General features: G+C 64.7%; 92 protein-coding genes and 1 other RNA gene (2 of these 93 cut by a window edge). 62 read left to right on the forward strand and 31 right to left on the reverse strand.

Annotated elements, in window-relative coordinates:
- Both AC56LN_RS14770 and nhaR read right to left on the reverse strand, forming a co-directional pair.
- On the reverse strand, positions 1 to 974 hold the 5' portion of the coding sequence (locus tag AC56LN_RS14770; RefSeq protein ID WP_332533028.1) for a hemolysin family protein. It extends 367 nt beyond the left edge of the window; the window shows 974 of its 1,341 coding nt (coding positions 1-974); its start codon is at positions 972 to 974; the stop codon falls past the left edge of the window.
- 59 nt (positions 975 to 1,033) lie between these two features.
- Positions 1,034 to 1,942, reverse strand: a complete 909-nt coding sequence (gene nhaR, locus AC56LN_RS14775; protein ID WP_332533029.1) for a transcriptional activator NhaR — start codon at positions 1,940 to 1,942, stop codon at positions 1,034 to 1,036.
- Between the two features lie 115 nt (positions 1,943 to 2,057).
- Here nhaR and AC56LN_RS14780 point away from each other — a divergent pair, with 115 nt between their 5' ends.
- From AC56LN_RS14780 to AC56LN_RS14795, 4 genes are all read left to right on the forward strand, one after another.
- A complete protein-coding gene (locus AC56LN_RS14780) occupies positions 2,058 to 3,104 on the forward strand; it encodes a DUF475 domain-containing protein (RefSeq protein ID WP_332533030.1) in 1,047 nt (348 codons plus the stop codon).
- A gap of 191 nt (positions 3,105 to 3,295) precedes the next feature.
- A complete protein-coding gene (locus AC56LN_RS14785) occupies positions 3,296 to 3,871 on the forward strand; it encodes a TerD family protein (RefSeq protein ID WP_183557061.1) in 576 nt (191 codons plus the stop codon).
- A gap of 61 nt (positions 3,872 to 3,932) precedes the next feature.
- A complete protein-coding gene (locus AC56LN_RS14790) occupies positions 3,933 to 4,628 on the forward strand; it encodes a TIGR00266 family protein (RefSeq protein ID WP_499453422.1) in 696 nt (231 codons plus the stop codon).
- Between the two features lie 12 nt (positions 4,629 to 4,640).
- The gene (locus AC56LN_RS14795) at positions 4,641 to 5,225 is read left to right on the forward strand and encodes a TerD family protein (RefSeq protein ID WP_499572791.1); all 585 of its coding nucleotides are present in this window, start codon (positions 4,641 to 4,643) and stop codon (positions 5,223 to 5,225) included.
- A 48-nt stretch (positions 5,226 to 5,273) separates the two neighbouring features.
- Here the strand turns inward: AC56LN_RS14795 and AC56LN_RS14800 are convergent, their stop codons facing one another.
- Positions 5,274 to 5,564 (reverse strand): hypothetical protein, encoded by a 291-nt coding sequence (locus AC56LN_RS14800; protein WP_499572793.1) that lies wholly within the window; start codon positions 5,562 to 5,564, stop codon positions 5,274 to 5,276.
- A gap of 16 nt (positions 5,565 to 5,580) precedes the next feature.
- Complete coding sequence (locus tag AC56LN_RS14805) at positions 5,581 to 7,749, reverse strand: TonB-dependent receptor plug domain-containing protein (RefSeq protein ID WP_499572795.1); 2,169 nt, start codon at positions 7,747 to 7,749, stop codon at positions 5,581 to 5,583.
- 153 nt (positions 7,750 to 7,902) lie between these two features.
- On the opposite strand from AC56LN_RS14805, the gene AC56LN_RS14810 reads away from it, so the two are divergent.
- The 5 genes from AC56LN_RS14810 to AC56LN_RS14830 all read left to right on the forward strand — a co-directional run bounded on the left by AC56LN_RS14810 (position 7,903) and on the right by AC56LN_RS14830 (position 15,329).
- Positions 7,903 to 8,313, forward strand: a complete 411-nt coding sequence (locus AC56LN_RS14810; RefSeq protein ID WP_499572797.1) for a GntR family transcriptional regulator — start codon at positions 7,903 to 7,905, stop codon at positions 8,311 to 8,313.
- Positions 8,310 to 9,170 (forward strand): ABC transporter ATP-binding protein, encoded by an 861-nt coding sequence (locus AC56LN_RS14815; RefSeq protein ID WP_499572799.1) that lies wholly within the window; start codon positions 8,310 to 8,312, stop codon positions 9,168 to 9,170. The genes AC56LN_RS14810 and AC56LN_RS14815 overlap by 4 nt, the downstream gene beginning before the upstream one ends.
- Entirely contained in the window at positions 9,167 to 10,561 is a 1,395-nt protein-coding gene (locus AC56LN_RS14820) for a hypothetical protein (protein ID WP_499572801.1), read from the forward strand. Before AC56LN_RS14815 ends, AC56LN_RS14820 begins: the two co-directional genes overlap by 4 nt.
- Before the next feature lie 210 nt (positions 10,562 to 10,771).
- Positions 10,772 to 12,388, forward strand: a complete 1,617-nt coding sequence (locus AC56LN_RS14825) for a methyl-accepting chemotaxis protein (protein ID WP_499572803.1) — start codon at positions 10,772 to 10,774, stop codon at positions 12,386 to 12,388.
- 94 nt (positions 12,389 to 12,482) lie between these two features.
- The gene (locus AC56LN_RS14830) at positions 12,483 to 15,329 is read left to right on the forward strand and encodes a PAS domain-containing protein (protein ID WP_499572805.1); all 2,847 of its coding nucleotides are present in this window, start codon (positions 12,483 to 12,485) and stop codon (positions 15,327 to 15,329) included.
- Between the two features lie 203 nt (positions 15,330 to 15,532).
- On the opposite strand, the gene ggt is transcribed toward AC56LN_RS14830, so the two are convergent.
- Complete coding sequence (gene ggt, locus AC56LN_RS14835; RefSeq protein ID WP_499572807.1) at positions 15,533 to 17,299, reverse strand: gamma-glutamyltransferase; 1,767 nt, start codon at positions 17,297 to 17,299, stop codon at positions 15,533 to 15,535.
- Between the two features lie 2 nt (positions 17,300 to 17,301).
- Positions 17,302 to 17,730 (reverse strand): hypothetical protein, encoded by a 429-nt coding sequence (locus AC56LN_RS14840; RefSeq protein WP_482897471.1) that lies wholly within the window; start codon positions 17,728 to 17,730, stop codon positions 17,302 to 17,304.
- Positions 17,731 to 17,907: 177 nt separating this feature from the next.
- Here AC56LN_RS14840 and pstS point away from each other — a divergent pair, with 177 nt between their 5' ends.
- The 3 genes from pstS to AC56LN_RS14855 all read left to right on the forward strand — a co-directional run bounded on the left by pstS (position 17,908) and on the right by AC56LN_RS14855 (position 22,404).
- Positions 17,908 to 18,936: a phosphate ABC transporter substrate-binding protein PstS gene (gene pstS / locus AC56LN_RS14845; protein ID WP_482897472.1), complete on the forward strand. Its 1,029-nt coding sequence runs from the start codon at positions 17,908 to 17,910 to the stop codon at positions 18,934 to 18,936.
- 90 nt (positions 18,937 to 19,026) lie between these two features.
- A complete protein-coding gene (locus AC56LN_RS14850; protein ID WP_482897473.1) occupies positions 19,027 to 19,689 on the forward strand; it encodes a winged helix-turn-helix transcriptional regulator in 663 nt (220 codons plus the stop codon).
- 21 nt (positions 19,690 to 19,710) lie between these two features.
- Positions 19,711 to 22,404, forward strand: a complete 2,694-nt coding sequence (locus AC56LN_RS14855; RefSeq protein WP_499572809.1) for a bifunctional diguanylate cyclase/phosphodiesterase — start codon at positions 19,711 to 19,713, stop codon at positions 22,402 to 22,404.
- A 15-nt stretch (positions 22,405 to 22,419) separates the two neighbouring features.
- On the opposite strand, the gene yghU is transcribed toward AC56LN_RS14855, so the two are convergent.
- From yghU to AC56LN_RS14885, 6 genes are all read right to left on the reverse strand, one after another.
- Entirely contained in the window at positions 22,420 to 23,262 is an 843-nt protein-coding gene (gene yghU, locus AC56LN_RS14860; protein ID WP_499572811.1) for a glutathione-dependent disulfide-bond oxidoreductase, read from the reverse strand.
- Positions 23,263 to 23,548: 286 nt separating this feature from the next.
- The gene (rpoH, locus tag AC56LN_RS14865; protein WP_482897476.1) at positions 23,549 to 24,439 is read right to left on the reverse strand and encodes an RNA polymerase sigma factor RpoH; all 891 of its coding nucleotides are present in this window, start codon (positions 24,437 to 24,439) and stop codon (positions 23,549 to 23,551) included.
- Positions 24,440 to 25,026: 587 nt separating this feature from the next.
- Complete coding sequence (ftsX, locus tag AC56LN_RS14870) at positions 25,027 to 25,947, reverse strand: permease-like cell division protein FtsX (RefSeq protein ID WP_499572812.1); 921 nt, start codon at positions 25,945 to 25,947, stop codon at positions 25,027 to 25,029.
- Positions 25,944 to 26,615, reverse strand: a complete 672-nt coding sequence (locus AC56LN_RS14875) for a cell division ATP-binding protein FtsE (RefSeq protein WP_183557109.1) — start codon at positions 26,613 to 26,615, stop codon at positions 25,944 to 25,946. Before AC56LN_RS14875 ends, ftsX begins: the two co-directional genes overlap by 4 nt.
- 15 nt (positions 26,616 to 26,630) lie before the next feature.
- Entirely contained in the window at positions 26,631 to 27,773 is a 1,143-nt protein-coding gene (ftsY, locus tag AC56LN_RS14880) for a signal recognition particle-docking protein FtsY (protein ID WP_499572813.1), read from the reverse strand.
- Positions 27,774 to 27,872: 99 nt separating this feature from the next.
- Positions 27,873 to 29,570 (reverse strand): thiamine pyrophosphate-binding protein, encoded by a 1,698-nt coding sequence (locus tag AC56LN_RS14885; RefSeq protein ID WP_499572815.1) that lies wholly within the window; start codon positions 29,568 to 29,570, stop codon positions 27,873 to 27,875.
- Positions 29,571 to 29,715: 145 nt separating this feature from the next.
- Between AC56LN_RS14885 and rnpB the strand changes: the two genes are divergently transcribed.
- The 6 genes from rnpB to AC56LN_RS14915 all read left to right on the forward strand — a co-directional run bounded on the left by rnpB (position 29,716) and on the right by AC56LN_RS14915 (position 36,510).
- An RNA gene (gene rnpB / locus AC56LN_RS14890) (RNase P RNA component class A) lies at positions 29,716 to 30,063 on the forward strand.
- Positions 30,064 to 30,121: 58 nt separating this feature from the next.
- Positions 30,122 to 31,615 (forward strand): glycerol kinase GlpK, encoded by a 1,494-nt coding sequence (glpK, locus tag AC56LN_RS14895; protein WP_499572817.1) that lies wholly within the window; start codon positions 30,122 to 30,124, stop codon positions 31,613 to 31,615.
- A gap of 176 nt (positions 31,616 to 31,791) precedes the next feature.
- The gene (locus AC56LN_RS14900; protein WP_482900173.1) at positions 31,792 to 32,304 is read left to right on the forward strand and encodes a Csu type fimbrial protein; all 513 of its coding nucleotides are present in this window, start codon (positions 31,792 to 31,794) and stop codon (positions 32,302 to 32,304) included.
- Between the two features lie 12 nt (positions 32,305 to 32,316).
- Positions 32,317 to 33,042 (forward strand): fimbrial biogenesis chaperone, encoded by a 726-nt coding sequence (locus AC56LN_RS14905; RefSeq protein WP_499572818.1) that lies wholly within the window; start codon positions 32,317 to 32,319, stop codon positions 33,040 to 33,042.
- A 14-nt stretch (positions 33,043 to 33,056) separates the two neighbouring features.
- Positions 33,057 to 35,498: a fimbria/pilus outer membrane usher protein gene (locus tag AC56LN_RS14910; RefSeq protein ID WP_499572820.1), complete on the forward strand. Its 2,442-nt coding sequence runs from the start codon at positions 33,057 to 33,059 to the stop codon at positions 35,496 to 35,498.
- A 4-nt stretch (positions 35,499 to 35,502) separates the two neighbouring features.
- Entirely contained in the window at positions 35,503 to 36,510 is a 1,008-nt protein-coding gene (locus AC56LN_RS14915; RefSeq protein ID WP_499572822.1) for a Csu type fimbrial protein, read from the forward strand.
- A 19-nt stretch (positions 36,511 to 36,529) separates the two neighbouring features.
- Here the strand turns inward: AC56LN_RS14915 and AC56LN_RS14920 are convergent, their stop codons facing one another.
- A complete protein-coding gene (locus AC56LN_RS14920; protein WP_499572824.1) occupies positions 36,530 to 38,824 on the reverse strand; it encodes a putative bifunctional diguanylate cyclase/phosphodiesterase in 2,295 nt (764 codons plus the stop codon).
- A 270-nt stretch (positions 38,825 to 39,094) separates the two neighbouring features.
- Between AC56LN_RS14920 and AC56LN_RS14925 the strand changes: the two genes are divergently transcribed.
- Together AC56LN_RS14925 and AC56LN_RS14930 are read left to right on the forward strand one after the other, a co-directional pair.
- Positions 39,095 to 40,654, forward strand: a complete 1,560-nt coding sequence (locus AC56LN_RS14925) for a sensor domain-containing diguanylate cyclase (protein WP_499572826.1) — start codon at positions 39,095 to 39,097, stop codon at positions 40,652 to 40,654.
- A gap of 130 nt (positions 40,655 to 40,784) precedes the next feature.
- A complete protein-coding gene (locus AC56LN_RS14930; protein WP_499572828.1) occupies positions 40,785 to 41,192 on the forward strand; it encodes a response regulator in 408 nt (135 codons plus the stop codon).
- Positions 41,193 to 41,216: 24 nt separating this feature from the next.
- Here the strand turns inward: AC56LN_RS14930 and udk are convergent, their stop codons facing one another.
- From udk to AC56LN_RS14950, 4 genes are all read right to left on the reverse strand, one after another.
- A complete protein-coding gene (gene udk / locus AC56LN_RS14935) occupies positions 41,217 to 41,858 on the reverse strand; it encodes a uridine kinase (protein WP_482897487.1) in 642 nt (213 codons plus the stop codon).
- A gap of 81 nt (positions 41,859 to 41,939) precedes the next feature.
- Entirely contained in the window at positions 41,940 to 42,197 is a 258-nt protein-coding gene (locus tag AC56LN_RS14940; RefSeq protein WP_499572830.1) for a hypothetical protein, read from the reverse strand.
- Between the two features lie 283 nt (positions 42,198 to 42,480).
- Entirely contained in the window at positions 42,481 to 42,870 is a 390-nt protein-coding gene (locus tag AC56LN_RS14945; protein WP_499572832.1) for a response regulator transcription factor, read from the reverse strand.
- A gap of 150 nt (positions 42,871 to 43,020) precedes the next feature.
- Complete coding sequence (locus AC56LN_RS14950; RefSeq protein ID WP_482897490.1) at positions 43,021 to 43,656, reverse strand: response regulator; 636 nt, start codon at positions 43,654 to 43,656, stop codon at positions 43,021 to 43,023.
- Between the two features lie 503 nt (positions 43,657 to 44,159).
- On the opposite strand from AC56LN_RS14950, the gene mraZ reads away from it, so the two are divergent.
- From mraZ to lpxC, 18 genes are all read left to right on the forward strand, one after another.
- Positions 44,160 to 44,588, forward strand: a complete 429-nt coding sequence (gene mraZ, locus AC56LN_RS14955) for a division/cell wall cluster transcriptional repressor MraZ (protein WP_482900174.1) — start codon at positions 44,160 to 44,162, stop codon at positions 44,586 to 44,588.
- 7 nt (positions 44,589 to 44,595) lie between these two features.
- Positions 44,596 to 45,555 (forward strand): 16S rRNA (cytosine(1402)-N(4))-methyltransferase RsmH, encoded by a 960-nt coding sequence (gene rsmH / locus AC56LN_RS14960; RefSeq protein ID WP_499573295.1) that lies wholly within the window; start codon positions 44,596 to 44,598, stop codon positions 45,553 to 45,555.
- Complete coding sequence (gene ftsL / locus AC56LN_RS14965) at positions 45,552 to 45,824, forward strand: cell division protein FtsL (protein ID WP_482897491.1); 273 nt, start codon at positions 45,552 to 45,554, stop codon at positions 45,822 to 45,824. Before rsmH ends, ftsL begins: the two co-directional genes overlap by 4 nt.
- On the forward strand, positions 45,821 to 47,596 hold the full coding sequence (locus AC56LN_RS14970; protein WP_499572834.1) for a peptidoglycan D,D-transpeptidase FtsI family protein: 1,776 nt from the start codon (positions 45,821 to 45,823) through the stop codon (positions 47,594 to 47,596). Before ftsL ends, AC56LN_RS14970 begins: the two co-directional genes overlap by 4 nt.
- Entirely contained in the window at positions 47,596 to 49,131 is a 1,536-nt protein-coding gene (locus tag AC56LN_RS14975) for a UDP-N-acetylmuramoyl-L-alanyl-D-glutamate--2,6-diaminopimelate ligase (protein WP_499572836.1), read from the forward strand. Before AC56LN_RS14970 ends, AC56LN_RS14975 begins: the two co-directional genes overlap by 1 nt.
- A complete protein-coding gene (locus tag AC56LN_RS14980; RefSeq protein WP_499572838.1) occupies positions 49,131 to 50,501 on the forward strand; it encodes a UDP-N-acetylmuramoyl-tripeptide--D-alanyl-D-alanine ligase in 1,371 nt (456 codons plus the stop codon). The genes AC56LN_RS14975 and AC56LN_RS14980 overlap by 1 nt, the downstream gene beginning before the upstream one ends.
- A gap of 1 nt (position 50,502) precedes the next feature.
- Positions 50,503 to 51,672: a phospho-N-acetylmuramoyl-pentapeptide-transferase gene (gene mraY / locus AC56LN_RS14985; RefSeq protein ID WP_499572840.1), complete on the forward strand. Its 1,170-nt coding sequence runs from the start codon at positions 50,503 to 50,505 to the stop codon at positions 51,670 to 51,672.
- Positions 51,672 to 53,165, forward strand: a complete 1,494-nt coding sequence (gene murD / locus AC56LN_RS14990; RefSeq protein ID WP_499572842.1) for a UDP-N-acetylmuramoyl-L-alanine--D-glutamate ligase — start codon at positions 51,672 to 51,674, stop codon at positions 53,163 to 53,165. Before mraY ends, murD begins: the two co-directional genes overlap by 1 nt.
- Positions 53,165 to 54,382 carry a putative lipid II flippase FtsW gene (gene ftsW / locus AC56LN_RS14995; protein ID WP_482897497.1) on the forward strand — a complete coding sequence of 406 codons (1,218 nt, stop codon included), beginning with the start codon at positions 53,165 to 53,167 and terminating at the stop codon, positions 54,380 to 54,382. The genes murD and ftsW overlap by 1 nt, the downstream gene beginning before the upstream one ends.
- Positions 54,379 to 55,464, forward strand: coding sequence for an undecaprenyldiphospho-muramoylpentapeptide beta-N-acetylglucosaminyltransferase (gene murG / locus AC56LN_RS15000; protein ID WP_499572844.1), 1,086 nt, complete (start codon positions 54,379 to 54,381; stop codon positions 55,462 to 55,464). The genes ftsW and murG overlap by 4 nt, the downstream gene beginning before the upstream one ends.
- Complete coding sequence (murC, locus tag AC56LN_RS15005; protein WP_499572846.1) at positions 55,461 to 56,849, forward strand: UDP-N-acetylmuramate--L-alanine ligase; 1,389 nt, start codon at positions 55,461 to 55,463, stop codon at positions 56,847 to 56,849. The genes murG and murC overlap by 4 nt, the downstream gene beginning before the upstream one ends.
- 2 nt (positions 56,850 to 56,851) lie before the next feature.
- Positions 56,852 to 57,841, forward strand: coding sequence for a D-alanine--D-alanine ligase (locus tag AC56LN_RS15010; RefSeq protein WP_499572847.1), 990 nt, complete (start codon positions 56,852 to 56,854; stop codon positions 57,839 to 57,841).
- Positions 57,842 to 57,846: 5 nt separating this feature from the next.
- On the forward strand, positions 57,847 to 58,683 hold the full coding sequence (locus AC56LN_RS15015; RefSeq protein WP_499572849.1) for a cell division protein FtsQ/DivIB: 837 nt from the start codon (positions 57,847 to 57,849) through the stop codon (positions 58,681 to 58,683).
- Positions 58,684 to 58,696: 13 nt separating this feature from the next.
- Entirely contained in the window at positions 58,697 to 59,929 is a 1,233-nt protein-coding gene (ftsA, locus tag AC56LN_RS15020; protein WP_183557224.1) for a cell division protein FtsA, read from the forward strand.
- Between the two features lie 163 nt (positions 59,930 to 60,092).
- A complete protein-coding gene (gene ftsZ, locus AC56LN_RS15025; protein ID WP_482897502.1) occupies positions 60,093 to 61,292 on the forward strand; it encodes a cell division protein FtsZ in 1,200 nt (399 codons plus the stop codon).
- Positions 61,293 to 61,611: 319 nt separating this feature from the next.
- Entirely contained in the window at positions 61,612 to 62,115 is a 504-nt protein-coding gene (locus tag AC56LN_RS15030; protein WP_332533075.1) for a peroxiredoxin, read from the forward strand.
- Positions 62,116 to 62,226: 111 nt separating this feature from the next.
- Entirely contained in the window at positions 62,227 to 63,069 is an 843-nt protein-coding gene (locus tag AC56LN_RS15035) for a DMT family transporter (protein ID WP_499573297.1), read from the forward strand.
- 52 nt (positions 63,070 to 63,121) lie between these two features.
- A complete protein-coding gene (gene lpxC / locus AC56LN_RS15040; RefSeq protein WP_499572852.1) occupies positions 63,122 to 64,057 on the forward strand; it encodes a UDP-3-O-acyl-N-acetylglucosamine deacetylase in 936 nt (311 codons plus the stop codon).
- Positions 64,058 to 64,075: 18 nt separating this feature from the next.
- On the opposite strand, the gene AC56LN_RS15045 is transcribed toward lpxC, so the two are convergent.
- Positions 64,076 to 64,567: a DciA family protein gene (locus AC56LN_RS15045; RefSeq protein ID WP_499572854.1), complete on the reverse strand. Its 492-nt coding sequence runs from the start codon at positions 64,565 to 64,567 to the stop codon at positions 64,076 to 64,078.
- 280 nt (positions 64,568 to 64,847) lie between these two features.
- Between AC56LN_RS15045 and secA the strand changes: the two genes are divergently transcribed.
- The 5 genes from secA to AC56LN_RS15070 all read left to right on the forward strand — a co-directional run bounded on the left by secA (position 64,848) and on the right by AC56LN_RS15070 (position 71,805).
- Positions 64,848 to 67,634: a preprotein translocase subunit SecA gene (gene secA / locus AC56LN_RS15050; protein WP_332533078.1), complete on the forward strand. Its 2,787-nt coding sequence runs from the start codon at positions 64,848 to 64,850 to the stop codon at positions 67,632 to 67,634.
- Positions 67,635 to 67,948: 314 nt separating this feature from the next.
- Positions 67,949 to 69,187: a bifunctional glutamate N-acetyltransferase/amino-acid acetyltransferase ArgJ gene (gene argJ / locus AC56LN_RS15055; RefSeq protein WP_499572856.1), complete on the forward strand. Its 1,239-nt coding sequence runs from the start codon at positions 67,949 to 67,951 to the stop codon at positions 69,185 to 69,187.
- A 2-nt stretch (positions 69,188 to 69,189) separates the two neighbouring features.
- Positions 69,190 to 70,077 (forward strand): ATP-binding protein, encoded by an 888-nt coding sequence (locus tag AC56LN_RS15060; protein ID WP_482897507.1) that lies wholly within the window; start codon positions 69,190 to 69,192, stop codon positions 70,075 to 70,077.
- The gene (locus tag AC56LN_RS15065) at positions 70,074 to 70,493 is read left to right on the forward strand and encodes an NUDIX domain-containing protein (protein ID WP_499572858.1); all 420 of its coding nucleotides are present in this window, start codon (positions 70,074 to 70,076) and stop codon (positions 70,491 to 70,493) included. The genes AC56LN_RS15060 and AC56LN_RS15065 overlap by 4 nt, the downstream gene beginning before the upstream one ends.
- A gap of 10 nt (positions 70,494 to 70,503) precedes the next feature.
- Positions 70,504 to 71,805, forward strand: coding sequence for a D-amino acid dehydrogenase (locus AC56LN_RS15070; RefSeq protein WP_499572860.1), 1,302 nt, complete (start codon positions 70,504 to 70,506; stop codon positions 71,803 to 71,805).
- Positions 71,806 to 71,820: 15 nt separating this feature from the next.
- On the opposite strand, the gene AC56LN_RS15075 is transcribed toward AC56LN_RS15070, so the two are convergent.
- The 4 genes from AC56LN_RS15075 to AC56LN_RS15090 all read right to left on the reverse strand — a co-directional run bounded on the left by AC56LN_RS15075 (position 71,821) and on the right by AC56LN_RS15090 (position 74,374).
- Positions 71,821 to 72,024, reverse strand: coding sequence for a DNA gyrase inhibitor YacG (locus AC56LN_RS15075; protein WP_482897510.1), 204 nt, complete (start codon positions 72,022 to 72,024; stop codon positions 71,821 to 71,823).
- 35 nt (positions 72,025 to 72,059) lie between these two features.
- Complete coding sequence (gene zapD / locus AC56LN_RS15080) at positions 72,060 to 72,815, reverse strand: cell division protein ZapD (protein WP_499572862.1); 756 nt, start codon at positions 72,813 to 72,815, stop codon at positions 72,060 to 72,062.
- Between the two features lie 87 nt (positions 72,816 to 72,902).
- Positions 72,903 to 73,508 (reverse strand): dephospho-CoA kinase, encoded by a 606-nt coding sequence (gene coaE / locus AC56LN_RS15085; RefSeq protein ID WP_499572864.1) that lies wholly within the window; start codon positions 73,506 to 73,508, stop codon positions 72,903 to 72,905.
- Positions 73,505 to 74,374, reverse strand: a complete 870-nt coding sequence (locus AC56LN_RS15090; protein WP_499572866.1) for a prepilin peptidase — start codon at positions 74,372 to 74,374, stop codon at positions 73,505 to 73,507. Before AC56LN_RS15090 ends, coaE begins: the two co-directional genes overlap by 4 nt.
- Positions 74,375 to 74,570: 196 nt before the next feature.
- Here AC56LN_RS15090 and AC56LN_RS15095 point away from each other — a divergent pair, with 196 nt between their 5' ends.
- The 9 genes from AC56LN_RS15095 to AC56LN_RS15135 all read left to right on the forward strand — a co-directional run bounded on the left by AC56LN_RS15095 (position 74,571) and on the right by AC56LN_RS15135 (position 89,365).
- Entirely contained in the window at positions 74,571 to 75,938 is a 1,368-nt protein-coding gene (locus AC56LN_RS15095; RefSeq protein WP_499572868.1) for an MBL fold metallo-hydrolase, read from the forward strand.
- Positions 75,939 to 76,710: 772 nt separating this feature from the next.
- The gene (locus AC56LN_RS15100; protein ID WP_499560066.1) at positions 76,711 to 77,436 is read left to right on the forward strand and encodes a gluconate 2-dehydrogenase subunit 3 family protein; all 726 of its coding nucleotides are present in this window, start codon (positions 76,711 to 76,713) and stop codon (positions 77,434 to 77,436) included.
- Between the two features lie 2 nt (positions 77,437 to 77,438).
- Positions 77,439 to 79,214, forward strand: a complete 1,776-nt coding sequence (locus AC56LN_RS15105; RefSeq protein ID WP_499572870.1) for a GMC family oxidoreductase — start codon at positions 77,439 to 77,441, stop codon at positions 79,212 to 79,214.
- A 12-nt stretch (positions 79,215 to 79,226) separates the two neighbouring features.
- Positions 79,227 to 80,615 carry a c-type cytochrome gene (locus AC56LN_RS15110; protein ID WP_499572871.1) on the forward strand — a complete coding sequence of 463 codons (1,389 nt, stop codon included), beginning with the start codon at positions 79,227 to 79,229 and terminating at the stop codon, positions 80,613 to 80,615.
- A 338-nt stretch (positions 80,616 to 80,953) separates the two neighbouring features.
- Complete coding sequence (locus tag AC56LN_RS15115) at positions 80,954 to 81,658, forward strand: MarC family protein (RefSeq protein ID WP_499572873.1); 705 nt, start codon at positions 80,954 to 80,956, stop codon at positions 81,656 to 81,658.
- Between the two features lie 30 nt (positions 81,659 to 81,688).
- Entirely contained in the window at positions 81,689 to 82,714 is a 1,026-nt protein-coding gene (locus AC56LN_RS15120) for a porin (protein ID WP_499572875.1), read from the forward strand.
- 210 nt (positions 82,715 to 82,924) lie between these two features.
- The gene (locus AC56LN_RS15125; RefSeq protein ID WP_499572877.1) at positions 82,925 to 84,574 is read left to right on the forward strand and encodes a methyl-accepting chemotaxis protein; all 1,650 of its coding nucleotides are present in this window, start codon (positions 82,925 to 82,927) and stop codon (positions 84,572 to 84,574) included.
- A gap of 139 nt (positions 84,575 to 84,713) precedes the next feature.
- Complete coding sequence (locus tag AC56LN_RS15130) at positions 84,714 to 88,745, forward strand: Pls/PosA family non-ribosomal peptide synthetase (RefSeq protein WP_499572879.1); 4,032 nt, start codon at positions 84,714 to 84,716, stop codon at positions 88,743 to 88,745.
- A gap of 2 nt (positions 88,746 to 88,747) precedes the next feature.
- A complete protein-coding gene (locus AC56LN_RS15135; protein WP_499572881.1) occupies positions 88,748 to 89,365 on the forward strand; it encodes a 4'-phosphopantetheinyl transferase family protein in 618 nt (205 codons plus the stop codon).
- 344 nt (positions 89,366 to 89,709) lie between these two features.
- Here AC56LN_RS15135 and AC56LN_RS15140 read toward each other — a convergent pair whose 3' ends face one another.
- Positions 89,710 to 90,441 carry a choice-of-anchor K domain-containing protein gene (locus AC56LN_RS15140; protein WP_499572883.1) on the reverse strand — a complete coding sequence of 244 codons (732 nt, stop codon included), beginning with the start codon at positions 90,439 to 90,441 and terminating at the stop codon, positions 89,710 to 89,712.
- Positions 90,442 to 91,738: 1,297 nt separating this feature from the next.
- Here AC56LN_RS15140 and AC56LN_RS15145 point away from each other — a divergent pair.
- Positions 91,739 to 92,293 (forward strand): hypothetical protein, encoded by a 555-nt coding sequence (locus AC56LN_RS15145; RefSeq protein WP_499572885.1) that lies wholly within the window; start codon positions 91,739 to 91,741, stop codon positions 92,291 to 92,293.
- A 167-nt stretch (positions 92,294 to 92,460) separates the two neighbouring features.
- On the opposite strand, the gene AC56LN_RS15150 is transcribed toward AC56LN_RS15145, so the two are convergent.
- The 8 genes from AC56LN_RS15150 to uraH all read right to left on the reverse strand — a co-directional run bounded on the left by AC56LN_RS15150 (position 92,461) and on the right by uraH (position 102,642).
- Positions 92,461 to 93,477, reverse strand: a complete 1,017-nt coding sequence (locus AC56LN_RS15150; protein ID WP_499572886.1) for a S41 family peptidase — start codon at positions 93,475 to 93,477, stop codon at positions 92,461 to 92,463.
- Positions 93,478 to 93,738: 261 nt separating this feature from the next.
- Positions 93,739 to 94,971 (reverse strand): type II secretion system F family protein, encoded by a 1,233-nt coding sequence (locus AC56LN_RS15155; RefSeq protein WP_258836492.1) that lies wholly within the window; start codon positions 94,969 to 94,971, stop codon positions 93,739 to 93,741.
- Between the two features lie 20 nt (positions 94,972 to 94,991).
- Positions 94,992 to 96,716 (reverse strand): type IV-A pilus assembly ATPase PilB, encoded by a 1,725-nt coding sequence (pilB, locus tag AC56LN_RS15160; protein ID WP_499572888.1) that lies wholly within the window; start codon positions 96,714 to 96,716, stop codon positions 94,992 to 94,994.
- Between the two features lie 300 nt (positions 96,717 to 97,016).
- Complete coding sequence (locus tag AC56LN_RS15165) at positions 97,017 to 98,594, reverse strand: methyl-accepting chemotaxis protein (protein ID WP_499572890.1); 1,578 nt, start codon at positions 98,592 to 98,594, stop codon at positions 97,017 to 97,019.
- A gap of 66 nt (positions 98,595 to 98,660) precedes the next feature.
- Positions 98,661 to 99,062 carry a type 2 periplasmic-binding domain-containing protein gene (locus AC56LN_RS15170; protein ID WP_482897525.1) on the reverse strand — a complete coding sequence of 134 codons (402 nt, stop codon included), beginning with the start codon at positions 99,060 to 99,062 and terminating at the stop codon, positions 98,661 to 98,663.
- 9 nt (positions 99,063 to 99,071) lie between these two features.
- Positions 99,072 to 100,298: a porin gene (locus AC56LN_RS15175; protein WP_499572892.1), complete on the reverse strand. Its 1,227-nt coding sequence runs from the start codon at positions 100,296 to 100,298 to the stop codon at positions 99,072 to 99,074.
- Positions 100,299 to 100,523: 225 nt separating this feature from the next.
- A complete protein-coding gene (locus AC56LN_RS15180; protein WP_499572894.1) occupies positions 100,524 to 102,287 on the reverse strand; it encodes a DUF4153 domain-containing protein in 1,764 nt (587 codons plus the stop codon).
- A gap of 1 nt (position 102,288) precedes the next feature.
- Positions 102,289 to 102,642 carry a hydroxyisourate hydrolase gene (gene uraH / locus AC56LN_RS15185; protein WP_499572896.1) on the reverse strand — a complete coding sequence of 118 codons (354 nt, stop codon included), beginning with the start codon at positions 102,640 to 102,642 and terminating at the stop codon, positions 102,289 to 102,291.
- Between the two features lie 188 nt (positions 102,643 to 102,830).
- Between uraH and AC56LN_RS15190 the strand changes: the two genes are divergently transcribed.
- The 9 genes from AC56LN_RS15190 to guaD all read left to right on the forward strand — a co-directional run.
- The gene (locus AC56LN_RS15190) at positions 102,831 to 105,224 is read left to right on the forward strand and encodes a TonB-dependent receptor plug domain-containing protein (protein ID WP_499572898.1); all 2,394 of its coding nucleotides are present in this window, start codon (positions 102,831 to 102,833) and stop codon (positions 105,222 to 105,224) included.
- Positions 105,221 to 106,543, forward strand: coding sequence for an aminotransferase class V-fold PLP-dependent enzyme (locus AC56LN_RS15195; RefSeq protein WP_499572900.1), 1,323 nt, complete (start codon positions 105,221 to 105,223; stop codon positions 106,541 to 106,543). Before AC56LN_RS15190 ends, AC56LN_RS15195 begins: the two co-directional genes overlap by 4 nt.
- 131 nt (positions 106,544 to 106,674) lie before the next feature.
- Positions 106,675 to 107,046 (forward strand): response regulator, encoded by a 372-nt coding sequence (locus AC56LN_RS15200; protein ID WP_499572902.1) that lies wholly within the window; start codon positions 106,675 to 106,677, stop codon positions 107,044 to 107,046.
- Entirely contained in the window at positions 107,046 to 108,218 is a 1,173-nt protein-coding gene (locus AC56LN_RS15205; RefSeq protein ID WP_499572903.1) for a hypothetical protein, read from the forward strand. Before AC56LN_RS15200 ends, AC56LN_RS15205 begins: the two co-directional genes overlap by 1 nt.
- A gap of 86 nt (positions 108,219 to 108,304) precedes the next feature.
- The gene (gene puuE, locus AC56LN_RS15210) at positions 108,305 to 109,246 is read left to right on the forward strand and encodes an allantoinase PuuE (RefSeq protein ID WP_499572905.1); all 942 of its coding nucleotides are present in this window, start codon (positions 108,305 to 108,307) and stop codon (positions 109,244 to 109,246) included.
- Positions 109,247 to 109,449: 203 nt separating this feature from the next.
- On the forward strand, positions 109,450 to 110,919 hold the full coding sequence (xdhA, locus tag AC56LN_RS15215; RefSeq protein WP_499572906.1) for a xanthine dehydrogenase small subunit: 1,470 nt from the start codon (positions 109,450 to 109,452) through the stop codon (positions 110,917 to 110,919).
- A 10-nt stretch (positions 110,920 to 110,929) separates the two neighbouring features.
- Positions 110,930 to 113,263, forward strand: a complete 2,334-nt coding sequence (gene xdhB, locus AC56LN_RS15220) for a xanthine dehydrogenase molybdopterin binding subunit (RefSeq protein WP_499572908.1) — start codon at positions 110,930 to 110,932, stop codon at positions 113,261 to 113,263.
- Positions 113,264 to 113,265: 2 nt separating this feature from the next.
- Positions 113,266 to 114,270: a xanthine dehydrogenase accessory protein XdhC gene (xdhC, locus tag AC56LN_RS15225; protein ID WP_499573299.1), complete on the forward strand. Its 1,005-nt coding sequence runs from the start codon at positions 113,266 to 113,268 to the stop codon at positions 114,268 to 114,270.
- Positions 114,270 to 115,343: the 5' portion of a guanine deaminase gene (gene guaD / locus AC56LN_RS15230; protein WP_499572910.1), read on the forward strand. The gene runs 249 nt beyond the window's last position; 1,074 of the gene's 1,323 nt are visible here — the first part of the coding sequence; it begins with the start codon at positions 114,270 to 114,272; the stop codon falls past the right edge of the window. The genes xdhC and guaD overlap by 1 nt, the downstream gene beginning before the upstream one ends.

The following is a 115,343-nucleotide window of genomic DNA, read 5'->3' on the forward strand; positions in this document are numbered from 1 at the left end:
ACCGGGCGCTTGCCTTTCTCACCAATCAGCGCGAAGTGGGGCGCGCCGCCGCGAAAGCGCCGGAAGATGTCCTGCGCCGGCGTGCGCGCCGAAATCGATTCGACCGGCCGCAGGAACTGGGTCAGGTCGCCGATGGGCCGGCCCGACTGCAGCGCAAAGTACAGGTCTTTCAGGTGGACGATGCCGATGACTTCTTCGCCGTCCTTGTCGAAATACGGGTAGCGCGAAAAGCGGTTGCGGCGCACGGTTTCCAGGTTCTGCTCGAGCGAGCGGCTGGCATACAGCGCGCTGACCTCGTTGATCGGGCGCATCAGCTCGGATACGGCCAGCTGGCTGAAGTCGAGCGACTGCGCCAGGATGTTGCGGTCGTCCTGCGTGATCTTTTCGGCCGGGTTACTGGTGCGCAGGATCAGTTTCAGTTCGTCGAGCGAGTAGTGGTGGTCGTGCCCGCCCTTGCCGGCCAGGCCCGCCACGCGCAGCAGCGTGTTCGCGCTGGCATTGAGCAGGGCGATTGCCGGGTACATGGCCCAATAGAACGCATACAGCGGGATCGCGCACCACAGCGCTACCGATTCCGGCAGCCGGATCGCCAGCGTCTTTGGTGCCAGTTCGCCGACCACGATGTGCAGGAACGAGATGACCGAGAACGCGACGATGAACGAGATACTGTGGATCAGCTCTTCGGACGTCACGCCGACGAAGGCGAACACCGGCTCGAGCAGGCTGGCAAAGGCCGGCTCGCCGACCCAGCCCAGGCCCAGCGACGCCAGCGTGATGCCGAGCTGGCAGGCCGACAGGTAGGCGTCGAGCTTGCCATGGACTTTCTCCAGGATGCGTCCGCGCAGGCCGGTGGTCCTGGCGATGGCGTTCACGCGGGTCTTGCGCAACGTGACGATACTGAATTCAGCGGCGACGAACAGGCCGTTCAGCGCGACCAGGAACAGGGCGAGAACGAGGAAGAGGATATTTTCCATGCTGGAGATGTATTAACAAAAGGCAAAGCAAGAGGGCATTGTACAACCCAAAACGGCCCTTATCCGTCTGCCAACGCGCCTTTGTGCACTGCCGACAGGATTGCCTCGACGGCCGGATGCTTGATCTTGCGTTCATTCGAGATCGCATAGAAGTGTTCGCGCACCTCCGGCACCCGCCCGACCAGCTCGGCGCCGAGCTGGTAATCGATGTCGGCAGCGGGTGCGGCGGGCGTGAAGAACAGCCCCAGGCCGCGCCGGCCAAAGGTATTCAATAACGCGTTGTCCTCGAACTCGCCGACCACGTCGGGCCGGATCGCATGACGCTCGAACCAGTCGTCGATCTTGCCGCGCAGGGCGTTGTTGCGCGTGGGGAGCAGGAACGGCGCGCCGTGCAGCGATGCCGGAAAATCATCGCGGTAGTCGTGTGCCAGGGCCGGGGCGCCGACGACGAACATCTCGCTTTCGGACAGCAGGTGGCTGAACACCCGCAGCGTGGTGCCGGTGGGCACGGCGCGGTCGGTCAGCACGACGTCGAGCTTGTGCAGCGCCAGGTCGCCCAGCAGCGCCTCGTACTGGTCTTCGTGGCACACCAGGCGCACCGGCGTGGCCAGCCGGGTCGTCACCTCGAGCAGCCGGTAGGCGGTGAACTTGGGCAGCGAATCGGAAATACCCACCGCCAGGCGGATGCGCGTGCTGTCCGAGGCGTCGAGCGCCTCCTGCATCTGCTCACCCAGCAGAAATATCTGGTCGGCATACGACAGCGCCAGGCGACCCGCTTCGGTCAGCGTCAGGCGTCGGCCCTGCTGCGTGAACAGGGCCTTGCCAAACGCCTGTTCAAGTAAGGTAAGCTGCGTACTCACTGTCTGGATGGCCAGGCCAAGGCGCTCGGCGGCGCGCGTGATGCTGCCTTCCTTGGCAACCACCCAGAAGTAATAGAGGTGACGGAAATTGGGGAGTGCGTGGCTCATGGCTTCTGTTTTTCGGAAGTAATCTTCCAATTATCTTCGCTTTTTCAATCGCTTGCCAACCTTTACACTAGTTCGTCAGCACCGTTTTTCTATAAATCATAAGAGGGGAATATTAATGAAGTACTTTACCTGGTCATTCATCGTGACCGCGGTCTGCCTGGCCCTCGCGGCCTGGTGGGGTTTCGAGCACGGTGGCGTGTCGGGCCTGGTCACTGCGCTGGGCGTGGCGACCATCCTCGCCGTCATGGAAGTGTCGCTGTCGTTCGATAACGCGGTGGTCAACGCGTCGGTCCTCAAGACCTGGGACGAGTTCTGGATCAAGCTGTTCCTGGGCGTGGGCATCATCATCGCCGTGTTCGGCATGCGTCTGGTGTTCCCGCTGGTCATCGTGGCTGTTGCCGCTGACCTGGGCGCGATGGAAGTCTGGGACCTGGCACTGTCGGATCCGAAAGCCTTCTCGATGCACCTGACCAACCACCACGCTGAAGTGGCGGCATTCGGCGGCATGTTCCTGCTGCTGGTGTTCCTGAACTTCATGCTGGACGATGAAAAAGAAACCCACTGGCTCGGCAACTTCGAAGCAAAGCTGGGTTCGCTCGGCAAGGTGTCGTCGATCGCCGTCATGATCGCCATCGCCGCGCTGCTGTTCAGCCTGACGTATGTTGATGAAGCGCAGAAGATGGTCGTTGCGATCGCCGGTATGTGGGGCATCCTGGTCTACGTTGCTGTCGATATGCTCAGCAGCCTGCTGGAAAAGAGCGAATCGGGCGGCGGCGCCGTCGGCGATGCGGTCAAAAAAGGCGGTATCGGTGGTTTCCTGTACCTCGAAGTGCTGGATGCGTCGTTCTCGTTCGACGGTGTGATCGGCGCGTTCGCGATCACCAGCGACGTCGTGATCATCATGCTGGGCCTGGCAATCGGCGCGATGTTCGTGCGTTCGATGACCGTGTTCCTGGTGCGCAAGGGCACGCTCGATGAATACGTCTACCTCGAGCACGGGGCGCACTACGCGATTGGTATCCTGGCCGTCATCATGCTGGCCAGCATGAAGTGGCACGTGCCAGAGCTGATCACCGGCGGTGTGGGCGTGGCCTTCATCCTGGCATCGCTGTGGAGCTCGATTCAGTACAAGAAGAAGCACGCCGCACTCGGCGGCGCGTAACACGGTAACCCACCGTCGGCGCGGTGATGGTTGACGGCGGAGTAGGGTGGACGGCTCCGCCGTCCACGCGGTGATGGTTGGCGGCAACGTCATCGTCGCAGCAACATGGCAGCACAGAATTCGCTGCGAGTGGCAGAACACCAGCTCGCGGCGCTTGCAACCCGGTGTTCACTATTTAGGAGATTCTCACCATGGCAATCAGTCTGCAAAAAGGCGGCAACGTCAACCTGTCGAAAGAAGCACCAGGCCTGACTTCGCTGAAAGTCGCACTCGGCTGGGACATCCGCGCTACCGACGGCGCAGCCTTCGACCTCGACGGCGCCGTGTTCCTGCTCAATTCGTCCGGCAAGGTCCGTTCGGATGGCGACTTCATCTTCTATAACAACCTGAAGTCGAGCGACGGTTCGATCGTCCACTCGGGCGACAACACCACCGGCGCCGGCGACGGCGACGACGAATTCGTCACGATCGACCTGACCAAGGTCCCGGCCGACGTCGACAAGGTCGTCCTGGGCGTGACCATTCACGACGCTGAAACCCGCCGCCAGAACTTCGGCATGGTCGGCAAGGCGTTCATCCGCTGCGTCAACAACGCCACCAACGCCGAAGTCGCGCGCTACGACCTGTCGGAAGACGGTTCGACCGAAGCAGCAATGATCTTCGGTGAGGTCTACCGCAACGGCGCGGACTGGAAATTCCGCGCGATCGGCCAGGGCTTTGCCGGCGGCCTGGGCCCTCTGGCCCGCAACTACGGCGTCAACGTTTAATTATTCAAGCCAGGGCGCTTCTGCGGGGCGCCCTGCGTGGAACCCATTCTAAGGAAGCCAAATGCCAGTATTTACCGTGACCGGGGATGTCGATCCTTTCCTTCATGTGTCGATGAAGCAGGGCGAGACCATCTATTGCGAATCCGACGCGATGGTGATGATGGAATCGACCCTCGACCTCAAAGGCAAGATGAAGGGCGGGCTCGGTAGTGCGCTGATGCGCACCTTTGCCAACGGCGAGTCGTTCTTCCAGCAGCACATCGAAGCCACGCGCGGCGATGGTGACTGCCTGCTGTCGCCAACCCTGCCGGGTGCGATGCAGACGGTCGATGTCGGTCCGAACCACTACATCATCAGCGATGGCGCGTTTGTCGCGGCCACGTCGGGCGTGGACCTCAAGGTGCGCACGCAAAGCCTGGGCAATGCCATCTTCGCCAACAGTGGCGGTTTCTTTGTCACCGAGACGGGTGGCCAGGGCCAGGTGGTGGTGTCGGGCTTCGGCTCGATGTCGGTGCTGGATGTCGAGCCGGGCAAGGACGCGATCATCGACAACTCGCACGTGGTGTGCTGGGACAGCACGCTGCGCTACGAGATTTCGATCACGACCGGCACCAGCGGCGGTTTCCTGGGTAACCTGATCAACAGCCAGACCAGCGGCGAGGGCATGGTCCTGCGCTTCTCGGGTCGCGGCAAGGTGTATGTATGTTCGCGCAACCGCACTGCATTCAAAGCCTGGATGCAGCAGCCAGCGAAATAACGGAGGAACACAATGTCAGTCAATCTGCAAAAAGGCCAGAAGATCTCTCTGGACAAGGAAGCCGGTGGCGGCCTGTCCCGCGTGACCATGGGTCTGGGTTGGGATGCGATCAAGTCGAAGGGTTTCTTCGGCTTCGGTGGCGGCAAGGCGGACGCAGTCGACCTCGACGCGTCGGTGGTCATGTTCGACGAGTCGAACAAGCCAGTGGACGTGATCTGGTTCCGCCAGCTCAAGAGCAAGGACGGCAGCATCGTCCACACGGGCGACAACCGCACCGGCGCCGGTGATGGCGACGACGAGCAGATCACCGTCGACCTGAACGCCGTGCCGGCATCGGTCAAGGCGCTGGTCTTCACGGTCAACAGCTTCACCGGGCAGACCTTTGCCACGGTCGAAAACGCCTATTGCCGCCTGATCAATGCAGGCAACCAGCAGGAAGTCGCGCGCTTCAACCTGTCGGTGACGGGTTCGCACTCGGCGCAGATCATGGCCAAGCTGTACCGCCATGGCGGCGAGTGGAAGATGCATGCGATCGGCGAGAACGGCAATGGCCGTACGTTTGACGATCTGATGCCGCAGATTTCAGTGCACCTGTAATCGGCGGGATTGTTCGACCAGAGAACCGGGGCCTTGTGCCCCGGTTTTTTATTGCTGCGACGTGCCTTCGCAGATATAGCGGCACAGCTTTTCCGTATCGTTCTCGTGCTTTTCGAGGATCGACGCTTCGCGTTCCTTGAGCTGTGCCAGCTTTTGCGGATCGGTCTCCTTGCTTTTTTCGTCGTTCAGCGTCGCCATCCTGTGCGCGAATTGTTCGTTCTTCGCCGCGGATGGACCCACTTCGGCGCAGGCGCGCATGCAGCTGCCGTACGTCCTTGGGGCCGCAGTGGCGTGCGAAGCGATGCATGCCAGTGCCAGTGCGGTGATGATCTTGTTCATGGTTTCTACCTGTTAGTCATAGTTTGGTTTCCAGCCGAATCGCCACGCGCGCATGGTTGGACGTATCGGTCGTGCGCCGCACGATCTCGGCCGCGCCCAGATACTCGTCGATGCGTGACCGTGTGCGTGGCATGAGATTGTCGAGATTGAGCACCAGCCTGGTCTGCTTGCTGACCGTCCAGCTCGCGTTCATCCCCAGCACCCGCTTGCCCGATTCATACACGCGCTGGTTCACGCTGTCGCGTACCCAGTCCCCTGGCAGATAACTGGCGTCGATGCCCAGCTTGACCGGCACTGTCCGGAGCGTATAGCTGCCGCCCACCTTGGCGCGCCATGGCGATTGGCCGGACAGGCGGTTGTCGGGGCCGGGCAGGTCGCTCAGCGTGGAGTCGGCCAGGCCCACGCTGCCATGCAGGTCCAGGCGCGCCAGATGGCTGCCGATATCCTTGCCCGAGATGCGTGCTTCCAGGTCCAGGCCCCGGATCCGGGCGCTGCCCAGATTGGCCTGGCGGCCGATATAGCGCGGTGTGCTTGCCCACGGCACATCGGCCTGGACGATTTCGTAGCCGGTCTTGTTGCTGATGTTGCGCGAGTAGGCCTCGAGTGTGATCTCGCTGTCCTTGCCGATGCCATGGCTGTACGACAGGTTCACACCCAGCGCCCGTTCGGGCTGCAGGCCGGGATTGCCGGCAGTGTCGGCGGTATCGAGCGTGTTGGCGCCGCACAGCATCTGGTCGCGACACGGTGCAAACGTGTTGATCACGGGACGCCACAGCAACTCATCGAAAAACGGCGCGCGAAAGCTGCGCGCGACCGAAAGCCGGAGCTGGCGCTTGCGGTCGGCGCCAAGCTTGCGCGACACGTGCAGCGACGGCGCCCACATCGTGAAGCCGGGGCTGCTGCTGGCCGTGCCTTCGCGCAGGCGATAGGCGCGCCGCTCGACCGAGCTGCCGATGTTCAGGGCCCAGCTGCGATTGATGCGCCATTCGTCCTGCAAGAACAGCTCGCTGCTCGTCAGGCGGGCCGTGTCGCTGCGGCCCAGGACCGCCAGGCTGTAGTCGGGCATGCCGTTGAAGAAGTCGCTGTAGGAATTGTTGGCCCGGTTGTGCACGAACTTGGCGCCAGCCGTGATCGCATGGCCGTTTTCGAACTCGGTCGCGTAGTCCACGTGCAGGAAGGTATTCGTCGTGACGGACCTCGGGCGCGATACCCGCTCGTCCATGAGCGCCGCATTGCCGGTATCGATGCGCAGCGCATCGCTGTCAATGTGGGCGCGGTTCACGTTCAGCTTCACGTTCAGGCTGCTCTCGGGATCGATCCGCCAGTCCCAGCGCAAGGGAATCTCGAGCGACGTCATCGCACTGTCGCCATCCTGGCGCGTGAGCAGGGTGCTGCCGTCGCGCCAGAAGCGTTGTTGCCGGCTGCGTCGCGGCCCCCCGAAATAACTGGCCGCCGGACTGAATGTCAGCGCGTGCGCGCTGTCGACGTTCCAGGTGAACTCCCCCGAGGCACTGACGATGTTCGCGGCATTGCGGTTGCGTAACTGGCCGGTGTAGGCCAGGACCGGCGCGGCAACGGCGTCCTCGCGGGTCGCGATGTAGTCCATCCGGCTGGACACCGGCTTGTGTACGGCCGACAGGCGCACGCTGTAGACGAGCGGCGTGCCCTCGATTGGGCCGCCCGTCGACCATGCCACATCGGCGCCAGGGCGCCCGGCCGTCGTTGACAGGCCCGCATTGACCTGTGCCAGCTGTGTCTTCTGCGCCTTGCGGCGGATGATGTTGATCGTGCCGGCGATGCCGATCGGGCCGGTCGCGGCAGTGCCCGACTTGATGATCTCGATGCGCTCGACATGCACCAGGTCGAGCGTGAACGTGTCGCCCTGGGGCGGCATGCCGTCCACCAGCACCTGCGTGTAGCCGGGCAGGCCCAGCAAACCGATGCGCCCATCCTTGCCGACGCTGACCGATGGCTCGCGGTTGAGCAGCTCGCCGACATTCTGCAGGCCGCTCCCGGCGATGCGCGCCTTGCCGATGATGACCTTGCCGGCAACAAAATCGCGACTGGCCTCGACGTCGCCCTGGACGCCGTTGACGACGACTTGCTGGGGCGCGGCCGTAACCGGTGGTTCGGCCCTGGCCACGGCCGTCAGGCAGACAGCAAAACAAGTAAGTGCAAAACGCATCCGGCGACATTTCGTGTGACAACCGAAGAAGCTTAGCAGCCCAATCACGCGGAATTATCAAACAATGTCACGGTTGCAATAATCTCGAATCACCCCATTGACAAGGCCCACCGTCGCGTTTACTGTATTAACCAACTAATACACTAATACGCAATGACCACTTCACTGTTTTCGATCATCCCCGGCTCTTCCGATCCGATCTACCGGCAACTGGTCGATCAGGTGCGGCGCCTGGTTGCCGGTGGCCAGCTGGCGCCCGGCGCGGCGTTGCCCTCGGTGCGTGACGTGGCCCAGCAGTTGACGGTCAATCCGATGACGGTCTCCAAGGCGTACGGGCTGCTCGAACTCGAAGGCGTGCTCGATCGCCGGCGCGGTGTCGGCATGGTCGTGGCCGATCGCGCAGCCGGTGCCGGCGCTGGCGCTGGCACAGCTGCCGCTGCCGCCGATCGCGCCGCGCTGCTGCGGCCCACGCTGGAACGCGCCGCGCGTGAGGCGCGCGAGCTCGAACTCGATCCGGCCACCGTGCTCGCTCTTTTCACACTCATCCTCAAGGAATCACCGTGACACCATCCCCGATCCAGATGTGCGGCGTGGCCAAGCAATTCGGCAGCAAGGCCATTCTCGATAACCTCGACTGGGAAGTGCGGCCCGGCCAGGTGGTCGGCCTGCTCGGGCGCAATGGCGCCGGCAAGTCGACGTTGATGGAGTGCCTGCTGGGCCTGCGCGAGACCGATGGCGGCAGCGTCCTGCTGTTTGGCGAACCGCTGCATGCGTTGACGGACGCGACGCGCGCCCGCATCGGCTACGTGCCGCAGAAATCGGACTTGTTCGAGTGGATGACGGCGTTGCAGATGCTGGATTACTTCAAGGCCATGTACCCGCGCTGGAACGACGCGAAGGTCGCGTCGCTGCTCGAACGCTGGGGCTTCGATGGCCTCATGCGCAACAAGCCGATCCGCAGGCTATCGGGCGGCGAGCAGCAGCGCCTGTCAATCATCCGCGCACTGGCGCATGATCCCGACCTGCTGGTGCTCGACGAGCCCGCGTCGGCGCTCGACCCGGCGGGCCGGCGCAGCTTCTTGTCCGAACTGGTCGACGGCGTGATCGAGCAGGGCACCACGGTGGTGTTCTCGACCCATATCCTGACTGACCTCGAGCGGGTGGCGCCCGATGTGGCGTTTCTCAAGGATGGCCGCATCGCGCTGCAGGGCGAACTCGACACCCTGCTCGATGGCGCGCGCCGTGTGATCGGCCCGGCCAGCGTGCTGGGCGCTGCCTTGCCGGGCGAGCTGCGCCGCAGCCAGGCGGGTGATGGTTCAGTTTGTGTCATCGTGCAGGGCGGTTCTGCGCTGGCCGACACGCCAGGCGTGCGCGTCGAGCCGCTCGGCCTGGAAGACCTGTTTATCGAGGTGACGCGGTGAGCGCGCGTCTAGGGCAGTACCGGATGCTGTGGCAAGCCGCGCATGCGCAGATCCATCCGCGCGCGCAGACTGTTTTGTGGTCGGCCGTCGTTATCCTGACCGTGGCCGTGGCGTCGCTCATGGGGGCGGTGTATGGCGTACTGACCGGGCTCGGCTGGGCCTTGTGCACGTCGGCTGGTCTGATGTTGTTTGACTGGACCATGGCGTTTGTACCAGGCGCGCTCGGTTTGAACACGCCCGCCAATGCCCAACTGGTGCCGGCCATGCGTGCCCGTCTGGTCGAACTGGTGCTGCTGGTCTGGTTGGCCGCAGTCGGCTTGCTGGCGGCAGGGCTGCAGTTGATTCCGGCGGCGTCGCACCTGGTGCTGCCATTCACCATGGCCGGTACACTGGGCGTGGCGACGCTGCTCGCCGGCGTCGGCGCCGGCCTGGTACTGATGCTGCCATTCTTCTTTCCGTTCCTGGGCGGCGAGTTGCAGGAATGGCTGCGCGATGCTGCCGCGCAGCCTGGCGTCATGCCGCTTCTGGCGGCGGCCATGGTGCTGCCTGTGGTGCCGGTGGTGCGGGCGCTGTTTCCGCGGGGCGGTGAGCGCCACTGGGCCATGCGCGAGCATCTTGCGCGCCTGTCAGGTGGTAGCGGCAGCAGCGCCATGTTCGACGATACGGGGCGCTATTCGATCCGGCTCTTCCTGTCTCGTCGCACGAGGGGACGTGGTGCGCCGGGCGCGCTGCTGCTGCGTGCACTTGGCCCGAACCTGTACTACCTGATGCTGTCGACAACCATCGGCGGGGCGCTGGCCTTCACCGCCATGACCTGGCACGCGCGCGGCACGGCCATCGCTGACGAGAGTGTTCCCACGATGCTGAAGATCGGCGGCTTCATGCTGTGCTTTTTATTTCCCGCTGTCGCCGTGCCATTCTGGCTGGCGCGTACCCGCGGCGAGCAGGCATTGGTACGGCTGGCGCCGGTGTCGCCGATCGATCCGGCCCGCTTCAACGCGCTGCTGGCCCGGGCCATGCTGCGCCATGGCCTGGTGATCTGGGCCTGGGCCTCGGCGGTTTCGCTGTTGCTGGCCCTTGCCAGCGGCGCGCGCGGGGTCGAACTGGTATGGCAGGCGTGCCTGTGCTGCGTCACCTTGCCGGTACTGGCCCTCGTGCTGCGCGATCATGCGCGTGCGCCGCGTTGGGGGATGGTGTTCTACGGCGTGGCAGCACTTGGACTCAGCTGCATCAGCCCGATTGTGGCCATGTTCGGCGCCAGGTGGCTGGGCTGGCCACTCTGGTCCATCGCAACGCCCATCGCGCTCGTATTGACTGCAATGCTCGTGCACCGGCGCTGGCGGCGGATGTGCGAGGCACCAATGGCATTCCCGGTCGGCCGCCTTGATTGACGAATTGACATCCAGCGACAAAACGTGGCTTTCTCACCAAGCTTGCCGGCGGAGGGGACCGACAGACTACCTCTTTTGTTGCTGAGAGACAACTAATTCTTGGTATATTGAACGGCAGACTCTATTTTTTGCCAGGCATAAGTCACTTCCGGGCTATCGTCCTTTTGTTCCGGAATTTACTTCTTGCAAGAAAACTTACCCAGGGTCTCCATGCTTTCCAAATTGACATTGCGTTTCCGACTGATCGCCACGCTGGCGGTCCTCGGCCTTCTGATTGCTGCCATCGGTCTGCTTGGCATCTACGGCATGCGCTCCAATCATGCTGCGCTCGAACAGGTGTACAGCAACCAGCTTGCCTCGAGCATCGCGATCAACAACTCCAAGAACTTCCTGAACCGCGCCCGTTTCGGCCTGGATCGCGGCGTGTTCCACCCGGATGCGCCCGACCTCGCCAAGACGATCGCGCGCGCCAAGGGCTTCATCGACGATGCCAATAAATCGTGGCAATCCTATCTGGTCATGCCGCGCGATGGTGAAGAGGCGCAACTGGCCAAGACGCTTGAAACCGAACGCACACGCTATATCAATGACGGCATGCTGGCGCTGACCAGCGCCCTCGAGCAGGGCAACGTCGAGCGCATCGAAGCGTTGTCGATGAAAGAGATGACGGCGCTGTACGGTGTCTTCGACAAGGCGTCGGTTGCGCTGGATGATTACCAGCTGGCTACCGCGCGCCATCAGTTCGAATCCAGCCTGGCGCTGTTTACCACCCTGATGTGGGCGGCGGGTCTGAGTGTGGTGTTCGGCCTCGTGCTGGCGATCGTGTCGTCGGTATTCCTGCTGCGCGCCATCATGCGACCGCTCGAACAGGCGATCGGCCACTTTGACGCGATGGCGCATGGCGATCTGTCGACGACGGTGGTTGTCGATCGCCAGGATGAAATGGGCGCGCTGCTCAAGGGCCTGGCCACGATGCAGGAGCAGTTGTCCGGCACCGTGCGCAGCGTGCGTGACAGCAGCATGTCGATCGCCACTGCCAGCGCCGAAATCGCAGCAGGCAATATGAACCTGTCGGGTCGCACCGAGCAGCAGGCCAGCAGCCTGGAAGAAACCGCATCCTCGCTCGAAGAACTGACCAGCACCGTGCAGCACAATGCCGACAACGTTCGCCAGGCCAACAATGTGGCGCGCTCGGCGTCCGAAGTGGCGGTTCGTGGCGGCAAGCTGGTGTCGGACGTGGTCGAGACCATGAGCGCCATCAACGCCTCCTCGAAACGCATCGTCGACATCATTTCGGTCATCGACGGTATCGCGTTCCAGACCAATATCCTGGCGCTCAATGCGGCCGTGGAAGCGGCACGCGCCGGCGAGCAGGGCCGTGGTTTCGCGGTCGTGGCCAGCGAAGTGCGCAACCTGGCGCAGCGCTCGGCAGCGGCGGCCAAAGAAATCAAGGAACTGATTGGCACGTCGGTGACCAATGTCGAGGCGGGTACGGTCCTGGTCGACAGCACCGGCACCACGATGAACGAGATCGTTTCGAGCGTGAAACGGGTCTCCGACATCATGGCCGAGATCCTGGCCGCCGGCGAAGAGCAGACGTCGGGCATCGGGCAGATCAACGAAGCGGTCAGCCTGATGGACCAGGCCACCCAGCAGAACGCGGCGCTGGTCGAAGAAGCGGCGGCGGCCACCGGCGCGCTGCAAGAGCAGGCTCACGCGCTGCAGCAGATGGTCAGCGTGTTCAAGGTCGATGCGCAGCCAACCGCGCAACCGCACGGGCGCGCGCTCGGGCGCAAGCCGCAGCAGCGCATCGCCATGGCAGCCTAGCGCAATCGGGCGCACGGCCCATGCCATAATGCCGGCATCATGAGCGTGCGCACCCCATTTCCGCTGACAGCCGGCCCCGCAGCCTGTCGATCCCATGCGTGATCCGATCGCATTTCCTGTCGACGGCGGGGCGCTCGGCGCCGCGATTCGCGACCACGACTGGGCGGCCACGCCGCTGGGGCCGATCGCGGATTGGCCCGCCACGCTGCGCACCGGTGTCAGCATCGTGCTCGGCTCGGCGTTCCCCAGCTTCCTGGTCTGGGGCGCCGAACAAACCCTCCTGTACAACGATTCCTACGCCGAGATCCTGTGCGACAAGCACCCGCGTGCCTTGGGCGGCAGCTTCCAGGCCGCCTGGCCCGAAATCTGGGATGTGCTTGCCCCGCTGGTCGACCGCACGCTGACTGGCGGCGAGTCGTACAAGATGCACGACCTGCCGCTGGTCATGCAGCGCAAGGGCTATGCCGAGCACACCTGGTTCACGTTTTCGTACGGCCCGGTGCGCGGCGATGGCGGCGAGATCCTCGGCCTGTTATGCACCTGCATCGAAACCACCGACACCATTCTCACCCGGCGCCGCCAGGTGGCCGACGAGGCCGTGTTGCGCGAGCACGAAAGCAATTCGCGCATCGATGCCGAACGGGTGCAGCTGGCACTGTCCGCCGGCGCCATCATCGGCACCTGGTTCTGGGATCTGCCGACCGACCGGTTCACGGTCGATGAAGCCTTCGCGCGCGCCTTCGGTCTCGACCCGGCGCTCGGGCGCGTCGGCCTGAGCCTGGCGCAGATCGTCGCCACGGTCCATCCCGACGACCAGGCCGGGCTTGCGCAGGCAATCAACACCGTCATTGCGCGCGGTGGCCATTATGCGCACCAGTACCGGGTCAAGCGCACCGACGGGCGCTACTACTGGATCGAGGCCAACGGCCGGGTCGACCTGGCGCCGGACGGCACCGGGCTGTTGTTCCCGGGCGTGCTGATCGACGTCGAGGGCCGGCGCGCGGTCGAGGCCGAACGCGACCAGGCGATCCTGAAACTGCGTGCCCTCAACGAGCAGCTCGAGCAGAAAGTCATCGCCCAGGCGCTGGCGCGTGGCCGCACCTGGCAGGTCAGCCCGGACATCCTGGGCGTGCTCAATGCCGATGGTGTCGTCGAGACGTCGAACCCCGCCTGGCAAACCACGCTGGGCTGGACGGAAGAAGAAATCGCCAGCACGCACTTCATGGAGTTCGTCCATCCGGACGACCGGGCGCTGACCCAGGCCGTGTGGCGCGATGCACTCGAGCGCGACATCCCGGCGCTGCGCTTCGAAAACCGCCATCGCCACAAGGCCGGCGGGTGGCGCTGGCTGTCGTGGGTGGCCGTGCCGGACGATGGCAAGGTGTATTGCTCGGCGCGTGACGTGACCCTTGAAAAAGAAGCCCAGGCCGAACGCGACCGCATGTGGGATACCTCGCCCGACCTGTTGCTGACGATCGATTTCAATGGCATGTTCCGGCGCGTCAATCCGGCCTGGACCGACTTGCTCGGTTACACGCCCGACGAACTCGTCGGGCATCACACCAATGAATTCGTCGTGGCCGAGGACCATGCGCGCACCATCGACAGCTACTCGTCGGCGGCCGCAGGCGAGCAGCCGCGCCTGGTCAACCGCTTTCGTCACAAGGATGGCTCGATCCGCTGGATTTCGTGGGCCGCAGCGCCGGCAGGCAGTGTGACGTATGCGACCGGCCGCGACATCACGGTCGAACGCGAGCGCCAGGCCGAACTCGAACGCGCCCAGGAGCAGTTGCGCCATTCGCAGAAAATGGAAGCGGTCGGCCAGCTGACCGGTGGCCTGGCGCACGACTTCAACAATCTGCTGGCCGGCATCGCGGGCAGCCTGGACCTGGTCAAGATCCGCATCGCGCAAGACCGCGTGGGCGACGTTGACCGCTACATCGGTGTGGCGCAGGGCGCCACCCGGCGCGCTGCGGCGCTGACCCATCGCCTGCTGGCGTTCTCGCGCCGCCAGACGCTCGCGCCCACGGCCATCTGCGTCAATGCCATGATCGATGGCATGCTCGACATGATCCGGCGTACGGTCGGCCCCGGCGTGCAGGTGGAGCCGCGCGGCGAGCGCGCGCTGTGGGCGGCGCTGGTGGACCAGTCGCAGCTGGAGAATGCGCTGCTGAACCTGTGCATCAACGCGCGTGACGCCATGCCGGCCGGCGGCTGCATCACCATCGAAACGGCCAATCGCCAGCTCGACCCCGCTGCCGCATGCGCGCTGGAACTGCCGCCCGGCGACTACCTGACGCTGTCGGTCTCCGACGCCGGCACCGGCATGGCGCCGGACGTGGTGGCCAAGGCGTTCGATCCCTTTTTCACGACCAAGCCGATCGGGCAGGGCACGGGGCTGGGCCTGTCGATGATCTACGGCTTTGCCAAGCAGTCCGGCGGCCTGGTGCACATCGATTCGGCGGTGGGGCGTGGCACCACGGTAAGCATCTACCTGCCGCGCCACCGCGGCCAGGCCGACGACATCGATACGGCGCCACCCGTGGTGCCTGCGTCGCCTGACGGCCGTGGCGAAACGATCCTGGTCGTCGACGACGAGCCGAGCGTGCGCATGCTGGTCGTCGATTTGCTGGAAGACCTCGGGTACCGCGTGCTGGATGCCGAAGATGGCGCCAGCGGCCTGAAGGTGCTGCAGTCCACCGCGCGCATCGATCTCCTGATCACCGACGTCGGCTTGCCCGGCATGATGAACGGCCGGCAGATGGCCGACGCCGCACGGGTGGCACGACCGGAACTGAAGGTCTTGTTCATCACCGGCTATGCCGAAACAGCCCTGCTCGACAACGGGCAACTGGGGCCCGACATGGCAATCCTGACCAAGCCGTTTTCCATCGACACGATGGCGCAGCAAGTGCGCGACATGGTGGCACGGCACGGGTGATGGCTAACAGCCGGGGTCAGGTCTGACATTCGGACACGAGCTCTACCGTGCCGGCAGTAACAGCCGGGGTCAGGTCTGACATTCGGACACGACCTCTACGGTAGTTCGCTACGCCGCTCGCGTCGAACTTTACGGCTGCTTTTCCGCATCATGGCTACTGCTGTGATCGTGTCCGAATGTCAGACCTGACCCCGGCTTTTGGGTTAGTGGCCGCGCTGTTGTACCAGCGCTGTGCCTGCGCCGTGGCGCTTGCTTTCGCTGACTGCGGTTACGGTGCCATCCGGGTTGAACACCAGGGCATTGGCTGCGCCGATTTCTTCTGGTGGTGATTCCCAGCGCTGGCCGAAGCGCGCCAGTGCTGTTGCCTGGGCGCTGCCCGCGAAGCCCGGCTCGACCGACGTGTCGGGCGTGTTGCGCTGGCTGATGCGTGGCGCGTCGATTGCCTGGTGCATCGGCATGCCGAAGTCGACGTGGTTGACGATCGTTTGCAGCACGGTCGTGATGATCGTCGCGCCGCCCGGGCTGCCTACTGAAAACGCTGGCTTGCCATTTTTTAGCGCGATCGTTGGTGCCATGCTTGAGCGGGGGCGCTTGCCGGCTTCGGGTACGTTCGGGTGCGGGCCGGTGAAGTCGAAGTCGGTCATCTCGTTGTTGAGCAGGAAGCCGTAGCCCGGCACGACGATCCCGCTGCCGCCCCACGATTCGATCGTGAACGTGTACGCCACCACGTTGCCGTCTTTGTCTGACACCGTCAGATGTGTCGTATGCAGGCTCTCCGGTGGGGGGCGGATGCTGGCGCGCACCGGCGCGAGCAGCGGCACGCTGGGATCATTCTGGAATGCATACGGATTGCCGGCCGCCACTGCGCCTGGCGCGGCCTGTTGCAGCGAGATCAGCGCACGGCGCGTGGCGGCGAAGTCCTTCGACAGGAAACCGGCCAGCGGTGCATCGATGTATTCGGGATCGGCCAGATACGCGTTGCGATCGGCAAACGCGAAGCGGCTTGCTTCGATGTACAGGTTCTCGGCCTGCGCGCGCGGCATGGCTTTGAGATCGTAGCCTTCGAGGATGTTGAGCGCATGCGCAACCGTCGCGCCGCCACTGCTGGGCAGCGGCATGCCATACAGTTCATAGCCACGGTAGGTGCTGCGCAGGGCGGGGCGGATGCGCGCTTCGTAGTTGGCCAGGTCGGCCAGCGTCATCGTACCGGCGCGGACCTGGACACCCTTGACCACGGGCGGCCGGTTGACGGTATCGACGATCGCGCGCGCCAGCGGGCCTTCGTAGAATGCCTTGACGCCGCCGGATGCAATGGCGCGGTAGGCCCGCGCCATGTCCGGATTTCGTAGCAGCGTGCCGGTGGGGATGGCCTTGCCGTTGTGCAGATACAGCGCGCTGGTGGGGGTGAACTGGCGGAACTTCGCCAGGTTCTGGTCGACCAGCCCATTGAACGTGGCATTGACCCGGAAGCCCGTGTCGGCCACCGCGATGGCCGGCGCCAGCACTTGCGCGAAGCGCATGCTGCCGTAGCGTTCGAGCGCTTCGTGCCAGCCGCGCACCGTGCCGGGCACGCCCACTGCTGCGCCGCTGGCGACGGCCGTGTCGAAGTCGACCGGCTTGCCATCGCGCTCGAACAGCGTGGGGCCGGCCTTGGCCGGCGCCGTCTCGCGGTGGTCGATCGTGATCACCCGTTTGTCCTTGGCCAGATAGATGAGCATGAAGCCGCCGCCACCGATGCCGCAGCTGAATGGATCGGTCACGCCCAGCGTGGCGGCCGCGGCGACGGCCGCATCGACCGCATTGCCGCCCTTGTTCAGGATGGTCAGCGCCGCTTGCGACGCCTGCGCGCTGATGGTGGCGACGGCGCCGCCATGACCCGTCGCGACGGGTGCGCCGGTGGCAGGGGCAACGACAATGGACAGGACCAGGCCGCAGGCCAGCGCGGCGATGACCGGCGAGCGGGCCGGCACGATCAGGTACCGTACATATTGAGCACCACCGGATACGACGCCGGCTTTGCCTCGATCATGCCGCGCGCCGGCGGCTCGAACGAACGGTCGAGCTCGACGCGCGCGCCGCGCAGCGCCGGCGACGTGAAGCCCGGCTTGCCCGGTACCAGCCAGAACGCCTGCGCGACGTTCTGGATGCGCAGCGTGAAGCGGTAGGCCACGCGCCCGGCCACGATGCAGCGTGCATTGTCCGGACAGCGGGTGTCGTCGGCGCCTTCGTACGTCAGGCTCAGGCGCTGTTCGGGCGCCAGCAGCAGGCTCTGGCTCTCGCTGAGGTTGTATTGCGCGTCAGGCAGGCGCTCTGGCGCGGCGCAGCCGGACAACAGGCCAGCGCCGAGGCAGACGGCGGCGATGGAGAAGACGCGGGCCGGGCGGAAGATCGAGGGGCGCATGGTGTCATCCAGGGTTTGACAGGGAAAACCCATGATAGCAAAAGCGCAAGCGCAGCGGCGCGACATGATGCATCCACGCATCATGAGCACGCTGTTTTTGAAGTCATAAACAGGTCATATTCGCAGGCTATTCTCTGCCCTGTAGTGCAAAACATATCCCTCAACTAAGGAATAACAATGTTCAAAAAGATCCTCGCCGGCGCCGCTGCCGCACTCGTGATGACGACCTCGTTTGCCGCCGACATGACCGGTGCAGGCGCTACCTTCCCGTACCCGATCTACGCCAAGTGGGCCGAGGGTTACAAGGCAGCGACCGGCAATGGCCTGAACTACCAGTCGGTGGGTTCGGGCGCCGGTATCAAGCAGATCAAGGCCAAGACCGTCGACTTCGGCGCGTCGGACATGCCACTCAAGGCAGATGAGCTGGAAAAAGAAGGCCTGATGCAGTTCCCGGCCATCATGGGCGGCGTGGTTGCCGTGGTCAACGTCGACGGCGTGACCCCAGGCCAGCTGAAGATGACCGGCCCAGTGCTGGCCGACATCTACATGGGCAAGATCACCAAGTGGAACGCTGCGCCGATCGCCGCGCTGAACCCGGGCGTCAAGCTGCCGGATACCGACATCACCGTCGTGCACCGCGCTGACAGCTCGGGCACCTCGTTCCTGTGGACCGACTTCCTGGCAAAAACCAGCCCGGCCTGGAAAGAAAGCATCGGCTCGGGCACCACCGTGAAGTGGGCCGTGGGCGTGGGCGGCAAGGGCAATGAAGGCGTCGCCGCCAACGTGCAGCGTATCAAGGGTTCGATCGGCTACGTCGAGTGGGCCTACGCCAAGAAGAACAAGCTGTCGCACACCCAGCTGCGCAATAAAGAAGGCGTCGACCTGCAGCCTAGCGACGACGTTTTCAAGGCAGCTGCCGCGAACGCCGAGTGGACCAAGGCACCAGGCTTCGGCGTGGTCCTGACCGACGGCGCCGGCAAGCAGAGCTGGCCAGTCACCGGCGTGTCGTACATCCTGATGCACAAGGAACAGGCTGATGCCAACAAGGGCAAGGAAGTCGTCAAGTTCTTCGACTGGGCCTTCAAGAACGGCGCGCCAGCAGCAGCTGAACTGGACTACGTCCCGATGCCAGCCAGCGTTGTCAAGCAAGTGCAGGATGCCTGGAAAGCCAACCTGAAAGACGCTTCGGGCAAAGCGATCATGTAATCAGGCAGGTGATGCAACCATCCGGCAGCTTGACTGCCGGATTTTTTTATCAGCACCGCCAACCTCGGCATCTCACAGACTGGGTATCCCATGACAATGGCGAACACGATCGTCCTGGTGATTGACGACAAGCCGGCGATCGCCGAATTGCTCAAATTTTCACTGCACGAGGACGAGTGGGTCTGGCATAACGTGCCGAGTCTGGCGCAAGCCTGGGACTTCATCGGCCGCGAACGGCCCGCACTCCTGCTGCAGGAATCGATGCTGCGCAACGAAGGCGGCATGCGCCTCTTGGCGCGCCTGCGCGGCGACCGGCGCCTGCGTGAGCAACCCGTGATCCTGCTGGCGGCCGAATGTGCAGAAGGCGAGCGTTCGCCTGCGCTGCCGGCAGCAGTGGCGCATCCCGAATTCATTCCGCAGGCGCCCATTGGCGATGCGCGCGAACTGTCGCCCGAATCGCGGCTGCTGCGCTCGGGCCGCCTGGTGCTCGATCCGCTCAGCTGCAGCGTCAAGGTCGGCAACAGCCGGGTCGAGGTACGCCACGCCGAATATCGCCTGCTGCGTTTTTTGCTGTGCCATCCCGGCCAGGTCTTTTCGCGCTCGCAATTACTCGAACAACTCTGGGACGCGCACCAGTCGCTCGACCAGCGCACCGTCGACGTCCACGTGCTGCGCCTGCGCAAGGCGCTGGGCCGCGCCAAATCGCTGATCAAGACCGTGCGCGGCGCCGGTTACATGCTGGCACCGACCTGACATGCAGCGCTCGCCGGCAGCATGAGCCACCATCCCCCGATTGCCCCTTCCGCCACGCCACACCGCAGCAAGCGCTACCTGGTGCTGGCCTGGCCGCTGCTTGCCCTGCTGCTGTGCATCGCGCTGTGGGGCGCGACCCTGGTTAGGGTGGACGCCGAACAGGCGCGCGTCGCCGGCCAGGTCCGCAAGGACGCCGCTGCCTACGCCGAAGCCTACGAGCAGTACATCACGCGCTCGGTCGCGCAGATGGACCAGATCACGATGCAGCTGAAGTTCAGCTGGGAGAACTCGCGCAGGCCGGAACTGCTGGCCGACATGCGGCGTGACGGCATGTTCACCGACAGCGCCTTCCACCTGGTTGCCGTGCTCGACCGCCGTGGCGTCGTGCGTTCGAGCACGCGGCCCGCGCTGGTCGGCGCCGACCTGGCCGACGGCCCGTATTTTTCGCACCACCGCGACAATAACTCGACCGCGCTGCGGGTCGGCGCCACACCGGTACAGATCGGTGCGGCCGACGACGTCGTGCTGTTTACGCGCCGTCTCGACGACCGCGAAGACGAATTCGACGGCGTGGTCATGATGGCGGTCGATGCGCGCTACTTCACGTCGTTCGTCAGCCCGGCCACGCTCGGCGCCGGCGGCATCGTGGCGCTGGCCGGCAGCGAAGGGCGCCTGCGCGTCGAACAGCGCAGCGACGGCGCCGCGTTCTTCGACACGGCCACGCTGCCGCGCCGCGGCGCTGCCTGGTCCGGCGAGCAGGGTGTGCGCGAGATCGACGGGGCCAATGGATTTGCCGACGGCCAGTCACGCGTGCTGGGCTGGCGCCAGTCGCCGGTCTATCCACTGGTTGCGCTGGTCGGCCTGCCAAGCCCTGAAACGCTGGCCGCAAGCAATCGTTACTGGACCGACAGCCGTGACCGTGCGATTGCCGCCACGCTGTGCCTGATGCTGCTGGGTGCGGTCGGCGCCGTGCTGGCGCAGCGCGCGCTGCAGCGCGGCAAGGAGCAGGACGATGTGCGGCGCGCCTACCGCACTGCCACCGAGAGCGGCAACGACGGCTTCTACATGGCGGCAGCCGTGCGCGGGCGCGACGGGCAGATCGTCGACTTTCGCATCGTCGATTGCAATGAACGGGGCGCCTTTTTCTACGGCATGACGCGTGACGACCTGGTCGGCGCGAGCCTGACCGAAATCGACGCGGGCCTGTTCGGCGAAGACTTGCTGGCCACTTACCGCAAGGCGATGGAAACGGGTTTCCATGAAGACGACCGCAGGATGCCGAGCGACAATCGCCTGAACATCAGCTGGGGCCGGCGCCGCCTGGTGCGGGTCGGTCACGGCCTGGCCGTCACGCTGCAGGACATCAGCGAGCGCAAGGCCCACGAGTCGCAGCTCGAGCGCCTGGCCAACGAGGATACATTGACGGGCCTGGCCACCCGCCACGCTTTCCTGGAACACATGCCCGCGATGCTGGCGCAGGCGCAAGGCGCCAGCATGGGCGCGGCGCTGCTGTTCATCGACCTGGACGAATTCAAGCACGTCAACGATTCTCACGGCCACGCCACCGGCGACGCCGTGCTCAAGTGTGCGGCCCAGCGCCTGCTGTCGCTGCTGCGCCCGTCGGACCAGGTGGCGCGTTTCGGCGGCGACGAATTCGTCGTCCTGCTCACGCCGTGCGACGGCGAGCGCCAGGCGGCATCGGTCGCGGCGCGCATCGTCGATGCGTTCGGGGTGCCGTTCCTGCTGGGCGACGAGCTGCATGCGGTGGGCGCGTCGATCGGCATCAGCATGTACCCGCGCGATGGCACCGATGCCGAGACGCTGGTGCGGCACAGCGACATCGCCATGTATGTCGGCAAGAACGACGGCAAGGGGCAATACCGCTTCTTCGACCCGTCGTTGTCGACGACGCTCAATTCGCGCGCGCGCCTCAAGCAAAGCATGCTCGAGGCGCTGGAGGGCGACCAGTTCGTGCTGCATTACCAGCCGCGCGTCGACGCCCGCAGTGGCGAATTGCTGAGCATGGAGGCGCTGGTGCGCTGGCGCCATCCTGTGCTGGGCATGGTCGCGCCGGGTGACTTCATTCCGCTGGCCGAAGCGACGGGCCTGATCATCCGCATCGGCGAGGCTGTCATCGAGAAGGCCTGCGCGCAACTGGCGGCCTGGCGCGAGGCCGGCGTGCCGCTCGTGCCCGTGTCGATCAATGTCTCACCCAAGCAGTTCATGCGTGGCGGCGTGCAGCGGCAATTGCATGCGGCCCTGGTGCGCCACCGCGTGCCGGCCAGTCTGATCGAGGTGGAAATCACCGAGTCGGCGATGATGGGCGACCAGGACGACATCCTGGCTGAACTGGCGGCGCTGCGCGCGCTGGGCGTGAAGCTGCACGTGGACGACTTCGGCACCGGCTACTCGTCGCTGTCGCAACTGCAGCGCCTGAAAATGGACGTGCTCAAGGTCGACCGCGCGTTCACCAACGAGCTGGCCAGGTCGAAAGAGGGCAAGGTGTTCTTTCAGGCGATCGTGTCGATGGCGCACGCGCTGGGGATGTCGGTCGTGGCCGAGGGTGTCGAGACCGCGGAGCAACTGGCGATCCTGCGCGGCCTGGACTGCAACGAGGTGCAGGGTTACTTCATCGCGCGCCCGATGCCGGCGCACGAGATGGCGGTGCTGATGGCGCAGCGCTACCTGCTCGAGGTTGCAGCGGCGGCGTCGTGAGCGCCGCCGCGACGATCAGTCGAGATCAGCGGCGCTATGGCGTTCCAGCACCTGGTCTTCTGCCGGCCCGAACGACCGGTTGACCTTGCGCCCACGCACCACAGCCGGGCGCGCCGCGATCGCATCGGCCCAGCGCTTGACGTGCTTATACTCGTGTACCGACAGGAACGTGGCGGCGTCGTACAACTGCCCCAGCACCATGCCGCCATACCATGGCCAGATAGCCATGTCGGCAATCGTGTAATCGTCGCCGGCCATGTAGCGGTTGTCGGCCAGATGGCGGTCAAGGACATCGAGCTGACGCTTGGTTTCCATTGCGTAGCGGTCGATCGGGTATTGCAGCTTTTCCGGCGCATAGGCATAGAAGTGACCGAAGCCGCCGCCCATGAATGGCGCCGAGCCCATCTGCCAGAACAGCCAGTTCATCGTCTCGGTGCGCGCCACGCCATCCTTCGGCAGGAAGGCGCCGAATTTTTCGGCCAGGTACACCAGGATCGCACCTGATTCGAATACGCGCACCGGCTCTGGGCCGCTGCGGTCGACCAGGGCCGGGATCTTCGAGTTGGGGTTGGCATCGACGAAGCCGCTCGAGAACTGCATGCCTTCGTTAATGCGGATCAGCCAGGCATCGTACTCGGCGCCCGCATGGCCGGCGGCCAGCAGTTCTTCGAGCATGATCGAGACCTTCACACCATTGGGCGTGGCCAGCGAGTACAGCTGCAGTGGGTGCTCACCCACCGGTAATTCTTGCTCGTGCGTCGGTCCGGCGACCGGGCGGTTGATATTGGCAAACGCGCCGCCCGGGGTGGCGGGCGGGGTCCAGACGGTTGGCGGGACATACGGCGTTGAATCAGGCATGGCTTTTCCTTGAGCTGACGTGTCAGAAGGACCATTCTAGCCAATGGGGGACAAACGTGTTGGCGGCGGCTGCACGCGTTCAGGTTACCCCGGTTTCGTGGCGGCCACGTTTTGTTGGACGCGCGGACGGGAAACCCGTCCACCCTACAAAAAATACCGTAGGGTGGGCGGCTATGCCACCCACGCGTTCAACGCAACAAAAATCCGCCAAGGCGGTATTGTAGAAAGCGACGCCACATAAGAAAAAACCCCGCCGAGGCGGGGTTCCGGACAGAGCAGGGCGGCTTTAAACGAACGCCGTCAACGAACCCTTCATCTTCTTGAGCGCAGCCGATTCGATCTGGCGAATGCGCTCGGCCGACACGCTGAATTCTTCCGCCAGCGTGTGCAGCGTGGCGCCCGAACCGTCGTCGTTGGCCAGCCAGCGCGCTTCGATGATGCGGCGCGAACGCGGGTCGAGCTTGCCAAGTGCCGATTCCAGGCCCTCGGACTGCAGGCGCGTTACCTGCTGCGCTTCGATGACCTTGGTCGGCTCTTGCTGCTCCGACGACAGGTAGGCGATCGGCGAGAACTTGTCGTCTTCGTCGTCGGTTGGCGATTCGAGGGCGATATCGCGGCCCGACAGACGGGTTTCCATCTCGATCACTTCTTCGCGCTTGACGCCCAGCAGCTTGGCCAGATCATCGACCTGACCCGGCGACATCGCGTCCAGACCGGTCTTGTTGCTGCGCAGGTTGAAGAACAGCTTGCGCTGCGCCTTGGTCGTCGCGACTTTCACCAGGCGCCAGTTCTTGAGAATGTATTCATGCATCTCGGCCTTGATCCAGTGCATCGCGTACGACACCAGGCGCACGCCCTGGTTCGGGTCGAAGCGCTTGACTGCCTTCATCAGGCCGATATTGCCTTCCTGAATCAGGTCGGCGTGTGGCAGGCCGTAGCCCAGATAGCCACGCGCGATCGACACCACCAGGCGCAGGTGCGACAGCACCATTTTTTGCGCTGCGTCGAGATCGTTATCGTCGCGCAGCCGCTTTGCCAGCGACATCTCTTCTTCGTGCGTCAGCATCGGCAGGCGGTTCACCGCCGAGATGTACGCATCGATATTGCCGAGATTGCCGGTGAAACCTAGTCCCAGAGCACGATTGCCGGTCGGGACCAATGCGGATTGTGCGGACATGTTTATTTCCCTTTTAATAATCTTGCTGCATCCTGACGGGCCTCGGCCTCATGCCGGTGACGCCATCGCGAAGCGCATGTCGCTTCGTCGTGTACGGATGCTTTTACTTGAAATTCGATTGCCTTGGACCATATATTAGCACTCCCCCAAAGAGAGTGCCAGAACGTGGCCAGAACTTAAGACTGTCCAAAGTATTGCCCATAGGAATTAATTCCGCAAGCAATCTACTCTAGAACAGCGTTTGGGTATTCGTTTGATCCAGCTCAAAATTCAGCTGATAAACACTGGAAATCGCGTACAGGTTCAGAGTAAGGCGCACGAGACATGCTCTCTGTTGAATAGCGCACGTACGACTGGGGAGGCCTGTAGGAGTTCTACGCAAGACAGCGTAGGGAAGTGCGACGTGACCGTAGGAGTATGGGCGCACTGCGGCGCGTTCCGACGGCCAGGTAATTGGGGAGGCAGCACAACGGCCGCCTCGCCCTGCTCTGGAAATGGTGACACTTCCGGCATTTTCAACACCCTGAATCAATCTTTTTTATTCAGCAATATTGTAGGAGTGCCGCTAGCGGCACCCCATCAGCCCGTCAGCGCGCCCGCGCCAGGTGGCGCCGCACCGACAGCAGGGCGCCGACAAGGCCCAGTCCGGCACTCACCGCCAGCAAGCCGGCAATGGCCAGCCCGCCCAGTGGCATCAACTGAAACTGCGAGCCGTACAGGCGTGCAAACTCGGCGATGGCCCCGTTGAGCGGGTGTAACGCCAGCATGACCACGCCCAGCGCCACGCCGCCAGCGCACAGGCCGAGCAGCGCGCCGGTGTAAAAGAACGGGCGGTGGATGAAATCGTTGGTCGCGCCCAGCAGTTGCGAGACGGAGATTTCTTCTTTCTGCGTCAGCACCTGCAGGCGGATCGTATTGAACACCACCGCGATGACAACGATGCCCAGCGTGCCGGCCAGCAGCAGCAGGGCCAGGCGCAGGATCCCGAGCAGGGCGGCCAGGCGCTTGACCCAGGCCGAGTCGACCTGCACCGTTTCGACGCCCGGCAGGGCGCGCAGGCGCTCGGTGATGGCGTCGACCTGTGCGGCAGCGCCGGCGCTGGCAAAGCCGTCCAGCTTCATCACGTAACTGTCCGGCAGGGGATTTTCGCCCAGCGTTTCCAGTACGCCGCCCAGGCTGCTGCGTTCCTTGAGCGATTCCAGCGCTTCTTCGCGCGGCACGAAGGTGACCTCGCCCTTGCCCTGGGCAACGATCTGGCGAATCTGCGGCAGCAATGCCTGTGCATCGGCCCGGCTGACATTTTCGCGCATGAACAGGCTGATCTCGGGGTCGACCGATAACTGCTCGGACAGGGGCCGTACATTGTCAAGCAAGGTCAGGCCCGCGAACGGCAGCGTGAGCGCGAGCGCGACGACGAGCACGTTGAACAGGAAGCTGCCGGGCGACTTGCGCACGGTGGACAGCGCGGCCACGAGGGCGAAACGATGCTGGCGCAACCACGGGCTCATGCTGCACCTCCGACCAGCTGGCCATTTTCCAGGCGGATGACGCGCTCGGCGCGCTCCAGCACATAATCGTCGTGGGTCGAGATCACGCACGTGACGCCCACCGCATGGAACGAGCGCAGTGCATCGAGTACCTTGTCGGCCGCAACGCGGTCGAGGTTGGCGGTGGGTTCATCGGCCAGGATGATCTGCGGGCGGTTGACGATGGCGCGGGCCACGGCCACACGCTGCTGTTCGCCACCGGACAGTTCGAGCGGCATCGCGCGGGCGCGGTCGAGAAGGCCGACCTTGTCGAGCGCGGCGCGGGCGCGCTGCTCGGCTTCGGCCGTGCGCGCACCGGTCACCAGCATCGGCAGCATCGTATTGGCCAGGATATTGCGGTCGTTGAGCAGGCGCTGCTGCTGGAAGATGATGCCGATATTACGGCGCAGGAACGGGATGCCGGCCGGCTTGATGCGGCCGACGTCATGGCCGCTGACGATCACCTTGCCGCTGGTGGGCCGCTCGACGCCGGCGACCATTTTCATCAGGGTCGACTTGCCCGCGCCCGACGGGCCGGCCAGGTAGACCAGCTCGCCCTTGCCGATGGCGAGCGTGACGTCGTGCAGCGCGTAGCTGCCCTGTGCGTCGCCGTGCGTGTACTGCTTCGATACTGACTGGAATGCAATCATGGTGTCCTTGTTCGATCAGCCAAGCAGCGCGTCGACGAATTCTTCGGCGTTGAATGGCTGCAGGTCTTCCAGCTTTTCGCCCACGCCGATGAAGTACACGGGAATCGGGCGGTTCTGCGCGATCGCGGCCAGCACGCCACCCTTGGCGGTGCCATCGAGCTTGGTAACGACCAGGCCCGTCAGGCCCAGCGCATCGTCGAACGCCTTGACTTGCGCCAGCGCGTTCTGGCCGGTGTTGCCGTCGATGACGAGCAGGATTTCATGGGGCGCACCCGCCATGCCCTTGCCAATGACGCGCTTGATCTTTTTCAGCTCTTCCATCAGGTGCAGCTGGGTCGGCAGGCGACCGGCCGTGTCGATCATGACGACGTCAGTGCCCCGCGCCTTGCCCGACTGGACCGCATCGAATGCAACGGCGGCCGGATCGCCCGACTGCTGCGAAATCACGGTCACGTTGTTGCGCTGGCCCCAGACCATCAATTGCTCGCGCGCAGCGGCGCGGAACGTGTCGCCCGCAGCCAGCAGCACCGACTGGTCGAAGCTTTGCATGTGCTTGGCCAGCTTGCCGATGGTGGTGGTCTTGCCGGCGCCGTTCACGCCCGCGATCATCATCACCAAAGGATCGTGGCGGCCCAGTTCAAGCGGCTTTTGCAGCGGCAGCAGCATCTCGATCATCAGGCCCTTGAGCGCCGTCTTGACGGCAGCGGCGTCGAGCAGCTTGTCTTCCTTGACCTTGCGGCGCAGCTCGGTGAGCAGGTGCTCGGTGGCGGCAATACCGGCGTCGGACATCAGCAGCGCCGCTTCGAGTTCTTCGTACAGGTCTTCGTCGATGCGCGCACCGACGAACAGCAGCGACAGATTGCTCGAGGTCTTGGACAGGCCGGCCTTTAGGCGCGCCATCCATGAGTGTTTCTTTTCCTGCTCGGTGGTGGGGCGCTCGGCGGTTTCCGGGAACAGGTTGCTGCCTTCGTGCAGCACGCTGACCTCGGTCTTGACCTCGGTCTTGACCTCGGGCCTGGCGTCCGGTTTGACGTCGGATTTGCCCACGGCGGGCGCCGGTGGCGCGGGCCTGGCGACAGGCGCCGCGGGTGCAGCAGGTGCAACAGGTTCCGGCGCCGGGGTATCGGGCGCTTTCTTTCTTTTGAAGAAGCTGAACATAGTGTCTGGTGGGGGACTTCGTGCGAACGCCGGCGGGGCCGGCGATGAAAAAACGTGCGAATATTTTACCAGAGCAGCAATACGTTCCCGCTTTGCGCGTTAGCGTGCTCCTTTTGCGGCCTCGGCCTGCGCGCGCATCATCTCGAGCGTGGCGTTCGGCGTAATCAGATTGCCGTCGTAGCGCAGCTCGATCACGGCCGGCAAATGTTCCTGCGCCGTGTAGGCCAGCGCCCGCGCCAGAGCCGGTGCGAAGTCGGCGGTCTGGTCGACCACTTCGCCATGGCCGCCATAGGCGCGCGCCAGCGCCGCGAAATCTGGATTGTGCAGGTTCGTGCCCGACACGCGGCCCGGATAGGTGCGCTCCTGGTGCATGCGGATCGTGCCGAACATATTGTTGTTGAAGACCAGGATCACGACGCCAGCGCCGTACTGCACGGCGGTGGCCAGTTCCTGGCCCGTCATCATGAATTCGCCGTCACCGGCAAAGGTCACCACGGCCCGCTCGGGATGCACGATCTTGGCTGCAACGCCGCTTGGCACCGCATATCCCATCGCGCCATTGGTCGGCGCCAGCTGCGTGCGCATGCCGCCATACCGGTAGAAGCGGTGCGCCCACGACGCGTAATTGCCGGCGCCGTTGGTGATGATGGCGTCGGGCGGCAGAGCACTTTGCAGATCCTGCACTACTTGCCACAGGTCGAGCGGGACGCCTTCGCGCAGCAGGGCAGGCTGCGCCTGCCACGCGGCCAGCTCCTCCCTGGCCTGCGTCACATTGGCCTGCCAGCTTGCGTCGACCGGTTCCATCGCGGCGAGCATGGCGCACGCCTGCGGCATGCCGGCCGCGATCATCAGTTCGCCCTGGTACACGCTGCCCAGTTCTTCCGGATCGGGGTGGATGTGCACCAGGCGCTGGGCCGGCACGGGCGCGGCCAGCAAGGTGTAGCCACCGGTCGTCATCTCGCCCAGACGCGGACCGATGGCAATCACCAGATCCGCATCTTTCACGCGCGCGGCCAGCTTCGGATTGATGCCGATGCCGACGTCGCCGATGTAGTTCGGGTGTGCGTTGTCGAGCAGGTCCTGGAAGCGGAACGTGCAACCCACCGGCAGGTGATTGCGCTCGGCGAACCGCGCCAGGTCGGCGCAGGCTTGCGCAGTCCAGGTGCCGCCGCCAAGCAGCACGACCGGACGCTCGGCCTCGGCCAGCATCGTGCGCAGTTGCGCGATCTGGTCGGCGGATGGCGCCCCGTGCGCTGGCGTATAGGCGCGCGTGTCGGCGACCTCCGCCAGTGACACGAGCATGTCTTCGGGCAGCGCCAGCACCACCGGACCGGGACGGCCGCTGGTGGCGACCTGGAATGCGCGCGCCAGGTATTCGGGGATGCGGTCGGCGCGGTCGATCTGGGCCACCCACTTGGCCATCTGGCCGTACATGCGGCGGTAGTCGATTTCCTGGAACGCCTCGCGGTCGACGAAGTCGTTGCCTACCTGGCCGATGAACAGAATCATCGGCGTGGAATCCTGGTACGCCGTGTGCACGCCGATCGACGCATTGGTGGCGCCCGGTCCGCGCGTGACGAAGCAGATGCCCGGCTTGCCGGTGAGCTTGCCGTAGGCCTCGGCCATGAACGCCGCGCCCCCTTCCTGGCGGTTGATCACGAACCGGATGTTCGAATCATGCAGCGCGTCGAGCACGTCCAGGTAGCTTTCACCCGGGACACCGAAGGCGGTATCGACGCCGTGAATGGAGAGGGCATCGACCAGGATCTGGCCGCCGGTGCGGGAAGGGTGCGTCATGGGAGGGTCGTCCTTATAGGGTTCGCTTGCAAGTATTCTAAGTGAGCGGCCTGCATGCGGCTTTTGGAATGGCGACATCAAATTTCAGAAAACGGGGGCGCGGCGCCGGGCTTGGCCAGAGGGATATCGGTTACAATGCCCCCGTGAAGCAGGCCAGGCAGTCGCTGGTCCACGCCGCAAGGTCGTGGACGGGAGGAAGGTCCGGACTCCATAGAGCAGGGTGACGGTTAACGGCCGTCCGCCGAAATCCGCTGGCGCAAGCCAGTGGTACAAGGCGAGGAACAGGGCCACAGAGACGAGCGTATTTAGTTACGGTGAAACGCGGTAACCTCCACTCGGAGCAATTCCAAATAGGCACGCGTTGATGTTGCTCGCGGAGCGTGCGGGTAGGAAGCTTGAGCGCTGGAGTAATTCAGCGCCTAGAGGAATGATTGTCCAAGTGTCGCCGCAAGGTGGCATTACACAGAATCCGGCCTATCGGCCTGCTTTACACATAATTTATAACGCGCACCGCTCGGTGCGCGTTTTCCCCGGTCGTCCCGGAGACCGCATTGACCCACTACATCCTCGCCCTCGACCAGGGCACCACCAGTTCGCGTGCGATCGTGTTCGACGATGCCGGCGTGGCCGTCGCCAGCTGCCAGCGCGAATTTCCCCAGCATTTCCCGCAGCCTGGCTGGGTCGAGCACGACCCGCGCGATATCTGGGACAGCCAGCTCGCCTGCGCGCGCGCCGCGCTGACCGACAGCGGCATCGATCCCGCGCGCATCGCCGCGATCGGCATCGCCAACCAGCGCGAAACGACGCTGCTGTGGGACCGCGTTACCGGCGAACCCGTGGCCAACGCCATCGTCTGGCAAGACCGGCGCACGGCGGGCGCCTGCGACCGGCTGCGCGAGGCGGGCAGGGCCGCCATGATCGCCGAACTGACCGGCCTGGAACTCGATGCGTATTTTTCCGCGACCAAGCTGCAATGGTTGCTCGACCATGTCCCGGGCGCGCGCCAGCGGGCGGAGCGGGGCGAGCTGGCGTTTGGCACCGTCGACAGCTATCTGGTCTACCGCCTGTGCGGGCGCCACGTGACCGATGCCAGCAATGCGTCGCGCACGATGCTGTTCAACATCCACACGCTGGCCTGGGATGACGCCTTGCTGGCGCTGTTCGACATCCCGCGCGCGGTGCTGCCCGAGATCGTGCCCAGCAGTGGCCTGGTCGGCCATGCCGCCGCCGAATGGTTCGGCCACCCGATCCCGATTGCCGGCATTGCCGGCGACCAGCAGGCAGCCACCTTCGGCCAGGCGTGCCATCGCAAGGGGATGGCCAAGAATACCTACGGCACCGGGTGCTTCATGCTGATGCATGCCGGCGCCGCGCCACCGGTATCGCATCACCGGCTGCTGTCGACCGTCGGCTGGACGATCGACGGGCGCACCGACTACCTGCTCGAAGGCAGTGTCTTCATGGGCGGGGCCACGGTCCAGTGGTTGCGCGACGGCCTGGGCATCATCCGCCAGTCGCGCGAGGTCGAGGCGCTGTCCATGAGCGTGCCCGACAGCGGCGGCGTCATGCTGGTGCCGGCCTTCACGGGACTGGGCGCGCCGCACTGGGATCCGTACGCACGCGCCACCATCCTCGGCATGACGCGCGGCACCACTGGCGCCCATATCGCGCGCGCCGCGCTCGAGGCCATCGCCTACCAGAGCGCCGAACTGCTGGCGGCGATGCAGAAGGACGCGGCCTGCGCCGTCACCGAACTGCGCGCCGATGGCGGCGCCGCACGCAACGACTTGCTGATGCAGTTCCAGGCCGACCTGCTCGGCATCCCGGTGGTGCGTCCGCGCGTGACCGAGACGACGGCGCTGGGCGCCGCCTGGCTCGCGGGTCTGGCGTGCGGCATCTGGGAATCGCCGGCGGCGCTCGAACACCAGTGGCAGGTCGATACCTGTTTCGAGCCGCGGATGGAGGCCGACCGGCGCGCGGCGCTGATGGCGCGCTGGGCGCGGGCGGTGGCGCATGCACGCGCATGGGCCGAACCGGCAGAATAAACCGCAGTCACATGCCAGGAATGCAACGACTGTTGTAAAAAATCAGCAAAGTGCGCAGATTCCGCAGAATCGAATCAATCTCTTTGATTCCACATGGAAACACATGTATCATATTTTCTGAGTTGAGCAAGATGATGCGCGTCGCGGTGACAGCGCCCTTGAATCTGGAGAATATGATGATGACCACCCCGAAACGTATCCGTGTCCTGGCCGCCATTCTTGCTGCCGTGATGCCGTTCACCACGGGCGCCGCGGTGTATTCCAAGAGCAAGAGCAGCAGCTTCGACGTCACCATGCGCGTCGTGGCCGACTGCACGATCGCCGCCAACGGGATTGACTTCGGCCAGACCGGCGTCATCACGTCGGCCATCACCGGTTCGTCGAATATCAACGTGACGTGCACCAACACCACGCCCTACAACGTGGGCCTGGACGCCGGTACCGGCGCCGGTTCGGCCGGTACCACGCGCTTTTTGAGCGGCACCGGCGCGAACGTCGACACGGTCGCCGTCAACCTGTACCGCAACGCCGGCTCTGGCCTGTGGGGCAATACCCAGGGCACCGACACGCTGGCCGGCACCGGTACCGGCAACGCGCAGACGCTGACCGTGTACGGTGAAATCCCGGTCCAGAAGTCGCCGACGCCGGACAACTACAAATCGACGATCACCGCGACCATCTACTTCTGATCGGAATCGTGCATGCGGGGTTTCTTCTCCATCGTGCTGGTGGCAGCACTGTGTTCCGGCACGGCAGCGCAGGGCGCCAACCTGCAGATTTCGCCGGTGTCGATCAGCTTCCAGCCGGGGCAGAATGCGGCCGGCATCCAGTTGCAGAACAACGGCGACACGCCGCTGTACGGCCAGGTCCGGGTGTATGCCTGGGACCAGCGTGACGGCGTCGATGCCTTGACCCCGACCACGCAGCTCGTGGCCAGCCCGCCGATCATCGAGATCGCGGGCAAGAGCGCGCAGACGATCCGCCTCGTGCGGCGCGCCGGCGTCGCAGTGACGCCGGGCGGCGCCGAACAGACCTACCGCATCCTGATCGACGAACTGCCGCGCGGCGACCCCCAGCAGGGCAATGTCGCGATCCGCCTGCAGTATTCGGTGCCGGCCTTCGTGCTGCCCGCTGATACGCAGGCCGCGCCGCAACTCGAGTGGAGCACTTTCCAGCGCGCCGGCGCCTGGCACCTGCGCGCCCGCAACACCGGTGCGCTGCATGCGCAGATCGGCGCCACCAGCGTGACCGTCGGCAGCCGCGACGTCGTGCTCAGCAAAGGCTTGCTGGGTTACGCGCTGCCGGGCCGCACGCGCGAATGGGCGCTGCCTGCCGACGTCGCCGGCGCACTGCCGGCGCCGCTCGCCATCGACACCACCGTCAACGCCAAGCCGCAGTCCGCCAGGGCGGCCGTCGCGCCGAACTGACGGCCGGGGCAGCCATGCACACGCGCCACCGGGCGTGGCGGGGCCTGAGGTCGTCGTCCCTGTCCACCTGCCTGCTGGCCCTCACCATCACACCCGTCACGCCCATCGCCGTGGCGGCTGCCATGGTGGCTGCTTCGCCAGCCGCGCCCGACGCGCAGGCCGGTCTCGTCGTCGCCCAACCCAGTGAACTGTACCTGGACGTGTCGATCGACGGCCAGCCCACGGGCCTGCTTGTCTCCGTGATGCAGGAGGGCGCCAGCCTGCGCATGACGGTCGAAAGCCTGCGCGAACTGGGCCTGGACCCGGCGCGCTTCGGCGTGGCTGACCGCACCGATTTTCTGCTCGGCGAGATCGACGGCATGACCTGGCGCTACGACAGCGCCGCCCAGACGCTGGCGCTGACCCTGGCGGATCGCCTGCGCGTCGCGCGCGTGCTCAGCGCGCGCACGGTGCGCGCCAGCGGCGCCGGCCAGGCCAGCCGTGGCATGCTCCTGAACTACAACGTGTTCGCCCAGAGCAGCGGCGGCTCGGTCGCCAGCAACCTCGACCTGCGCTATTTCGATCCGCGCGGCAGCCTGAGCAGCACCGGCGCGGCCATCCTGCGCGGCGAGGAGCGCGGCTACACGCGCTACGACACCACCTGGACCCACGCCAACCAGGACCGCCTGACCACCGTGCAACTGGGCGACACGGTGACCCCGGCGCTGAGCTGGTCGCGCGCGCTGCGCCTGGGCGGCATCGAGTGGCGCCGCAATTTCGAGCTGCGCCCGGATCTCGTGACCTATCCGGTGGCCTCGATTGCCGGGTCGGCCGTCGTCCCCACGAGCGTCGACCTGTTCGTCAACAATGTGCGCCAGTTCAGCAGCAGCGTGCCGACCGGCCCGTTCGTGGTCGACCAGGTGGCGGGCCTGAACGGTGCCGGCCAGGCCACCGTCATCACGCGCGATGCGCTGGGGCGCGAAATCGCCACCACGTTGCCGCTGTATGTCGACACGCGCTTGCTGGCGCGCGGCCTGACCGATTTCGCCGTGTCGCTCGGGGCGCTGCGGCGCGACTACGGCGTGGCATCGTTCCGCTACGGCGGTCCGGCGGCGGTGGGCTCGGTGCGCCACGGCTGGACCGACCGCCTGACGCTGGAAGGGCATGCCGAGGCCGGCAAGGGGCAGGTGCTGGTGGGCGGTGGCGTGCTGGCGCGCGTGCCCGGCGCCGGCGTGGCCAGCGGCGCACTGGCGGTTAGCGCCGGTCGCTATCGTGGCTGGCAAGCCACGCTCGGCTACCAGTATGTGTCGCCGCGCTTCGCACTCGACCTGCAATCGATCCGCGCCAGCGCCGGCTTCGGCGACCTGGGCACGCTCGAAGGCACGCCGGTGCCGCGCGCGCTCGACCGGGCCAGCATCAGCACCGCGTTCGGCGGCAACAGCTTCAGTCTCAACCTGATCGGGCTGCGTACGCCACTGGTGGCCGGCGGCGCGCCGCTGATCGATCCGTTCGGCAACCCGCTGGGCGGGCTGACTGCACAGGCCCCGACCCCGACCCAGGTGACGCGCACCGTGTCGCTGGCCTGGTCGCGCAGCGTCGGCCTGCGCGGCTACTTCAGCCTGGGCGCGTTCCAGGACCTCGAGCGGCGTGCCGAACGGGGCATCACGGCCACGTTCAGCATGGCCTTCGATTCGCGCGTGGCCGTCAATGCCAGTGCGGGGCGCCAGCGCGGCGAGCAGGTGGCGTCGCTGTCGATGGGGCGCGCGCCGGACTTCGATGGCGGCCTCGGCTGGGCCGTGCAGACCGGCAAGACCGGCCCGCAGCGCTACGACCAGGCCCAGCTGCAATACCTGGGCGCGCACGGTCGCGCGATCGTCTCGACCCAGCGTGTCGGCGACAGCCGCAACACGAGCCTGGATGTCAGCGGCGCCATCGTCGCGATGGACGGCGCCGTGCTCACGGCGCGCAATGTCGGCCGCGGCTTTGCGCTCGTCTCGAGCGGCGTGCCCGGCCTGCCGGTGCTGCAGGACAATCGCCCGATCGGCCGCACCGACCGCCACGGGCGCCTGCTGGTGCCCGACCTGCAACCGTACGCCGCCAGCCGGATCGCGATCGATCCATCGTCGCTGCCGTCCGATACCCGCATCCCGCACACACTGCTCGAGATCGTCCCGCGCCAGAACGCCGGCGTGGTGGCGCGCTTCGCGATCGAGCGCTACGCGGCCGCAACGCTCACGCTGGTACGCGCCGATGGCACCGTGCCCGACGTCGGCACGCTCGCGCGCCTGGATGGCAGCGAACTGACGGCGATGGTCGGGTACGATGGCGTGCTGTTCATCGAAGGCTTGCGCGCGCAGAACCGCGTGCGCGTCGGCAGCGGCAAGGCGGTGTGCGAAGTACGTTTCGACTACAAGCCGGTGGCGGGCGAACTGCCCGTGATCGGACCGCTGGTTTGCCAGCCCCTGCAAGGAGAATGACCAAATGACCGCAATCTGCCGCCCACTTGCGCCACGCCTGTGCCGCCTGCTCCTGATGACCGTCACGCTGTGGTTGCTGGCCGCCACCGCGGCGCGCGCCGACAACTGCGTGGCTGCGATGACTGACGTCGACTTCGGCGTGGTCAGTCCGATCGCGGGCAGCGACGTCACGGCCAGCGGCACGCTGACCGTCACCTGCTACTGGACCATCGGCACCAATGCACTGCTGCTGCCGGCGGCGAACGTCTGCGTCAATCTGGGCGTCGGCCCGGGGGGCGGTACCGGCGCCCCGCGCTACCTGCTGAATGGCAGCAACCGCATGGCCTTCAATCTCTACACCGACAGCTCGTACACGGCGGCCAAGATATGGGGCAGCACGGCCAGCACCATTGGCGCCAGACCGATCAACGGGACGCTGGTGGGCTTGCTGGGATTGGGCGGGGTAACGCAAAGCTTCACCGTGTACGGCAGGATTCCGGCGGCGAGCCTGGTGGGTGTGCCCACGGTCGGCAATGCCGACACGGTCTATGGCGCCAGCTTCGCCGGCCATGGCACCGTGCAGTACGGCTTTGGCAGCGTGCCGTGCACGGCCGGCGCCAGCACGGCATTCTCGTTCCAGGCGCGCGCCACGGCGGTCAACAATTGTCTGATCAGCACCAGCAATCTGGCCTTTGCCAGCGGCAGCCCGATCACCGACCAGCGCATCAGCGCGCCGCTCAGCGTGGCCTGCACCGCCAACAGCACGTACCAGATCGCGCTGAACGGCGGGGTGTCCGGCAATCCGGGCGCGCGCACGATGAAGAACAGCGTGACCGGCGAGACGCTGACCTACCGGATCTCGGCCACGCCCGACGGCCCGGCCTGGGGCGACGGGCTGGTGGGTACCACGGTCTACAGCGGTATCGGCACTGGCAGCGCGCAGGCCGTCATGATGCACGGGATCGTGCCGCGCCAGCGCGCCCCGACGCCAGGCGATTACCGCGATACGGTGACGGTGCTGCTGATGTTCTGACGGAACGCTGCTGCGCCGCTCAGGCCGCGGCGTCGAGCTGGCTGATCAGTTCGCCCAGCGGCATCGGGCGGCAGAACAGGAAGCCCTGCATGCACGGCTTGCCGTGCGATGCCAGGAACTGCGCCTGTTCCCGGGTTTCGATGCCTTCGGCGACCACGCGCAGGCCGAGCTGGCCGGCCATCGCGAGGATCGATTTGACCAGCGCGGTGCCATTCACGTCGTGGGGCATGTCGCGCATGAAGCCCTTGTCGATCTTCAGTTCGTACAGTGGCATTTTCTGCAGATAGGCCAGGCTCGAGTAGCCGGTGCCGAAGTCGTCGATCGAGAACCGGATGCCCATCTCGGCCAGGATGTTCATCCGCACGACGGTCGCATCCATGTTCTCGACCAGCAGGCCTTCGGTCAGTTCGAAGATCAGCTGGGAGGCGGGCACGCCCGTCTCGGCGAGGACCGAGCGCACCACGTCGACGAAGTCGGCTTGCTGGAACTGGCGCGGGCTGACGTTGATCGACAGCGGCAGCGCATGGCCGGCATGCGACAGGCGCAGCCAGGACAGGCAGGCCTGGCGCAGCACCCAGGTGCCCAGCGGTACGATCAGCCCGGTTTTTTCGGCAATCGGAATGAACACATTGGGTGGCACCAGCACGCCGTCGGCGCGGCGCCAGCGCAGCAGCGATTCCGCACCGATCGGCTGGCCGTCGGGACTGACCTGCAACTGCAGATGCAGGGCAAATTCGTCGTTCTCGAGCGCGTTGCCCAGGTCGCGTTCGAGCATCAGCGTATTTTCGGCAGCGGCGAGCATGGTCGTCTCGAACAGCGCGGCGCCATTGCGGCCCGCTGCCTTGGCGTGGTACATCGCCGTATCGGCTTCGCGCAGCAGGTCCTGGGCGGTGTGTTCAAGGCGGATAGGCAGCGAAATGCCAACGCTTCCCGATGACTGGTAGACCTGGCCATCGATGTCGACGGGGCGGCGCAGGGCAGTGCCGACGCGCTCGGCCAGTGCCAGTGCGGCCGCAGTGGCCGCACTGGCGTCGTCGCCAAGATCCTCGGCCAGCACGACGAATTCGTCGCCTCCCAGGCGCGCCACGGTGTCGCGCCGGTGGACGGTCTCGCGCAGGATGCCGGCCACGTGTTTCAGCAAGGCGTCGCCGGTTGCATGGCCGCGCGCATCGTTGACGCTCTTGAAATTGTCCAGATCGAGGTACAGCACGGCGCCGATGCCGTTACCGTGATGCGCCTTGTCGACCAGGGCGCTCAGGCGTTCCATCAGCAGGCGCCGGTTCGGCAGTTCGGTCAGCACGTCGTAGAACGCCAGCTTGCGGATCGATTCGGCGGACTGCCGCTTTTCGGTGATGTCACGGCCAACGGCAACCCAGTGCGTGATTGGTCCCCCTTCGCTGGCGAACGGCACGATATCGACTTCCACCCAGCGGGGTTCGCCGGCTTTCGTGTAATTGACCAGTTGCGCCGACGCGGGTTCATAGCGTCCCATCGCATCGGCCAGGGCGGCGACGGTGTCGGTGCAGGTTTCCGGTCCGTGCAACGCATACAGGCTGCGTCCGATGATTTCGTCGACGCGGTAACCGCTGTGGCGCTCGAAGGAAGCATTCGCGAAGATGATCGGTTGGTGCGAGGCTTTCCCGGGAATCGCCTGGACGATCAGCACCATGTCGTGCAAGCCCGCGAGCGCCGCCGAGGTCAGGCGCCATTCCTGGTTCACACGGCGCAGTGCGATGCGTTCCTGCTCGAGGGATTCGGACACGGCGTCAGCCTTGTTCAGCGAACGTGACAAACCCTTGAGCACGCTGCCCGCCGTCAGCGTCCCCAGCGTGCCGACGCACACATAGTTCAGCGTGAAAATCAGCGCGCCCACGACCGAGTCACGCGCGAAGTTGCCAATGGTGAGCTCGCTGTAGCCGGCCATGCCAAGTCCCACCATCGAGAGCGCGCCGGCCGCGATCGTCGCATACGCAGCGCGCTGGCCCAGCAGAATCACGGCGATGACGGGTGTGGCAAGAAGGTAGCATAGGCCGACCGCGCCGACCATCACGATCGAACCGACGCCGACGAAAAACATCATGGCAAGGAAGCTGATTACCCTGGTCGTGTGCGGCAGGCGGTCGAGACGCCAGAGCGCCAGGATCCATACCAGTGCGAGGGTGTCCATCAAGGCGACCTGCGGGTAGCCCTGATAGGCGGCGACCAGCGCGTTCGGCACGGCAACGACCAGCGCCAGTACCAGCACTGCTGACATCAGCGTGGCAAACGCGCGTACGCGCCACCTCAGCAAGTCCTGATTGATTCTATGAGGCATCCAGGCTGTCCATTATTACAACGATTGTCATTTTAATTTCATTTGAGAAAGATTCTATCACTTTGTATCCTGATTTCCGGGCGGCACACGGCGCTTGTTGCCATCGTGTTGCGCATTTGCGACCAGCGCTGTCAAGCCCATGTTCGTCGTGATTGCATGTGTCTTAAGCCATGAACAGAGCACGAGTTTACGTTCTTCTCGGCAATACATTTCTCACGATAACTATTAAGCTGTCGGGAAATAATCTCACCTGCCGTACTGCACCTGCCCATGCCACCCACCGCCGATCTCGATGTGCTCCGCCTGCAACGCCTTGACGAGCGGCGCAAACCGCTGGTCGTGCGGTCGATCGTTCTGATGGCAGGCTTTTGCCTGTTGCTGATCGGCCTGCATGCGTGGAGCTTGTGGGCCTCGCGCCAGGGCGAACTGGACCAGACGGCAATCAGCACCGAAAACATGGCGCGAGCGCTGGCGTCGCACGCCGAGCGCTCGCTGACGGTCGCCGACTCGGTCCTGGCGGAGATGGTCGAACGGGTCGAGCTGTCGGCGACCACGCCGCTCGATCTCGAGCGCCTGCATGCGCGGATGGCGCGCATCACCCGCACCAGCGAAGAGGTGCGGGAGGTGTACATCTACGACGCCGAGGGCAAGCGCCTGGCGACCTCGCTGCCATCGGTATTGCCGGGCAACATCCTGGACCGCGAGTATTTTCGGTATCACATGACCCATACCGACCTGGGCACGCGCATCGGCAAGCCGATCTTCAGCCGTTCGACGGGCATCCAGACCATTCCCGTGTCGCGCCGGATCAATCGCCCCGATGGCAGTTTCGGCGGCGTCGCGATGGCCTCGCTCAATCTCGATTTCTTCGGCAAGTTCTACGACAGTTTCGATGTCGGCCGCACCGGCACGATCATCCTGGCCATCGATGACGGCACCTTGCTGTACCGCCGCCCTTTCAATGCCGCGATGGTGGGAACGAGCATCAAGAACGGCCCCGTGTTTCAGACCTATGCCAAATCGGGCCCGGTCGGCACCGCGATGATGGTTGCCAGGATCGATGGCGTCGAGCGCCTCTACAGCTACCGCCACCTGGACGGCTTTCCGCTGCTGGTGGCGACGGCCCAGGCGAAGGACGAAATCCTGGACGGCTGGTGGATGGCGGTGATCAAGATGAGCTGCGTCGTCGTGTTCGCCGTGTGCATGCTCGGCTGGGGAGGGCACCGCATGATCAGCCAGTTGCGCCTGCGCGAGGCGCTGGAGTCCGAACTGCGTGCGGCGCGCAGTGCGCTCGAATTGCACAATGTATCGCTGCGCCACCTGGCCGATGTCGACGCCCTGACCGGGCTGGCCAACCGGCGCCGCTTCGATGAAGTGCTGGCCCTGGAATACGAACGCGGGCGGCGCAGCGGGCTGCCGTTTTCCCTGATCCTGCTCGATGTCGACCATTTCAAGAAGTTCAATGACCGCTATGGCCACGTCGCCGGCGACGCGTGCCTGCGCCGGGTTGCCGAGGCGATCGCATCAGGGCCGCGGCGCCCGACCGACCTGACGGCGCGCTATGGCGGCGAAGAGTTCGCGATCATCCTGCCGGATACCGACAACGACGGCGCCCGCGCGGTGGCCGAGAACATCCGCTGCGCCGTGCAGGCGCTCGGCCTGGCGCACGAGGGGAGTGCCTACGGCCACGTGTCCATCAGTCTCGGGGTGCATACCTGCGATCAGGCCGAGCCGACCTGCGGGACACCGCTGGCCTGCATCGAGGCCGCCGACCGCCTGCTGTACCAGGCCAAGATGGAAGGGCGCAATCGCCTGGCCGCCGCGGCGTAGTAACAACCGGTTGTCGGGCGCTGTTTCAGCCCGGCGCCAGCGCCAGCGCAATGGCTCGTCTATACTGCACCGATGATACCGATGCCCCGCAGGACCTCATGAAGCGACGCACCTGGCGTCGAACCGTGCCATGACCAACACAGACAATGTTGCCAAAAAAGTGATCCTGGTGGTCGACGATCTCGCGTTCGACGCCGAATTCACGCTGCAGGCGCTGGGAAAGTACGACGGCCGGTTCGAGGTCGATGTCGCGCGCGACGGCTGGGATGCGCTGGTGCTGATGAAGGACCGTCATTTCGACCTGATCCTGATGGACCTGAAGATGCCCCGGATGGATGGATTCGAGACGATGATCCTGATGCGCGGCTACCAGTTGCAGCACGACGTGCCGCTGATCATCCTGACCAACTCGGATCTCGACGCCGACCGCGACCGGGCGCGTCAGCTCGGCGCTGCCGACTATGTCCACAAGTCGGCCGACCTGGCGCAGTACAAGGCCGTGCTGCAGGCCACCGTCGAAAAGCACGTGCGCCTCTGACGGTGGCCTGCGCGCGCCACCGGTTCAGCGCCGCTTCGAGCGGCCGATAATGCTTGCAACCTTGGTGGTGATCATGTCCACTGCCGGGCCGTTCGCGCCATGGGGCAGGATCACGTCGGCATTGCGCTTGGTGGGCTCGATGAACTGCTTGTGCATCGGCCGCACCGTGTCCAGGTACTGGCCGACGATGCTCTCCAGCGAACGGCCCCGTTCGGCGATATCGCGCTGCATGCGGCGGATGAAGCGCACGTCGGACGCCGTATCGACAAAGATCTTCAGCGACATCATGTCGCGCAGGTCGGCGTCATACAGGGCAAACAACCCTTCGACCACGATCACCGGTGCCGGTGTGACGGGGATGGTCTTGTCCGAGCGGTTGTCGATCGTGAAATCATATTCGGGCATCGCAATCGCTTCGCCATTGCGCAAGGCCTGGACATGCTGGATCAGCAATGGCCAGTCGAATGCGTGCGGATGATCGTAGTTCTGCTTGCGGCGTACTTCGGGCGGAAGGTCGGACTGGTCGCGGTAGTAATCGTCCTGCATCACGATCGAGACCATGTCGGCGCCGAACGACGCCAGGACCTGCTGGGACACCGTGGACTTGCCACTGCCGCTGCCACCGGCGACACCGATGACGAACGGCGTAAAGGGAATGGAGTTCATCCGCGCATGATACCGGAGCGGCGCGCAGGCCGACAGGGCAGGGCCGGCGAGGGCCTTGCGCACATATCAGTGATCAGTGGGTCAAAAGTAGACGGTGACGCGGCCGGCGTCCGGGCCGGCGCTGTGCAGCATTGGCGCGGCCGGGGCATCGAGGCGATACGGCGTGGCCGGGCTGGCGCAGTGCACCTGCACGGCGGCGCCGGCATCGATCGAGCAGGTTGCCACTACCGTGAGGCGCGCTTCGAAGCTTGCCGACACCACGTGCGCATCTGCACCAGCCGACAGCGGCAGCGTGGCAATGGCGAGCAGGGTGGCAAGGAAACGGGCGGCGCGTGGCATGCTATGTATTGGAGGCAATTAGCCGGGAGATCGACGATGAAGCCCATCATAGCCAGTTTGACGACAGCATGCGCGAACCGGTCACGCAGTGACGCGCGTGCAGAATCTAGCGGAATTTCTGGTTTGACGGAATTGATTTGCCGGATCGGCGGGATGCATCGTCAATACGAAGCATACACAGCAAAAAACTTGATGGAATACTAAAGATATTGTCGGTTTTACGGATTTCGCGATGAATTAGAGAATAGTCTCTAAAAGCAACATATATTTCAAAATAGAAATATCAAACCGTATTTTCAGGGGAATTCGCCAGCAACCCTGTCACCGCATCGATCAACTCGATCGGGCTGAAGGGCTTGACGATGTAGAGATCGGCGCCGGCGTCCATGCCGGCGGTCACGTCGCTCTGCTGGCCACAGGCCGACAGGAGGACGATCTTGACACCGGCATTGGCCGGATCCTGCCGCAGCCGGGCGCAGACGTCGAGCCCGCTGGCACCGGGCCCAAGCCAGATGTCGAGCACGACCACGTCGGGCCGCTCGGCGGCAAACAGGGCGAGCGCCTGTTCGGCGTTGGATGCTTCGACGATGCGGCCCAGCGTTTGCAGGCTCAGCGAGATCAGCAGGCGCAGTTCGTCCTGGTCATCGACAACAAGAATGGTGTTAGCGGGCATCGGCGTGCTCCCACCGGCGAGACTGGATGCGTGCGCCGGGCCGGACGGGCGACGGCGTCGGAAGGGCGGGCAGGAAGGCCTGGGTGGCGGTCATGGATGGGGGGCATGGAAGGCGCGTCGGTGCGCCGAGCATAGCAGTTCAGTGCCTGATCAAGCGCGCGCCAGGCCGTGTTCGACAGCGACCCGCAGTTCGCCAAACGGCACTGGCTTGGGGAAGACCGGGATATCGGCTGGCAAGCCCATGGCCTTGATCGTTGCGCGGTCCAGGCCGCTGACGACGATCATGCTCATGCCGGCGCTGCCGCTGTCCTCGCGCAGCGTGCGGATCATGCGAAACCCGTCCATGCCTGGCATGTTCAGGTCGCTGACCAGCAGGTCAGGGCGCTCTTCGCCGATGCGGATCAGGGCCTCGAAGCCATTGTTGGCCTTGACGACATCCAGGTCCATGCCCCAGCCGGCCATTTCCAGCTCGTACAGGCGCAGCATCAGGGGATCATCATCCACCACCAGCACGCGGCGCGTCGTCGATACCGGGGCAACCGGCGCGACCGGGCGCGGTGCATGGGCGGCGATGGCAATGCGGCGCCCGTCGACCAGGCGGTTGACCGATTCGAGCGTGATGCGGCGATGGCCGCCTGCCGTGCGCCACGCCTGCAGCGTGCCGTTCTCCACCCACAACTGCACCGTGCGGTGCGACACGCCGAGGACGGCGGCCGCTTCCTTGGTCGAGCAATACTCGGCGGCGTTGTACGGTACGGCCGGTTGCAGGTCGAGTGAATTTTTCATATTTGCCGATGTTACGTTTTAAGTTTCCCAAAGTCAAAATAGTTAACCTGGGAAATGACAAGTTTACCAAACCAAAAGTCGGTATTCGGGATGTCAAAGCGGAGCATAGCGCATTGGCAAGTTCTTGGGGTGCATGAGAGTGCTGGATGCCCGTACAGTGATTGGAGGCAGGTGCCAGTTGTTACTTTACGTCAATATCATTCTTTGCCTTGTGCAGGCACAAACGTAAAGATGGTGTTTCCAAATGAGGCCCGACCTTCACTGTGACTGCTAAGTCCCTAATTTAAAGGGAGATTTTGAATTGTCGAGTACCCCGAATAAGCGTCTAAGTCATTGGTTTCATTGGCAAAATTAGGAATGCACCGTTGGGAATTCGCTTGACCGTCAACATTGCTTCCACTAAAGTGGGAAACAGTGTGAAAAAGTGTCGATTTGTGGGAAGAAATCCAGATCCCGGCGCCAGACAACAACGACCAACCGAATTTTCCAAGCTAGGCATATACGTGTTCCAGGGCGCGTCAGCAATCAATCTCGATGCAAAGGGCCGGATGTCCATCCCGGCCAAGCATCGTGACGCCTTGACGCTTCAGTGCGAAGGCCGCGTGACGCTGACCAAGCACCCGCAGGGCTGCCTGTTGTTCTTCCCGCGCCCGGTGTGGGAAGAGCATCGCAAGCAGATCGCTGCCTGGCCGATGTCGGCCCGCGCGTGGCAGCGCATTTTCCTTGGCAATGCCGTCGATGTCGAGCTTGACAGCGCCGGACGCATCCTGATCTCTCCCGAGCTGCGCGCTGCAGTCGGGCTCGAGAAGGAAGTGATGATGCTCGGCATGGGCAGTCACTTCGAAATCTGGAACGCGGCCAGGTTGGCCGAGGACGAGGCCGCAGCCGTGGCTGGTGGCATGCCGGATGTACTTTCCAATTTTTCTTTCTGAGGCGCCGATGACGGATTCTTTGACGGTGCCTGACTATCAGCATCGCACGGTGCTACTTGACGAAGCAGTCGATGCGCTCGAGCTGAGCGGCGCGCGTGCTGCCGGTACGTATATAGATGGGACCTTCGGCCGGGGCGGTCACAGCCGCCTGCTGCTGTCGCGCCTGGCGCCGGAAGGGCGCCTGATCGCGTTCGACAAGGACCCGCAAGCCATTGCAACCGCGGAGCAGATCGACGATCCGCGCTTCTGCATTGTTCACGACAGCTTTGCCACGATGGCCGACGCGCTTGCCGCGCGCGGCATTCATCAGGTCGACGGCATCCTGCTTGACCTGGGCATTTCGTCGCCCCAGGTCGACGACGCGAGCCGCGGCTTCAGCTTCCGCCAGGACGGCCCCCTCGACATGCGCATGGACACCACGCGCGGCATGTCGGCGGCCGAATGGGTCGCGACGGCAGAGCAAAACCATTTGGAAAAGGTGATACGCAATTATGGAGAAGAGCGGTTTGCTTTTCAGATTGCAAAGGCGATTGTTGCTCGCCGCGCAGTCGAACCAATTTCAACCACACGACAGCTTGCCGCAATCGTGGCAAACACGGTCAAAAGCAGGGAAAAAGGCAAAGATCCGGCAACCAGGACCTTTCAGGCTATCCGGATTTTCATCAATCAAGAGCTTGAAGACCTCGAAGCGGGGTTGACGGCGGCCTACAGCATGCTCGCGCCCGGCGCCCGCATGTCGGTGATCAGCTTTCACTCGCTGGAAGACCGCATGGTCAAGCAGTTCTTCGCATCGAAGGCCAATGTCGAGCAACCGGACCGGCGCCTGCCGATCCGCGCGGTCGACCTGCCGCAGCCGTTGATGAAGCTGATCGCGAAGATCAAGCCATCGGACGCCGAAGTATCGGACAACCCGCGCTCGCGCTCGGCCGTGCTGCGCGTCGCTGAACGCCTGGGAACGCCGACATGAGCGTGAAGGTCAACGTGTTTCTTACCACGCTGCTGGTCGGCTGTGCGCTGTCGGTCGTCAACGCCCGCTACCAGGCGCGCCACCTGCTGATCGAACTCGAACGCCTGCAGCAGCACGCGCACCAGCTCGACGTCGACTGGGACCAGCTCCAGCTCGACCAGTCGCGCCTGGCGAAGAATGATCGCATCGAGCAGATCGCCCGTTCCGAGCTGAACATGGCGCCGGTGACGCCGGCCCGTACCCAATACCTGACCGAAGGCGCCCCATGACGCGCGGCGCTTCCAAATCCGGCGCACGCGTTGCTGCCTCGAAGGGCGTTGCGTTCACCAAGAGCCCGGTGCTCGCGGTGCGCCTGCCCGACTGGCGTTCGCGCCTGATGCTGTTCATCCTGTTTGCGTCGTTTGCCGCGCTGGCCGTGCGCGCCGTCTGGCTGCAGGGCGTATCGAACCAGTTCCTGCAAAGCCAGGGCAAGAGCCGCTACGAGCGCACGCTCGAACTGCCGGCCACGCGTGGCCGCATCCTCGACCGCAACGGCGCCGTGCTGGCCACGTCGCTGCCGGTGCGCGCCGTGTGGGCGATCCCCGAGGACGTGCTGGCCTCGCCGCCAGAGAAAATCACCGCACTGGCCAAGCTGCTGGACATACCCGAAGCCGACATCCGCAAGAAGCTCGATTCGGACCGCACCTTCGTCTACCTGAAACGCCAGGTCGAAATGCCGGTGATCGCCGAAATCGAGAAGCTCAAGATCAATGGCCTCGACACGCGCAAGGAATACAAGCGCTTCTATCCGCAGGGCGAAGTCGTCACCCACCTGGTCGGTTTCACCAATGTGGAAGACAAGGGCCAGGAAGGCATGGAGCTGCAACACCAGAAAACGCTGATGGGCGTGCCTGGCAGCCGCCGCGTGATCAAGGACCGCCTGGGGCACATCGCCGAAGATCTGGGCATGTTCCGCGAACCGCACCAGGGCCGTGACCTGACGCTGTCGGTCGACAGCAAGCTGCAGTACATTGCGTTTACCAGTATCAAGAACGCCGTCGAGAAGTTCAATGCGAAGGCCGGCGCCGCCGTGGTGCTCGACGTCCATACGGGCGAGGTGCTGGCGCTGGCGAACTACCCGACCTACAACCCGAATGACCGCTCCAAGCTGACCGGCGAGCAGCTGCGCAACCGCGTCATCACCGACACGTTCGAGCCGGGTTCGACGATCAAGCCGATCACGATCGGCCTGGGCCTGGACACGGGCCGCATCACGCCCGACACCGTGTTCGACAACAACCCGGGCTGGATGACCATCACCGGCAAGCGCATTCGCGACACCCACAACTATGGCGTGCAGACGGTCAGCGGCATCATCCAGAAGTCGTCGAACATCGGCGCCGTCAAGGTGTCCCAGCGCATCCCGCCGCAGGAGATGTGGGAGATGTACACCAAGGTCGGCTACGGCCAGGCGCCGCGCTTCGGCTTCCCGGGCGCGACCGCCGGCCGCGTGCGGCCATGGAAATCGTGGCGCCCGATCGAGTACGCGAACATGGCCTTCGGCCACGGCCTGTCGGTGTCGCTGCTGCAGATGGCGCGCTCGTACATGATCTTCGCGCGCAACGGCGACATCATTCCGCTGTCGTTCGTGAAGGTCAACGAAGAGCCGGTCGGCCAACAGGTGATTTCGCCGAAGACTGCAGCGCAGGTGCGCACGATGCTCGAATCAGTGGTCGGCCCGCAAGGCACGGCGTCCAAAGCCCAGGTGGCCGGCTACCGCATCGGCGGCAAGACCGGTACGGCCGAAAAAATCGTCAACGGCCGCTACTCGCGCACCAACAATATCGGCTACTTCGCCGGCATCGGGCCGATGTCCAAGCCGCGCTTCATCATCGCCGTGATGGTCGATGATCCGAGCGGCGCCCTGCGCACCGGCGGCAGCGTGGCCGCACCGACGGCGGCCGACCTGTTCTCGAGCGCGCTGCGCGCGGCCAACGTGCCGCCCGATTCCTCCATCACGGACATCATCATTCCGGAAGTCCCATTAGAGGAGAGCATGTGATGCGCCCAGGCCTGAACGACATCCGCAGCTGGATCACTGCCGCCGCACCGGGCGGCCGTCTCGTTTCCGACTCGCGCCGCGTGCAGCCGGGCGACGTGTTCTTTGCCTGTCCGGGCGACGCGCAGGATGGCCGCCGCTTCATTGGCGCCGCTGCCGACGCGGGCGCCGCCGCCATCGTGTATGACGACCAGGACTTCACCTGGCCTGAAACAGTCACGACGCCGCACCTGGCCGTGACGGGCCTCAGGCAGCTGGCCGGCCCGATCGCGCACGCGGTGCTGGGCCAGCCGGACAGCGCGATGTTCACCGTCGCCGTCACCGGCACCAACGGCAAGACCTCGTGCGCATTGTGGACCGCGCAGGCGCTGGCGCGCCTGGGCGAGACCGCCGGCGTGATCGGCACGCTGGGCGTGGGCGTCATCGCCCCCAAGGCCAAGACCGAAGCGCAATTCGACGTCACCGGCTACACGACGCCGGACGCGGTGCTGCTGGCGCAGACGCTGGCGGACCTGAACGGCAAGGGCGTCACGGCGCTGGCAATCGAAGCCTCGTCCATTGGCCTGGTGCAGGAGCGGACGGCCGGCATGCATGTCGACGTGGCGATCTTCACGAACCTGACGCGCGACCACCTCGACTTCCATGGCGACATGGCCAGCTACGAAGCGGCCAAGGTCAAGCTGTTCGAGTGGCCGGGCCTGAAGCACGCGATCGTGAACCTCGACGATGCGGCCGGGCAGCGCCTGGTGGCGCATCTGCGCGCGAATTTCCCGGCACTGGTCGTGACGGGCTATACGCTCGACGCAACCGCGGCTGCGCCGGATGGCGTGGCCGTCCTGCGCGCCAGCGGCATGCGCAGCAAGAACGCAGGCACCGAATGCCAGGTCGAGACACCGGCGGGCAGCGCGACCATCCGCAGCCGCCTGGTGGGCAACTACAACGTCAGCAACACGCTGGCGGTGCTGGGCGCCTTGCTGGCGCGCGGCGTGCCGCTCAAAAGCGCGGTCGAGGCGATCGAATCGCTGGTGCCGGCGCCGGGCCGCATGCAGCAGATGGGCGGGCAGGATGCACCGATGGTCGTGATCGACTACGCGCACACGCCGGACGCACTGGAAAAAACCCTTGACGCGCTGCGCCAGGTGGCGGCTGACCGCGGCGGCCAGCTGTGGTGCGTGTTTGGCTGCGGGGGCGATCGCGATCCGGGCAAGCGCCCGCAGATGGGCCGCATCGCGCAGGCCGCCGACCATGTGCTGGTCACCAGCGACAACCCGCGCAGCGAAGAACCAGCGGCCATCATCGCCCAGATCGTGGCGGGGATGGATGCCAATGCCCCGGCCTCGCGCCTGCAGACGGTGGAAGACCGCGCGTCGGCCATCCTGCTGGCGGTCAAACAGGCCGCCAAGCAGGACGTGATCCTGCTGGCCGGGAAGGGCCATGAGCCCTATCAGGAAATCAAGGGACGCAAGATGCCGTTCTCGGATACGGACCACGCGTCGCTGGCATTGACGGCGCGGCTTACCATGTTGAGGACGCATTGATGCAAGGTACGTTGGCAAAACTCGTGGCGGCCATTCCCGGCGCGCGCCTCGTCGGCGCGGATGTCGCCTTTGGCGGCGTGTCGACCGACAGCCGCAAGGTCGACGCCGGCGCGCTGTTTGTCGCGCTGCGCGGCGAATCGTTCGACGCCCACGATTTCCTCGACCAGGTCGCGGCGCGCGACGTCGCGGCCGTCGTGGTGTCATCGCTGCCGGACGGCTGGACGCTGCCGGCGATCGTGGTGCCCGACACGCTGGTTGCGCTGGGCCGCATCGCGCATGCCTGGCGCACCGGCTTCGAGCTGCCCGTCATCGGCGTCACCGGCAGCAACGGCAAGACGACGGTCAAGGAAATGATCGCGTCGATCCTGGCGGCGGCGGTGGGCGAGAGCGCGCGCCTGGCCACGCAGGGCAACCTGAACAACGAGATCGGCGTGCCGCTCACGCTGTTCCGCCTGACGGCAACCCATCGCGCGGCAGTCGTGGAGCTGGGCATGAACCACCCGGGCGAGATCGCGCGCCTGGCGGCCATCGCCGCGCCGACGGTCGCGCTGGTGAACAATGCGCAGCGCGAGCACCAGGAATTCATGCACACCGTGGAAGCAGTGGCGCGCGAAAACGGCGCGGTGCTCCAGGCGCTGGCGCCAAACGGCGTGGCTGTGTTCCCGGGCGACGACCAGTACACCGGCCTGTGGCGCGGCCTGGCCGCTTGCGACGTCATCACGTTTGGCCTCGGCGATACCTGCGACGTGCGCGCCGACTACACGAGCAACGGCTTCGGCAGCGACCTGCAGGTGAACGCGCGCGGCGTGCAGTTTGCCATCAAGCTGGCTGCGGCCGGCGAACACAATGTGCGCAATGCGCTGGCCGCGATTGCCTGCGCGCTGGGTGCCGGTGTCAAACCGGACGCAATCGTACGCGGCCTCGAAGCCTTCGCACCGGTCGGCGGGCGCCTGCAGCGCAAGCAGGCCGCCGGCGGCGCGACCGTCATCGACGATACCTACAACGCCAATCCCGATTCGATGCGCGCTGCCATCGACGTGCTGGCCGCGTATCCTGCGCCGCGCATCCTGGTGGTGGGCGACATGGGCGAAGTCGGCGCGCAGGGAAAAGAATTTCACGAAGAAATCGGGGCTTATGCACAGACGCGTGGCATCGACACCGTGCTCGCGACGGGCGAGCTGGCGCGCCATCTGGCCGCGTCGGGAGCACAGCATTACGAGCAGTTCGACGAGTTATTGGCAGCACTGGATAAAAAACTGGGCAGCAATACGGACGCGACTGTGCTGGTGAAGGGCTCGCGTTTCATGAAGATGGAACGCGTGGTCCAGCACCTGACCGGATCAACCCCCCTTGGCAAGGACGCCCACTAATATGCTTCTCTGGCTCGCACAATACTTCCAGGACTATATCGGTCCGCTGCGCGTGTTTAACTACCTCACGTTCCGCGCGGTGTTCGCCACCATCACGGCCATCACTATCGGCCTGGTGGCCGGCCCGATCGTCATCCGCAGACTGACCGAACTGAAAGTCGGCCAGGCCGTGCGCACCTACGGCCCGCAAAGCCACCTGACCAAGCATGGCACCCCGACGATGGGTGGCGTGCTGGTCCTGATCGCAATCGGCATCTCGACGCTGCTGTGGTGCGACCTGTCGAACCGGCTGATCTGGCCGGTGCTGGTCGTGACGATGGGCTTTGGCGCCGTCGGCTGGGTCGACGACTACCGCAAGGTGGTCTACAAGGACCCGGAAGGCATGCGCTCGCGCGAAAAATACTTCTGGATGTCGCTGATCGGCATCGCCTCGGCCCTGTACCTGGCGTTCTCGGTCTCGGCCGCCAACCCATGGGAAGTCGCGCAGCTGTTCTATGCCTGGGTGCAGTCGGGCTTCTCGATGAGCCTGCCACCGAAGGCCGACCTGATCGTCCCGTTCTTCAAGACCATCAGCTATCCGCTGGGCGTCTGGGGCTTCATCGCGCTGACCTATTGCGTGATCGTGGGCGCGTCGAATGCCGTGAACTTCACCGACGGCCTCGATGGCCTGGCGATCATGCCGACCGTGATGGTCGGCGCGGCCCTGGGCCTGTTCGCCTATCTCACCGGCAGCGTGACGTTCTCGAAATACCTGCTGATCCCGTACATCCCGGGCGCCGGCGAACTGCTGATCTTCTGCGGCGCGATGGCCGGCGCGGGCCTGGCCTTCCTGTGGTTCAACGCACACCCGGCCCAGATGTTCATGGGCGACGTCGGCGCGCTGGCCCTTGGCGGCGCACTGGGCACCATCGCCGTCATCGTGCGCCAGGAAATCGTCCTGTTCATCATGGGCGGCGTGTTCGTCGCTGAAACGCTGTCGGTGATCATCCAGGTGACCTGGTTCAAGTACACGAAGAAGCGCTATGGCACCGGCCGCCGCGTATTTTTGATGGCACCGCTGCACCACCACTTTGAACAAAAAGGCTGGAACGAAACCAAGGTCGTGGTCCGCTTCTGGATCGTGACCATCGTGCTGATTCTGGTTGGCCTCTCCACATTGAAACTGCGTTGATGAACTACGACGGCAAACTCGCACTGGTACTGGGCCTCGGTGAATCCGGGCTCGCGATGGCGCACTGGCTCGCGCGGGGCGGCGCACGCGTGCGCGTGGCCGATACGCGTCTTGAGCCGCAACGCCTGCCGGCGCTGCGCGCGGCCGCGCCCGATGCACAGTTCGTCGCCGGCGAATTTGGCGCCGACCTGCTCGATGGCGTCGATTTCGTCGCCGTCAGCCCGGGCCTGGCCCCGGATCGCGAACTGGCCGCCATCATGCCGGCCGCTGCTACGCGCGACATCCCTGTCTGGGGCGAGATCGAATTGTTTGCCCAGGCGCTGGCGCACCTGCGCGAGACCAACGGCTACGCGCCGAAAGTCATCGCGATCACGGGCACCAACGGCAAGACGACGGTGACGAGCCTGACCGGTCTGCTGTGCCGCCGCGCGGGGTTGAGCACGCGCGTGGCCGGCAATATCAGCCCGGCCGCGCTGGATGTGCTGCGCGAGTCGATCGATGCGAACGAGTTGCCGCAAGCCTGGGTGCTGGAATTGTCCAGCTTCCAGTTGCATACCACCTTCAGCCTGCAGGCCGACGCCGCCACAGTGCTGAACCTGACCCAGGATCACCTCGACTGGCACGGCACGATGGATGCCTACGCTGCCGACAAGGCGCGCATCTTCGGCCCGGATACGGTGCGTGTACTGAATCGGGACGATGCGCGCGTGATGCGCATGGCGGTCGATGCGCCGCTGTTTACCTTCGGGACCGATGAACCGAAGGACGCCGACAGCTTCGGCCTGATCGACGAGCGCGGCGTGCTGTGGCTGGCCAATGCGGTGGCAGGCGAGGCAAGCGACAAGAAACTGAAACGCGGTGAAATCCGCGAACAGGTCGACGCCATTGTGGGCCGCCTGATGCCGGCCGATGCGCTGAAGATTCGCGGCCTGCACAATGCCGCCAACGCGCTGGCCGCGCTGGCCCTGTGCCGCGCCTGCGGCCTGCCACTCGCGCCGCTGCTGCACGGCTTGCGCGAGTATGCGGGCGAACCGCACCGTGTCGAGCTGGTGGCCACCATCGACGGCGTCGACTATTACGACGACAGCAAGGGCACCAATGTCGGCGCCACGGTCGCCGCGCTGCAGGGGCTGGGCAAAGCCTTCGCCGGCGCCGACCAGCAGATCCTGTTGATCGCCGGTGGCGACGGCAAGGGCCAGGACTTTGCGCCGCTGGCCCAGCCGGTAGCGGCATATGCCCGCGCCGTGCTGCTGATCGGCCGCGATGCGCCCGCCGTGCGCGCCGCGATCGATGCGACCGGCGTGCCGGCGTTCGACCTCGACGATCTGCCGCAGGCCGTGCGCCGCGCGGCCGGCCTGGCGCGTGCCGGCGACGCGGTACTGCTGTCCCCAGCGTGCGCCAGCCTGGACATGTTCACGAATTATGCGCACCGCGCGCAGGTGTTCGTCGACACCGTGCGCGACATCGCACTCGATAAAGGGCAGGAGATCTGATGGCCTTCCAGCTGCCCTTCAAGTTTTCCGGCAACGCCGTCGACGCCACCGTCGACGGGCGCAGCCGGCCGTCCAAAATGATGGATTACGACCAGCCGCTGGTCTGGGTCACGCTGCTCCTGATGCTGTTCGGGATGGTGATGGTGTACTCGGCGTCGATTGCGCTGCCCGATTCGCCAAAATTCCGCTACCTGCAGGACCGCAACGAATACTTCCTGTACCGCCAGGCGGTCTACATCCTCGTCTCGATGGTGGCGGCCGCGGTCGTATTCCGCGTGCCGATCGCGGTCTGGCAACGGCATGCGCCGATGATCTTCATCGGCACGCTGGTGCTGCTGGTGCTGGTCCTGATTCCGGGCCTGGGCGTGTCGGTCAACGGCGCGCGCCGCTGGCTGTCGCTGAAGGTGTTCATGGTGCAGCCATCCGAGATCATGAAGATTGCCGTGGTGCTATACGCGGCCGACTTCACGGTGAGGAAGCAAGAGTACATGCACAAGCTGACCAAGGGCTTCGTGCCGATGGTCGTGGCCATTGGCCTCGTGGGTGGCCTCTTGCTGATGGAGCCGGATCTGGGCGCCTTCGGCGTGATCGTCTGCATCGCCATGGGCATCCTGTTCCTGGGCGGGATCAACATCATCTGGTTCGGCGGCATCGGCGCGCTGCTGGTCGTGATCTTCAGCGCGATCATCGCGCTGTCGCCGTTCCGCCGTGCGCGCATGTTCGCTTACCTGAACCCGTGGGAAGAGGGCAATGCCCTGGACAAGGCGTACCAGCTGACGCACTCGCTGATCGCATTCGGGCGCGGCGAGATCTTCGGCGTGGGCCTGGGTGGCTCGGTCGAAAAACTGTTCTACCTGCCCGAAGCGCACACCGACTTCATCATGGCCGTCATCGGCGAAGAACTGGGCCTGGCCGGCGTGCTGGTCGTGGTGGCGATGTTCTACTGGCTCGTCAAGCGCGCCTTTGACATCGGCCGCCAGGCGATCGCGCTCGAACAGGTGTTCGCCGGCCTGGCCGCGAAAGGCATCGGCATCTGGATCGGCGTGCAGACCTTCATCAATATGGGCGTGAACCTGGGCCTGTTGCCTACCAAGGGCCTGACCTTGCCGCTGATGAGCTTTGGCGGCTCGGGCGTGCTGTTCAACTGCGTCGGCCTGGCGATCCTGCTGCGCATCGATTACGAAAATCGCGTGCGGATGCGCGGAGGCCGCACATGACCAAAAAGCTGATGATCATGGCCGCCGGCACCGGTGGCCACATCTTCCCCGGCATCGCGATTGCGCAGACGATGCGCGCGCGCGGCTGGGACGTGAGCTGGCTGGGCACCGCCCACGGCATGGAAACCGATCTGGTGCCGAAAGCCGGCATCGCGATGGACACGATCGACTTCGCCGGCCTGCGCGGCAAAGGCCTGGCGCACACGATCAAGGGCGCGTTCAAGATGGCGGCCGCGTTTGCGACCTGCCGCCGCTACCTGGCCGCGCGCCGGCCCGACGTGGTGCTGGGCATGGGCGGTTACGTGACAGTGCCAGGCGGCATGATGGCGCGCGCCGCCGGCGTCCCGCTGGCACTGATCAATGCCGACGCCGCGCTGCTGTTGTCGAACAAGACCCTGACGCCGCTGGCGCAGCGCGTGCTGTTTGGTTTTCCGGCCGATTTCGGCAAGGCCGCCGGCAAGGCGGTCGTCACGGGCAACCCGGTGCGCCAGCAGATCCTCGATCTGCCAGCGCCCGCAGAACGGTTCGCTGGCCGCACGGGCGTGCTGCGCGTGCTGGTCGTGGGCGGCAGCCTGGGCGCCAAGGTGCTCAACGACGGCGTGCCGGCAGCCCTGGCCCTGATCGACCCGGCGGCACGGCCAATCGTCACGCACCAGTCGGGCAAGAAGAACATCGATGCACTGCGCGCCGCGTATGCGCGCGCTGGCGTGCGGGCCAATGTGGTCGACTTCATCGATGATATGGCTGCGGCGTACGCCGACGCCGATCTGGTGATCTGCCGCGCCGGTGCGATCACGGTATCCGAACTGACGGCGGCCGGCGTGGCCAGCGTGCTGGTGCCGTTCGTGGCCAGCACCACGAGCCACCAGCGCGACAACGCGATCTGGATGGACGGGCAAGGCGCGGCCGTGCACCTGCCGCAGGGTGAACTGAATCCAGAACGTATGAAAGCGCTAATGCAAACGACGCGCGAGCAATGCCTGGCCATGGCGCAGGCGGCGGCACGCGTCGGCCAGCGCGACGCCAACGAGGCGATCGCGCGCGAACTCGAACAACTGGCAGCAAGGGTAAAAGCAGCATGAAACACAAGATCAAGAACATCCACTTCGTGGGCATCGGCGGCAGTGGCATGAGCGGCATCGCCGAAGTGCTGCTCAATCTCGGCTACAAGGTGTCGGGCTCGGACCTGGGCAGCAATGCGGCCAGCCAGCGCCTGGCCGACCTGGGCGCGACCGTGCACCTGGGCCACCACGAAGACCACGTGGCGGGCGCCGACGTCGTAGTGACCTCGACCGCCGTGAACGAAGCCAACCCGGAAGTGGTGGCCGCGCGCGCCAATAAAGTGCCGGTGGTGCCGCGCGCGATCATGCTGGGCGAGCTGATGCGTTTGAAGCGCGGCATCGCGATCGCGGGCACCCACGGCAAGACGACGACGACCAGCCTGGTCGCATCGGTGCTGGCGCAGGGCGGACTCGATCCGACCTTCGTCATCGGTGGCCGCCTGACCGCCGCCGGCGCCAATGCGGCGCTGGGCAGCGGCGACTACATCGTGGCCGAAGCCGACGAATCGGACGCGTCGTTCCTGAACCTGTCGCCGATGATCGAAGTGATCACGAACATCGACGCCGATCACATGGAAACCTACGAGCACGACTTCGAGAAACTCAAGGCCGCATTCGTGCACTTCACGCACCGCCTGCCGTTCTACGGCCGCGTGATGCTGTGCATCGACGACAAGCACGTGCGCGAGATCCTGCCGCAGGTGACCAAGCCGGTCACCACCTACGGTTTTTCCGAAGAAGCCGAAGTGCGCGCCCTGGACGCGTATGCCGACGGCACCCACATGCACTTCACCGTGCGCCAGGAAGGCTATGCCGACACGAAGTTCGTGCTGAACCAGCCCGGCATGCACAATGTGCTGAATGCCTGCTCGGCGATTGCCATCGCGCGCGAAATCGGCATCGACGATGCGGCCACCGCCCAGGGCCTGCTGGAATTTCGCGGCGTGGGGCGCCGCTTCACGCGCTACGGCGACGTGGCGCTGGCGTCCGGCGGCAGCTTCACGCTGGTCGACGACTTCGGCCACCACCCGGTGGAAACCGAAGTCACGCTGGCCGCCGCGCGCGCCGCCTACCCGGGCCGGCGCCTCGTGCTGGCCTTTCAGCCGCACCGCTACAGCCGCACGCGTGACCTGTTCGAAGACTTCGTCAAGGTGCTGGCCACGCCCGACGTGCTGCTGCTGGCCGACGTGTATCCGGCCGGCGAAGCGCCGATCGTGGCCGCCGACGGCCGCGCACTGGCGCGCGCGCTGCGGACCTCCAGCAAGATCGAGCCGATCTTCGTCGAGTCGATCACCGAGATGCGCGACGCCATCATGAACGTGGCGCGCGACGGTGACGTCGTGCTGACGATGGGCGCCGGCTCGATCAGCGGTATTCCGCAACAACTGACCAACGCGAAAGGCTGAGCATGACGACGACCATTCAACTTCTCGATGCCGCCGTCTTCGGCAAGGTCGGCGTCCTGTTCGGCGGCCGCTCGGCCGAGCGCGAAATCTCGCTCATTTCCGGCAACGGCGTGCTGCAGGCCTTGAAAAGCCGCGGCATCGATGCGCACCCGTTCGATCCGGGCACGCACAGCCTGGCCGACCTGGCGGCGCAGGGTTTTGACCGCGTCTTCATCGCACTGCACGGCCGCTACGGCGAAGATGGCAGCCTGCAGGGCGCCCTCGAGCAGCTGGGCATTCCGTACACGGGCAGCGGCGTGATGGCCTCGAGCGTCGGCATGGACAAGATCACCACCAAGAAGCTGTGGCTGATGGAAGGCGTGCCAACGCCGAAGTACGCGACGGTCGACGCCGACACCGATCTGGATGCGCTGGTGGCCGAACTTGGCCTGCCGCTGATCGTCAAGCCGCCGCTCGAAGGCTCGAGCATCGGCATCACCAAGGTCACCGATCGTGACCAGTTGGCCGACGCGATCGCGCTCGTGGCCAGCATGGACGATGCGGTGCTGGTCGAGCAGTTCGTGACCGGCCGTGAATTCACGGTCGCCGTACTGGGGCACGGCGCCGCCGCCCGCGCGCTGCCGATCGTCGAGATCGTCGCGCCCGAAGGCAAGTACGACTACCAGAACAAGTACTTCACCGACGACACGCAGTACCACTGCCCGGCGCCGCTGCCCGACGAACTGACGCAGGAGATCCAGCGTCACGCGGTGAACGCCTACCGCGCGATCGGTTGCGAAGGCTGGGGGCGCGTGGACGTGCTGGTGCGCGAGAGCGACATGCGTCCGTTCCTGCTCGAGGTGAACACGTCCCCGGGCATGACGACGCACTCGCTGGTGCCGATGGCGGCGCGCGCGGTGGGGATCGGCTACGAAGACCTGTGCGTCGAGATCCTGCGTTCGGCGCGGCTCAAGATGGGCAACCGGGGTGCTCAACCGGAAGTGAAGGACTGACAGCGATGTGGCATGACGTCCGCTCCCTCAACGCAACCGCCAGCTTCCTGACGGCGCTGACGGTGCTCGCCTCGCTGGTGTCCGGCGTCTGGTGGCTGTCGCAGCGCCCGATGTTCGCACTGGGCTCGGTGACGGTGGAGAGCATGTACGGGATCGACCTGAAACACGTGAACGAGCTGACCGTGCGTAACGGCGTGGTCGGCAAGATTCGCGGCAACTTCTTCACCGCCGACCTGGAGCAGGTACGCGCGACGTTCGAGACCGTGCCCTGGGTGCGCCGCGCAACAGTGCGCCGCGAATGGCCCAACGCGCTGGTGGTCGAAGTCGAAGAGCACGAGGCGCTCGGCACCTGGGGCGACGAAGGCCGCCTGCTGTCGGTCAAGGGTGACGTGTTTACGGCCAATATCGCCGAAGCTGACGATGAACAGACGCTGCCGGAATTCGATGGCCCGGTGGGCAGCGAGAAGGACGTGCTGGCGCGCTTCAATGAATTGCGCACGTCGTTTGCCAAGGTGGCACTGGTGCCGCACGCGTTGTCGCTATCGAATCGCTATGCATGGACCGTGAAGCTGGATAATGGCATGAGCGTCGAACTGGGACGCGAACAGGATCGCAACACGTTGAACAAGCGCGTCGCGCGCCTGGTCGGCGTGTACCCGCAGCTGGTGGCCCGGCTGCAGGAAGGCCGTATCGACACGATCGATATGCGCTATCCGAACGGACTGGCCTTGTCGTCGGCGGCGCTGAATGTGCCGCTGGATGCGACGAAGCCGGTCAAGGCAGCCAAGAAACCCAAAGCCGCACCGAACACAAAAACCAATACAACAACCAAGCAAATCTGAGCAGGCTACAGCAATGACAAAAGACGCGAAAAACCTGATCGTCGGTCTCGACATCGGCACCTCCAAGGTGGTGGCCGTGGTCGCCGAAGTGATGTCCGACGGACGCCACGAGGTGATCGGGCTGGGTCAGCACGAGTCCAGGGGATTGAAGAAAGGCGTGGTCGTCAACATCGAGGCCACCGTCGAATCGATCCAGCGCGCGCTGGAAGAGGCCGAGCTGATGGCGGATTGCAAGATCCGCAACGTCTACGCGGGCATCGCCGGCAGCCATATCCGTTCGTTCAATTCGAGCGGGATGGTGGCGATCAAGGAGAAGGAAGTCACGGCGACCGACGTGGCGCGCGTGATCGAGACGGCCAAGGCGGTGAACATCCCGACCGACCAGCAATTGCTGCACACGGTGCCGCAGGAATTCATCGTCGACAACCAGGAAGACGTGCGCGAGCCGATCGGCATGAGCGGCATCCGCCTCGAAGTGCGGGTGCACATTGTCACCGGTGCGGTCTCCGCAGTGCAAAACATTGTAAAGTGCGTGCGCCGTTGCGGTCTCGAGGTCTCGGACCTGATCCTGCAGCCGATGGCGTCCGCCGATGCGGTGCTGACGGTCGACGAAAAGGAACTGGGCGTGGTGCTGATCGACATCGGCGGCGGCACCACCGACATCGCGGTGTTCTCGGACGGCGCGATCCGCCACACGGCCGTCATCCCGATCGCGGGCGACCAGATCACCAGCGACATCGCCATGGCACTGCGCACGCCGACTGGCGAAGCCGAAGATATCAAGATCCGCTACGGGGTGGCCAAGCAGGTACTGGCCGACCCGGGCGAGACACTCGAAGTGCCAGGTCTCGGTGACCGCGGCCCGCGCGCCTTGTCGCGCCAGGCGCTGGCGGCCGTGATCGAGCCCCGGGTGGAGGAGCTGTTCGCGATGGTGCACCAGGCCGTGCGCGAATCGGGCTATGAAGGCGTGCTGTCGTCCGGCATCGTCCTGACTGGCGGCAGCGCGATCATGCCCGGCATGATCGAAATGGCGGAAGACATCTTCCTCAAACCGGCACGCCTCGGCACGCCGGACTACCGCGGGCAATTGGCCGACGTGGTGCGCAGCCCCCGCTACGCCACCGTGCTTGGCCTGCTGCTCGAAGCAAAGAAACAGTACCTGCGCGGACACATCGTCACGCGCCAGGATGGTTCGGTGAAGGCAGTCTGGCAACGCATGAAGGAGTGGATCGCGGGGAACTTCTGACGCACATGCAATCGCACTAGCACTTGGTAACAAATTAGGTAGCGAAATTTCATCACCAATTACAGTTTTTTACATACAATCGCAGATACCGGTTTGAGGCGGCGAACCAGATACGCACAGGCCTCGTTCCCGGAACTGCACTTTGAAAATTAGGGAGCACATCATGGAGTTCGATATGGTCGATAACGCAGCACTGGGGACCGTGATCAAGGTCGTTGGCGTCGGTGGCGCCGGCGGCAACGCGGTTCAGCACATGATCAATAAAGGTGTATCCGGTGTCGAGTTCATCGCCGCGAACACGGACGCGCAGGCCCTGGCAGTATCGGGCGCGAACAACATCATCCAGATCGGCGACTCCGGCCTGGGCGCAGGGATGCGTCCTGAAGTCGGTCGCCAGCTCGCCGAACAATCGCGCTCGCGCATCGAAGACGCACTGCGCGGCGCGCACATGGTGTTCATCGCTGCCGGCATGGGCGGCGGCACCGGCACCGGCGCCGCACCGATCGTGGCCGAAGTGGCCAAGTCGCTGGGCGCGCTGACCGTCGCTGTCGTCTCCAAGCCGTTCTCGTACGAAGGCCAGAAGTGCATGGACGTGGCTGAAGCGGGCCTCGAAGAACTGACCAAGCACGTCGACTCCCTGATCGTCATCCTGAACGAAAAACTGGAAGACATCTACGAAGACGAAAGCATGCTCGACTGGATGCAGCACGCCGATGATGTCCTGAACAACGCGGTGGCCGGTATCGCCGAGATCATCAATGTGCCGGGCCATATCAACGTCGACTTCAACGACGTCAAGACGATCATGGGCGAGCAGGGCAAGGCCATGATGGGCACCGCGACCGCCGCCGGCGTCGATCGCGCGCGCATCGCTGCCGAGCAGGCTGTCGCTTCGCCGCTGCTGGACGGTATCGACCTGTCGGGCGCCAAGGGCGTGCTGGTCAACGTGACCGCAAGCCGTGGCCTGAAAGGTAAAGAGATCAAGGAAGTCATGGCCGCCGTGCGCGCCTTCGCCGCGCCGGACGCGTCGATCGCACAGGGTATCGCTTACGACGACGCGATGGGCGACGAGATCCGCGTGACCGTGGTCGCGACGGGCCTGGGCAAGAACAAGAAGTCGATCCAGCTGGTGCAGCCGCAGCAGGTCATGCGCACCGGTACCTACGACGCGCCAGTGATGCAGGGCGCCGCAGCGGTGGCCGGCGGCCTGACCGCCGGCAAGGCCAGCGCCGACGCGCTGGGCGGCATGAAGCAGCCGGCCGTATGGCGCCGCGAGCAGGCATCGGAGCAGGTGCAGGCAATGCAGCGCAATGGCGTCGAGACCTACGACATTCCGGCGTTCCTGCGCAAGCAGGCGGACTGATGTTCGCATGATGGTCGGCGCAGGCTGACCAGAGTTGAAGAGGCCAGCGCAAGCTGGCCTTTTTGTTTGCGCGCTGCTGGCGCGCTGCTTCCAGCCCTGTCGGCCAGCTGCCATCACACGTCATTCCCGCGGAGGCGGGAATCCAAGTCCTCAGCACTGCGCTATGCATGGCAACTGTGGCTGCGCGTGCAAACTTGGGTTCCCGCCTTCGCGGGAACGACGTGGTGGGGGGAGTGGCCAACTGCCGATGCAATGCCCTGCACACCCCTCCCGGATCGGCGATAATGGCAGGATTCACACAACATTCACAGGAGCGAACATGAGCATCCAGATTGGCGAACGCCTGCCCGACGGCACGCTGGCCGAATTCATCGAGAACGAAACTGCAGGCTGCAGCCTGGGCCCGAACACGTTCCAGGTCGCCGATCTGGTCAAGGGCAAGAAGATCGTCATCTTCGGCCTGCCTGGTGCCTTCACGCCGGGTTGCTCGGTGCAGCACGTGCCGGGCTACGTCAAGCACGCTGACGCGCTCAAAGCCAAGGGCGTCGATGAAATCTGGTGCATCTCGGTCAACGACGCATTCGTGATGGGCGCCTGGGGCCGCGACCAGAAAGCCACCGGCATCGTGCGCATGATGGCCGACGGTAACGCCACGTTCACCAAGGCACTGGGCCTGGACAACGACTACTCGGCCCACGGCATGGGCGTGCGCTCGAAGCGCTACGCGATGCTGGTGGAAGACGGCGTGGTCAAGACGCTGGACCTGGATGCCAAGGGCGTCGAAGCGTCGAGCGCGGAAGCGATGCTGGAAAAGCTGGGCTGATTTCGCCCGTGACCGCATGACGAACGGCGCTGCGGCGCCGTTTTTTTTACCGCCAACCAGGACAATCTCACCGTGAAGCGCCCATCAGGAAACCTGTACAGCATCTACGCGATGCTGCTCGCCGTCTTCATGTTCGCCTTGATGGACACGACCATGAAGCTGCTGTCGGCGCGCTACCCGGCGTTGCAGGTCGCCGCATTGCGCGCCATCTGCTCGCTGCCGCTGATTGCCCTGTACGTGGCCTGGCGCGGCGCGTTTGCCGGGATCTTCCGGGTGCGCTGGTCGATGCATTTCCTGCGTGGTGGCCTGGGCATCCTGATGCTGGCGCTGTTCGCGTTCGGCCTGCAGAAGCTGTCGCTGGCCGAAGCGTATTCCATTTTCTTCATTGCGCCGGCCCTGATCACGGCCTTGTCGGTCTTGCTGCTGCGCGAGCGCGTCGACCTGGCGCGCTGGCTCGCCATCGGCGTCGGGCTGATTGGCGTGCTGGTGGTGCTGCGTCCCAGCGGCGCGGGTTTCCTGACGGTGGGCGGCCTGGCGGTGCTGGGGTCGGCCGCCTGCTACGCCGTCTCGGCGATCACGGTGCGCGTGCTGTCACGCACTGACCGCAGCGAGCACACGGTGTTCTGGCTGATCGTGCTGATCGCCATTGGCGCGGGCGCGCTGGCGGCGCCCGACTGGGTGCCGATGCCGGCCGCTGAAATCCCGCTGCTGTGCGGCCTGGCGGTGTCGGGCTTCATCGGCCAGCTGGCGATCACGGAAGCGTTTTCGCGCGGCGAAGCGTCGAGCGTGGCGCCGTTCGAGTATTCGGCGCTGGCCTGGGGCGTGGGGCTGGACTGGCTGTTGTGGCGTGCGCTGCCCGATAGCTACACGCTGCTGGGCGCGGCCATCATCATCGGCAGCGGCCTGTATCTGATCCGCCACGAGAAAGAGCACATCGAAGCCGAGCATCCTTGAGGCGCAGGGGAGGGGCGCAGCAGCGCCGGAGACGCTGGGCTATAATCGATCCATGCTGAAACAACGAACCATCAAGGAACTGGTCCGCGCCACCGGCGTCGGACTGCACTCGGGCCGCAAGGTCGAACTCACGCTGCGCCCGGCCGGTCCGGACACGGGCATCGTGTTTCGCCGGGTCGATCTCGATCCGATCGTGTCCATTCCCAGCTCCGCGCACGTCGTGGGCGACACGCGCATGGCGTCGGTCCTGATCAAGGACGATGCGCGCGTCTCGACCGTCGAACACGTGATGTCGGCCTGCGCCGGCCTGGGCATCGACAACCTCGTCATCGACGTGACGGCCGAGGAAATCCCGATCATGGACGGTTCGGCATCGTCGTTCGTGTTCCTGCTGCAGCAGGCCGGCGTGCAAGAGCAGCCGTCGGCCCGCAAATTCATCCGCGTACTGAAGGACGTCGAAGTCCGCCAGGGCAGCGGCGCCAGCGAAAAGTGGGCGCGCCTGTCGCCGCACAACGGCTACAAGCTCGACTTCTTCATCGAATTCAATCACCCGGCGGTCGATGGCACGATGCAGCGCGCGAGCGTGGACTTCGGCGACATCACCTATGTGCGCGACGTGGCGCGTGCGCGCACGTTCGGCTTCATGCAGGACGTGGAAAGCCTGCGTGGCATGGGCCTGGCGCGCGGCGGCTCGTTCGAGAACGCGATCGTGATGGATGAATACCGCATCCTGAATGCCGACGGCCTGCGTTACGAGGATGAATTCGTGCGCCACAAGATCCTCGACGCGATCGGTGACCTGTACCTGGTCGGCCATCCGCTGCTGGCCAGCTACACGGCCCACAAGTCGGGCCACGCGCTCAACAACGACCTGCTGCGCGCCTTGCTGGCGCAGCCGGATTCGTACGAGATCGTCAGCTTCGATGCGCTCGATACCGCGCCGCCATCGTACGTCAAGCAGATGACGCGGGAGTGGGCGCAGAGCTGATCCCGGCTTTACCTGCACTCATTTTCTCTTCGCCGCCAGCGCCCTGAGCGCGGCCACCAGGTCGCGGTTGTGCTTGTCGTCCGGCAGCGATGCCGCCAGTTCCTCGAATGCGCGCACCGCCGTCGGCGGCAGCTCTAACGTGCGCATCTCGGGTTTGTCGGGCAGCGCACGCGTGACCTGCACCTTGATGCGGGTCGATTCCACCTGCCAGCCGCGCCCGATGAGCGTGGTCTGCAGCTTGGGCAGCATCTGCTTGAGCCGCGCCGCCAGCGCCGAGCTGGGCACCGCCAGAATCAATACGCCCTCCTGGAACGACAGCACATCGCAGTTGTGAAACACGGCCGGCAGCGCCGCAGCGCAATCGGACTGCAGGCGCGCCATGCGCGTGATGGCCGGCATCAGGCTGGCCAGCCGGTCGTTCGAGCGCAGGAAATCGGTGGCGGCGTGCGAGGTCTGCCGGTTCTTGGTGCCGAAGATATGGACCGGGCGCTTTGGGGGAGATTGCTGCATGCTCGGAACATACCACAGCGCGCTGCAGATGGGGAAACCCCGGCGCGGCGTCGGCCCCCGGGCAATGCAGGGTGGGATTTTACAGGCCATACAAGGCAGTCTGATAACGTTTCTGTCCCTGCGGGACTTGTTATCCTGCCCACGATCCCCAAGTGTGGCCGAATCGCATGATAAAATCAGTGGTTATTTGCCTAACGCGGTCTTTGGTGAAATCTGTTTGATATCATCTTGGCTCCCTCATTGGCGTCTATTGCGGCGTATTTAATACTAGAAACCAAGCATGTCATTCCTGACCCAGATTTTCGGCAGTCGCAACCAGCGACTGCTCAAGCAATATCAAAAGACCGTGCGTGTCATCAACGCGCTCGAGCCACAGATGGAGCAGCTCTCGGACGCGGAACTGCAAGCCAAGACGCCTGAATTCAAGGACCGGCTGGCCAAGGGCACGACCCTCGACGAGATCCTGCCGGAAGCGTTCGCCGTCTGCCGCGAAGCGGCCAAGCGCGTCATGAAGATGCGCCACTTCGACGTCCAGCTGATCGGCGGCATGGTCCTGCACCAGGGCAAGATCGCGGAGATGGGCACGGGCGAGGGCAAGACCCTGATGGCCACGCTGCCGGTCTACCTGAACGGCTTGTCGGGCAAGGGCGTGCACGTCATTACCGTCAACGATTACCTGGCGCAGCGCGATGCTGACCAGATGGGCCAGCTGTACGGCTGGCTGGGCTTGAGCACCGGTGTCAACCTGTCGCAGCTCGACCACGACAGCAAGCAGAAAGCCTACAGCTCGGACATCACGTACGGCACCAACAACGAATTCGGCTTCGACTACCTGCGCGACAACATGGTCTACGACCTGCGCGAGCGCGTCCAGCGCGGCCTGAATTTCTCGGTGGTCGATGAAGTCGACTCGATCCTGATCGATGAAGCGCGTACGCCGCTCATCATCTCAGGTCAGGCCGAGAACCACACTGACCTGTACATCCGCCTGAACGCGGTGCCGCCGCAGCTGGTCCAGCAGATCGGCGAAGAAACCCCGGACGGCAAGGGCAAGATCGAAGTCCCGGGCGACTACCTGAAGGACGAGAAAGCGCACACCGTGCTGCTGACCGAATCGGGCCACGAGCACGCCGAAGCGATCCTGACCGAGATGGGCCTGCTGCCTGAAGGCGCGTCGCTGTACGACGCCGGCAACATCACGCTGATCCACCACCTGTACGCGGCGCTGCGCGCCCACGTCCTGTACCACAAGGACCAGCACTACGTGGTGCAGAACAACGAAGTCGTCATCGTCGACGAATTCACCGGCCGCCTGATGACGGGCCGCCGCTGGTCGGACGGCCTGCACCAGGCCGTCGAAGCGAAAGAGGGCGTGCGCATCCAGAACGAGAACCAGACGCTGGCCTCGATCACGTTCCAGAACTACTTCCGCATGTACGGCAAGCTGGCCGGCATGACCGGTACTGCCGACACCGAAGCCTTCGAATTCCAGGAAATCTACGGCCTCGAAACCGTCGTCGTCCCGCCGAACCGGCCGTCGCAGCGCAAGGACCGCCAGGATCAGGTCTACAAGACGTCCGACGAGAAGTACAACGCGATGGTCATGGACATCCGCGACTGCTACGAGCGCGGCCAGCCGGTCCTGGTGGGTACCACCTCGATCGAGAACTCCGAGCTCCTGTCTGGCATCCTGACCAAGGCCAACCTGCCGCACAACGTCCTGAACGCGAAGCAGCACGCACGCGAAGCGGAAATCGTCGCGCAGGCAGGCCGTCCGAAGATGATCACCATCGCCACCAATATGGCTGGCCGTGGTACCGACATCGTCCTGGGCGGCAATATGGGCAAGCAGATCCAGCTCATCGAAGCCGATGGCAACCTGACCCCTGAGCAAAAAGCAGCCCAGTCGCAGACGCTGCGCGACGAGTGGCAATCGCTGCACGACCACGTGGTCAATGCCGGCGGCCTGCACATCATCGGCACCGAGCGTCACGAATCGCGCCGCGTCGACAACCAGCTGCGCGGCCGCTCGGGGCGTCAGGGCGATCCGGGTTCGTCCCGCTTCTACCTGTGTCTGGACGACGCGCTGCTGCGCATCTTCGCGGGCGACCGCGTGCGCGCGATCATGGACCGCCTGAAGATGCCGGAAGGCGAACCGATCGAAGCGGGCATCGTCTCGCGCTCGATCGAGTCGGCCCAGCGCAAGGTCGAGGCCCGCAACTTTGACGTGCGCAAGCAGCTGCTCGAGTACGACGACGTCGCCAACGACCAGCGCAAGGTGATCTACACTCAGCGTAACGAACTGCTCGAAGCGACCGACATCAGCGAGATGATCAATTCGCTGCGCGTGGGCGTGTTCACGGACCAGGTGCGCCTCCATGTGCCGGCCGAATCGGTCGAAGAACAGTGGGACGTCAAGACGCTGGAAACGACGCTGGCGGGCGAGTGGAGCCTGAACGTGCCGCTGCAGCAGATGCTGCAGGACGAGCCGAACCTGAACGACGACGACCTGCTCGAGCGCGTGCTGACGGCGGCGGAAACGTCGTACAACAGCAAGGTCGGCATCGTGGGCCGCGAATCGTTCGGTGGTTTTGAGCGCAACGTCATGCTGCAGAGCGTCGACACCCACTGGCGCGAACACCTCGCGGCGCTGGACCACCTGCGCCAGGGTATCCACCTGCGCGGCTATGCACAGAAGAACCCGAAGCAGGAATACAAGCGCGAAGCGTTTGAGCTGTTCTCGAACATGCTCGACCTGATCAAGAACGAAGTGATCCGTACGGTCATGACGGTCCACATCCAGTCGCGCGAAGAAGTCGAAGCCGCCGAAGCAGCGATGGCAGCGCAAGCGGCCCAGCTCGAGAACGTCAACTACCAGCACGCCGACTACAACCCGTCGGCCGCGCCGGAAGAGCTGTTCAATCCGAACCCGAACAAGGATGGCGAAGGCGACGCGGTCTCGGCCGAAGACCATAGCAGCTACATGGGCGTGAAGGTCGGCCGCAACGACCCATGCCCTTGCGGCAGCGGCAAGAAGTTCAAGCAGTGCCACGGCAAGCTGGCGTAAGCGCAGCAGGCAGGTAGCAGTGAAAGGCGGCCGGGGAAACCCGGCCGTTTTCTATTTTGGGGGCTGATGGCGCAGGGTGGACGGCTATGCCGTCCACGCGGTGATCGTTACCGGTCGATACCCCGAGAAGGCCCTTCGTTTTACTGCCGGATGACCCGGCTGCCAACCATCACCGCGTGGACGGAAAGACCCGTCCACCCTACGCATCAAGGGAAAGCGGAGGGAAACGCGGCGGGTTTATTTTGGCCCGCAATTTCGTACCGGAGGATCGTGCCGTTACAATAAGCGATTCGAATTTTTCCAGCGAGATCACCATGGCCGTCAATTCCCCCCTGCCAGTCGCAGCCGACCTGAAACCCGTCAACGGTATCGAGATCGGTTTCGCTGAAGCCGGCATCAAGAAGCCCAACCGCAAGGACATCCTCGTCATGCGCGTGGCCGAAGGCGCCACTGTCGCCGGCGTGTTCACGCTGAACCGCTTCTGCGCCGCGCCAGTCCAGGTCAGCAAGGCCAATCTGGCTGCCGTCAAGAATGGCGGCGCGCCGATCCGCGCGCTGGTGGTCAATACCGGCAATGCCAACGCCGGCACGGGCGAAGAGGGCCTGGCAAATGCGCAGGCCACCTGCGCCGAGCTGGCCAGGCTGCTGGATATCGAGCCGGGCCAGGTGCTGCCGTTTTCGACTGGCGTGATCCTGGAACAGCTGCCGCTGCAGAAAGTCGTCGCCGGCCTGCCGGCCGCGGTGTCGAACCTGAAGGCGGACAACTGGTACAACGCCGCCGAGGCGATCATGACCACCGACACGCAGCCGAAGGCCGCATCGCGCACCGTCACCATCGGCGGGCACACCGTCACGATGAGCGGCATCAGCAAGGGCGCCGGCATGATCAAGCCGAACATGGCCACGATGCTGGGCTACCTGGCGTTCGACGCCAAGGTCGCGCAGCCGGTGCTCGATGAACTGGTCAAGCATGCCGCCGACCATTCGTTCAACGCGATCACGATCGATGGCGACACGTCGACCAATGATTCGTTCATCATCGTCGCCACCGGCGCCGGTTCGCTCGTGATCGACAAGGCCGAAGGCGCCGACTACGAAGCACTGAAAGACGCCGTGACCGACATCTCGCGCAACCTGGCGCAGCAGATCATCCGCGACGGCGAGGGCGCCACCAAGTTCATGACCATCACGGTCGACGAAGGTGCCGACGTGGCCGAGTGCCGCAAGATCGCCTACGCGATCGCGCATTCGCCGCTGGTGAAGACCGCGTTCTTCGCGTCGGACCCCAACCTGGGCCGCATCCTGGCCGCTGTCGGCTATGCCGGCGTGGACGACCTGGATGTCACGAAGCTCGACCTGTACCTGGACGACGTCTGGGTTGCCAAGGCGGGCGGCCGCAATCCCGACTACAAGGAAGAAGACGGCCAGCGCATCATGAAGCAGTCCGAGATCACGGTGCGCGTCAAGCTCGCACGTGGCGACGCCACGGCCACGGTCTGGACCTGCGACCTGTCGCACGACTACGTCACGATCAACGCCGATTACCGGTCCTGATCTTGACGTCGCCACTGGACCAGTTCCTGCGCCGCGCCGAAGGTCTGCTCGAGCGTCTGGAAGCCGTGCTGCCGGCCGCGCATGCCCGTGAGCCGGACTGGAAGCGCAGCACGGCCTTCCGCTGGCGCCGTCGTGCGGGTGGTGCCGGCAACTACCTGCAGCCGGTGCTGCACGCGTCGACCATCAACCTGGACGACCTGCACCACGTGGCCGCGCAAAAGCGCCAGATCGAGCAGAATACGCGCCAGTTCGTCGCGCGCCGCCCGGCCAACAACGTGCTGCTGACCGGCGCGCGCGGCACCGGCAAATCGTCGCTGATCAAGGCCTGCCTGAACGGCTACGCCGACCAGGGCCTGCGCCTGATCGAAGTCGACAAGGCCGATCTGGCCGACCTGCCCGACATCGTCGACCTGGTCGCGGGTCGGCCCGAGCGCTTCGTGATCTTTTGCGATGACCTGTCGTTCGAAGAGGGCGAGGCCGGCTACAAGGCGCTGAAGGTCGCGCTTGACGGCAGCATTTCGGCGCAGTCCGACAATGTCCTGATCTACGCGACGTCGAACCGGCGCCACCTGATGCCCGAGAAAATGTCGGACAACGCCGGCTACCAGCATGGCACGGATGGCGACCTGCATCCGGGCGAAACGGTCGAAGAGAAAATCTCGCTGTCCGAACGGTTTGGTTTGTGGCTGTCGTTCTACCCGTTCCGCCAGGACGACTACCTCGCGATCGCGGGCCACTGGCTCGCCAGCTTCGGCTGCACGCCGGAGCAGATCGCGGCGGCGCGGCCCGAAGCGCTGCAGTGGGCCTTGCAGCGTGGCTCGCGCTCGGGCCGTGTGGCATGGCAGTTCGCCAAGGACTACGCAGGCAAGCTGCCGGATCAAGCCGCATGAATACCGTGAAAGCCAAACCCGTCGATGTCGCCGTCGGTGTGCTGATGCGCCCCGATGGCGACGTGCTGCTCGGCCAGCGCCCGGACGGCAAGCCGTATGCCGGCTACTGGGAATTCCCGGGCGGGAAAGTCGAAGCGGGCGAAGACATCTTCGCGGCGCTGCAGCGCGAGTTCATGGAAGAACTCGGGGTCCAGGTCGTGAGCGGGGAGGCCTGGTGCTGCGTCGAACACGTCTACGAGCACGCCCACGTGCGCCTGTATTTCTACATCTGCCGCGAGTGGATTGGCGCGCCGCAAAGCCTGGAAGGGCAAGCCTTTGCCTGGCAGGGCGCGTACGGCGTCAGCCCGCTGCTGCCGGCGACGATCCCGCTGCTCGAATGGCTCGACCGCGTCCGCTATCCGGACGCCAACACGTAAAGTTCACCTCATGAAGATCATCATTCTCGGCAGTGGCGTCATCGGAACCGCATCGGCGTATTTCCTGGCCCAGGCCGGGCATGACGTGACCGTTATCGACCGCCAGCCCGATTCGGGCCTGGAAACAAGCTTCGGCAACGCCGGCGAAATCTCGCCCGGCTACGCGACGCCATGGGCTGGGCCGGGCGTGCCGGCCAAGGCGCTCAAGTGGCTGACGATGCAGCACAGCCCCCTGGTGATCCGGCCGAAGCTCGATGTGCACCAGTGGCGCTGGATCCTGCAGATGCTCGCCAACTGCAATACCCACAGCTACCAGGTCAACAAGACGCGCATGGTGCGCCTGGCCGAATACAGCCGCGACGTGCTGGTGCAGCTGCGGCGTGACACCGGCATCGCCTACGACGAACGCAGCCAGGGCACGCTGCAGCTGTTTCGCACGCAGAAGCAGCTCGACGGCGCGCACACGGATACCGAGGTGCTGCGTCAGTCCGGCGTGGCGTATGAGTTGCTCGATCCGGCTGGCTGCACGCGCTACGAACCGGCGCTGGCACGGGTGCCCGGCAAGTATGTCGGCGGCCTGTTGCTGCCGAATGACGAGACGGGCGACTGCTTCAAGTTCACGCAGGGCCTGGCCAGACTGGCCGAGGGCCTGGGCGTCAGGTTCCGCTACGGCGTCAGGATTGATCGCCTCACCACCGAAGGCGACCGCGTCACCGGCGTCGTCACCGACCAGGGCACGTTGACCTCGGATGCCTTCGTCATGGCGCTGGGCAGCTATTCGCCGCAGTTGCTGCGCCAGATCGGCATCCACGTTCCCGTCTATCCGGTCAAGGGCTACTCGATCACGGTGCCGATCACGGATGCGTCGGGCGCGCCCGAGTCGACGGTGATGGACGAGACCTACAAGGTGGCGATCACGCGCCTGGGTGACCGCATCCGCGTGGGCGGCACGGCCGAGATTGCAGGCTACGACCTGCGCCTGCACCAGGCGCGGCGCGATACGCTCGAACACTCGGTGACCGATCTGTTCCCGGATGGCGGCGACGTCGCCAAAGCGTCGTTCTGGTGCGGCCTGCGGCCAATGACGCCGGACGGCACGCCGGTGGTCGGGCCGACACCGTACCGCAACCTGTTCCTCAATACCGGCCACGGTACGCTGGGCTGGACGATGGCGTGCGGTTCGGGACGCGTGCTGGCCGACATGCTGTCGGGAAGGCAGCCGGAGATCGGCCTGGAAGGCCTGTTCATGGACCGCTACGGGCGGCGAAACAAGCCGGTGGTGGTGCCGCAGGGGATCCGCAGCGGGACCTAGCCGGGCATCCGGCGGTCAGCGCTGTGGTGGCTGTGGCGGCGGCGGTTCGTCGAACGGATCGAGCGGGTCGGCCGGCACGGCGCCGGGGATGACGAATTTTTCTTCGGCCCAGGCACCCAGGTCGATTTGCTTGCAGCGCTCGGAACAGAACGGGCGATACTTGTTCGCCTCGGTCCATTCGACTTTCTTGCTGCAGGTAGGGCAGGAGACAACGGTCATCGTACGGTCAATTACCAATCAATTAGAAATAGCAGTCAGAAATTGCAAAGCGTCAGGTCGAACGGTACATCTACTTCGAGCGGCTTGGGCTTGCAGTCGCCGTCCTGGCTGGTGAAGCGCACCCACAGCATGTACTTGTTGGCCGAGATCTCGGGGATCGCGCCGGTGGTTTCGTCGAGCGTCAGGCGCAGCATCTGGTAGATTTTACCCTGTAACATCTGCTGGTAGCTGCCGGCGGCGGCGAACAGCTTGACCGACGTGCCCGAATTGCGCAGCAGGCGCAGCACCAGCGACAGTGCTTCGAGCAGCGGCGAGAGCGGGCCGAACCAGCCCATGATGTCCTCGAAGCGTTTCTCGAACGGGCGCTTTTGCCAGGCAAAGTACGACGGCAGGTCGAACTCGCAGGCGCCGCCCGGAATGATCGTGCGGCCGCGAATGCTCATGAGCCACTCGTTCTCGCGCACGTTCTGCCCCGTCTTGCCCTGGCTCGCGACCAGCGCGCTGCTGGCCGTGTCGAGTTCGGCCAGCACGGCGTCGAGGGTTTCGGCAACGACGGCCGGGTTGCTGCGGTAGGCGAGCAGCGACTGCTTCTGGCGCTCGAGTTCCTGCAGCAGGTCGGATTTGAGGTCGGCGCGGCCGGCCACTTCCAGCATGTCGAAGATCGTCGCGAGCGCGACGTGGTGCTGCATCGGGTGTTCCTGATGCACGAAGAACTTGAATTTCTCGTACAGGTCTTCCAGCCGCAACAACGTGCGAATCCGCTCGTTGAAAGGATATTCGTAGACGATCAAAATGACATTCCTCTGAATGTAGGCGGGAAGGCAACTGCGTGATTCTGAACCATGCGGCCAGAAATTACAAACCCTGCATCACTCTTGTTACACACTTAACGCGAGATACCGTTCATGCAATGCCTGCACCTGCGCCTGCAGGGCGTCCAGGCCGCTGTCGTTGTCGACGAGGTCGTCGGCTTCGGCCAGGCGCCGTGCGCGCGTGACCTGGGTGGCCATGATCGCGCGTACCTCGTCGGCGGAGAGCTGGCTACGCTGCATGACGCGCGCCACCTGCGTGTCTTCGCTGCAGTCGATGGCCAGCACGCGCGTGACGCGTTCGCGCCAGCTGCCCGATTCGATCAAGAGCGGCACGACGTAGATGACGTAGGCGCCCGTGGCTGCTTGACCGGCTGCCTCGGTCGCGGCGCGGATGCGCGGATGCAGGATGGCTTCAAGCCGCGCGCGGGCGGTGGCATCCGAAAACACGAGGGTGCGCATGCGGGCGCGGTCGAGTGCGCCGTCCGGTTGCGCGAAGTCGGGCCCGAACTCGGCCACGATGGCCGGCATCGCCGCACCCTGCGGCGCGGTCAGCGCATGGGCGATGACGTCGGTGTCGACGATCGTCGCGCCCAGTGCGGCAAACAGGTCGGCCACCGTGCTCTTGCCGCAGCCGATGCCACCGGTGAGGCCTACCGAAAACACCGGCGTCATCCGAACAGGCCCGCCGTGAAGCCGCCCAGCTGCGCGCCGTACAGCATCGTCAGCAGGCCCGCCGCCGCCAGGTAGGGGCCGAACGGGATTGCCTTGTCGCGTGCGCGCTTGGCAAACACGATCAGGCCGATGCCGACGATCGCGCCGACCACCGACGACAGCAGGATGATCGTCGGCAGCGCGGTCCAGCCCAGCCACGCGCCCAGGCCGGCCAGCAGCTTGAAGTCGCCGTAGCCCATGCCTTCCTTGCCAGTGGCCAGTTTGAACAGCCAGTACACGGACCACAGCACGAGATAGCCGGCAGCGGCGCCGATCACGGCGTCGTGCAGCGGCACGAAGGTGCCGTTCAGGTTGATGAGCAGGCCCGCCCACAGCAACGGGTAGGTCAGGTCGTCCGGCAGCAACTGCGTGTCGTAATCGATGAAGGTCATCGCGATCAACAGCCACGCGAAGGGCAGGCTGGCCATGCCCATCGCGCCGCTGCCGAAGGTCCAGACCAGCAGGCCCGAGACGATCGCGGTGAACAGTTCGACGGCCGGATAGCGCGGCGAAATCGGCGTCTTGCACTTGCGGCACTTGCCGCCCAAAACCAGGTAGCTGATGACCGGGATGTTTTCCAGCGCCGTGATCCGGTGCCCGCAGCACGGACAGGCGGAGCGGGGCACCGTCAGGTTGAAGCGATCCGTGTGAGGTGGCGGCTGGCCGCTCTCCTGCGCGACGTAGTTGTCGGATTCACGCTGCATCATCTTCGGGATGCGGTAGATGACGACGTTCAGGAAGCTGCCGACCAACAGGCCCAAGAGGGCCGCCACCAGCGTGGGTGCAAGCTGCGCAGGGAGTGCAAACAAAAGGGATTCCAGAGGCATGTCGGTCGTTTCGGGTCAGGTGGCGTGCAGTACGGGCAGGCCGCACGGTAGATTCTGTAGAACAACCTTATTGTAGGGCGTTTCCCCCGTTTGGCGAAGCGCTTTGCCGGTCCCCGCGCACGATTGCGACGCCTCACGCAGGCTGCGCCAGCAACCCACCAGACTCGATCCATCGATGCTCTGTTTCACCACGCCCATGCCAAGTCCGACATTCACATTCCTGAACCATGCCAGCTGGTTGCTGCGCACCGACAGTGCGCTGTTGCTGGCCGACCCGTGGCTCGAAGGCCCGCTCTACAACGATGCCTGCCGCCTGCTCGACGATTCTGGCGGCAGCGCGGCCTTGATCGCCGAACTCAATGCCAGCGGCTTGCCGGTCTTTGTCTGGTGCTCCAGCGCCCGGCCGGATCACCTGTCGCGCCTGTTCGTACAGCGTTTTCGCGCCGACTTTCGCGGCGTCGCCACTTTTCTCTGCCGCCAGGGCGACTGGCGCCTGGCTGACGCATTGCGGCGCCACCATCTGGCCGTTGCCGAATGCCCCGCCGGCGCGGCGCGCACGCTGGCTCCCGGCTTGCGCCTGACGGCCCATGCCAGTGGCGAGTCCGGGTCATATTGCCTGATCGCGTGCGGACGCCATACGCTGCTGCACCTGGGCGAACGGGCGCTGGCCACTGCCACCGCGTGCCGCCGCGTGGCCGCGCAACTGCGCGCAGCGCAGATTCGTGTCGATCTGTTGCTGACCGGCTTTGCCGACCTCGCCTGGCATGACGGGCCCGACGATGCCACGCGGGGCCAGGCGGCGGCTGAACGCGACATCGCGCGCCTGGCGTGCCAGGCCGACGCTTTCCGGCCACGGCTGATCGTGCCGGTCGCCTCGTTCGCGCAGTTCAGCCGCATCGACAATGCGTGGCGCAACCATGGCCTTCCCACGCCTCTGGATGTGCTCGACGCGCCACGGCTGGCTGCGCTGCGTGGCGTCATCCGGTTCATGCGGCCGGGCGCGCAGTTTGAACTGGCATCTGCGACGCCGGCCAGATTGTGCGCGCAGCACGACGCAGCGCTGGTGCACTGGATGGCGCGCTGGCGCGCGCAGCCCGCGCCGTTGCCTCGCCCGGGCCAGGCCACGCTGGCCGAGCTGAAAGAAGCGTTTGCCGCTTACCGAGACCACGCCAGTGTGCACCTCTACGGCCTGGCCAGCTTGCTGGAATGGCTCCGCGTCGTGCGCCCGCTGCACCTCGCGTTACCCGACCTGCACCGGACGCTCGTGCTGTCATACCGGCATGGCCTGCGCCCCCTGGCGCGCGATGCACCGGCCGATATCGCGATGTGTTCGGGGACGGCGCTGTACCTGCTGCGCGCCGGGGACGGGTTCGACACGACGGTTGCCGGCGGCTGTTGGCGCAGTAGGCGTGCGCATGGCTGGTCGACGTTCGCGCGTTTTTTTCTGCCTCAGCGTCTTTGCGGGCGCATGCCGGACCGGCAACGGCCAGGGGTTTTGGGCCGCATATTGCTACGTGCGATATTGGTCTGGGCGTGGCGTGTAATACGTACACCATTGCCGTAAATGCACCGCGCGAATTGACTGCGGTGCTGCCAATGATATCCCGCCGTAATGCCGGCAGAATACAGACCGGCTCCGCATTTTCTCTCATCCATATTGCGCGATAAGACGGGTTGAAATACCCGGGGTTATGTCATTACATTGCTCCCATATATTGTCGCGCAAATAACATGCAAACATTATTTCATTGATATTATCCCGGCGATTATCGACTGGATGAAGGCGGGTGAAATGCCCTTGGCATGCCGCGAATCCGGCACTGATCGTGTTTCATTTATGCAACGTGTGAAATTTTTTACCTGTGCCTGATGGGTGTCGCGCGACGCGGTGCCAACGGAAGATCACAGGAAAGCTCAGCGATCGGAAGCCCTGATTGCGTCGAGCGTTGTGAACCTTGCGCACCAGCAGGGATGCCAGCATCCGGCATATCCAGACACATTCGTATTGACGGTGGCACCAGTCGCATGGCCACGTCAATCACGTCTTGCACTGCAGCATTCCGATAGAGCGTGTAATACAGGCAATTTACTCGAACCTTTGAAATTTCTGAAATTTCGAATGTTTCATTTGTAAATATAGCGACTGAATGAACGGTATTTCCCGCTTGCGGCAATGGGTGCGGCTGAATGACCGAAAACTGGCATCAATCCACGACGCATAATCGATTGCGCCGATTCCGGCGCCGGGATTTTCAATGGCGCATCAGGATCAGCGTGGTTATCATGCGAGATGCCTGAAGCATATATATCCAACGTCAATATGGAGCAAAGACATTATGTCCGATGACCAGCAATCTCCTTCCCGGCGCCGCACGCTCATCAAGACCCTGGTCTTCGTGCCGATGGGTGCGGGCGCGGCAGCAGCAATCCAGCAGAATTTGCCCAACGCGACGGCCGCAGCGCCGGCCGAAGGCAAGCCTGACGCCTACACCCCAAAATTCTTCACCGCGACCGAGTGGAAATTCGTCATCGCCGCCGTCGATCGCCTGATCCCGCATGACCAGCACGGCCCTGGCGCCGTCGAACTGGGCGTGCCGGAATTCCTCGACCGCCATATGCAGACCCCATACGCCGCCGGCGCGATCTGGTACATGCAGGGGCCATTCCTCGAAGCGACGTCCGAATTCGGCTACCAGGGCAAGCTGGCGCTCAAGGACATCATCCGCGTGGGCATCAAGGCCGTCGACGCGCATTGCGCCAGCAGCTTCTCGGGCAAGGCGTTTGCCGACCTCGACCTGCGCATGCAGGAGGCGGTACTGAAGGATCTCGAAGAAGGCAAGATCAAGCTGGCCGACATTTCGTCGAAGCTGTTCTTCGCTGACTTCCTCGCCGAAGTGCGCGCCGGCTACTTTGCCGACCCGAGCCACGGCGGCAACAAGAACATGGGCGCATGGAAGATGATCGGCTACCCCGGCATGCGGGGCGATTATCTGGAGTGGGTCAAGATTCGCGACAAACCGTATCCGCTCGGACCGGTCGATCTGGCGGGACGGAGAGGATAAGCATGGCAATCGTAAAACCAAAAACAGATGCAGTGATCGTTGGCATGGGCTGGGTTGGCGCCATCATTGCCAAGGAATTGACGGACGCCGGCATGAACGTCGTCGTGCTCGAGCGCGGTCCTGACCGTGATACGCAGCCCGACTTCGCCTACCCGCGCGTGATCGATGAGCTCGAAGGCTCGGTGCACCGCAAGTACCTGCAGTCGCTGGCGCAGGAAACCATCGCGATCCGCCACAACGGCACGACGTCGGCCGTGCCGATGCGCCGCATGGGTTCGTTCAAGCCGGGCACCGGCGTCGGTGGTGCCGGTTCGCACTGGTCGGGCTGCCACTTCCGCGCGCTGCCGGAGGATTTCAAGATCCGCAGCATCATGGAACAGAAGTACGGCAAGAAGATCCTGCCGGCCGGCATGTCGATCCAGGATTTCCCGATCACGTATGAAGATCTGGAACCGCACTTCGACCACTTCGAATACGTGTGCGGCACCTCGGGCAAGGGCGGCATCATCAATGGCGCGCAGGTCGCCGGCGGCAATCCGTACGAAGGTTCGCGCTCGCGCGAATTCCCGCTCGGGCCAAACCCGGACTACCTCGGCGCCGAATACTTCTACAAGGCCGCCAACGCGATGGGTTACCACCCATACCCGATCCCGGCCTCGAACGCCTCGGGCACCTATGTCAACCCGTACGGTTGCCAGATGGGGCCATGTAACTTCTGCGGCTTCTGCTCCGACTATGGCTGCCTGAATTACTCGAAGGCGAGCCCGAACGCGAACATCCTGCCGGTGCTGCGTGGCCGCAAGGGCTTCGACCTGCGCACGATGGCGCAAGTGATGAAGGTCAACCTGACGCCGGACGGCAAGATGGCCACCGGCGTGAACTACCTCGACGCTCAGGGCCGCGAGACCGAGCAGCCGGCGGACATCGTCATCCTGGCCGCGTTTGCTCTCTACAACGTGCACCTGATGCTGCTCTCGGGCATTGGCCCGGCGTACGACCCTGTCACCAAGACCGGTACCGTCGGCAAGAACTACTCGTACCAGAACCTGAACCGCGTCTCGCTGTTCTTCGACGAGACCGTGCACGCCAACCAGTTCATGGGCATTGGCGGCGGCGGTGCGACGTTCGATGACCTGAACGGCAACCGCAACGATCCGACCAAGACCGGCTTCATCGGCGGCGGCATCATCTGGGCGCGCCAGCCGGGCGGCGGTCCAGTGCGCGGCATCGCGACCGCACCGGGCGTACCGGGCTGGGGCAGCGACTGGAAGAAGGGCGCCAAGGATGCAATGCGTCACTCGTTCTACTTCGAAGTGCAGGGCTCCTGCATGTCGTACGACGATGCCTATCTCGACCTCGACCCGAACTACAAGGATGGTTTCGGCCGGCCACTGCTGCGCATGACGTTCGACTGGCACGAGAACGAAATCATCGCGTCGCAATACCTGGTCGGCAAGGCGCAGGACATGTGCCAGGTGCTCAATCCATTGGCCATCAAGGGCGATGCGAAAAAGGCGGGCAGCCACTACAACATCAACCAGTACCAGAGCACGCACACGGTCGGCGGCGCCATCATGGGCGACAACCCGAAGACGTCGGCCCTGAACAAGTACCTGCAGTCGTGGGATGTGCCGAACGTGTTCGCGCCGGGCGCCAACGCGTTCCCGCAGAACAATGGCTACAACCCGACCGGCATGGTCGGCGCGCTGGCGTACTGGTGTGCCAAGGCGATCCGCGAGCAGTACATCAAGAACCCAGGCCCACTGGTCCAGGCATAAGAGGACAAACAGATGACGACGAAAAAACCTGTGAAAAAAGTCCTCCTGACCCTTGGCATCGTTGGCGCGCTGGTGGTTGCCGGCATGTACGGCTACGCTGTCGCACCGACCGAAACGCGCAAGATCGAACCCGGTCCGCAGCTTGCAGCAGGCGCCAGGCCTGATGCCGGCCTGATCGAGAAGGGGCGCTATGTCGCCACCGCCTCGGACTGTATCGCCTGCCACACGGCGCCAAGCGGCAAAGCCTTCGCGGGCGGCCGCGTGATCCAGTCGCCGATCGGCAATATGTACTCGACGAACATCACGCCGGACAAGACGACCGGTATCGGCAACTACTCGCTGGACGATTTCGATCGTGCGATCCGCCACGGCATCACGCCGACCGGCGGCACGCTGTATCCGGCGATGCCGTTCCCGTCGTACGCCCGCATGAGCGACGACGACCTGCGCGCGCTGTACGCCTACTTCATGCACGGCGTGGCGCCGGCAAGCGCCGCGAACCGCGCGGCCGACATCCGCTGGCCGCTGTCGATCCGCTGGCCGCTCGGCATCTGGCGCAAGACCTTCGTGCCGGTTCAGGGCCCGATGGACCTGTCGAAGTACGCTGACCAGCGCATCGCGCGCGGCGCCTATCTGGTCCAGAGCCTGGGTCACTGCGGCACCTGCCACACCCCGCGCGCCGCCACGCTCAACGAGCTGGCGCTGGACGAGTCCGGTCCCGAGTACCTGGCTGGCGGTCCGCTGATCGACGGCTGGCTCGCAGTGAACCTGCGTGGTGACAAGGTCGATGGCATGGGCAACTGGAGCGAAAAGGATATCGTCGATACCCTCAAGACCGGTCGCAACAGCCATTCCGGCGTGCTCGGCGAGCCGATGCAGGACGTTGTCCTGCACAGCACGCAGAACATGACGGATGCCGACCTGAGCGCCATGGCAGGCTACCTCAAGACGCTGCCGGCCACGGGCAACAAGAAAGCCAGCTTCACGGCCAGCACGGCAACCGTCGACACCATCATGAGCGGCGACGACAGCCAGCGCGGTGTCCAGCTGTACCTGGACAATTGCTCGGCCTGCCACCGTGTCGACGGCAAGGCATCGGGCAATGTGTTCCCTGCGCTGCCGGGCAACCCGACCGTGCTGCAGCAAGACCCGAGCTCGCTGATCCGCGTGATCCTGGCCGGCGCACGCCTGCCATCGACCAAAACGGCGCCATCGGAACTGGGCATGCCCGGCTTCGCGTGGCGTCTGTCGGACGAAGACACGGCGCACCTGACCACCTTCGTGCGCAATGCCTGGGGCAACAAGGCCGCGCCAGTGGGCGCAGCCGATGTGGCCAAGGTGCGCAAGGCACTGAAGGACCACGAGATCCACGAGATGGACAAGGGCGATACCAGGCACTAAGCGTGCAGTGGTAGCGTGACGGCGGCGCCGTCGGTACACGGTCATTCGATGGCCGCGTACCGGCGGCGCCGCTTTTTTTTTACGGTAGGGTGGGCGGGTTTCCCGCCCACGCGTTCAACCCGCTTTCGCACACCACGGAGCGACGTCAGGAGTGTGTCCATCCCGCCCGACCTTCCTGTACAGTTTATGCTGCGAGACCAAGAGCCCCCGTGACGACGGCAGGTTCGACATCGGCACGCGTCGTGTTTCGCTTGAAGGTGTGCACGTCAACAACCACCACGCCAGCGGCGCCAGGCGCTGGCGACCGAGTTCAGCCTGACGGGGCTGCCGGACCATCCATGACCATCGAACTTGTTCTAGTTGCTGCCAGGAGCTTCCTGTTTGTCTTGGTGACGATGTTGCCAATCCTTAATCCGGCCGCGACCGCGCCGATTTTCCTGAGCCTGACCGAAGGCGCATCGCCGACGATCCGCACGCTGCTGGCACGCCGCATCGCCCGCAACATGTTCTGGCTGATGGCCGGCTCGATGCTGATCGGCTCGTATGTCCTCGATTTTTTCGGCATCTCGCTGCCCATCGTCCGCATTGGCGGCGGGCTGATCCTGGCGTCCGTTGCCTGGCGCCTGCTCGGGGCGACGCCTGCCACGCCCGACAGCCGGGCCTCCCTGGCCGAGACCTTCACGCCAGAACACGCCCAGCGGCAAGCCTTTTATCCGCTGACGTTCCCGATCAGCTGTGGCCCGGCCTCGATTGCCGTCGCCATCACGGTCGGTGTGGCCCTGCATGATGTCAAGGTCGTGTTTTCCCTGGCGCGCATGGGCGGCGCCTTGGTTGCCCTGGGTCTCATTGGCGTGTTGCTGTACCTGGCGTTCCGCTACGGCGAGCACTTCCTGCGCCTGATCGGCGAAGCCGGCACCGCCGTCTTCCTGCGCCTGACCGCGTTCATCCTGTTGTGTCTGGGCGTACAGATCGTCTGGGACGGGGTGCGTGAACTGGTGCTCGGGCTGATGCCGGTGGCCACCCATCTTGCTGTTTTAATGTGACCTTATGGTCCTGACCTCTGGAGACCATCGATGACTTTCTTCACCCATCCGCCAGTGCGCCTGGCATTGGCATTATCGGGCTGCCTGAGCTGCAGCGCCGCAGTTGCCCAGGACACGCCGGAGCTCGACTTCTATGGCTCGCTGCGCACCCAGGTCGAATCGGTCCACCCCGACCGTGCCGATTCCTACACCGGCCTGCGCGACGCGTATTCGCGCGTGGGCGTGAGCGGCAAGTACCCGATCAATGCGGGCCTGGCGCTCACCGGCCAGGTCGAACTGCCGGTCGATGTCGCCAACGCCAGGCTGCGCGATCCGTATGACCAGGATGAACCCATCCGCATCGCCAGCGTCGGCGTGAAGGGCACGCTCGGCGCGCTCACCTACGGCCAGCAGTGGATGCCTTACTACAACGCGGTCGCGGCGCCGGTGGACATGTTCAGCACGTACTACAGCGGCTATGCCACGTACACCGTGTTCCGGGTGGCCAAGACGCTGGCGTACACGACACCGGCCTACAACGGCCTGTCGTTCGGCGCAGGCTATGCCCCCAGCAGCGGCAACCGCCGCTCGACCTCGCGCATCGACGACCGCCGCTGGCAGGCCGTGGCGACGTATGTACGCGGCGACACCCGCCTGGCGGCAGGGGTCGATGACCGGGGCGACGCCGGTTATGGCAAGAACCGCATCTACGGCGTCACGCTGAGCCACCAGGCCGATGCCCTGTACCTCGCAGTGAAGTACGAGGCATTCGAGACGGGCAACCGCCAGCCAGGCAGCTTCTCGACCGATGGCAACCGCGCCATCAATCTGTATGGCCACTATGCGCTGGGCAAGAGCACGATCAAGCTGATGCTCGCGAAGGTGGATAACTACGGTGACGAGATCATCCACCTCGGCATCGATTACGCGCTGTCGCGCGACGCCAGGTTGTTTGCCGAGCTGTATCACGAAGCCGAGACGGCGGCGCTGACGGCGCGCCGTGGCGGTCTGGCGGACGTGGATGGCAGTGTGCGTGGTGGTCGTGCGCTGGCGGTGGGGCTGCGTTACGATTTTTGACGTGGCGGGCAGGGGTGTCCGACAAAGCGACAGTCCCTCGGTTGCATGAAAACCACAGCGGTCTTCAGGTTGCTGCACAGGCCTGTACGACCAACGTGTTGCGAGAAGCGATACATCGAACACGCTCAGCGAATTTTCCTCTAGGAAACTTCATGCGAGGCGGGTGACAATGGATGCCATCCCCTATCTCGTATCACGGCCTGTCGAATCATGCTGAAAAATCTTAACGTCACCCGCAAACTCGGTTTGCTCGTCGCGATCATGCTCGCTGCAATGATCGCGTTCGGTTGGAGCGCCCATATTGGCCTGCAGCGGGTCTCCGCTGCAGGCGCTGAAGTGGGGCATGTGCGCCTGCCGTCGATCCACGGGCTGCTGGCAGTCAGCGAAGGACAGACGGCGGTGAAGGGCCACGACATGTCGGTAGCGCTGTACCAGACCAATCCTGACGCCCGGCAGCAGCTTGAGGCTATTCTCGAGCAGCGCCGCAGGGCCTGGGAACGGATCGATGCCGGCTGGCGCCTGTATGAGCCTCTGCCACAGACGCCTGAAGAGACCGTACTCTGGAATCAGTTCCAGGGCGAGTGGAAGTCCTGGAAAGTCGCTGAAGAACAGGTTGCGCGTACCGTGACCGCGCTTGCAGGCAATACTTCCCCGGAACGGCAGCAAGCGTTGTTTGCGGTGTTCTTTCAGCAGGTGGGCGCTGCGGAACCGCTGTTCCTGCGCTCCGAAGCGACACTCGAAAAGATCGTCGCTCTCAATAACACCATTGCCAACGCCAGCATCCAGATGGCCGACGACAGCGCCACCGCTGCACGGCTGGCGATGGCCACGGTTGCCCTGGTGGCGCTGACCATCGCCGCCGTCTGCGCCGTCGCCATTACGCGCAGCATCGTGCAGCCGCTGCGCCAGGCGGTATCGGTGGCGCTGACCGTCGCCGCGGGCGACCTGACGAGCGTCATCGTCGTCAGCGGCAAGGATGAAACCAGCCAACTGCTCAGCGCGCTAAAGCAGATGAACGACAGCCTGGCCGGCATCGTGGAACGTGTCCGGACCAGCACCGAAACCATCGCAACCGCCTCCGGACAAGTGGCGGTGGGCAGCCAGGACCTGTCGTCCCGGACGGAAGAGCAGGCATCGTCGCTCGAGGAAACCGCAGCATCGATGGAGGAACTCACTTCCACGGTCAAACAGAATGCCGACAACGCCAGCCAGGCCGATGCGCTGGCTGCGCAGGCTTCCCAGGTAGCGGTTCGTGGCGGGGAAGTGATCGCCGGCGTGGTCGACACCATGGACGGCATCAACCGCTATTCGAGCAAGATCGCCGACATCATCGGCGTCATCGACGGCATTGCGTTCCAGACCAATATCCTGGCGCTGAACGCTGCGGTCGAAGCCGCGCGTGCGGGTGAACAGGGGCGCGGCTTCGCCGTGGTGGCGGGCGAGGTGCGCACGCTGGCGCAGCGCAGCGCGAGCGCGTCCAGGGAAATCAAGGCCCTCATCAATGAATCGGTGGTGCAGGTCGCGCAAGGGACACGACTCGTCGGCGACGCCCGCGCCACAATGACCGAGGTGGTCGAAAGTATTCGCCGTGTGAACGATGTGATGTCTCATATCAGTGCCGCCAGCGCCGAACAATCATCGGGCATTGAGCAGATCAACGCCGCCGTCGTGCAGATGGACCGGGTGACACAGCAGAACGCGGCCCTTGTCGAAGAAGCGGCAGCTGCCGCCGAATCGATGCAGAACCAGGCAGCGCAGCTGGCGCACGTGGTGTCGTCCTTCAAGACCAACGGACCAGTCGCCCAGCAGGGTGGGGCCGCACGCGTATCGTCGCGGGCCTTGCCGGCACTGCGCGCATGAATAACCCGATCGCGTTTCTCATTGGGCTTGGGACGCGATCATTCCAGTGGCTTGTGGGAGTTGCCGGGCGCGCCGTGGCGGCCGAATTTTTGTTTGACAGCCGCCTTGCGTAAACGCGTCTCAGCCATATGTGTTCCCGATGAAAAATTCCATTTCCTCGACGCAGCACCCCGACATCCTGTACGGACCCCACCAGCCCGAGTTGCTGCGCGATGAAATCCTGGCCGACCTGCTCGAAGCCAGCGCGCAGCGTGCGCCTGACCAGCCCGCCTTTGTGTCCGGCGCCCGTCAGCTCAGCTACCGCGAACTCGACGAGCAGGCCAGCCTGGCCGCCTCGCGCCTGATTGAATCGGGCATCGGGCCGGGTGATATCGTCGGCCTGTGGATGCCACGCGGGATCGACCTGTTGATCATGCAGGCGGCGATCGCCAAGACCGGCGCCGCCTGGCTGCCGGTCGACGAAGATACGCCGGCCGAGCGCCTGCTGGTCTGCATGACGGACGCCGGTTCGCCGGCGCTGGTGACCAGCGAGCGGATGCGCGAGCGCCTCGGCGGCATTACCCAACCCGTCCACATGGCCGAGCACCTGCTGCTGCCGGCAGCGGATGGCTACGTGCTCCAGCGCCGCGGCGTGGTCCCGGGGAGCGCGCCGGCCTATGTGATCTATACGTCGGGGTCGACCGGCAAGCCGAAAGGCATCCTGATCGACCAGCGCAGCATCTGCCACTTCCTGCGCAGCGAGAATGCGGTGCTGGGCGTGCGTGCGGACGACCGGGTCTACCAGGGATTCTCGGTCGCCTTCGACATGTCGTTCGAAGAGATCTGGATTTCCTACCTGGCCGGCGCGACGCTCTGGCTCGGGCCGAAGGAAGCCGCCGGCGATCCGGAAGCGCTGCCGCGCCTGCTCGCCGACAACGGCGTCACCGTGCTGCATGCGGTACCGACCCTGCTGTCCCTGTTCGCCCAGGACGTCCCGAGCCTGCGCATCATCAACCTGGGCGGCGAGATGTGCCCGGTAGCCGTGGTCGAGCGCTTCTCCCGGCCCGGCCGTGTCATGTTCAACACCTATGGCCCGACCGAAGCGACGGTGTCGGCCAGCCTGGCGCGCATGGAACCGGGGCGCACGATCACCATCGGCGACCCGCTCCCGAACTATGGGCTGCTGGTCATCGCGACCGAGACCGACAAGGGCCTTCAGATCCTCCCGCGCGGCGCCACCGGGGAGCTGTGCATCACCGGTCCCGGCCTGTCTGCCGGCTACCTGGGCCGCCCTGATCTGACTGCCGAGAAATTCCTGCCCAACCCCTGGGCCTCTGGCAGCGACGATGCGCGCCTGTACCGCACGGGTGACCTCGCGCGCATCGAACCGGACGGGCAGGTCGTGTGCCTGGGCCGTACCGATGACCAGGTCAAGATCCGCGGTTTTCGCGTCGAACTGGGCGAGATCGAGGCCGTGCTGGCCCAGCAGGACGGCATCGGCACGACCGCCGTCCTGCTGCGCAAGGACGATGGCATCGACCGCCTGGTTGCCTATCTGGTGCCGACGCCGGCCGCGACCGACGCACAGCTTGCGAGCGCCACGCTGCGCACGGCGCTGTCCGGCCGCCTGCCGCCCTACATGGTACCGAGCCGCTTCGAAGTCCTCGCGGTCATGCCGCGCCTGACTTCAGGAAAGATCGACCGCAAGGTCCTCAAGGCAATGCCACTGAGCGCACCGCTGCCGGGTGACCTGGCGGCATCGGACGCGCCGGAAACAGCGGGGGAGACTGCGTTGTTCGCGGCCCTTGCCCAACTGTTCCCGGGCCAGCCGATCCGGCGCGAGCAGGATTTCTTCTCCGACCTGGGCGGCCACTCGTTCTTTGCCGCGCGCCTGGCAAGCGCGTTGCGCCAGGATCCGCGCTTTGCCCACATGACGGTGGGCGACATCTACCAGAAGCGCCAGGTTGGCGCAATCGCGGCCAGCCTTGATCAGGGCGCGGGAACGGCAGCGATGGAGGCCGACTGGACCCCGCCGCCGGCAGCCCGACGCTGGGTCTGCGGCCTGGCCCAGCTGGCGGTCTTCCCGCTGCTGGTGACGCTGCGCATGGCGCAGTGGCTGGCGCCGTTCTTCGCGTACCACTCCATGACCGGCGCGCCCGGCGACAGCGTCCCCCGGGCGGTCGCGGTGGCGATCGGCGTGTTCCTGCTGGCGACGATCATGGAATTCGTGCTGGCCATTGGCGGCAAATGGCTCGTGGCGGGGCGGCTCAAGCCCGGCTCGTATCCCCTGTGGGGCATGACGTACTATCGCTGGTGGCTGGCCGACCGCCTGATCGATGCGGCGCCCACCTACCTGCTGGCCGGGTCGTCGCTGTACACCTGGTGGCTGCGCCTGCTGGGCGCGAGAATTGGCGATGATGTCGTGATCGGCTCGATGACGGTGCGCGCGCCCGAACTGCTGCAGTTTGGCGACAACGTCAGCATCGGCAATGCCGTCAATATCGAGAACGCGCGCGTGGAGCGCGGCCGCCTGCTCCTGGGGCGTGTCACGCTCGAAGACGACGCGTTCGTGTCGTCGTACGCCATACTGGAAGGAAATACCCGCGTGGAGCGGCATGGCCACCTCGAGGGCCAGTCGGCGCTGCAGGACGGTGGTGTCGTGCCCGCGAACCGCGTCTGGAAGGGCTCTCCGGCACGTGATGTTGATGCTTTCGATCCATCGGCACTGCCGCCGCGCCCGCACACCAGCCAGCCGCGCCGCGCAGGCGAAGCGCTGTTCTTCGTCTTCGGCATCCTGCTGGTTGCGACGCTGTTCTTCATGCCGGTGTTCCCGAGCTTCGTGCTGATCGACTGGTTTGACGAGCGCGGTGCGCTGGCCTGGCTGCAGGCGAGCACCATCGAAGGCCAGCTGGTGCGCTACTTCGTGCTGGCGTTGCCGGCCAGTGCCGTGCTGGTATTCCTGACCATGCTGGTGTCGGCGGCGATCCGCTGGGGCTTTTTGCCGCGCATCCAGCCGGGCCGCTACGCCGTCCACTCGAACGCCTATTGCAAGAAGTGGCTGGTCAGCCACATCCAGGAGTCGAGCCTGAACGTCCTGCACGGCATCTACGCCACCGTCTACGCGCCGTTCTGGTACCGCCTGCTGGGCGCCAAGGTCGGCCGCGATGCCGAGATCTCCACCGCGCTGGGCGTGGTGCCGGACATGCTGACGCTGGGGGATGAAACCTTCATCGCCGATGCCGTGATGCTGGGCGACGAACATGTCGATGGCGGCTGGATGACGATGCAACCGACCGTCGTGTCGAACCGCTCGTTCGTCGGCAACGGCAGCTACATCCCGGACGGCACCATCCTGCCGGAGGGCGTGCTGGTGGGCGTGCACACCCACGCCCCGGACAACGAGCGCATGACGGCCGGCGACACTTGGCTCGGCTCGCCCCCGATCCGCCTGCCTGCGCGCGAGCAGGTCGGCGGTTATCCGGAACACCTGACCTACCGGCCATCCCTGCTGCGCCGCGTAGGCCGTGCGCTGGTGGAAGCCTTCCGCATCGTGGCGCCGCATGCGATGGTGATTGCCGTCGGCTACACGGTGGTGCTGGACCTGATGCCCATTGCCGGTGCAGGGCACTGGGGCGCTGTCATCGCCTACCTGGCGTTGATCGGGCTGGCCTACGGCATCGGTAACTACCTGTTCGTGCTGGCCTTCAAGTGGCTGTTGCTGGGCCGCTACGAGAAGCGCGCCGAGCCGATGTGGACGCCGTTCGTGTGGCTGTCCGAAGGCGTGACCAATATGTATGAAGGCATTGCGGTTCCCAACTTCATGCGTTATCTGCGCGGCACGCCATGGCTGCCGGTGGCCTTCCGCCTGCTCGGCTGCCACATCGGCAAGGGCGTGTACATGGACACCACCGACATCACCGAGTTCGACTGTGTGCACATCGGTGACCACAGCGAACTCAATGCGCTGTCCTGTCCGCAGACCCACCTGTTCGAAGACCGGGTGATGAAGATCGACCGGGTGGATATCGGCAGCAAGGTCTATCTCGGTCCGCGCAGCGCGGTGCTGTACAGCGCCCGGGTGGGGGATAACGCGCGGCTGGGACCACTCACGCTGGTGATGAAAGGCGAGCATATTCCAGCCGCGACGAGCTGGGTTGGTCTGCCTGCGGCGCCATTGCGGGCGGTGGGGTGAGTGTGGCGAAGCCGCTGGCCATTTGCTGGGCTGGCGACGCGAGGGGTTCCCCGCTCGCTGAACCACGCGGCCTGGCTTTACTCGGTGTGCGCGGGCAGTCAGCACGCGAATCAGACCGTGAAACTGCCCGGCTGCGCATCCGCGCTGTCCTGACAGCGGCGCTGGCCGCGCATGCCGGCATCGATGCCGGCCGGATCGCACTGCATTCCCCGCAGGGTGTTGCGCCCTGGGCGATCGTGGCGCTGGATGCGGGGGAGCAGCGGGTTGCGCTGTCGATCAGCCATGACGGCGATATCTCGGTAGCGGCTTTTTCCTTCCGTGGTGCGGTCGGCATCGACGTGATGTCGATCTCGCCTGTGCCGGACTGGCGGGCGGTAGCACGCGATTACCTGGGACCGGGCGCAGCCCGTAAGCTGGCAGCCCGGCCCGATGGCGAGCGGGATGCCGCGTTTGCGCACGCATGGAGTGAGCACGAGGCCCGCCTGAAGTGCCTCGGTTTGCAGCTAAGCGAGTGGTGCGACGAGCGCGCCGTTGCGCTGCAGGCCTGCCGCTGCTTTCCGCTGGCTCTGCCAGAAGGCTATGTGGGGTATGTCGCGCTGCGGGCAAACACATCTGTCTGATGGCGATTGAATCTGATGATGGTCTTGCACGGAGAACCTGCAAGACCTCGCTTGCACCACCAAACCCGGCTGAAAGATTGGCAACTACATTTGCAACTTGGTCTGGCGATCTCGGCGAGCCAGCATCTCGCTGCGGTTTCTTTTTCTTGGCGGCGAGTTCGAGTTTGTAGAGGCTTTTTTGCGTGATCTATGACAGGTAAGAAACCAGCTGTCATCGTTTCAGGAAGCTGCACGATCTGGGAAAGGAGAGGCTGAATGAATCAGCATTTCCCTGGCAATCCCCCACAGCACCCGAGCCGTGTACCGCGACATTAATAGCTGAGGTGTTGTGAGGGAGTCCACGATCAGATTTGCTTGTCCGTGTCGTGTTTCCGACGCCGGCGCAACATGCTGACGCTGAAGAGGCCTGCAGAGAGGAGAACTAACGAGCCCGGCTCAGGCACTTCGTTCGTGAAATCGGCGGTGATGTACATTCTCGACGTTGTGTCTTCCGGGTTATACCAGACGTTCGAGTTGAAGGTGCTGCCGGCGCCGCCGTTTAGCAAATACTTTATGTCAGAGACCGTAACGCCATTCAGGGAGAATGAAAGGCCTGCAAGGTCAGCCAGCATCAATCCGCTGAGACTGTCGCCTGTGGGATTGGATGGATTCGTGATGTTCAAGTTGAAAACCTCCTGGTCATTTGATGCGTTTGGACTGGAGAAAACGATACTCAGAAAATAGTTTGCATTAAAAGAATCTGGCGTCGCATTGTCTGATGTCGGACGGTTGAACCAGACGAGTTCGGCCACGATCACGTCATTCGCGTTGGTAGGCACGCTCCAGCTTCGGTCTACGGCCGTTAATGTCGAGCCCGGAGAGCCGTTATTCCCATTCTCATAGCCCCATTCAAGTTGCGTGGCATTGCCGTTTGAAGTGTTATTAATTCTGCAATTTGGTGCTCCGCCGCAATTGCTGATATTTGAAAAAGTACCCCCGGAGTTGCCTGTAACAATAGCCGCACTTGCCATTCCTGCAGTCAGGAGCGCTGGGATGGCGAGGACTGAAGCGATGATTGCTGAACGAATATTAAACATTTGATGTCCTTTCAATGAGAGTTTTGAATTTTTATGATTTTTAAAATCTAATGAATTAACGTTTTGACGGTTGGTGGTGATATTTTCGCTTTCAGAGTGGAGATGTTGATGAGTAAAGCGAAAACCATACCAGCATTATAAGTGTTTGATTAGAAAAGGATTTATTGTTTGTTTCAGAATGCATGTAAATACTTTTTATGATAAAAATTAAGTCATCTATCTGGTATCGCTAGCGACTACCAGAAATTTAGATAGTCGTGTTTGATCTTAATCAAAAGCAAACGATAAATTTCAGCAGTTCATGTCTTATATCAACGAAAAAGGAGGTTTTCTTGGTCAACTACTCATTGATTGATTAAGAATAAACTTTCAGTAAATTTTTTACTTTGTAAAATAAACCGACAGTGGAATGACGACTTGGCGCCAAAAAGCTTTAAATAAAACTATGTTCACACCTCTAGTCCGGTGGATTGTCGTCAGTGGAACGTTAAAATAGTAGGTGTAAAGTTAATCGACAGTAAAGGCCAAAATATTGCCGTGACAGTTTTCTGAAAACTTCTCGGCAATAAATTTAAAATTAGTTAGTGCATTCTTTCAACTAATTCCTAAAGATAAGATTTCTAGGTGTGACGATTTAATTCTTCTGGGAAGCATGTTGTGAGTGCGGGAACTGGCAGTGCTAGATGGTCGCCTCTGTCACATGCTTCATTCAAATTTTGGTATTGGGAATTAAAATCAGAAATCCGAGCGTTTTACTGGCGCAGACAGGATGGACGATAAAAGTCGCGATTTTCCGTCATTTGCCGATGCTGGAGGATGCGCGGGTCGTCAAGACCTCTCGTGGCCGCATACTTTGTATAGCGCCTGTACGGCGACGTGTCGTCGCGGCTGGAAGAGAATGGCGCGTCCTCCGCACAGGCGCTTCGAATGCAACTAGTCACGGAGGGACCACCGGGCTGGGAAATATCTGGTATTGCTTTTCACTGGCGCGCAACGAGCAGAGTCACAACGAACAGGGCCGGGTCCGGCATTCAGACACGCGTTTTAACAAAGTCTATTTATCAATGCCCTGTCACTGGACAAAGGAAGAGTCCGTGTCCAAATGTCAGACCTGACCCTGGCTATACCGGCTACACATGCGCTGATGCTGATTGGCGCTCGTTCCATGTGCACGATATGACGCCGGCATGGAATCGATCCGGGCCGTAGATTCGGGTAGTGGATTCTGGTAGCGTGAACCGCTTGTACACGCAATCTGCGTCAGTGGCTTAGCGTCGGCCACTTTATCGACTTGCCATTGAGGGACATCATGCCAGCCGTTTCAGTCAATGATCGCCGCTTCCTGCTGACTTTGCTCGCGTTCGGTGCCGAAGCCGGCATCCTGGCATGGGAATACCTGAACGGTGGCGTTCGATCCCACCACCTGCTGGCGAATCCGGATCTGCCCGCCGTCTCGAACTGGTGGGGGCTGCTGGTGATTCCGCTGCTGACGTGGTGGACCATGAGCCAGTTACGTCGCCGCGCTGAGAGGAGCGCTGCGCGTAGCGCAAACGGTTTTGCAGCGCTGGTCGCGTTCGTGTGCGCTCTGGCTTATGGCCTCGCATTGTCGTTGCTGTTCTCGCATGGCAGCATGCTGGTCGACTACGCCTTCTTCGGTCTGCTAGCCCTGGCCCTGGTGCTGCGCCTGTGGCATGGCGAGTATCTGCTCGGCTTTGTTTTCGGTATGGGGTTCGTGATCGGGCCGGTTTTGCCTGCACTATTCGGCGCCGTGATCGCGCTGTTGTCGTGGGCGATTCACAGCGTCGGGCGCGCACTGTGGCGCAAAGTCCGCTCCAGGCGCGATCTGGCATAACTGACCGAATCGTCGCTAGAGCAGCCTTTGATCAAAAACGTGAGACCGAGCCGTACTGGCCCAATCCTGGCTGAAACCGGCCGCTCACAGCGCAGCAAGTTGTCGACATGTTTCGACTCGCAGCTGCCGGCCCGAACCGAACGTCCAACGGCTTTGTTCGATCGCTGTTACCTGTGCTCGATGGGGCGACAGCTGGCGGAGTTTGCCGCCACCCATTCAGCAGCGCTGGCAACCCGATCAACTGAACTGTCTCCCTGGTGAATCTGGCGCATCGGTTCAATGCCTCCACGAATCACCGGCCCGTCTCCAATGGCATATCGGGACTGCGTCAGCACCAGGGTCGAGCCATCCGGCAAAGGATAGGTCGCGTTGGCAGTTGTCATCCCTGACGACGTGCCGCCGAACGTCTGCACTCTGGCCTCGCCGAGCAGAGCAATCAACAACATTTCCCCCGCACTCGACGTGCGTTTGTCGGTGACGACCGCCATCGGTCCCTTGTCGAAGCGGCGTAACGGATTGGCACGGCCTTCCCCCGTCCTGTGGCGCATTTCTTCCAGGCCGGCACGATTCACCAGCGCCGTGCGCTTGCCGTCGCGGTCGACCCACATCGCGTTGTTTGTACCGCTGAACAATGGCGACATTGCCACCAGGGGCGGCCAGGCATTCCCGCCAGTCTGTTCGCTCAGGTCGACCACCAGGGCGCAGGCGTCGGCGATGTCGGGCGTTGTGCCGGCCTCGTCATGAAAGCGTGTCAGATAGGGGCCAAGGGCCGTCATGGTGCTATTGACGACAGGCGGCGGTGTCCAGCGCAGTACTTTGCCTTGGCTTGTTTGCAGCACCTGGAAGGTGGCCGGTGGAAGATCGCTTGACGTTGATTGCGTGCGCTGTGTGGTCAACGCACGGCGTGCAGGGATCAGGAAACTATGCCCGTTCGTGTCGAGGGTCGCCAGCAGACCGGTGATGCGTGTGTACAGCTCTGTTTGGTCGATGTCCGACTGCTGACCCTCGAGCATGGCCAGCAGTGCCATCCTGGCCCGGTCGTATTCCGCCTGCTGGCGTGGGTACAGGCCACGGCTTTCGACAAGCGCGACCGTCTTGCTGGCGACGTCACGTGCCAACGAAACAGACAGGGTGTTGGCAGGTGCTTCAGCACCAACGGCGGGCGTGAAAAACATGGCGGCCATGACCGCGATGCTACATGCTCGATGCATATTGAGATCGGCTTCCAGAAGAGGGCAGGATCAAAAGTTTGGCACAATCAACGTGGTGAAGATGCGCACATTTTCACAAGCACGGAAACGCTATTCCTGGCCGTTCAATGTCAGGTTTTTTGATAACCGTACTGACGCTGTCGTTCTACCCCGAACAGAGGTACAACGACAGCGACCAGCGTGAACGCCACGGCGCGTTCACCGCAACGTTTTCCGAAAACCTGCACGCCTTGCTTACACCACCGACCCAAGCTTGAAGATCGGCAAATACATCGCCACCACGAGCCCGCCGATCAGCACGCCCAGAATCACCATGATCAACGGCTCCATCAGCGACGACAGCGCCGCCACAGCCTCGTCGACTTCTTCCTCGAAGAAGTCGGCCACCTTGCCCAGCATGGCGTCCAGCGAGCCGGATTCCTCGCCGATCTGCACCATCTGGATCACCAGGTTCGGGAACACGTCGGCATTCTGCATCGATGCCGTCAGGCTGGTGCCGGTGCTGACCTCGTTCTGGATCTTGCGCGTCGCTTCCAGGTAGACGGCATTGCCGGACGCACCGCCGACCGAATCGAGCGCTTCCACCAGCGGCACGCCGGCGGCAAACATGGTGGCCAGCGTGCGCGTCCAGCGCGCGATGGTGGCCTTGCGGATCACGGGGCCGAAGATCGGCAGGCGCAGCAGCAGGCGGTCCATGGCCTGCTGCATCTTCAGTGAGCGGCGCCAGGCCTGGAAGAAGAAGTAGCCGGTGGCGAACATCGAGCCGAAGATCAGGTACCACCAGGTGACGAAGAAGTCCGAGATCGCCATCACCACCAGCGTCGGGGTGGGCAGGTCGGCGCCGAAGCTTTCGAACACCTGCTTGAAGGCCGGCACCACCCAGATCATGATCACCGCGGTGACGATGAACGCGATGGCCAGGATGGCGATCGGGTAGGTCAGCGCCGACTTGATCTTGCCCTTGAGCGCGAGCGTTTTCTCTTTGTAGATCGCCAGGCGCGTGAGCAGGTCTTCCAGGATACCGGCCTGTTCGCCGGCCCCGACCAGGTTGCAAAACAGCGGATCGAAGTACAGCGGGAACTTGCGGAACGCGCGGTTCAGGCTCGTGCCGGTCTCGACGTCGTTGCGCAGGTCCTGGATCAGCTTGGCCATCGACGGATTGCCGTGGCCCTTGCCGACGATGTCGAACGATTGCAGCAGCGGCACGCCGGCCTTCATCATGGTCGCGAGCTGGCGCGTGAACATGGTCAGGTCCTTGTCGGTGATCTTCTTGCCGCTGCGGTAGACCTTCTTCTTGACCTTGGTGACCATGATGCCCTGGCGGCGCAGGGTCACGTTGACGATCGCTTCGCCGCCGGCGCGCACTTCGCCGCGCACGGTCCGTCCGGTCTTGTCCTTGCCTTCCCAGGCGTACACGTTCTCCTTGACCTGTGCGCCGCGGCTCTTGGGGGATAGGGAAGTTGCCATAGGGGTTCCTGTTCAGGGTCTTATTCGTTGGTGCAGCCGAGGACTTCTTCGACGCTGGTCAGGCCCTGCTTGACTTTCATCAGGCCAGAGCGGCGCAGCGAGTTCACGCCTTCCTTCTCGGCCTGCGCCGCGATGTCCATCGCGTTGCCGTTGGCGAGGATCAGCGCCTCGATCGCGGGCGAGATCGGCATGATCTGGTAGATGCCGACCCGGCCCTTGTAGCCCGAGCCCAGGCAGCGGTCGCAGCCGACCGGGCCGTACGGCTGCCAGGTGGCGTCGATGTCGCTCTCGCGGTAGCCCGCGGCGAGCAGCGCTTCGTGGCTCGTCGCCAGCGGCTGCTTGCAGGTGCACAGGCGGCGCGCGAGGCGCTGGGCGGTGATCAGGATGACGGACGAGGCGATATTGAACGGCGCCACGCCCATGTTCATCAGGCGCGTCAGTGTCGACGGCGCATCGTTCGTGTGCAGCGTGGAGAACACCATGTGACCCGTCTGCGCGGCCTTGATCGCGATGTCGGCCGTTTCCAGGTCGCGGATCTCGCCGACCATGATGATGTCGGGATCCTGGCGCAGGAACGACTTCAGGGCGACAGGGAAGGTCAGGCCGGCCTTTTCGTTGACATTGACCTGGTTCACGCCGGGCAGGTTGATCTCGGCCGGGTCTTCCGCGGTCGAGATATTGATGCCCGGTTTGTTGAGCAGGTTCAGGCAGCTGTACAGCGAAACAGTCTTGCCGGACCCGGTCGGCCCGGTCACCAGCACCATGCCGTAGGGGCGGGCGATGGCGTCGAGCAGCAGCGCTTTCTGGTCGGGGTCGTAGCCGAGCGCGTCGATGCCCATCTGGGCCTGGGTCGCATCCAGGATACGCATGACGGTCTTTTCGCCGAACAGCGTGGGCAGCGTGCTGACGCGAAAATCGATCGTGCGCGTGGCCGACATGATCAGGCGCATGCGGCCGTCCTGCGGCACGCGCTTTTCGGCGATGTCCAGACGCGCCAGCACCTTGATGCGCGAGACCAGCTTTTCGCGGATCGCCAGCGGTGGCGACGCGTGGTCGCGCAGCACGCCGTCCACGCGCAGGCGGATGCGGTAGAACTTCTCGAAGGGCTCGAAGTGGATGTCGGATGCGCCCATCGTCACCGCGTCGATCAGGATCTTGTTCAGGAAGCGCACGATCGGCGCATCCTCGACATCGTTGGCCGCTTCGAGGGGCGGGGCTTCCTTGTCGTCGTCGGCGAATTCAATTGCCGCTTCTTCGCCGGCCAGGTCGCTCAGATCCTGCTCGGCGCCCTTGGCGATGGCCGCCAGCAGGGCCAGCAGGGCGTCGTGCGGCACGATCACCGGTTCGACCGTGGCCTCGCTCTGGAACTTGATCTGGTCCAGCGCCTGGCTGTTGGTGGGGTCCGACAGCGCGACCGACAGCTTGTTGCCGCGCTTGGCCAGCGCGATCACGCGCTGGGCCTGCATCAGCTTGGCATCGATGGCGCTGGCGGGCAGCACGCCCACCGAGAACGTCGACAGGTCGAGCAGAGGATAACCGAAGGTCTCGGCGCAGAATGCGGCCAGCGAGCGCGCATCGATCGCGCCACTGGCCAGCAGGGCATCGATGAACGCGCCCTTTTCCTGTGCGGCTTTCTTGTGCAGCATGTCCGCCTGCACGGCGCTCAGGCGGTTGGCCTGGACGAGCGCGCGCGCAAGGCCCGACAACGGTGTGCCGGTGGTCGGATGAGGGAGGACTGCTGCCATATGAGCCGGGTGTGGTACCTCAGGGAAGTGACTAGAGCGCCAGAGTCACCGGCGGGTCAAAGGATGATGCCTATGGGCACTACTTTTGTAAAGGTTTTGGTGTGACCGGCCGCAAGACGGCCATGTGGACGATCTGGCATGCGATGCCGGATCGTCCACATGGCGGCGCGCATCTTGATCGCGCTACAGAGTGAGCCGCATTGGCGGCGATGAAACAGTCTTGGCAAAGCCATTACGGTTGTGGTCGCCTTGCAAAGCTGGGTTTTCGCAACACTTCGGCAGGTGAGACCTGCCTGCGTTCTAGCGTGCGAGCGCCAGGCGGGTGGTCGATGCTGCACCGGTCACGCCCGTCACGCCAGGCGCATGCGCAAGCTTGAACACCGCCAGCGCATCGGTCAGGTGGCTGGTCTGGCCGGTCAGCGATTCGGCCGCGGCCGCCGCTTCCTCGACCAGCGCCGCATTCTGCTGCGTCATTGCGTCGATGCTGCCGATGGCCAGGCCAATGTCTTCGATGCCCGCGTTCTGGCGCGTACCGGCGTCGCGGATTTCAAGCATGATGGTCTGCACCTTGCCTACCGCTTCGACGATCTGCGCCATCGTCGCGCCGGCTTCGTCCACCAGCGCGCTGCCAGCGCCGACCTTGGCGACCGAGTCGCCGATCAGTTCCTTGATTTCCTTGGCGGCGGCTGCCGAGCGGTGCGCCAGTGTGCGCACTTCGCTGGCCACCACGGCAAAGCCGCGGCCCTGTTCGCCGGCACGGGCCGCTTCGACCGCGGCATTCAGGGCCAGGATATTGGTCTGGAACGCGATGCCGTCGATGGTGGCGATGATGTCGACGATGCGTTTGGACGAAGCGCTGATGTCGCCCATCGTCGTGACCACGCCGCCGACGACGTCGCCGCCGCGCGAAGCGATTTCATTGGCGGTGACCACCAGCGCACTGGCTTCGCTGGCGTTGGCGGCGTTCTGGCGCACTTCGCCGGTCAGCTCGGCCATCGCACGCGTGGTGCGGTCGACGTTGGAGGCCTGCGATTCGGTGCGGCTGGCCAGGTCGGCGTTGCCGCTGGCGATCTCGCTGCTGGCGCTGGCGATGGCGTCGGCCGAGGCCTTGATGTCGCCCACCAGCGTTGACAGGCGCGTGCGCATTTCCTTCAGCGCGGCCAGCAGGCTGCTGCTGTCGCCCGCCTCGGTATGGATCTCCATCGACAGGTCGCCGGCGGCCACGGCCTGCGCGATCGTGCGCGCATAGGCCGGCTCGCCGCCAAGCTGCTGCCAGATGGTGCGGACCATGAACCACGAGATCGCAACCAGTACCGCGATCACGATCAGGGCCGACAGCACCATCGCAATGACGGTCTGGCGCACGCTGTTCTGGCTGGCTTCGATGCCGGCAGCGAACTGGCGCTGGGCCAGGTCGGCCGTCTTGGCCAGGTCGGCATTCAGCAGCGCCAGGGCCTTCTGCATGGCGCCGACGGTGGCTTGCGGGTCACCTTGCTCCAGTTCGAGCATGATGCGGGCCGACGACAGTGCCGGCGTGTAGTAAGCGGTGAATTCGGTATTCAGGCGTGCGCTCGTGGCTTGCTGGCCGGGGATCTTCCCCAGCTGGTCGAGTGCAGTGCGGACCTTGGCGGCCTGGTTGTTGGCCTGGTCGACGAGTGCCTTGTCGTTTTCGGTGACGGCATCGGTCAGCATGACGGTGACGGCCCCGATGTCGAGCGACAGGACCTTGACAGCGTCCATCAGCGGATAGTCCACCGACTCGGTGGTGGTGATCGACTTCAGGGCGCCGTTCGCGATGGTCGCGCTGATGCCGGCGCCCAGGCCGAAGATGATGGCGGAAATGATGGGCAGTGCCCAGATCCTGCGCTTGATGCTCATGCTTGTCTCCAGATGCAACGCCCGCCACGCGGCGTAATGCCGGTGGCGGGCGTCGTTATTGCTTGCTTATGGGGTGAGAACAACCTTGACGCTGGCATCGACGGCGCTCTTGTCGATGTAGCCGATGGCCTTCGGGTTGGCGGCGACGGCAGCCTTGACGCCGGCATGGTCGGCAACTTCCTTCGGCATCGTGGCCTTGCCGGTAAACACCAGCTTGGACCACAGGGCCTTGGCCTGGGCCGCGTCCTTGTCCGCGACCTTCTTGTAGAACTCGGCGCGCACCGGGGCGCTGTCAGGCTGGTCGATCGGCGTCATCGACGTCGATTTACCCAGGAAGAACTGGGCGACCTGGTCCTTGGTCAGCGCGCTTTCGGCGGCCTTCGGGTTGACGACGACGACGACTTCGGCCAGAGCGGGGAGCGAAGCAAACGCAGTGCTCAGGCAGGCAGCGATGAGGATCTTTTTCATGGTCGCTCCTTAGAACACGAAGTCGAGGGCGACGGCGCCGACGGTCACGGGACCGGAGAAGCCAGGCTTGACGTTGATGAACAGGCCGCTGCCGGTTGGCTTGATGCGGTCGATCTGCACCTTCAGCGCGGCCGACTTGTAGAAGTCCCAGCGCACACCGATGGTGTCGGTGGTCTGCTCGCCCTGGCCGACGCCCGAGACGGCGATGCGGCTCACGCCGGCGCGCAGCGCCTGCAGGGTCGGGGTGCAGGCGGCCGGGAAACCGGCAGGGCAGGCGGTCGGCACGGTGTTGGTGATGGTGCTGTCGATCTTCAGTTCCGAGCGCGTGTAGTACGGCAGGAACTTGCCGATGCGGTAGCCGCCCATCACGTACCACGACGTGGTGTCGTTGATGTACGTCTCGGTCTTGCGCTTGGCAAATTCGCTTTGCAGAACGAAGTTGTTCCAGTCGGCGGTCAGGCCGATCGAATTGAACGTGCCCTTGTCACCCTTGGCTTCCACCTCGCTTGCCAGCGCGGTGAGCTGGGGCATGCGATAGCCGGCGCCGGCGGCGCGCAGCGAACCGACCAGCGTATTGAGCGATGGCAGGTCGTCCAGCGTGACCTTGGTGCGGGCGTGGCCGGCGCGCAGCGTGAACGGGCCGTTTTCGGCCACCACGTTCAGCGCCAGGATGTCCTTGCCGCGCACGTGGAAACTGGTCACCGGGGTCTTGGTGCTGCCGGCGGCAAACTGCGTCGTCAGGCTGGTGTTGCCGAAGTCATGGCGCCAGGTGATGTCGGCGCCATCGACGCTGTTGAACGGCACTTGCGAATACACTTCCGACGGTGGGCGCAGCATCGTGTTGGCGTAGCCGACATTGCGATAGTCCGAGATCATGAAGATCGGCAGGCCGACACGGCCCACGCGCACGCTCAGCTCGTCCGAGATGCGGAATTTGGCGAAGGCCCAGGTCAGTTCGGCGCCGTAGTGCTCTTCAGCATCCTTGCGCACCAGGCCCTGGGCGGTCAGCGATAACCACTCGTTGACGGTGTAGTCGGCTTGCAGGCCGAGGTTCGAGTCGATACCGGTGCGGAAATCGCCCGCACTGCCGCTGGCCTGGTTCGGGCGGGCGAATTCGGCGCGGTCGTCATCCGCGTAGGTAGCGGCAGCGGTGCCGAATCCGCTGATCTTGACGGCGTTCTCCTGTGCCTGTGCGACCGACGCGCACAGAGGCAGCGCCAGCAGACTGGCGATCATTGTTTTTTTCATAATAGGATTAGGCTGAAACGTAGGCTGCTGGAAACGACGGCGCTGACAAGGGCAGCAAGCAAGAGCGCCGGTACATACTGGAATTTATTCTATCCACGCGGCAATATTGACAGCAACACTTTTGTGACACGTGGAGAGTATTCGAGACAATTCGCGATGTAGTGTGGCCTAACTGACACAGTAAGTGGTCAGGTTAGATTCCATTAAGACAAGTTAGTCGATGGGCTTGACGGACGGCGGGGTGCAATCCAGGTGGCCGGCATCGTTTTGCAGGGGGATGCGGCGTCCATCGATCTCCAGATCGGCCAGCACCGGCGGCGCGGGGCGCAGACGACCGGCGCGCATGGCGTCGAACAAGGATGTGCAGTCGCCGAGCATGACCGGCAGGCCGGCCGCCAGTTCCCAGGCGCCACGGGCGTCCTGGCGCAGCACGGCGCCGCCATCGCCACCCGCGCCGACGACGACGACCTCGGGCCTGGCGTCACCGCCCAGGTCGAGGACGAATGCGTCGCATACGGCGTTCTGGCTGCGCATGCAGCGCGGCAGGCGCGCCCATTGCCGCGTGCGGCGCCAGTCGGTCTGCGCGAAGCCGGCCGGCAGCGTGGTGCCTTCGGGCCAGACGCGCAGCTGGTCGGCGGATTGCATGACACCGGTGCCGGTGTCGGTGTCGATGTCGGGCTGGCGCAGGCGCGCCAGTTCGGTGCGCAGCCAGCCGGCATCGGGCCCGGTCGTGCTGCCCTCGAGCCGCGTGATTGCGGCGCGGCCGTGGCGCGCGCCCTGGTGCCACAGATACGCCAGGTCCAGTTGCCGTAACGTGATCTGGCCGGCATCCAGGCGCGCCAGCTGGCTGGCCACGGCGATGCGCCCCGGGTCGCCGAGCGGCGAGAGCAGCAGCGCCAGTACGCCAAGCGCCGTGAAAGCGGCGGCGATGTTCACGCCGGCCAGCGTGGGCAGCCAGCCGCGCCGCAGGGCCGCCGCCGCATACCCGCCGGCGTAGCACGCCGCCACCAGCAGGCAGGCGGCGGCGATCACGCGGTCAAGCGACCAGCCATGGTCGAGCACGCGCAGCGCGAGGGCATACCCCGCGAGCAGCGTCAGTGGCGCCAGCAGCAGGCTTGCCACGCGTGCTGCCACGGCGATGACGCGGGCCGGGCGCTCGCTGCCGTCCTGGTATGCCGCATTGATCAGCACCACGAAGGCCGCTGCCGCCGACAGCAGCATCCCGGCGGCGCTGCGCGTGGCCCACAGCGGCTCGAGACCGGTGAACGGCAGGCTGGCCAGGAAGCCACCCACCAGCAGCGTCAGCACCGGCAAGGTCCACGACAGCAGCACGTGCACCAGGTTGCGAATGCCGCGCACGATGGCCGGCTTGACGTCGGTCAGGTGCAGCGCGCTGGCGAAAGCGAACGTGTTGACAGGAATGAAGAGCCAGGCCTTGCGCATGGCCTGGCTCAGGAAGTCAAGCCGGATCAGGTCGAACAGCGACGCACCCAGTTGCAATACAAGCCAGGTCGCACCGACGAACAGGGCGCTGAAGGCGAGCTGCAGGCCGAGGGTCCAGGCCACGTCGAAATACGTGGCATACGACGCCACGCGCCGCTGCTCGCGCGCGCCGGCAAGCACCAGTGCGTGGGCAATGAAGCAGCCGGCCGCCAGGCGCACCCACAGGGCGCCGGAGGGCGTCGGGTGCAGCACGTCGGCGCCGCCCAGCCGGCGCCAGATGTCGTACATGGCCAGCAGCGCGATCGCAACGGCCGCGGCGCCGACCCAGCCGGCCATCGTACGGCGCGGCAGGTGGCCGAGGGCGCTGCTCAGGATGACCGGCAGCAGCACGCCAAGCGCGACCAGCGGCGCAAACAGCAGCGGGACAGTTGCCGGCCAGGTCTGGTCTTGCGCCGCCGTGTACAGCAGGTACAGCAGCGCACCCTGGACCAGGCCGATGCCGATGCGCGCGGGGCCGAGCCGGTGCGGCGCCAACCTAGCTGCCCCGGTAGGTCGAGTACGACCAGGGCGTCATCACCAGCGGCACGTGGTAATTCTGGTCCGTGGCCGCGATGCCGAAGCCCAGCGTGATCCGGTCGAGAAAGCGCGGGGTGGACAAGGCCACGCCGCGCGCCGCGTAATAGTCACCCGCATGAAACACCAGCTCGTACTGGCCGGGCTGCAGCGCCGCCGCATCGAGCAGTGGCGTGGCGCAGCGGCCATCGTCGTTCGTCAGGTCGGCCTTGAGCAGTGTGCGGCCGGTCGCGTCGATCGCGTACAGCTCGACGGTGATGCCGGCGCCGGGGCAGCCGTGCGCGGTGTCGAGTACGTGGGTGGTGAGCTTGCCCATGGGTGTCCTTGCGTTCTGGTGGTGGCTCATCATAACGCGCCCGAAGTGACTGCGGAAATGTCCCGAATTCTCACAAAGTTGTCAGGGTTTCATACCCAGGAAATATTGCATTGCTAGGGTGTCGATATGCCGGGCCCGTATGACGATGCGGGCGGCGGCAGCAATGTCCATCCACCTTGAAAAATACAATGCACATCCAACGAAGCCAGATCGCCAGCGCCGTCGCACTGCTCATCACCCACGCCATGGTCGGCGTGCATGCCCAGGACGCCGGCGCCGTGCCGGCGCCGCAATGGGAGGCAGCGCCGCAAGCCGTCATCGTCACCGGCACCCGCGCCAGCAACCGCACCCAGTTCGACACGCTCGCACCGGTCGACGTGTTCAGCCGCGAAGAGATCGCGGCGGTTGAATCGTCCGACCTGAACGACGTGCTGGCCCAGCTGGTGCCTTCGTATGTCGTGCAGCGCCTGCCGATGGCCGATGGCCAGGTCTTCGTGCGCCCGGCCACGCTGCGCGGGCTGTCACCCGACCAGACGCTGGTGCTGGTCAACGGCAAGCGCTTTCACCGCAGCGCCTTCCTCGGCGGGCGCGGCGCGCAGGCAGCCGACATGGCGCAGATACCGACCAGCGCCGTCAAACGCATCGAAGTGCTGCGCGACGGCGCCTCGGCCCAGTACGGGTCGGATGCCATTGCCGGCGTGATCAACATCATTCTCGACGACAGTACGGGCGGCGAGATCAATGCGCAGCATGGCCAGTACAGCGAAGGCGATGGCAAATCGAACACCGTGCGCGCCAAATACGGCTTTGCGTTTGGCGCCACCGGCCGCCTCAACCTGTTTGCCGAAGCGGCCACATCGGATGCCACGTCGCGCACGCGCCAGCGCCCCGACGCGATCGCATTCCAGGCCGCGCATCCCGGGCTGAACGTGCCGAACCCGGTCCAGCGCTGGGGCCAGCCCGAGCTGGAAAGCCAGCGCATCGGCTACAACGCCACGCTTGATCTGGGTGGTGATACGCAAGCCTACAGCTATGCCTTGTTTGGCCGCAGCGAAGGCACGTCCGATTTCAACTGGCGCAATCCGGATACCAGCGGCAGCGTCTACAACGTCACGCCGGCTTTTTCGGGCTGGGATGTGCGCACCCTGTTTCCGCTCGGTTTCAGCCCGCAATACACGAACGAGCAGGACGATCTGCACCTGCTGGGCGGCGTGCGCGGCCAGTTCACGCCCGATCTGTCGTGGGACCTGAGCGCCTCGTATGGCCGCAACCGGATCGACTACGGCCTGCACGACAGCATCAACGCCTCGCTCGGCCCGGCCAGCCCGACCGCGTTTGACCTCGGGCGCCTGACGCAGGAAGAAAAAATCGTCAACGCCAACTTCAACTACGCATGGAACCTGGCCGCACTGGCGCAGCCGGTCAACGTGGGCTTTGGCGCCGAATACCGCAACGAACGCTATGGCGTGCAGGCGGGCGAGCCGGCCTCGTACGCAGTGGGCCCGGGCGCCGCCTACGGGCTGGACCCGAGCGCCAACGGTGCGCCTGGCTTCAGCGAACGCCAGGCCGGGCGCTGGGACCAGAACAGCTACGCCGCCTATGTCGATGTCGAAGTGCCCGTCACCACGCGCCTGAGCATCGGCGGCGCGTTGCGCTATGAAGATTTTTCGGCATTCGGCGATACGCTCAATGGCAAGCTGTCGGCGCGCTATGCCGTCACGCCGGACTTCGCCGTGCGTGGTTCGTATTCGACGGGCTTCCGTGCACCGACACCGGGCCAGCTCAATACCAGCAGCACCAACCAGGGGCTCGATACCCGCACGCTGCTGGTGTTTACGAGCGGGCGACTGTCCAACAGCGATCCGCTGGCGATCCTGCTCGGGGCCACGCCGCTGCAACCGGAAGAATCGAAGAACCTGTCGCTGGGCGTGACCTGGAAAAGCGCGATGGGGCTCTCCGGTTCGGTCGACCTGTACCAGATCGACCTGAGTGACCGCTTCAGCACCTCGGCGTCATTCGCGGTGCCGGCCGGCGTGGCCAACCCGCTGCGCTACACGACGGTCAACTACTTCACCAACGACTTCGACACCACCACCCAAGGCATCGACGTGGTCGGCAACTACCTGCAGCGCGTGGCCGACGGGCGCCTGAACCTGACGCTGGCCTGGAACTACAACAAGACCCGCGTCGACGGCGGCAGTACCAGCGTGGCTGCCAACGCCACGCAGCGGACCATCTTCGAGAGCCGCCTGCCGCGCCAGAAGGCCAGTGTCAGCGCGTCGTACGAGCGTGGCGCCTGGAGCGCGCTGGCCCGCATGCGCCACTACGGTTCATGGACCGACAGCACCGGCAACGCCACCGGCGATATCTTCCAGCGCTTCGGCGCGATCCACCTGTTCGATGCGGCCATGAGTCTCAAGGTCACGCCGAAGCAGACCTTGCGCTTCGGTGTCGACAACCTGTTCGACAAGTACCCGGACGAAGCCGTATTCCAGGCCAGCCGCGGCCTGATCTACTCGCGCAATGCGCCGTACGACACCGATGGCCGCAACCTGTACATCGACTACACGGTGAAGTTTTGAGCCAGCACGGTCATGATCAGGCCCGCCGCACCTGGCTGCGGGCCGGCGCCCTGGCGCCGCTGGCGTTGTCCGCAATGCCGGCGGCCGCCGCTGCGGCTTCGCCTGCGGTCGACCTGACGCCGCCGGCGATGACGCCTGCCGCGCTGGCGTCCAGCGATGCCTACTGGCGCCGCGTGGCCGCGCAGTACGACATCACCGACGAGGTCGCGATGCTCGACAATGGCTACTGGGGGTCGATGGCGCGGCCCGTGGTGCAGGCGTATGCCGGGTTCGTCGAGCAGGTCAATCGCGGCAATGCCTGGTACGGACGCGTGCAGTTCCCGGCCGAGTACGAGGCGGCGCGTGGCGCCGTGGCCCGGGCACTGGGCGTCGAACGCGACGAAATCGTGCTCACGCGCGGCGCCACCGAAGCCCTGCAGGCGCTGATCGGGGGCTATAACCGCCTGCGTCCGGGCGACACGGTGCTGTGCGCCGATGTCGATTACGACAACATGATCACGACGATGGGCTGGCTCAAGGAGCGGCGCGGCGTTGATGTGGTGCAGATCGCGATGCCGGCAGCGCCGACGTACCAGTCGCTGATCGATTGCTACGCGCAGGCGATGGCGGCATATCCGAAGTTGAAGATGATGCTGCTCACCCACGTCAATCACCGCAACGGCTGCGTGTTGCCGGTGGCCGAGATCAGCCGCATGGCGCGTGCGCGCGGCATCGGTGTCATCGTCGACACCGCGCACGGGTTTGGCCAGCTCGACATGCGCATCCCGGACCTGGACGCCGATTTCGCCGGCATCAACCTGCACAAATGGATCGGCGCGCCGGTCGGCGTGGGCGCGATCTATATCCGGCGCGGGCGCGTGGGCGACATCGATCCGCACATGGGCGAGCAGCCGGGGGACGATATCCGCACCCGGGTGCATACGGGCACGGTCAATTTTGCCGCCTACCTGGCGTTGCCGCTGGCGCTGCAGATCCACCAGCAGATCGGCGTGGCCAACAAACAGGCGCGCCTGCACCGGCTGCGCAACCGCTGGGTCAATGCCGCGCGCGGGATCGACGGCATCGAGGTGCTGGCATCGAACGACCCGCGTCTGACCAGCGCGATTGCCGCCTTCCGCCTGCGCGGACGCACGACGGTGGCCGAGAACGTGGCGCTGGCCAGGCGTCTCGTGCGCGAGCACGGCGTGTTTGCCGTCATGCGCGATGGCCTGGCGTCGGGCGCCTGCATCCGTGTCACGCCGGCGATCTTCACGTCGGAGGCGCAGATCGACCGGCTGGTGGCGGCGCTGCGCAGCGAGGGAAGCGCTGCTGCATCCTGACGAAACAGGTTCCTCGCCGGGGTCTGCACGGGCTGCTTGAATCGCGCCGCAATACCGCGTGTCGCCATGAATCCTGAGTTGATTTTTGGCAAGCCGGTGTATCATGGGCAATGACTGGCAAATGGCACGTAATGATCGTTGACGACGAGCTGGATTTGCTCGAGAGCGTCGCATGGCTTCTTGAAACTGAAGGCTTCCGGGTGTCGCTGCACGACGACCCGCGACGGGCCGTGGCCGCCATTTGTGATGGGGTAGCGCCGGACCTGGTCATGCTCGACTATCGGATGCCCTGGTTGAACGGCTCGCAGACGCTCAAACAGATGCGCGAATGCGGGTTGACGGCACCGGCCGTGCTGGTGTCGGCCATGGCAAGCCTGGCTGCCGAATCTTCCGCTGCCGGCTTCGATGAGTCGTTGTCAAAGCCGTTCGAGTTCGACCAGATGGTCCGCCTGATGCGACGCCTGCTGCCAGCCGCGTGTCCCCCAGGTGCAGGAATGGCCTGATGCAGTTTCTGTCCAACGTCAGGCATCCCGATGTCGGGCAGGTGCGCGCCGCGTGGGAACGCTACGTGCAGCACCAGGCGCTGGCGCCGGACACGCTGCGGCCGTACGTGCTCAGGGCGTGGAACCGTGCACGCGCCAGTGGGTGCAATCCTCGCCTCGGCCGCGCCGATGTGCTGGGCGAACACGAAACCGAGCTGCTGCTGGCACAGCGTCACGAGCTCATCACGGCAACCGCGCCCTTTCTCGGGGCACTGTCCAGAGCGGCAGGTGAACACCGGCACGCGGCGATGCTGGCGGATACCGACGGCCGGCTGCTGTGCCTGACCGGCGACGCTGAAACCATGGCCGACGAGAATTTCCCGCGCCCGGGCTCCCTGCTGGATGAAGCGCATGCCGGCGCCAATGGCGTTGGCACCGCCATCGCCGAGAACGGCTATGTGGAACTGGTTGGCCCCGAACATTTCATCGAGGGCTTTCATGCCTTCACGTGCCAGGGTGTACCGATCACCGGGCCGCATGGTTCGATGGGCGTGCTGAGCATGTCGGTACGGACGCTGGCCACGGCCGACCGTGTGCGTGACATCCTGTTCTGCGCCACGGAAGCGGTGGAATGCGATTTGCTGGCTAAGTGGCTCTCCGGCATCAGCGGCCACGAGATGGAGCACACCCTCGAACGCCTGCGGCAAGACATGCTGCAACGCCTGACGAGCGCCCGTCTGCGCATCGAGATTGCGGCGCGCCGGATCGCCGCCGGTGGCGACATCACCGCCATGGTGCAGACTTCCAAGGCGATGAGCGCGCAGTTCGCCCGCCAGGCCCGCACCTGGCGCGTGCTGGCGCTCGATCGCACTGGTCCGGCCGAACCCGAGCCCCTGGCGCTTGCGGACATCGTGCAGGACCTGCTGGACCTGCTTGCCACCGAAGCGCGCGTCGTCGGCCTGCAGTTCGAATGGGGTACGGCCGACCGCGTCATGGTGCTGGACGATCGCCAGGCATTGACGCGTCGCCTGCTCGGCAACTTTCTGTCGGCTCTGCAAAAGGCAGCGCCCGGCTCGACGCTGGTCGTCGACGTCGCGGCGGCCGGGGGACTCGGGCGCACCGCGCTCACCGAACGCTGCATCGACGGCCAGGTACGCCACGGACCGGTGGTGGAATCGATGCAGTTGACGTAGAGCGCGCCGGACCGGGCATCCACGCTGGACTGCCGCAGGCATCGCATGGCACGATATGATCGGACAAACTTCCCTCTGGACTGCTGATGCCGACTTCCTACCCACGTGACCTGGCTGGCTATGGCCGCACGCCGCCCCATCCGCAGTGGCCGGGCGCAGCGCGCATCGCGCTGCAGTTCGTGCTGAACTACGAAGAGGGCGCTGAAAACAATGTGCTGCATGGCGATGCGGCATCCGAGACGTTTCTTTCCGAGATCGTCGGCGCCAGCGCCTTCCCCGCGCGCCACATGAGCATGGAGTCGCTCTACGAATACGGCTCGCGCGCCGGCCTGTGGCGCCTGCTGCGCCTGTTCGAAGACCGCAAGCTGCCGCTGACCGTGTTCGGCGTGGCGCAGGCGCTGGCGCGCCATCCCGAGGCGGTGGCCGCGTTCCAGGAACTGGGGCACGAAATTGCCTGCCACGGCCTGCGCTGGATCTCGTACCAGAACATCGACGAAGCCACCGAGCGCGCGCACCTGCACGAAGCCGTGGCCATTTTCCGCGACCTGACCGGCGCGCCGCCCGAGGGCTGGTACACGGGGCGTGATTCACCCAACACGCGCCGCCTCGTGGTCGAGCATGGCGGCTTTGCCTACGATGCCGACCATTACGGCGACGACCTGCCGTTCTGGCAGCACGTTGAGGCAACCGGGCCGGATGGGGTGGTGCGCCGCACGCCGCACCTGGTGGTGCCGTACACACTCGACACCAACGACATGCGCTTCGCCTCGGCCGGCGGCTTTAATTCGGGCACGCAGTTTTTTGACTATCTGAAGGACGCCTTTGACGTGCTGTACGCCGAGGGCGACCCGGATGGCCTGAACCAGCCGAAGATGCTGTCGGTCGGCCTGCATTGCCGCCTGGCGGGGCGCCCGGGCCGCACGGCGGCGCTGGCGCGCTTCCTTGATTACGTGGGCCGGCACGACAAGGTCTGGGTCACGCGCCGCATCGACATCGCCCGGCATTGGACAACGGTGCACCCTTGGTAGGGTGGGCGGATTCCGCCCACGCGTTCAACCCGCCTTCGCATACTACGGAGCTTGGTTGGTTTGAACGCGTGGACGGCATAGCCGTCCACCCTACGTATATGTTTCTTGATATGAGCAATATCATTCGGCGATTATAAGTTGGCATCCCCTGGATGGTAGCCTTCCGCCTTTGGCGTCCCCAAATCCACTCACCAAAGACAGGCATGTCAGAACCGATCCGCTTCTTCTACCAGGGCCAGGTGCGCGAACTGCGCGACGTGAAGCCCACGCAAACCATCCTGCAGCACCTGCGGGAGGACTTGCGCTGCACCGGCACCAAGGAAGGTTGCGCCGAGGGCGATTGCGGCGCCTGCACCGTGGTACTCGGTTCGCTGGAAGACGGCGAGCTGGCGCTGCGCGCCGTGAACGCCTGCATCCAGTTCACGCCGACCCTTGACGGCAAGGCGCTGTTCACGGTCGAAGACCTGGCGCAGCCCGACGGCGCGCCCCATCCCGTGCAGCAGGCGCTGGTCGAATGCCACGGCTCGCAATGCGGCTTTTGCACGCCGGGGTTTGCGATGTCGCTGTTCGGCATGTACCTGAAGCAGGAAGGGCGCGCGCCATCGCGCTGCCAGATCAACGATGCGCTGTCCGGCAACCTGTGCCGCTGCACCGGCTACCGCCCGATCATCGACGCTGCGCGCCGCATGGTCGAACTGCCGCCGGTCGCGTTCGACCGCGTTGCGCTGGCCGAGCGCCTGCGCGCGCTGCAGCGCAGCCACGGCTTCACGTACGCCGCGCATGGCCAGCACTTCCACGTGCCGCGCACCGTGGCCGAACTGGCGGCGCTACGGGCAGAACACCCGGCTGCCGTGCTGCTGGCCGGTTCGACCGATGTCGGGCTGTGGGTCACCAAGCACCTGCGCGAACTGGGCGATGTGATCTATCTCGGCCAGGTCGCCGAGCTCAAAACAATGCGCGAACAGGACGGCATGCTGGAGATCGGCGCCGGTGTTTCGCTGCAGGACGCCTACCAGGCACTGGCCGCGCGCTATCCCGCTGAACTGACGGAACTCTGGCAGCGCTTTGCATCGCTGCCGATCCGCCATGCGGGCACGCTGGGCGGCAATGTGGCCAATGGCTCGCCGATTGGCGACTCGATGCCGTGGATGATCGCGCTGGGCAGCCAGGTGGTCCTGGGCAGCAGCACCGGCACGCGCGTGCTGGCGCTGGACGATTTTTACCTGGGCTACCAGAAGAAGGATCTGCAGCCGGGTGAATTCGTCCAGGCTGTGCGCGTGCCGTTGCCGCAATCGCGTCCGGGCCTGCGCTTTCGTACCTACAAACTGGCCAAGCGCTTCGACCAGGACATCTCGGCCGTGTGCGCCGCGTTTGCCATCGTGCTCGACGGCGAGACGATCGTCGACGCCCGCATCGCGTTCGGCGGCATGGCCGCCACGCCGCAGCGCGCCGCGCAGGCCGAGGCCGCGCTATTGGGCCAGCCGTGGAGCGAAGATGTTATGACCACCGCGATGGCGGCGCTGGGCCGCGACTATGCGCCATTGTCGGATGCCAGGGCCTCGAGCAACTACCGGATGCGCACCGCGCAGAATCTGCTGCGCCGCTTCTGGCTTGAAACGCGCCTGCACGATCCGCTGCCCGCGCAGGCAGTCAATGCCTTCGCCGGCGCCTGAGGAGACGACCATGAATGACGGCGGCATCAAGAACCTGGACGCCTGGGCCGAAGTGGGCCGCGCGCGCAAGCACGAATCGAGCGAACTGCACGTGCGTGGCGGCGCGACCTTCACCGACGATATTGCCGAACTGGCCGGCACGCTGCATGCGGCGCTGGGCCTGTCGTCGCAGGCGCATGCGCACATTACCGCCATCGACCTGGCGCCGGTCCGTGCCAGCGCCGGCGTGGTCGCCGTGCTGACCGTGGCCGACATCCCGGGCCTGAACGATTGCGGCCCGATCATCCACGATGATCCGATCCTGGCCGATGGCCTCGTGCAGTATGTGGGGCAGCCGATTTTCATCGTCGTCGCCGACAGCCACGACAACGCACGCCGCGCGGCGCGCCTGGCGCAGGTGACGTACGAGGACCTGCCGGCGATCCTGACCCCGCAGGCGGCGCGCGCCGCGCAATCGTATGTGCTGCCGCCCATGCGCCTGACGCGCGGCGACGCCGAAGCGGCATTCACGCGTGCGCCGCACACCGTCAACGGTCAGCTCTACGTGGGCGGGCAGGAGCAGTTCTACCTCGAAGGCCAGATCGCGTACGCGATTCCCGGCGAAGACCGCGGCATGCACGTGTACTCGTCGACCCAGCACCCGAGCGAGATGCAGCACGTGATCGCCCATGCGCTTGGCCTGCACTCGCATCACGTGACGGTCGAGTGCCGCCGCATGGGCGGGGGCTTTGGCGGCAAGGAATCGCAGTCGGCATTGTGGGCGGCGGCGGCAGCCATCGCCGCCGTGCGGACGGGCCGCCCCGTCAAGCTGCGGGCCGACCGCGACGACGACATGCTCGTCACCGGCAAGCGCCACTGCTTCCATTACGACTACGAAGTCGGCTACGACGACGCGGGCCGCATCCTGGCCGCGCGGGTCGACATGGTCACGCGCGCCGGCTACTCGGCCGACCTGTCCGGCCCGGTGGCCACGCGCGCCGTCTGCCACTTCGACAATGCCTATTACCTGTCCGACGTCGACATCCGCGCCGCCTGCGGCAAGACCAACACGCAATCGAACACCGCGTTTCGCGGCTTTGGTGGTCCGCAGGGCGCCATCGCCATCGAATACGTGCTGGATGAGATCGCGCGCAACCTGGGCCGCGATGCGCTCGACATCCGGTGCCTGAATTTCTACGGCACGCAGGATCGCAACGTGACGCCGTACGGCCAGACCATCGTCGATAACGTCATCCCCGAACTGGTGGCCGAGCTGGAAGCCGGCAGCGACTACCGCGCGCGCCGCGCGGCCGTGGACGACTACAACCGCACCAGCCCCGTGCTCAAGAAGGGCCTGGCGCTGACGCCGCTCAAGTTCGGCATCGCCTTCAACGTCACGCACCTGAACCAGGCCGGCGCGCTGGTGCACGTCTATGTGGACGGCTCCATCCTCGTCAACCACGGCGGCACCGAGATGGGGCAGGGCATCAACACGAAGGTGATGCAGATCGTCGCGCACGAGCTGGGCGTGGAGCTGGGGCGCGTGCGCGCCACGGCGACCAACACCAGCAAGGTCTCGAACACGTCGGCCACCGCCGCCTCGACCGGCGCAGACCTGAACGGCAAGGCCGCGCAGGATGCGGCCGGCAAGATCCGCGCGCGCCTGGCGCAATTCGCGGCGCAGCAGTACGGGGGCGCGGCCAGCGAGGTGCGCTTCGCCGCCGGGACCGTGTTCGTCGGCGGCCTGGCGCTGCCGTTCGGGGAAGTTGTCGCCAAAGCCTACCTGGCGCGCGTGCAGCTGTGGTCCGATGGTTTCTACGCGACGCCTGGCCTGCACTGGGACCCGAAGACGATGACGGGCCGCCCGTTCTCGTACTTCGCCTACGGCGCGGCGGTGTCGGAAGTGGTGGTCGACACGCTCACCGGCGAATGGAAGCTGCTGCGCGTGGATGCACTGTACGACGCCGGCCGCTCGCTCAATCCGGCGATCGACATCGGCCAGGTCGAAGGCGCCTTCATCCAGGGCATGGGCTGGCTGACCACCGAAGAACTGTGGTGGAACCCGGCCGGCAAGCTGATGACGCATGCGCCATCGACCTACAAGATCCCGGCGGTCTCGGATTGTCCGGAGGATTTCCGCATCGCGCTGTTCGACAATGCCAACGTCGAAGACAGCATCCACCGCTCCAAGGCCGTGGGTGAGCCGCCGCTGCTGCTGCCGTTCTCGGTCTTCTTCGCACTGCGCGACGCCATCTCGAGCGTGGGCGGGCACCGGGTCAATCCACCGCTGAATGCCCCCGCGACGAGCGAAGCCATTCTGGACGCGATCGCGTTTGTCGAGGGCGCCGCCGGCGCGCGCGCGTGACGATGGATTGGTTGCGCGCTCGTGGCGATGTGCCGTCCGTGCTGGTCACGGTGGCGGCCGTGAAGGGTTCGGCGCCGCGCGAGCCGGGCGCGAAGATGCGGGTGCGCGCACGCGACTTTGACGACACCATCGGCGGCGGCCATCTCGAACACCGGGCGCTGGAGATCGCGCGCGCGATGCTGGCGCTGGGCGAGGCGCGCCGCTTCGAGCGCTTTGCGCTGGGCCCGAGCCTCGGCCAGTGCTGCGGCGGCGTCGCCTGGCTGGCGTTCGAGCGCGTCGATGCCGCGCAGGTCGACCTGCTGCGCGCGCGCCGCAACGTCGACACCTGGCGCCTCGTTGCGCTGGACGGCGCGTGCGAGTGGGCCTTGTTCGACGACGCGGCGCCCCTCGCGGGTACGCCGGACGTGCCGGCGTTCGAACGCGCGCCTGACGCCCGGGTGCTGGAAGGCGAGGGCGGGCGCCGCTGGCTGCTCGACCCGGTCCTGGCGCCGCGCGCGCACCTGATGCTGTTCGGCGCCGGCCACGTCGGCGCCGCCATCGTGCGCGCGCTGGCCGAGCTGCCATGCCGCGTGACGTGGGTCGACGAACGCGACGCCATGTTCCCCGCGTCGATTCCCCCGAACGTGACGATCGAGGCGACCGACACGCCCGAGGTGCTGGTGACACACGCCGCGCCGGGCACGAGCTTTCTCGTCATGACCCACAGCCATGCGCTCGACCTGCGCCTGTGCCACGCGATCCTGGCACGCCCCCAGCATCCTGCGACGCCCGACTGGTTCGGCCTGATTGGATCAGGCACCAAACGCAGCCAGTTCGAAGCGCGCCTGCGCGCACGCGGCATCGACGATGCGCGCCTGGCCGGCATGGTCTGCCCGATCGGCCTGCCCGATATTGCCGGCAAGGCCCCGGCCGTGATCGCCGCATCGAGTGTGGCGCAATTGCTGGCCGTGTGGGAAGCTGCACGGGACGCTGTACATCACCCCGAACCTCAACCGGAATTTCTGTAATGCCCACTGCATCACCCAATGTGCAGGCCTATCGCGCCAGCCTGCTGCACTTTCGCGCCGATCCGGCGTTCGACGATGGCGCCGCACTGTTTCACGAAGACGGCCTGTTGCTCGTCGAGGATGGCCGCATCAAGGCCGCCGGCGACTACGCCGCGCTCGCGCCCACGCTGCCTGCGGGCCTCGAACCCGTCGATTACCGCGGCAAGCTGATCGTCCCCGGCTTCATCGACACGCACCTGCATTACCCGCAGACCGACATGATCGCCTCGCCAGCCCCGGGCCTGCTGCCGTGGCTCGAGACCTATACCTTCCCGACCGAGCGCCGCTACGAAGACCACGAAGATGGCCGCACCACGGCCGACTTCTTCCTCGACGAGCTGCTGCGCTGCGGGACCACCACGGCAATGGTCTACTGCACCGTGCACCCGCAATCGGTCGACGCCTTTTTTGCCGCGAGCGAAGCGCGCAACCTGCGCATGGTGGCAGGCAAGGTGCTGATGGACCGCAACTGCCCGGACTTCCTGCGCGACCTCGAAGGTGAGCTCGGGGAGAGCGAAGCGCTGATCAAGCGCTGGCACAAGCGCGGCCGCGCGCTGTACGCGATCACGCCGCGCTTTGCGCCAACGTCGACCGAAGCCCAGCTGCGCCTGACGGGCGAACTGGCGGCGGCGTATCCGGACACCTTCATCCAGACCCACGTGGCCGAGAACCGCGAAGAGTGCACCTGGGTGGGCGAGCTGTTCCCGCAGGCGCGCAGCTATCTCGACGTGTACGACAGCTATGGCCTGATGCGCCCGCGCGCGATGTTCGGCCACTGCATCTGGCTCGATGACGAAGACATGGCACGCATGGCGGCCACCGGCTCGGCCGCCGCCGTGTGCCCGACGTCGAACCTGTTCCTGGGCAGCGGCCTGTTCGACTTCGAGCGCGCCGACAAGGCCGGCATGCTGCTGTCGCTGGGCACGGACGTGGGCGCCGGCACCTCGTTCTCGCTGCTGCAGACGATGAACGAAGCGTACAAGGTCGCGCGCATGAAGGGCAGCTACCTGACGGCGCTGCGCATGTTTTACCTC

The organism is Telluria sp. ZT3P26, from assembly GCF_059686035.1.

What these genes read in the sequence shown, in the direction of transcription:
- ftsY (WP_499572813.1), bottom strand. Translation starts at nt 27,773, where the DNA reads ATGTTCAGCTTCTTCAAAAGAAAGAAAGCGCCCGATACCCCGGCGCCG.
- AC56LN_RS14975 (WP_499572836.1), top strand. Translation starts at nt 47,596, where the DNA reads ATGCGCCCAGGCCTGAACGACATCCGCAGCTGGATCACTGCCGCCGCA.
- uraH (WP_499572896.1), bottom strand. Translation starts at nt 102,642, where the DNA reads ATGGGCAAGCTCACCACCCACGTACTCGACACCGCGCACGGCTGCCCC.
- AC56LN_RS15035 (WP_499573297.1), top strand. Translation starts at nt 62,227, where the DNA reads ATGCTGCTCGCCGTCTTCATGTTCGCCTTGATGGACACGACCATGAAG.
- AC56LN_RS14790 (WP_499453422.1), top strand. Translation starts at nt 3,933, where the DNA reads ATGCCAGTATTTACCGTGACCGGGGATGTCGATCCTTTCCTTCATGTG.
- AC56LN_RS14840 (WP_482897471.1), bottom strand. Translation starts at nt 17,730, where the DNA reads ATGCGCCCCTCGATCTTCCGCCCGGCCCGCGTCTTCTCCATCGCCGCC.
- AC56LN_RS14970 (WP_499572834.1), top strand. Translation starts at nt 45,821, where the DNA reads ATGACGCGCGGCGCTTCCAAATCCGGCGCACGCGTTGCTGCCTCGAAG.
- AC56LN_RS15155 (WP_258836492.1), bottom strand. Translation starts at nt 94,971, where the DNA reads ATGGCAACTTCCCTATCCCCCAAGAGCCGCGGCGCACAGGTCAAGGAG.
- AC56LN_RS15130 (WP_499572879.1), top strand. Translation starts at nt 84,714, where the DNA reads ATGAAAAATTCCATTTCCTCGACGCAGCACCCCGACATCCTGTACGGA.
- murD (WP_499572842.1), top strand. Translation starts at nt 51,672, where the DNA reads ATGAACTACGACGGCAAACTCGCACTGGTACTGGGCCTCGGTGAATCC.
- AC56LN_RS14810 (WP_499572797.1), top strand. Translation starts at nt 7,903, where the DNA reads ATGACCACTTCACTGTTTTCGATCATCCCCGGCTCTTCCGATCCGATC.
- yghU (WP_499572811.1), bottom strand. Translation starts at nt 23,262, where the DNA reads ATGCCTGATTCAACGCCGTATGTCCCGCCAACCGTCTGGACCCCGCCC.
- AC56LN_RS14850 (WP_482897473.1), top strand. Translation starts at nt 19,027, where the DNA reads ATGACAATGGCGAACACGATCGTCCTGGTGATTGACGACAAGCCGGCG.
- AC56LN_RS15170 (WP_482897525.1), bottom strand. Translation starts at nt 99,062, where the DNA reads ATGAAAAAGATCCTCATCGCTGCCTGCCTGAGCACTGCGTTTGCTTCG.
- ftsX (WP_499572812.1), bottom strand. Translation starts at nt 25,947, where the DNA reads ATGAGCCCGTGGTTGCGCCAGCATCGTTTCGCCCTCGTGGCCGCGCTG.
- argJ (WP_499572856.1), top strand. Translation starts at nt 67,949, where the DNA reads ATGGCCGTCAATTCCCCCCTGCCAGTCGCAGCCGACCTGAAACCCGTC.
- rsmH (WP_499573295.1), top strand. Translation starts at nt 44,596, where the DNA reads ATGACGGATTCTTTGACGGTGCCTGACTATCAGCATCGCACGGTGCTA.
- AC56LN_RS15190 (WP_499572898.1), top strand. Translation starts at nt 102,831, where the DNA reads ATGCACATCCAACGAAGCCAGATCGCCAGCGCCGTCGCACTGCTCATC.
- AC56LN_RS14805 (WP_499572795.1), bottom strand. Translation starts at nt 7,749, where the DNA reads ATGCGTTTTGCACTTACTTGTTTTGCTGTCTGCCTGACGGCCGTGGCC.
- murC (WP_499572846.1), top strand. Translation starts at nt 55,461, where the DNA reads ATGAAACACAAGATCAAGAACATCCACTTCGTGGGCATCGGCGGCAGT.
- AC56LN_RS14945 (WP_499572832.1), bottom strand. Translation starts at nt 42,870, where the DNA reads ATGCCCGCTAACACCATTCTTGTTGTCGATGACCAGGACGAACTGCGC.
- AC56LN_RS14795 (WP_499572791.1), top strand. Translation starts at nt 4,641, where the DNA reads ATGTCAGTCAATCTGCAAAAAGGCCAGAAGATCTCTCTGGACAAGGAA.
- xdhB (WP_499572908.1), top strand. Translation starts at nt 110,930, where the DNA reads ATGAATGACGGCGGCATCAAGAACCTGGACGCCTGGGCCGAAGTGGGC.
- xdhA (WP_499572906.1), top strand. Translation starts at nt 109,450, where the DNA reads ATGTCAGAACCGATCCGCTTCTTCTACCAGGGCCAGGTGCGCGAACTG.
- AC56LN_RS14930 (WP_499572828.1), top strand. Translation starts at nt 40,785, where the DNA reads ATGACCAACACAGACAATGTTGCCAAAAAAGTGATCCTGGTGGTCGAC.
- AC56LN_RS14825 (WP_499572803.1), top strand. Translation starts at nt 10,772, where the DNA reads ATGCTTTCCAAATTGACATTGCGTTTCCGACTGATCGCCACGCTGGCG.
- AC56LN_RS15070 (WP_499572860.1), top strand. Translation starts at nt 70,504, where the DNA reads ATGAAGATCATCATTCTCGGCAGTGGCGTCATCGGAACCGCATCGGCG.
- AC56LN_RS14785 (WP_183557061.1), top strand. Translation starts at nt 3,296, where the DNA reads ATGGCAATCAGTCTGCAAAAAGGCGGCAACGTCAACCTGTCGAAAGAA.
- AC56LN_RS15065 (WP_499572858.1), top strand. Translation starts at nt 70,074, where the DNA reads ATGAATACCGTGAAAGCCAAACCCGTCGATGTCGCCGTCGGTGTGCTG.
- AC56LN_RS15015 (WP_499572849.1), top strand. Translation starts at nt 57,847, where the DNA reads ATGTGGCATGACGTCCGCTCCCTCAACGCAACCGCCAGCTTCCTGACG.
- AC56LN_RS14940 (WP_499572830.1), bottom strand. Translation starts at nt 42,197, where the DNA reads ATGCCACGCGCCGCCCGTTTCCTTGCCACCCTGCTCGCCATTGCCACG.
- AC56LN_RS15095 (WP_499572868.1), top strand. Translation starts at nt 74,571, where the DNA reads ATGCCAAGTCCGACATTCACATTCCTGAACCATGCCAGCTGGTTGCTG.
- AC56LN_RS15120 (WP_499572875.1), top strand. Translation starts at nt 81,689, where the DNA reads ATGACTTTCTTCACCCATCCGCCAGTGCGCCTGGCATTGGCATTATCG.
- AC56LN_RS14920 (WP_499572824.1), bottom strand. Translation starts at nt 38,824, where the DNA reads ATGCCTCATAGAATCAATCAGGACTTGCTGAGGTGGCGCGTACGCGCG.
- AC56LN_RS15075 (WP_482897510.1), bottom strand. Translation starts at nt 72,024, where the DNA reads ATGACCGTTGTCTCCTGCCCTACCTGCAGCAAGAAAGTCGAATGGACC.
- mraY (WP_499572840.1), top strand. Translation starts at nt 50,503, where the DNA reads ATGCTTCTCTGGCTCGCACAATACTTCCAGGACTATATCGGTCCGCTG.
- AC56LN_RS15175 (WP_499572892.1), bottom strand. Translation starts at nt 100,298, where the DNA reads ATGATCGCCAGTCTGCTGGCGCTGCCTCTGTGCGCGTCGGTCGCACAG.
- puuE (WP_499572905.1), top strand. Translation starts at nt 108,305, where the DNA reads ATGCCGACTTCCTACCCACGTGACCTGGCTGGCTATGGCCGCACGCCG.
- AC56LN_RS15105 (WP_499572870.1), top strand. Translation starts at nt 77,439, where the DNA reads ATGGCAATCGTAAAACCAAAAACAGATGCAGTGATCGTTGGCATGGGC.
- AC56LN_RS14800 (WP_499572793.1), bottom strand. Translation starts at nt 5,564, where the DNA reads ATGAACAAGATCATCACCGCACTGGCACTGGCATGCATCGCTTCGCAC.
- secA (WP_332533078.1), top strand. Translation starts at nt 64,848, where the DNA reads ATGTCATTCCTGACCCAGATTTTCGGCAGTCGCAACCAGCGACTGCTC.
- AC56LN_RS14910 (WP_499572820.1), top strand. Translation starts at nt 33,057, where the DNA reads ATGCACACGCGCCACCGGGCGTGGCGGGGCCTGAGGTCGTCGTCCCTG.
- AC56LN_RS14905 (WP_499572818.1), top strand. Translation starts at nt 32,317, where the DNA reads ATGCGGGGTTTCTTCTCCATCGTGCTGGTGGCAGCACTGTGTTCCGGC.
- ftsL (WP_482897491.1), top strand. Translation starts at nt 45,552, where the DNA reads ATGAGCGTGAAGGTCAACGTGTTTCTTACCACGCTGCTGGTCGGCTGT.
- AC56LN_RS15090 (WP_499572866.1), bottom strand. Translation starts at nt 74,374, where the DNA reads ATGCCTCTGGAATCCCTTTTGTTTGCACTCCCTGCGCAGCTTGCACCC.
- ftsZ (WP_482897502.1), top strand. Translation starts at nt 60,093, where the DNA reads ATGGAGTTCGATATGGTCGATAACGCAGCACTGGGGACCGTGATCAAG.
- murG (WP_499572844.1), top strand. Translation starts at nt 54,379, where the DNA reads ATGACCAAAAAGCTGATGATCATGGCCGCCGGCACCGGTGGCCACATC.
- AC56LN_RS15165 (WP_499572890.1), bottom strand. Translation starts at nt 98,594, where the DNA reads ATGAGCATCAAGCGCAGGATCTGGGCACTGCCCATCATTTCCGCCATC.
- AC56LN_RS15110 (WP_499572871.1), top strand. Translation starts at nt 79,227, where the DNA reads ATGACGACGAAAAAACCTGTGAAAAAAGTCCTCCTGACCCTTGGCATC.
- AC56LN_RS15200 (WP_499572902.1), top strand. Translation starts at nt 106,675, where the DNA reads ATGATCGTTGACGACGAGCTGGATTTGCTCGAGAGCGTCGCATGGCTT.
- AC56LN_RS14830 (WP_499572805.1), top strand. Translation starts at nt 12,483, where the DNA reads ATGCGTGATCCGATCGCATTTCCTGTCGACGGCGGGGCGCTCGGCGCC.
- AC56LN_RS15045 (WP_499572854.1), bottom strand. Translation starts at nt 64,567, where the DNA reads ATGCAGCAATCTCCCCCAAAGCGCCCGGTCCATATCTTCGGCACCAAG.
- udk (WP_482897487.1), bottom strand. Translation starts at nt 41,858, where the DNA reads ATGAACTCCATTCCCTTTACGCCGTTCGTCATCGGTGTCGCCGGTGGC.
- ftsA (WP_183557224.1), top strand. Translation starts at nt 58,697, where the DNA reads ATGACAAAAGACGCGAAAAACCTGATCGTCGGTCTCGACATCGGCACC.
- AC56LN_RS15205 (WP_499572903.1), top strand. Translation starts at nt 107,046, where the DNA reads ATGCAGTTTCTGTCCAACGTCAGGCATCCCGATGTCGGGCAGGTGCGC.
- AC56LN_RS14855 (WP_499572809.1), top strand. Translation starts at nt 19,711, where the DNA reads ATGAGCCACCATCCCCCGATTGCCCCTTCCGCCACGCCACACCGCAGC.
- AC56LN_RS14950 (WP_482897490.1), bottom strand. Translation starts at nt 43,656, where the DNA reads ATGAAAAATTCACTCGACCTGCAACCGGCCGTACCGTACAACGCCGCC.
- AC56LN_RS14925 (WP_499572826.1), top strand. Translation starts at nt 39,095, where the DNA reads ATGCCACCCACCGCCGATCTCGATGTGCTCCGCCTGCAACGCCTTGAC.
- AC56LN_RS14780 (WP_332533030.1), top strand. Translation starts at nt 2,058, where the DNA reads ATGAAGTACTTTACCTGGTCATTCATCGTGACCGCGGTCTGCCTGGCC.
- pstS (WP_482897472.1), top strand. Translation starts at nt 17,908, where the DNA reads ATGTTCAAAAAGATCCTCGCCGGCGCCGCTGCCGCACTCGTGATGACG.
- pilB (WP_499572888.1), bottom strand. Translation starts at nt 96,716, where the DNA reads ATGGCAGCAGTCCTCCCTCATCCGACCACCGGCACACCGTTGTCGGGC.
- AC56LN_RS15100 (WP_499560066.1), top strand. Translation starts at nt 76,711, where the DNA reads ATGTCCGATGACCAGCAATCTCCTTCCCGGCGCCGCACGCTCATCAAG.
- AC56LN_RS14875 (WP_183557109.1), bottom strand. Translation starts at nt 26,615, where the DNA reads ATGATTGCATTCCAGTCAGTATCGAAGCAGTACACGCACGGCGACGCA.
- ftsW (WP_482897497.1), top strand. Translation starts at nt 53,165, where the DNA reads ATGGCCTTCCAGCTGCCCTTCAAGTTTTCCGGCAACGCCGTCGACGCC.
- AC56LN_RS15010 (WP_499572847.1), top strand. Translation starts at nt 56,852, where the DNA reads ATGACGACGACCATTCAACTTCTCGATGCCGCCGTCTTCGGCAAGGTC.
- coaE (WP_499572864.1), bottom strand. Translation starts at nt 73,508, where the DNA reads ATGACGCCGGTGTTTTCGGTAGGCCTCACCGGTGGCATCGGCTGCGGC.
- lpxC (WP_499572852.1), top strand. Translation starts at nt 63,122, where the DNA reads ATGCTGAAACAACGAACCATCAAGGAACTGGTCCGCGCCACCGGCGTC.
- AC56LN_RS14980 (WP_499572838.1), top strand. Translation starts at nt 49,131, where the DNA reads ATGCAAGGTACGTTGGCAAAACTCGTGGCGGCCATTCCCGGCGCGCGC.
- AC56LN_RS14915 (WP_499572822.1), top strand. Translation starts at nt 35,503, where the DNA reads ATGACCGCAATCTGCCGCCCACTTGCGCCACGCCTGTGCCGCCTGCTC.
- AC56LN_RS15030 (WP_332533075.1), top strand. Translation starts at nt 61,612, where the DNA reads ATGAGCATCCAGATTGGCGAACGCCTGCCCGACGGCACGCTGGCCGAA.
- AC56LN_RS15125 (WP_499572877.1), top strand. Translation starts at nt 82,925, where the DNA reads ATGCTGAAAAATCTTAACGTCACCCGCAAACTCGGTTTGCTCGTCGCG.
- AC56LN_RS14900 (WP_482900173.1), top strand. Translation starts at nt 31,792, where the DNA reads ATGATGACCACCCCGAAACGTATCCGTGTCCTGGCCGCCATTCTTGCT.
- xdhC (WP_499573299.1), top strand. Translation starts at nt 113,266, where the DNA reads ATGGATTGGTTGCGCGCTCGTGGCGATGTGCCGTCCGTGCTGGTCACG.
- AC56LN_RS15115 (WP_499572873.1), top strand. Translation starts at nt 80,954, where the DNA reads ATGACCATCGAACTTGTTCTAGTTGCTGCCAGGAGCTTCCTGTTTGTC.
- rpoH (WP_482897476.1), bottom strand. Translation starts at nt 24,439, where the DNA reads ATGTCCGCACAATCCGCATTGGTCCCGACCGGCAATCGTGCTCTGGGA.
- AC56LN_RS15140 (WP_499572883.1), bottom strand. Translation starts at nt 90,441, where the DNA reads ATGTTTAATATTCGTTCAGCAATCATCGCTTCAGTCCTCGCCATCCCA.
- nhaR (WP_332533029.1), bottom strand. Translation starts at nt 1,942, where the DNA reads ATGAGCCACGCACTCCCCAATTTCCGTCACCTCTATTACTTCTGGGTG.
- AC56LN_RS15150 (WP_499572886.1), bottom strand. Translation starts at nt 93,477, where the DNA reads ATGGCCGCCATGTTTTTCACGCCCGCCGTTGGTGCTGAAGCACCTGCC.
- AC56LN_RS14885 (WP_499572815.1), bottom strand. Translation starts at nt 29,570, where the DNA reads ATGACGCACCCTTCCCGCACCGGCGGCCAGATCCTGGTCGATGCCCTC.